Origin of the sequence: Lysobacter sp. TAB13, assembly GCF_052113885.1 — a bacterium.
Taxonomy (GTDB): domain Bacteria; phylum Pseudomonadota; class Gammaproteobacteria; order Xanthomonadales; family Xanthomonadaceae; genus Lysobacter; species Lysobacter gummosus.
The window spans coordinates 1-113126 of the sequence record NZ_JBFRDR010000004.1 but is presented as its reverse complement, the minus strand read 5'-3'; the positions used below and the strand labels follow the sequence as shown (position 1 = coordinate 113126).

Here is a 113126-nt window from a genome sequence, read left to right as displayed (position 1 = left end):
GCTTCGAATGCAGCTTCTTGAGCTGCTCGCGCGCCACCAGGGTGTAAATCTGCGTCGTCGACAACGAGCTATGCCCCAGCAGCATCTGCAACGCGCGCAAATCCGCGCCGCGATTGAGCAGATGCGTGGCGAAACTGTGGCGCAGGCCGTGCGGGCTGATCTTGCCCGGGTCGATCCCGGCCACCGCGGCATAGCGTTTGACCAGATGCCAGAACGCCTGCCGGGTCGGCGCTTTGCCGCTGGCTTCGATGAACAACGGCGCCAGCACGCGCTTGCCGGCCAGCTGCGGGCGCGATTGCGCCAGATAGCGCTCCAGCCAGTGCTGGGCCTCTTCGCCCAGCGGCACCAGCCGCTCCTTGCTGCCCTTGCCCATCACCCGCAATACGCCCTGGCGCAGATTGACCCCGGTCGAAGGCAGGTGCACCAGTTCGCTCACGCGCAGGCCGGCGGCGTACATCAGTTCGAGCATGGCGCGGTCGCGCAGGCCCAGCGGGTTTTCGGTGTCCGGGGCGTTCAACAGCGCGTCGATCTGGCTTTCGGCCAGCGCCTTGGGCAGCGAGCGCGGCAGCTTCGGCGGCGCCAGCAGCGCGGTCGGATCGTCGCGGCGATCGCCGCGGCGCAGGCGGAAGGCGTAGAAGGCGCGCAGCGCCGACAGCAGGCGCGCGTTGCTGCGCGGCGAATAGCCTTCGCGCGTGCGCCAGGATAGGTAATCGAACAACGCACCGCGATCGGCGCCGGCGAGGCCGCGTCCGTCGCGCCAGCGCGCCAGGCCTTCCAGGTCGCGCCGGTAGCTGTCCAGGGTCTGCTGCGCCAGGCCGTTTTCGGCCCAGATCGCGTCGAGGAACTGGGTGATCGCCGTGTCGTCGGCCTCCTCCAGCGGCGGCAACGACATGGCCTGGGTGCGGCGTTCGGCGGGAGTGCTGGCGCTCATGCAGGCAGCTTAGTGGCTCGGGCGCGCGATGGGGACGGTCGATGCGCGCCGATCGCAACACGGCATGCATGCGATGGGAGAATGGCCGCCCTGTGCGGTGCGCGCGGCCCGCGCGTCCGCCAGTCCGCGATGTCTCCCGTTTGCCCGCTCGCTTATCCTGATCCGATGACCGCACCCGCCCCCGCTCCCGCCAAACCCGTCGCCCTGATCCTGTGGCGGCTGCTGTCGATGCTGTACGACCTGTTCCCCGTACTGGCGCTGTGGATGGTCGCCGGCGCCGTGTTCGCGGTCGGCTACACCCTCGCCGGCCACGATTCGCACGAGAACATCCGCCCCTTCAGCGCCCTGCAATGGCTGCTGTGGCTGGTGTGCTGGGTGATTACCGGCGTGTATTCGACAGTGAGCTGGCGCCGCGGCGGGCAGACGCTGGGAATGCGGCCGTGGCGTTTGCGCGTGGTCGGTAGCGGCGAGCAGGCGCCGGAATGGAAGGCGCTGTGGATCCGCTATGCGGTCGGCACCTTGTCGCTGGCCGCGGCGGGGCTGGGCTTTTGGTGGGCGTGGTTCGATCGCGATCGGCTGACCTGGCACGACCGCGCCAGCGCCACCCGCACGCTGCGCTTGCCTAAGCGAAAGAAGTAAGCCGCTTGGGTTCGAAGCGACGCGCGTCCGGGCCGGTCAGCCCGAACGCCGTTTGAACAGGAACGCCGACACCGCCAGCATCACCACCGTCGGCGCCACGTAGGCCAGACGGAAGTCGAAGCGGAACACCTTGGCCAGTTCGACGAACTGGTTCTGCAGCAGCCAGAACACCAGCGCGAACACGATGCCGATGAACAAGCGCTTGCCCATGCCGCCGCTGCGCAGGCTGCCGAAGGCGAACGGCACCGCGGCCAGGCACAAGGCCAGCACGTTGAGCGGGTAGAACCAGCGGCCCCAGTAGTGCGCTTCGAATTCGCCGGCGTCGAGCTGGTTGCGCTCGCGGTCTTCGATCGCCTTGTGCAACGCCTTGGCGCTGAGATAACGCGGCCGGTTGGTGCCGCTCATCAGCGCCGAGCTGTCGAGCTTGGACTCCCAGCGCTCTTCGGCGATCTGCTTTTTCTCGGCCGATTTGGCGTGGAAGGTGGTGCGGGTGACGTTGCGCAGCAGCCAGCCGCCGGGACGGTGCTCGGCGATGCCGGCCACCGCGATCGAAACCAGCCGCCCTTCCGGGCCGAACTGGTACAGGCTGACATTGCGCAGCTCCAGCCAGCGGTCGCTGCCCTGGCTGCGTTCCTGGCCCTGGCTGGCGCTGAGGATCACATCGCCCTCGCGCGCCCACAGCCCGGAATACTCGGCCACGACCTGATTGTTGGACTTGGCCGCGGCCTTGAGCGACTCGCCGCGGCGCTGCGCTTCCGGCGCCAGGGTTTCGCCGTTGACCACCATAAGCAGGGTCAGGATCGCCAGCGCACCGGCCACCGCGATGCTCAGCCGGCGCCGCGACAGGCCCACCGAGCGCAGCACGGTCAGCTCGGAGGTCGAGGCCAGCTGGCCCAGCGCCATCAGCGAACCGACCACCGAAGCGTAGGGAAACAGCGAATAAGCGCGTCGCGGAACGGTCAGCACCATGTAGGCCAAGGCCTGGGTCACGCCGTATCGGCCCTTGCCGATATCGCCGAACTCCTGGACGAAGCTGAGCATGAAATCCAGCCCCAGCAGCACCGCCCAGGTCAGCAGAACGGTGCTCAGCACCACTTTGCCGACGTAGATGTCGTGGATCTTCGGGAAAGGCTTCATGCCAGGCTCCGCCTGCGGCCGACCCGGCCATCGCGGAAATACATCCAGCCGGTGACCGCCAGCATCGGCAAGGTCAGCCACCACAGGCCCAGCGCGGCCGGAATCTTGCCGTCCTCGATCCAGCCCGAGCCCATCATCATGAAGTTGATGCCGATCAGATAGACCAGGAAGCCGATCAACATGCTGCCGTAGCGCGCCTGGCGCGGCGTGCTGCGCGCCAGCGGAATCGCCAGCAAGGCGAAGGCCAGCGCCAGCAGCGGCGGGGCGATGCGGTAATGCAGCTGCGCCACGGCCTCGGGCCTGGCGTCGCCGAACAACTGCGTGGTCGGCAGCATTTCCGGCGATTTGGGGTCGTAACGGTTTTCGCTGGCCGGCAGCAGGAAATCGTTGCGCACGTAGCGCATCAGCCGGTAGTTGAGGCTGCCGTCCACCGGGCCTTCGACCTCGAAGCCGTCGTCCAGGGTCAGATAGCGGTCGCCGTTGGCGTTCATCGTCAGCCGGCCGGTCTTGGACGTGGTCACGTCCTGGCGGTCGGGCTTGCTGCGGTAGATGAAGATGCGGTCGAAACTCTTGCCGTCGTTGGACATGCCGCCGACATAGATCACCCCGTTGCCGTTGGGCAGGCCGGTGAAGGCGCCCGGCTCCAGGCCGGCCACGATCAGGCTGCGGTTGGCCTCGTTGATCATCTGCCGCGAAGCGCGGTCGGCCCACGGCCCCAACCACAGCGAGCAGGCCCCGACCACCACGATGATCGGCCCGGCCACCAGCATCAGCGGCTTGAGCAGCCGCCTCGGGCCGACGCCGACGGAGGCGATCACGGGCATTTCCGAGTCGCGGTAAAGCCGGCCCATGCCCATCATCAGGCCCAGCATCAGCGACAGCGGCAGGATCAGCGGCAGCCACTTGATCAGCACCAGCCCCAGCTGAACCAACATCATGCCCGCCGGGACCTTGCCCTTGGCAATGTCCTCCAGCACGTCGGTGAAGGCGCCGCCGACACTGACGATCAGCAGCACCACCAGGGTGGCGAAGATCGCCTGGGCGAATTCGCCGGTCAGATAACGGTCAAGCTTGAGCATTAGGCGTTGGGGCGCGCTTCGGGTTGGGCTTCGGCATCGGGCGGGCTTGCTTTAAACTCGGGAGTTCGTTCGACGGCCGTCCTGCCCCGTTGGCGCCCGGACCGCGGTCCTGGAGCCGGTGGCAAGCCGAAGTTTCCGGTTACGAATCCACTCGCGCCTTGCGGCACTGGACGCCTTGCGGCTCCGGCACCGGGCCTTGCGGTCCGCAACGCCAGCTTCGACAAAGCCGGACGATTGTACGTACTCACCTTCTTATCTGCTCGGGAATCTGTTGGATGACCCTCGAATTCGACCTGAACCGCGACGCGCCGTCCGCCGCCCAAACTGATTGCGTCGTGGTAGGCGCCTTCGCTGACAAGACCCTGACCTTTGCTGCGCGAACGCTGGATGAAGTCAGCGGCGGGCGCCTGACCGCGCTGCTGGAACGCGGCGACATCAGCGGCAAGACCGGCAAGACCTCGCTGCTGCACGACGTCGCCGGCGTGACCGCGCCGCGGGTGCTGGTGGTCGGCCTGGGCGAGGCCGGCAAGTTCGGCGTGGCCCAGTATCTCAAGGCGGTGGGCGACGCCGCCCGCGCGCTCAAGGCCGGCCCGGTCCAGCACGCGCTGCTGACCTTCAGCGAAGAGCCGGTGCTGGGCCGCGACGCCGCCTGGGCGATCCGCCAGGCCGCCATCGCCGCCGATCACGCCTGCTACCGCTACACCGCCACCCTGGGCAAGAAGAAAGACGAGCCCGGCCTGCGCAAGCTGTCGATCAACGGCGGCGACGCGACCGCGCTGGCCCAGGGCCAGGCCATCGCCGCCGGCGTCAAGTTCGCGCGCGAACTCGGCAACCTGCCGCCCAACGTCTGCAACCCGGCCTATCTGGCCCAGCAGGCGCAGGAATTCGCCGCCCGCTTCGACACCACCGACTGCGAAGTGCTCGACCGCGCGCAGATGGAAGAACTGGGCATGGGCTCGCTGCTCGCGGTGGCGCGCGGCTCGGCCAACCCGCCCAAGCTGATCGTGCTCAAGTACACCAACGGCGGCGACGCCAAGCCGTTCGTGCTGGTCGGCAAGGGCATCACCTTCGACACCGGCGGCATCAACCTGAAGGTCCAGGGCGGCATCGAGGAAATGAAGTTCGACATGTGCGGCGCCGCTTCGGTGCTGGGCACGTTCGTCTCGGCCGTGGGCATGCAGTTGCCGATCAATCTGGTGGTGATCGTCCCGGCCGTGGAAAACATGCCCGACGCCGACGCCTACCGCCCGTCCGACGTGCTCACCAGCATGTCCGGCAAGACCATCGAAGTCGGCAACACCGACGCCGAGGGCCGCCTGATCCTGTGCGACGCGCTGACCTACGCGCAGCGTTTCGAGCCGCAGGCGCTGCTGGACGTGGCCACCCTCACCGGCGCCTGCGTGGTCGCGCTGGGCAAGTTCGCCACCGGCCTGATGAGCAAGGACGACCAGCTCTCGGCCGAACTGCTCGCCGCCGGCGAGCAAGTCTTCGACCGCGCCTGGCGCCTGCCGCTGTGGGACGAATATCAGACCCAGCTGGAATCCACTTTCGCCGACGTCTACAACATCGGCGGCCGCTGGGCCGGCGCGATCACCGCCGGGTGCTTCCTGTCGCGCTTCACCGAAGGCCAGCGCTGGGCGCATCTGGACATCGCCGGCGTATCCAACGAAGAAGGCAAGCGCGGCCTGGCGACCGGCCGTCCGGTCGGGTTGCTGTCGCAGTGGTTGCTGGAAAGAAACGGGAATTGAGAATCGGGAATCGGGAATCGGTAGCGCGCTTGCGCCGCGATCGATTCCCGTCCCGCTCTTCTCGCCTTTGCCTTCAATCGATTCCCCATTCCCGATTCCCGACTCCCGGCCTATGCCCCGCGCAGACTTTTATTTGATCCAATCGCCGCGTTTCAAAGAAGAACCGCTTCGGTTGGTGTGCGAGCTCACGCGCAAGGCCCACGACGCCGGCCTGCCGACGCTGATCCTGGCGCGCAGCGCCGAACAGGCCGAGCAGCTCGACGACATGCTGTGGGACATGGGCGAAGACGCCTACATCCCGCATCAGATCGCCGGCATGGACGAAGACGAGGACGAAGCCGACGTGCTGATCGCCGCGCCCGAGTCCGACGCCGCGCTGCGCGCGCTGGTGATCAACCTGCGCGACGCGGCGGTCGCCGACGGCTTCGAGCGCGTGCTGGAAGTGGTGCCCGCCGACGATTCCGCCCGCGGCCCGCTGCGCGAGCGCTGGAAGCAATATCAGGCGCGCGGCTTGAGTTTGAACAAGCACGATATGTGAGAGGCCGGGACTCGGGATTGAGGATTCGAGATTCGAAGACCGCCCGCGTCCCGCCCTTGATCCTCCGAATCCCGAATCCCCAATCCCGATTCCCGGCCCAAAAATGTCCCTCGCCCCCAGCTACGACCCCAAACAGTTCGAAACCCGCCTGTACGAACAGTGGGAAAGCAGCGGCGTATTCAAGCCGCGCGGCGAGGGCCAGCCCTACACCATCCTGCTGCCGCCGCCGAACGTCACCGGCACGCTGCACATGGGCCACGCGTTCCAGCACACGCTGCAGGACGCGCTGATCCGCTACTACCGCATGCGCGGCTACGACACCTTGTGGCAGATGGGCACCGATCACGCCGGCATCGCTACCGAGATGGTGGTGGCGCGCAATCTGGGCGCCGAAGGCCTGACCCGCGACGGTCTGGGCCGCGACGGCTTCATCGAAAAAGTGTGGCAGTGGAAGCGCCAGTCCGGCGACACCATCGAACGGCAGATGCGCCGCCTGGGCACTTCCGGCGACTGGTCGCGTTCGGTGTTCACCATGGACCCGATCGCCTCCACCGCCGTGGTCGAAGCCTTCGTGCGCATGCACGAGCAAGGCCTGATCTACCGCGGCCAGCGTCTGGTCAACTGGGACCCGGTGCTGAAGACGGCGATCTCGGACCTGGAAGTGGTCAACGAAGAAGAAGACGGTTTCCTGTGGTCGATCGCCTATCCGCTCAGCGACGGCAGCACCACGCTGACGGTGGCGACCACGCGTCCGGAAACCATGCTCGGCGACACCGCGGTGATGGTGCATCCCGACGATGAGCGCTATCAGCACCTGATCGGCAAGACCGTGACGCTGCCGCTGAGCGCGCGCGAGATTCCGGTCATCGCAGACAGCTACGTCGATCGCGAGTTCGGCACCGGCGTGGTCAAGGTCACGCCCGCGCACGACTTCAACGACTACGCCGTCGGCCAGCGCCACAGCCTGCCGATGATCAACATCTTCACCCCCGAGGCGAAGGTCAACGACAACGCGCCGGCCAAGTACGTCGGCCTGGATCGCTACGAAGCGCGCAAGGTCGTGCTGGCCGATCTGGAAGCCGAAGGCCTGCTGGTGGAGACCAAGCCGCACAAGCTGCAGGTGCCCCGCGGCGACCGCACCAACCAGGTGATCGAGCCCTACCTGACCGACCAGTGGTTCGTGCAGATGGACGGGCTGGCCAAGCGCGGCCTGGAGTTGGTCGAGAAGGGCGATGTGCGTTTCGTGCCGCCGAACTGGATCAACACCTATCGCCACTGGATGGAAAACATCCAGGACTGGTGCATCAGCCGCCAGCTGTGGTGGGGCCATCGCATTCCGGCGTGGTACGACGCCCAGGGCAATATTTTCGTCGGCCGCGACGAGGCCGATGCGCGCGCGCGCGGCGGCATCGGCGCCGATGTGGCGCTGCATCAGGACAACGACGTGCTGGAAACGTGGTTCTCCTCGGGCCTGTGGCCGTTCAGCACCATGGGCTGGCCGGACGAGGCGGCGATGGCGGAGCGCGGGTTTGAACGGTTTGTTCCGTCCTCGGTCTTGGTCACCGGCTTCGACATCATCTTCTTCTGGGTCGCGCGCATGATCATGCTCACCGACCACTTCACCGGGCAGATTCCGTTCAAGGACGTCTACATCACCGGTCTGGTGCGCGACAAGGACGGGCAGAAGATGTCCAAGTCCAAGGGCAATGTGCTCGACCCGATCGATCTGGTCGATGGCATCACCCTGGATGAGCTGGTCGGCAAGCGCACCACCGGCCTGATGAATCCCAAGCAGGCGGAGAAGATCGAAAAAGCCACGCGCAAGGAATTCCCCGAGGGCATCCCCGCCTTCGGCGCCGACGCGCTGCGCTTCACCATCTCGGCGCTGGCCACGCACGGCCGCGACATCAAGTTCGACCTCGGCCGCGCCGAGGGTTACAAGAATTTCTGCAACAAGCTGTGGAACGCCACGCGCTTCGTGTTGATGAACACCGAAGACGCCAGCTTCAGCGGCGTGCCGCAGCCCACCACCGATACCGAGCGCTGGATCCTGGCGCAGCTGGCCAAGACCGCGGCCGAGGCCGAAGCCCACTTCGCCTCCTACCGCTTCGACCTGCTCGCGCAGAGCCTGTACGAATTCGCCTGGAACGCGTTCTGCGACTGGTTCGTTGAGCTGTCCAAGCCGGCGCTGCAGGGCGAAGATCAGGCCGCGGCGAACAGCACCCGCCACACCCTGCTGTACGTGCTCGAACGCCTGCTGTCGCTGCTGCACCCGCTGATTCCGTTCGTGACCGAGGAACTGTGGCAGCAGGTCGCGCCCAAGCTCGGCGTGGCCGAGACCACGGTGATGCTGCGTCCGTACCCGCAGGCGGCGGAATTCACCGGCGATTACGCCCAGGCCGAAGCCGATGTGGAATGGCTCAAGGCGATGGTGTCGGCGCTGCGCAAGGTGCGCAGCGAGCTCAACGTCAAGCCGTCGGATTTCGTGACCTTGCTGCTGAGCAAGGGCGACAACTCCGATCGCGAGCGCACCGGGCGTTTCGCTTCGCAGCTCAAGTTCCTCAACAAGATCGATCGCATCGAGTTCATCGAGGATGCGGCATCGGCGCCGCCGGCCGCGCCGGCGGTGGTCGGCGAACTGACTCTGCTGGTGCCGTTGCCGCCGGAAAAGCTCGACGCCGAACGCGGCCGCCTGGACAAGGAAATCAAGCGCGTCGAAGGCGAGATCGGCAAGAGCAAGGGCAAGCTGGCCAGCGATACCTTCGTGCAGAACGCGCCGCCGGCGGTGGTCGAGCAGGAGCGCAAACGTCTGGTGGATTGGAACGTGCAGCTCGAAGGCCTGACCGCGCAACGCGCCAAGCTGGCCTGACGCCGCTTCGGCGCACGGCCGTCGGGCCGTTCGCCGTCGCACCCGAAAAGCCGCGGCCCAGCCGCGGCTTTTTTGTTGCCGCCGTCAGCCGCCGCGCTTGCGGCTCAGGCCGGCCAGACGATCGGCCAGCGCCGCATTGCCCTGCCCGCGCGCCAGCGATTCGGCGGTCGCGCCGCTGGCATCGACCAAGGCGAAATCGGCATCACGCGAGGCCAGCGCTTCGATCAACTCGGCGCGGCCGAACAAGGCCGCGAACATCGCCGCGGTCTGCCCGGCCGCGTTGCGCGCATCGACGTTGCTGCGCGGATCGGCCAACAGCACGCGCGCGCATTCGGTCTCGCCCTTGAACAAGGCGCCCATCAGCGCGGTGTTGCCGCGCGCGCTGTCGCCCAGATCGGGCGCCGCGCCGGCCGCGAGCAGCGCGCGCACCGCCTCGGCGTGGCCGTAATAGGCGGCGAGGATCAACGCGGTGGAGCCGCGCTCATCGCGCGCATCCACCGCCACGCCGCGCGCCAGCAGCGACTTGATCACGTCGGTATCGCCCGAACGCGCGGCATCGAACAGGTAGCGGCCCAAGTCGGCGCCCTGCGCCGCCGGGGCTTGCGTCGCGGTCGTTTGCGACGCCGGCTCGTGCGCGAACGCGGGAGCCGCGGGCGCGCAGGCAAGCGACACTGCCAAGACGACATGGAATTTCAACAAGGAACGATTCATAGATTCTCCCAACACACCAAGGCCATCGCGCGGCCGTGACAACTCGAACGGACACGCCGTCACCGCCGACCCCAGCGCGACAACACCACAACCCGCCGCAGCGAGCCGCACACCGCGGCCCGCCGCGCGCTCATGCCCGCGACCGGATCAATCGCTCAACGCCGCCGACAAGGTCTTCACCCGGCCGACATCGCGCTTGAGCGCCTGGGCCAGGCGCGTGCCGTAATCGGCGTCGGCCTTATGGAAGTACGAGAGCATCGTGTACATCGTGGTTTCGTCGCGCACCTGACCCAGGTCGCCGGCCAGATTCGCGATCAGGCTGGTGCGCTCGTTGGCCGGCAGCGAACGGTAGAACTCGCCGGCCTGACGGAAGTTCAAGGTCTTGGCGATGCGCGCCTGCTGGGTCGCGCCTTCCAGCGGCAAGGCGCTGTAGCGCGCGGCGTCGGACTGCGGCTTGGGCGCGATCCGCGACGGCTCGTAGTTGACCTTGCCGGTGCGCGCGCCGTCGTTGTGTTCGCCGTCCTGGTTGTTGCTGTTGACCGCGACCTTCGGCGCGTTGATCGGCAACTGGTTGACGTTGGTGCCGACGCGATAAAGCTGCGTGTCGGCGTAGGAGAACATGCGCCCTTGCAGCAATCGGTCTTCCGACGGCTCGATGCCCGGCACCAGATTGGCCGGCGCGAACGCGGCCTGCTCGGTCTCCTGGAAGATGTTGGCCGGATTGCGGTTCAAGGTCATGGTGCCGACCTTCACCTCGGGCACGCCGGGCCAGGTCTTGGTCGCGTCGAGCGGATTGAAGTCGAACTGATCGAGCTGGTCGGGCTTGAGGATCTGCACGTACAGATCCCACTTGGGATAGTCGCCGCGATCGATCGCCTTCATCAGATCGTTGGACAGATGGTTGAAGTCGCGGCCCTGCACCGCGGCGATTTCCGCGCCGGACAGATTGTGTTCGCCCTGGCGGCTGTCCCAGTGGAATTTGACGTAGACGTAGCCGCCCTTGTCGTCGATCAATTTGTACGCGTGCACGCCGTTGCCGTCCATTTCGCGATAGCTGCGCGGCGTGCCGTAGTCGGAATACACCCGCGTCAGCATCTGCGTGGCTTCGGGCACGTGCGAGAAGAAATCGAACACCCGCGCCGGGTCCTGCACGTTGGTGTCGGGGCTGGGCTTGAGCGAATGCACCATGTCCGGGAACTTGATCGCATCGCGGATGAAGAACACCGGCAAGTTGTTGCCGACCAGATCCCAGTTGCCTTCGCTGGTGTAGAACTTGGTCGCGAAGCCGTGCGGATCGCGCAGAGTTTCCGGCGAATGGTTGCCGTGGATCACCGTGGAGAAGCGCACGAACACCGGCGTGGTGACGCCGGGCTGGAACAGTTTGGCGCGGGTGTACTGCGAGATGTCGCCGCTGACGGTGAAGCTGCCGTGCGCGCCGGTGCCGCGGGCGTGGACGACCCGTTCCGGGATGCGCTCGCGATCGAAGCGTTGCAGCTTCTGGATCAGGTGCACGTCCTGCAGCAGGACCGGGCCGCCGGCGCCGGCGGTCTGCGAGTTCTGGTTGTCGCCGACCGGCGCGCCGTTGTCGCGCGTAAGGGTGGCGGGCGCGGCCTGTGCGAAGACGGCGCCGGACACCAGCAACTGCGCGGAAACGAGGGCCGCGATCAAACTGCGTTGAGGCATGGGGATTACTCCTGGGGGGCTGCGCGGGAGCGTCCTACAGCGATGCCATCGTGAAAAATCGTTTGTTTGCATCGCAGCGATAGCTCGCGGCTATTCGGCATGGGCGGTTCCGCTAACCGCATCACCGTTCGATCGCGCACGGCGCTCTGGGCGGGCAGCCAATCCGGTTGCGGCGCACATCTGCGGGGTCGATGCGCGGCGAAGCGATGATCGATAGTTCGATCGCCGTCACTGATGCAGCCTTGCCGTTGTCGCGTATGAACCGATAAGGCGTGCGCCGGACGCGCCGGCCTTCGTCTTGCGTGCGCGGCGAACGATCGCCGCGCGGCGCGCAAGCCGTGCACATCCGTCTGGCTCTTGCGGCCCTTGCGGCGCCGCGACGCGGCCGCCTAGGCTGGGCCACGCGGACATCGCGGCCGGGGGAACGCCATGCGCCATATCGTGTTGTTGGGCCTTTGCCTGCTGGCCGCGCCGGCGTTCGCGCGCGACTGCCCGCCGGCCGGACAGACCCCGGCCTCGCTGCAGGCGCTCAAGGCGACGCAGTTCGCCGTGCCCGATGCGGCGCAAAAACGCCGGCTGGCCGAAGGCCTGCTCGGCTGCCTGTCCGATCCCGACCCGGAGCTGCGCGACGGCATCGCCTTCGAGGCCTTGAGCCAGTGGATGCGCGCGAGCGATTTCGATGCCGCCGCCTTGCGCGCCCTGCGCGAGCCGCTGTACGCCGCGCTCGACGGCGAGGACTCGGCCGGCTTCGGCAAGCCGTTCGCGGCGCTGGTGCTGGCGGAGGTGGCGCGCACCGACCGGATCAAGCCGTGGATGAGCGCGGCCGAACGCGCGGCGATGGTCGATCGCGCCGCGGCCTATGTCGAATCGGTGCGCGATTACCGCGGCTACAGCGAAGGCGAAGGCTGGCGCCACGGCGTCGCCCACGGCGCCGACTGGCTGATGCAGTTGAGCTTGAACCCGGCGCTGGAGCGCACGCAGTACCAGCGCATCCTGGCCGCGGTCGCGGCGCAAGTGGTGCCGCGCGGCGGTCACGCCTACGTGTTCGGCGAACCCGGACGGCTGGCCCAGCCGGTGTTGTTCAGCGCCCAGCGCGGGCTGCTGTCGGCGGAAGAATGGGACGCCTGGTTCGCAGCGCTGCCGGCGAAGGTGGGCAAGCTCGATCGCGCCGACTACGCCGGTTGGCTGGGACGCCGCCACGATCTGATGGCGTTCCTGAGCGGCCTGTACGTGCAAGCCGATCAGAGCGAAGACGCGGCGATCAAGAACTTGAAGCCGGCGATCACGGCGGCGTTGCGGCAACTGCGCTGACGCCGCGGCTCACTCCTGCGGCAACAGCTCGATCGCCATCACCAGCGCATCCTCGCGCCCGCCGCGCGCCGGGTAGTAGCGCGGGCGGCGGCCGATCTCGTTGAAGCCTTCGCTGTGGTACAGGGCGATGGCGCCGGGATTGGACGGACGCACTTCCAGGAACACCCGCTCGGCGCCGCGGCCACGCGCGATGTGCATCAGCGCGCGCAGCAGCTTGCGGCCGTAGCCGTGGCCGTGCGCTTCCGGCGCGACGCACACGTTGAGCACGTGCGCCTCGCCCGCGGCCACGCTCATCAGGAAGTAGCCCAGGATGCGTTCTTGCTCGGTCAGCACCCACGAGGGGTAATCCGCGCGCAGGCAGTCGCGGAAGATGCCCGGCGTCCAGGGGAATTCGTAGGCGCGGATTTCGATGGCGTGGATGAGTTCGAGATCGTCCTCGCGCATCGGCCGCAGCGCGGTCGGCGCGGCGGCGGGGTCCCGGTCCGACACCTGCGCGCTCATCCGCGTGCGCTCCCGCGGCGCAGGCCGCGCAACTGCGGCCACAGCGCGCGCTTGGCGGCGGGGTTGCCGCGCAGCGCCTGCGCATCGAACAAGGCCAGCACCGCCGCGTCGCCGGCCTGACGGCGGGCGGCGCGCAGCAGGTTGCGCAGCAGCGGCGGATCGCCGCCGGCCTCGCGCGAGGGCGCGGCGCGGCCGCCGTCGGCGCGGGCCGGCGCGGGGCGCGCATCGTCGGCGCGTTCGCTTTCCTGCGCCAACGCCGGCGCAGCCGCCGTCTCGGTGCCGGCCAGGGCCAGCACCGTGTGTCCCATCGCCTGCAGCCACTCGCGCTGTTGCGCGCTCCACAGTTCGCTCATGCGCTCAGCTCTCGTTCTTGGGCGGCGGCGCGGCCGGGCTGTCCGGCGGCGGCGTGCGCCGCATCCGGCGCCAGATGGCCTGGACCGGGCCGGACAGCGCATACGGGGCGAAGATCGCCAGCAGCACCCGCGGCGGGTCGATCGCGATCGCCACCAGCACCGCCACCACCACCAGGATCGCCAGGAACGGCACCCGGTCGTTGCGCGGGCCGCTGCCCTTGAAGCTGACATAACGCAGCCGGCTGACCATCAGCAGGCCGGCGATGGTGGTCACCGCCAGCGCGCCGTAGCGCAGCTGCTCGCCGTCCAGATCGAAGCTGTGGCAGGTCCATACGAAGCTGGCCACCAGTCCGGCCGCGGCCGGGCTGGCTAGGCCGATGAACCAGCGCTTGTCCACCTGGCCGACCTGGGAATTGAAGCGCGCCAGCCGCAGCGCCGCGCAGGCCGCATACAGAAAGGCGCCGACCCAGCCGATCTTGCCCGGGATCACCCCGTCGAGCTTGGTCGATTCCAGGGCCCAGTGGTACATGACCAGGGCCGGGGCCAGGCCGAAGCTGATCAGATCGGCCAGGGAGTCGTACTGGACCCCGAATTCGCTCTGGGTATTGGTCAGCCGGGCGACCCGGCCGTCCACGCCGTCGAGGATGGCGGCGATGAAGATCGCCATGCAGGCTTCGTCGAAACGCCCCTGTGTGGCGGCGATAATCGCGTAGAAGCCGGCGAACATGCCGCCGGTGGTGAACAAATTAGGCAGCAGATAGATGCCGCGGCCGCGCGGGCGGGGCGAGGGTTGAGGTTCCATAACTGGGAAGTGTAGCGCTTGCCTGCGTCCCGGCAGGATGCTGCAATTCGCGTTCCCCCGCCGTACCTTAGTCCCGGCTGTTCCGCCCTGCCCCGTTTCCGGAGCCACTCATGTCCCGCATGTCCCGTCTTTCCGCCCGTCGCGCCCTTTCGGCGCTGGGCCTGAGCGCCGCCCTGGCCGTCGTGCTGGCCGCGCCGGCCGCCGCCACCGAGCTGTATCAGTGGAAGGACGCCCAGGGCGTCACCCACTATTCCGACTCGCCACCGCCCAGCCAATCCGGTCAGGTCAAGAACCGGGTGATCAAGAACAAGACCGGCACGCCGACCCAGTCGGCCACCGTCACCGCCTCCAGCGAGAGCAGCCAGTGCATCACCGCGCGGGCCAACCTCAAGCAGTTGCAGAGCTCGGCCCAGGTCGGCGTGGACAACAACGGCGACGGCAAGCCCGACAACGTGCTCGACGCCAAGCAGCGCCAGGCCCAGGTCGATCTGGCCCAGACCTCGATCCGCGCCTACTGCACCGCGCCGGCCACGCCCGGCGCTCCGGCCGCGGCGACCGCGCCGACGTCCACGCCGAGCACCGCGCCCAATCCGCCGGGCGGGCCCAGGAAGGCCGACAGCTAAAGGCCGGGATTCGGGATTCGGGATTCGTCCCGGGTCTTCGCCTTCGTAACGACGACGCCGGACGCCGCACTGCGGCGGCCGGCGTTTTCTTTTGCGTGCTCTCCGTCCAAAAGCGCGAGCCATCCACCGGTCACCGCTTCGGCCCATCCCACTGCCGAGTCCGGAATCCCGGCTCATGGCAAACTGTTCGCTTTCCCAGCCCGCGAATTCCCCACGATGCGCCTGTCGCAGTTCCATCTCCACACCAGCAAGGAAACGCCCGCCGAAGCCGAAATCGTCAGCCACAAGCTGATGCTCAAGGCCGGCATGATCCGCAAGCTCGCCGCCGGCCTGTACACCTGGTCGCCGCTGGGCCTGCGCGTATTGCGCAAGGTCGAGCGCGCGGTGCGCGAGGAAATGAACGCCGCGGGCGCGATCGAAGTGCTGATGCCGGCGGTGCAGCCCAAGGAGCTGTGGGAGGAAACCGGGCGCTGGGAGAAATTCGGCGGCCAACTGCTGAAGATCAAGGACCGCAAGGAAGCGTGGTACTGCTTCGGCCCGACGCATGAGGAAGTCATCACCGACTTCGCCCGCAACGAGCTGTCCAGCTACAAGCAGCTGCCGGTCAATTTCTATCAGATCCAGACCAAGTTCCGCGACGAAATCCGCCCGCGTTTCGGCGTGATGCGCGCGCGCGAGTTCCTGATGAAGGACGCCTACTCCTTCCACGTCACCGACGAGGACCTGGGCCGCGAATACCGCAACATGTACGACACCTACAGCCGCATCTTCACCCGCCTGGGGCTGAAGTTCCGCGCCGTGTTCGCCGACACCGGCGCGATCGGCGGCAGCGCCTCGCACGAGTTCCACGTGCTGGCCGATTCGGGCGAAGACGCGATCGCCTTCTCCGACGGCTCGGACTACGCGGCCAACGTCGAGCTGGCCGAAGCGCTGGCGCCGGGCGCGCGCGCCGCGGCCGGCGAAGAACTGCGCAAGGTCGATACGCCGACGCAGAAAACCTGCGAGGACGTCGCCGCCCTGCTCGGCATCGGCCTGGCGCGCACGGTCAAGTCGGTGGCGATCATCGGCAGCGACGGCGAAGGCAAGCCGCAGTTCGCCCTGGCGCTGGTGCGCGGCGATCACCTGGTCAACGAGATCAAGCTGTCCAAGCTCGCCGGCCTGGCCGAGTACCGCCTGGCCACCGAAGCGGAAATCCTCGAGCACCTGGGCGCGCAGCCGGGCTTCCTGGGCCCGGTCAAGCCGCTCAAGCCCGTGCGCGTGATCGCCGACCGCAGCGTCGCGGCGATGGCCGACTTCGTGGTCGGCGCGAACGAAAACGGCTACCACCTCGCCGGCGTCAACTGGGGCCGCGATCTGGCCGAGGCCGATGAAGTCGCCGACATCCGCAACGCGGTGGCCGGCGATCCCTCGCCCGACGGCAAGGGCACCCTGGGCATCGCCCGCGGCATCGAGGTCGGCCACGTGTTCCAGCTCGGCCGCAAGTACGCCGAAGCGATGAAGCTCAGCGTGCTCGACGACAGCGGCAAGGCCGCGACCCCGGCGATGGGCTGCTACGGCATCGGCGTGTCGCGCATCGTCGCCGCGGCGATCGAGCAGAACTTCGACGACGCCGGCATCGCCTGGCCCGAGGCGATGGCGCCGTGGCAGGCGGTGGTGTGCGTGATCAATCCGAAGAACGACACCGCCGTGGCCCAGGCCGCACAGGATCTCTACCAGGACCTGCTCAAGGCCGGCGTGGACGCCGCCCTGGACGACCGCGGCCTGCGTCCGGGCGCGATGTTCGCCGACATGGAACTGATCGGCGTACCGCACCGGGTGGTGGTGTCCGAGCGCGGCCTGGCCGCGGGCAGTTTCGAATACCGTCACCGCCGCGCCAGCGAGGCGGAGAATCTCGACCGCGCCGCGGTCCTGGCCCGGATCGGCGGCGCCGCGCAGTAAAGCCGGGCGCCGCGCGCTCGATTAAAACCGGCGCCGCCGCCCCATCGCGGCGGCGCCGGCGATTACCTTATCCCCGCGCCGCGGGTAATACCGGCCGGGGTTTGGCATCGTCCCGTGGCCCGGCCTGAGCCGGCCGCCGGGCCATCGCCCAATCGGCTTTTATAAGCAGGTTTCGTGCCTGCTTTCCAAACCGGCGGCGCGCCGCGCGAAACCGGCGGCGCCGGGTTTGGATAAATCCGTCTAAACCCGTGACGTAATCCTCGCCGGTCATGCCGGGCAAGCCCGATCCGGCCGCTTTCGCCGGCAAAACGGCCCAATAGCGCTGGATTAACGACAAGCGCGCGGCCCGCCCCGGCGACATGCGCGGGTATCGCGGTTAACCGCCGCATCGGCCCGGCGAATTCCGACACCGCGCACAAGCGGCGCCACCCCAATATCGGGGTGTATATCTTTGCTTACGTTTACGGCAGACTGCGCTGCCATTAGTATGCTGCCGCGCGCCAGGGACTGGCCGTTTTCCGACCATTACTCCCCGGAGGCCCCATGTCGATCGATCTGTCCTCGTTGTCCGCGAAAGAACTCGAATCCCTGATCAGCCTGGCCAAGAAGCGCAAGACCACGTTGAACAAGCGCAAGCCGATCGCGGCGGTGCGCAAAAGAATCAGCCAGGTGCTCAAAACCGAGGGTTACACCCTGGAAGAACTGTTCGGTGGCGCCGCTCCGGCCGCTGCCCGCAGCACCGGCAAGGCCACCAAGGCCGCCGCCAAGCCGGCCGCCGCCGCCCGCAAGGCGCGCAAGCCGTTGGGCAAGGTCGCCCCGAAGTACCGCAACCCGGCCAATACCGGCGAAACCTGGACCGGCCGCGGCAAGCAGCCGCGCTGGCTGGCCGCTTATACGGCGCAGGGCAAGAAGCTGGAAGATTTCCTGATCAAGTAATCGGGACTGAAAACCAAAATCAACGAATACGCCGGCCTTAAGCCGGCGTTTTCATTGAAGCCGAGATTAGGGATTAGGGATTGGCAAGAACAACAGCAACCACAACCCCCAATCCCGAATCACGAATCCCCAATCCCGGCTCTTCAAAGATTCCGCCGAGAAGGCAACAACAAATTCCCGAATATCAACCCGGCAATCAACGCCAGCAAGATATTGATCACCGCCAGAATCGCATCCTGGCCGACGTTCACGTCCTGCTGCTGGATCATCGTCAGCAACCCGCGCAGGCTCACGCTGCCGGGCACCAGCAGGATGATCCCGGGCACCCGGATGATCGCCCCGGGCCGATTGCCCCAGCGCGCGTAGGCGTTGCCGATCGCGGTCATGATCAGGGCGGCGAGGAATATCCCGGCCGGGCTGCCCCAGGCCAGACCCACGAACCGCGAAATCAGATAACCGGCCGCCGCCGAGGCCATGACTTTCAGGTAATCGCTGCGGTGGGCGCGGAACAGCACCGCGAAGGCGTAGGACGCCACCGCCAGCCCGCCCCATTCGACCCAGGCTTCCTGCGGCCGCCACGCCCGCACCACCGGTTCCAGGCCGACCAGATCCGCCAGATACAGGCCGATGACCGTGCCCACCGCGAGTTTCACCACCGTGGTCACCGCGCCGGCGAATCGCGCCGTGCCCGATACCAGATGCTGGCTGGTCAATTCGTTGACCGCGTTGGTCAGCGCCATACCCGGCAGCAGCACGATCAGCGAGGCGATGATCACCGTGTTCTGATTCAACGGCGCGATGAAATTGGCCACCAGCAGCACCGAGGCCGCCGCGAACATGCCGGCGATCGCCTCCAGCGCCTCGCGCAGGCGCGGGCGCTGGCCGGAAATATCCACCAGCAGGCCGATCATCAATCCGTTCAACGCCGCCACGCCGATGTCCAGCCACGGCAGCCGCAGCAGACTGGCGACCGCGCCGGCGGCCAGGCCGTAGCCGAACACCTGCATTGCCCGCCAGCGCTTGCTGCGCGGCCGGTCCAGCGCCTCCAGCGCGGCGTGGCCGGCGGCCAGATCCAGATTGCCGGCCATCACCTCTTCAGCGATGCGGTCGGTTTCGCTGAGCCGGTAGAGATCGTTTTCGCCCGGCGGCAGGCGGATGACGCGGGTGGTGTCGCTGTCGCCCAAGGGCCGGTTGGGATCGCTGAAGGTCAGGATCAACCCGGTCGGGTTGGACCACGGCTCGCATTCCAAGCGCAGTTTCTGCGCCACCGCCGTCACCGCGCCTTCCAGGCGCTGCGCGGTCGTGCCGTAACTGTGCAGACGCTCGGCCAGCTCGACCACGAAGGCGATGCGGGCGGCGTAACTGGTCGCGCTGAGCGGATGCGGGGTGGACATGTCCGCGCAAGGATCGCATGGGTGGGCTGGGACGGGAATCGGGAATCGGGAATGGGGAATCGGATGAAGCAAAAGCGGTCGGCGCTTGATCGCATACTTCGAGGTTGCGATTCCCGATTCCCGATTCCCTTCCCCGCCCCAAACTGCACGCAACACTCACCATGCCGTCCCTAGCCTGTATCCTCCCGCTCGAGGCCCTATGACCGTATCGACCACGCAAGCGCCGGAAATCGCCGCCGATGGCCAAGCGCCCTCGCGGCTACGCCTTTCCGGCTGTTGGACGCTGGAACATGCGGTGACCATCGGCAGCGTGCTCAAGCACGTGCCCGAGGGCGTCAGCGAAATCGACGCGACCGGGGTCGAGCGCCTGGACTCGGTCGGCGTGCTGCAGCTGATGCGCTACGCGCGCCGCCACCAGATGGATTTCGACGCCAGCTTCAGTTTCCACGAAAGTCATCGCGCGCTGGTCAGCGCGATCGAGGACGTCGCCGACGAACGCCCGAAGAAGAAACGCGAATACGGCTTCCAGGCCGCGCTCGCGCGCCTGGGCTTCGCGGTCACCGACAACTGGAAGGAAGTGCTGGCGCTGATCGCCTTCTTCGGCGAAACGCTGGTCAAGATGCTGCGGTTGTTCAAGAACCCGGGCCGTTTCCGCCCGACCGCGACCGTGCACCACATGGAGCAGGTCGGCCTGGACGCGGTGCCGCTGATCGCGCTGCTGTGTTATCTGGTCGGCGCGGTGGTGGCGTTTCTGGGTTCGACCATCCTCAAGGATTTCGGCGCGACCATCTTCGTGGTCGAGCTGGTCAGCATCGCCTTCCTGCGCGAGTTCGGCGTGCTGCTGACCGCGATCGTGCTCGCCGGCCGCACCGCCAGCGCCTTCACCGCGCAGATCGGCGCGATGGTCAGCCGCGAGGAAGTCGATGCGATCCGCACCCTGGGCATGGACCCGATCGACCTGCTGGTGATCCCGCGCGTGCTGGCGCTGCTGGTGATGCTGCCGCTGCTGACCTTCATCGCGATGGTCGCCGGCCTGCTCGGCGGCCTCACCGTCGGCGCCTACGGCCTGGACATTCCGCCGCAGCAATACCTGGCGCGCATGCACGACACCATGCAGCTGCGCCATTTCCTGGTCGGCATGTCGAAGGCGCCGATCTTCGCCCTGCTGATCAGCCTGATCGGCTGCCTGGAAGGCCTGCAGGTGCAAGGCACCGCGCAGTCGGTCGGCGAACGCACGACCTCCAGCGTGGTCCAGTCGATTTCGCTGGTGATCATTCTCGATGCGTTCTTCGCTATCTGGTTCATGGAGATGGGCTGGTGATCGGGTCGGGAATGGGGAATCGGGAATCGGGAATCGTCGAAAGGCGTGCCTCGCGCGTGCCTGCGAAGTTCGCGGAGAAACCGCTTTGACGATTCCCGATTCCCGACTCCCGATTCCCGATGAAGGCGACGGCAAAGCCGACGACGTGATCATCCGCATCCGCGGCCTGGTCAATCACTTCGGCGACCAAGTCGTGCACGACGGCCTGGACCTGGACGTCAAGCGCGGCGAGATCATCGGCGTGGTCGGCGGCTCGGGCACCGGCAAGTCGGTGATGATGCGGTCCGTCCTCGGCCTGCGCCGGCCCAACGCCGGCGAGATCGAAGTGCTGGGCATCGACGCGCGCAATCCCGATCCGCGCTTGCGCCGCGAGATCGAACGCAACACCGGCGTGCTGTTTCAGGACGGCGCGCTGTTCTCGTCGCTGACCGTCGGCGAGAACGTGCAAGTGCCGCTGAAGGAATACCACGGCGACCTGCCCGATTCGCTGCGCTACGAACTGGCGCTGCTGAAAGTCAAGCTGTCGGGCCTGCCGGCGGACGCGATCAACAAGCTGCCCTCGCAGTTGTCCGGCGGCATGCGCAAGCGCGCCGGCCTGGCGCGCGCGCTGGCGCTGGACCCGCCGCTGCTGTTCCTCGACGAACCCACCGCCGGCCTGGACCCGATCGGCGCGGCCGCGTTCGACCGGCTGATCCGCACGCTGCAACAGGCGCTGGGACTGACCGTGTTCCTGATCACCCACGACCTGGACACGCTGTACGCGATCTGCGACCGCATCGCGGTGCTGGCGGACAAGAAGGTCATCGCCTGCGCGCCGATCCAGGAAGTGGAAAAGCTCGACCATCCGTGGGTGCAGGAATATTTCCACGGCCCGCGCGCGCGCGCCGCCCAGGTCGCGCGCGACAAGAACGTGGCCGGCAACGCGCACAAGCCGACCGATGCGCAGGCCGGATGACCGCACTGTTCGCGCATGCCGACACGTCGTGGAGCGTGTCGATCTGGGGACTGCTGTGCGCGGCCGCGGCGCTGCTGTGGTGGCCGCGGGCACGCAAGGCCAGCCTCGCCCTGCTGACGGTGGCGATGGTCGCCGCCCTGGCGCGCGGCCTGCTCGATCCGCTGGCGCTGATTTCCTTCGCCCTGCTGATCCTGGCCGCATGGCTGGTGCTGCCGGCGCGGGCCAAGGGCGCGCGCATCGCCGGGCATGTGTTGTTCGTGCTGGTCGCCTTCGCCCTGGGCCTGCATCTGATGCCGGGGTTCCACAACCCGCAGCTGATCCAGGACCTGCGGCTGACGCCCGATTCGGCGCCGATGTCGCTGTACTTCAACTTCGACAAACCGCTGGCCGGGTTCTGGCTGCTGCTGTGCTGGCCGCTGCTGCGCCTGTATGGCGAGGGCGAACGGCCGGTCGCCGCGTCGCTGGCCGCTGGTCTGATCGGCGCGACAGTCGCCGGCGTTTTGTGCCTGGGCTTGGCGCTGGCTTTGCACCTGCTTACATGGTCGCCGAAATGGCCGGCCTTCGGCGCGCTGTGGGCGCTCAACAATCTGCTGCTGGTGGCGTTGACCGAAGAAGCCATGTTCCGCGGGTATCTTCTGGAATCGCTGCAGCGGCGCTGGCGCGAGGTCCGGCACGGCGCGACTTACGCCACCATGGCCTCGGCGCTGGCCTTCGGCCTGGTGCATGCCGGCGGCGGCTGGCGCTGGGTCGTTCTGGCCACGTTGGCGGGGCTGGCTTACGGTTGGGCGTATCGCAAGGGCGGCCTGCTCGGCGCCGTGCTCGCCCATTTTGGCCTCAACCTGCTGCATTTCACCGTGTTTACCTATCCCATGCTGGCATGATGCCGGCCAGGGCTTCATCGCTCAAAGGTGCCTGATGGAAACCAAGGCCAATTACGTCCTCATCGGTGCGTTCACGATCGTGGTGACGCTGTTCCTGCTGTTGTTCGCGCTGTGGGCGGCCAAGTATTCGTCCGAGAAAAGCTGGCGCGAGTACGCGGTGATCTTCAACGAACCGGTCACCGGCCTGTCGGAAGGCAGCACCGTGCAATACAACGGCATCGGCGTGGGCACGGTGCAGCAGCTGAGCCTGGCGCCGGACGATCCGCGCCGGGTCATCGCCAAGCTGCGCCTGCAGGCCGACGCGCCGGTGAAGACCGACACCCGCGCCAAGCTGTCGCTGACCGGCATCACCGGCACGCCGATCATCCAGCTCACCGGCGGCAGCCCCAACAGCCCGGCGCTGGCCGACGCCGAGGGCAGCGGCGAGATTCCGATCATCCAGACCGAAGCCTCGGCGCTGCAGAACATCGCCGACACCGCCAACCGTCTGGTCGCGCGCCTGGATCAGGTGCTCAGCGACGACAACGTCAAGCACGTGTCCAACACTCTGGCCAACATCGAATCGCTGACCGGCTCGATCGCCGACCAGCGCGGCGACCTGCGCGAGCTGATCGCCAACGCCAAGAAGTCCAGCGAACAGCTCAGCGCCACCTTGACCACCACCAACCGCGCGGTGGAAACGGTGGACCGCGAACTGGCCGGCAAGCTGCCGGGCATCATCAACAAGCTCGACAGCACCCTGACCAAGCTCGACTCGGCCGCCAACGGCGCCAACGGCATCCTCAACGACAACCGCGCCGCGATCAGCAGCTTCGCCAACGACGGTCTGGCCCAGCTCGGCCCGACCCTGAGCGAACTGCGCTCGCTGGTGCGCGACCTGCGCCGGATCAGCGACCGCCTGGACAGCAACCCCACCCGCTACCTGCTGGGGCGCGACGCGACGAAGGAATTCGAGCCGGAGAAAGCCGCGCGATGAGCCGCCACTTGATGCCTTCGCCCGCCCCTGCGACGACGACTGCGATGACGACGACCATGACGACGACCCGCGCGCGCAACCGCCCGCTCTTCACCGCCGCGCCGCCGCGCGTGCTCGCCGCCGGCCTGGCCGCGCTGCTCACGCTCAGCGGCTGCTCGTCGATCCTCGGCGAAAAACCCAAGACCCCGACCGTCCAGTACGCGCCCGACCCACGCGTACAGGCCGACCCGTCCTGGCCCAACGCCAACTGGCAGTTGTCGGTGAGCGCGCCCAACGCCGCGCGCATGATCGACAGCCTGCGCATCGCCGTGCGTCCCAGCGGCAACGAAATCCAGGTCTACAAGGGCGCGGCCTGGGCCAAGCTGCCCAGCAGCATGATCGAGGACGCGCTGCTGCGCACGCTGGAGGACTCGGGCAAGATCGCCGCGGTCGCGCGCCAGGGCGCGGGCATCGCCGCGGAATACAAACTGGTGCTGGACGTGCGCCGCTTCGAATCCGATTACGACGGCAACGCCATGCCGTCGGCGGTGATCGAGATCAACGCCAAGCTGATGCACAACGCCGACCAGAAAGTGGTCGCCTCGCGCACCTTCCTGCAATCCAGCCCGGCCGCGAGCGTCGAAGTCCCGGCGGTCGTCAACGCCTTCGAGCAGTCGATGCAGACAGTCGTCACCCAGATCGCGGGGTGGACGCTGACTTCGGGCGATGCGCACGAGAAGACGCACGGCAAACGCTGATCGCACGCGATCGACGCCGGCGTGGACAACCCATACGCGTCAGGCCGGACAGCCTTACCGCCACCGCCTGCGCGCCGTGCGCTGTTTTCCGCCGTGCTGGGCGCGATGCTATGCCTATGGGGTTGGCTGTCCCTGGTGGGGTATGCCGCGGCCAACTCAGTCGAGATGTCGAATATCGGGATGTTTGCCGAAAAGGCGCCTTCGCGGCAGATAGAGCAGTTGCGCTCACTGTGGGATTACGCCGCCTACCTCACTCTGGGCGCGGCCGCCCTATGCATCGTGCTCGGTGTATTCCGCTTGCGCACGAGCACGGCGCAGTGGGTGCGAAGAGGCGCGATCTGGGTGTTAATCGCTGCGGCATGGGCTTTGACTCATTACACGCTCGAAATGACCCAGCCACTGATCGTCGCCTAGCACGCATTCTTCATCGCCATGGTCGTTGCGCAGACCTGATCGCGGCCGGCGACAGCTTCGCGAAAGGGTTGTAACAAGTGACCGCCGGCACAAGCCGGCACCGACGCCCCTCCTAGACTGCGCCGCGCCGATGTCTGGCGTCGTCTCCGGAGGAAAGTCATGACCGCACCGTTCTCGCAGCGCCGCCGCGTCAGCGCGCGTCGCGCCCTGCTCACGCTCGCGCTGGGCGTCGAGCTTCTCGCCTGCATCGGCCTGGCCCAGGCCACGCCGCCGGGCACCATCGATTACGAAAACGTGGGCGGCACGCCGCTGCGCGCCATCGGCCGCGACATCCAGGCGCCGGTCGCGAACACCAGCGTGCTGTTCGGCGCGCGGCTGCTCAATCCGCAGCCGGTCACCTACGATCAGATCGTGTTCGCGGTGCGCGATGCGTCCGACCGCAATTTCGACCTGGGCCATCAGAACAACTACACCGTCGGCGCGAGCCAGCGCGAACTCACCGCGAGCGGGCAATTCCCGGCCGGGCAGTATCGCTACTGGCTGTCGTACTACGCCGGCGGGCAATGGACCAATCTCGCTCCCGAGCGCAGCTTCACCGTCGCCGCCGCGCCACCGGGCGGCGATCCGGTCGATAGCCGTCCGCTCGGCGCCGGCAGCAACTGGGTCTACAAGTTCGGCGACGAATTCACCGCCGCCGCGGTGGACTGGAACAAGTGGGCCGACAACTCTTCGGCCGAATCCGATAACGGCCACGGCAATCCGGGCAATCAGCAACTGGAGTGGAATCAGGCCGCCAATTGCTCGGTCAGCAACGGCGTGCTGGCGATGCAGGCCAAGCGCGAACGCGTGCGCTCGCCGTCGGGGCGCTATTACGACTGGACCTCGTGCCTGCTGTCCTCGCACAAGCGCTACAACTTCCGCTACGGCTTTATCGAAGCGCGCATGAAACTGCCGGGCGTGGCCGGTTTCTGGCCGGCGTTCTGGACCTTCCAGGCGCCCGGCGCGCAGCAGTGGAACGAAACCGATGTGTTCGAGTATTACTCCGACAACAAGAGCCGGCTGTACTTGAATCAGTATGTGATCAAGAACGGTTCGGAGGATCTGGACAGTTACATCCACACCATCAACTTCGATCCGAGCGCGGGTTATCACGTCTACGGCGCCGATATCGCGCCGGATGCGACGCGGTTCTATGTGGACGGGCAGTTGGTTCGCACGACTCGCAATATCAGCCAGATCGAGACTTCGATCCTGGTCGATCATTTCGTCTATGCGGGCAAGCCGCCGGCTGCGGGTACTCAGTCGGCGACGACGTATGTGGATTACATTCGCGCTTGGCAGCGGCCTTGATTCGCGGCTAAGCGGGTGCATCGTTCCGGTTGCGGGTGTGCCGCAATCGGAACGAAAGGCATCGGGCCTGAAGGCCCTCCCACAAAAGTTGCCGAAGCCCCGCATGACTTTTGCGGGAGAGCCTTCAGCTCCGACGCTTTTGTGGGAGGGCCTTCAGGCCCGATGCTTTTCGCTCAGCTCGCGACAACCCCGCAGCAAAGCCCCACTCAACGCCGCCCGATCACCCGAAACGTCAAATTGATCCGCTCCCCCACCGGCTTGGCGGTGCGCGGCAGCGCGTGCCGGTAATTCGCCTGCGTCGCCCCGGACATCACCAGCAAGCTGCCGTGCCCCAATTCCAGCGCCGCCTTCAACGAGGCATCGCGGCGATGCTTGAGGGTGAAGCGCCGGCTCGCGCCGAGGCTCAATGAGGCGATCACCGGCGCCGGCCCGAGTTCGGGTTCGTCGTCGCTGTGCCAACCCATCGCATCGCGGCCGTCGCGATAACGATTGGCCAGCACGCTGTTGAACGGCACGCCGAGTTCCTCCGCCAGCCGCCGGCGAATCCCGAGCAAGGCCGGCGGCCACGGATGCGGGCGGAAGTCGGCGCCGGAATAGCGGTAGTGCGCATCGGGATCGCCGATCCAGCTGCTCAATCGCGGCGAATCGTGCTCGCAGCCGAACAATCGGATGCGATGCACCTCCCAGGCGACTTCCTCCAGCACGGCCGCGTACAGGGCGTCGGCCGCCTCATGCGCGAGCCAGTGCGGATCGAAGGCGAGTTCGGCGCCCTGCAGCGGCAGCGGTTTCACGGGCATGCGGCACGCTAGCACGCGGCCGCGCGGCGCCGCGATCCGGACCTTGCGGCCGCCATCGCATTCGCCCGTGGCGGCAGCGCCCCCGCCGATCGCCCGCGAACAAGCCGCCAACCAGGCCCCAACCCCCTGCCCGCCGGCCCTGCGGGCGCCCGATCGCGCCCCGATGGCGGCCCGCCCGCGACCGGCCCGCCATCGCGTTTAAAACGGTCCGGCGTCCGGATCGGCCCGCCGCGCTTGGCCCACCCGGGCAAACCCGCGACAATGAGCGGATTGCACGCACGAGTACCGCCAGCATGAGCGAACAGCCGATCGACTCGGTCCAGCCGTCCGACACGCCAGCCATCGAGATCGAACGCGACGTCATGGAGTACGACGTCGTCACCGTCGGCGCCGGTCCGGCCGGGCTGTCGTTCGCGATCCGCCTCAAGCAGCTCAACCCCGAGCTGTCGGTGTGCGTGATCGAAAAATCCAGCACCATCGGCGCGCACATCCTGTCCGGCGCGGTGATCGAACCGGGCCCGCTCGATGCGCTGCTGCCGGGCTGGCGCGACAATCCGCCGCCGATCTGCGTGCCTGCAGGCGAAGACGAGTTCTGGCTGATGACCAAGACCGGCGGTTACAAGTCGCCGATCGTGCCGCCGGACATGAACAACCACGGCAACTTCATCGTCAGCCTCGGCGCGATGTGCGCGTGGATGGCGCCGCAGGCCGAAGCGCTGGGCGTGGAAATCTATCCGGGCTTCGCCGCCGCCGAGACCCTGCACGATGCCGACGGCCGCGTCGCCGGTGTGCGCATCGGCGACATGGGCATCGCCAAGGACGGAACGCACAAGTCCGGCTTCACCGCCGGCATCGACATCCGCGCCAAGGTCACCGTGTTCGCCGAAGGCGCGCGCGGCCATCTGACCAAGCGCCTGGTCAAGCGCTTCAAGCTCGACGCCGACAGCGACCCGCAGGGGTATTCGATCGGCATCAAGGAACTGTGGCAGGTGCCGGAAGACCGCGTCACGCCCGGCAAGATCGTGCACAGCGTGGGCTGGCCGGCCGACAGCCACACCTATGGCGGCAGCTTCCTGTATCACCTGGACAAGGGCCGCATCGCGCTGGGTTACGTCAGCGGGCTGGATTATCGCGATCCCGACTACAAGCCGTGGGAGGCCTTCCAGCAGTGGAAGAATCATCCGATGATCAAGCCGTTGCTGGACGGCGGTAATTTGGTCTCGGCCGGCGCGCGCGCGATCGTCACCGGCGGCTGGCAGTCGCTGCCCAAGCTGGAGATGCCAGGCGCCTTGCTGATCGGCGACACCGCCGGCCTGCTCAACGTGCCCAAGATCAAGGGCACGCACCAGGCGATCCGCAGCGGCATGCTCGCCGCCGAACACCTCGCCGCGCAGCATGCGGCGGGCGCGCTCGACAGCGCCGGTTTCGACGCCAAGCTGCGCGGCTCCGACGCCATGGCCGAGCTCAAGAAAGTCCGCAACATCAAGCCCGGTTTCAAGAAGGGCTTCTGGTTCGGCATGCTCAACGCCGCATGGGAAACCGTCACCGGCGGGTTGTCGCCGTGGACGCTGAAGAATAAGGCCGACTGGCCGTCGCTGCAGAAACTCGGCGAGGCGGAAAAGCCCAAGCGCGATTACATCGATCGCACACTGGCGCCGCGCGACCGTTTGGCCTCGGTGTATTTCGCCGCGACCGAGCACGACGAAGACCAGCCCGTGCACCTGAAGGTCGCCGACACCAACATCTGCATCACCCAGTGCGCGGAAGAGTACGGCAACCCGTGCACGCGCTTCTGCCCGGCGGGCGTGTACGAAATCGTGGAAGAAGCCGGCGCCAAGCGCCTGCAGATCAACTCCGCCAACTGCGTGCACTGCAAGACCTGCGACATCAAGGACCCGTACGAGATCATCAACTGGGTCACCCCGGAAGGCGGCTCGGGCCCGAACTATCAGAACTTGTAACGCGTCCCGCGCCGCGGCCGGGTAAATAAAAAAGGCGCGATCGTGAAGATCGCGCCTTTTTCGTCTGTGCCGGCGTTGCCGCCGGATCTTCGGTCGAACAATCGAATAGCCGGGAGACGGCTATTACGGCTTCACCGAGGCGTCAATTGATGATCCAGGCGCTGTCGTAGCCGCCGAAGTCGTACATGCTCAAGCCTCCGGCGCCATTGCCCAACCAGACTTTGGCGAAGTAGCCATTGCTCCACAAAATGTCGTTGTTGCCATCGCCATTGAAATCCGCCGTTTTGACGATGCGGAAGCCGCTACCTGCCCCGCCCGGGCAACTTGAGGAGTTCAGCGTCCCGCCGTTCATGAACAACAGGCAGACGACGCCGTCTTTCGCCATCAAAATGTCGGCCTTGCCGTCGGAGTTCATATCGGCCGCGGCCGACATGGTCCAACTGCCATCGTAGCCGCCGACATCCTGCATCGACGAGAAGCCTCCCGCACCGTTGCCGAACCACAACTTCAGGTAATTGCCGTTGGTCCAAAGCAGATCGATGCGGCTATCGCCATTGAAATCGGCGGCAGCCAGAATTCGGAAGCCGGCCCCCGCTCCACCCGGGCAACTTGACGAAGCCAGTGAATTGCCGTTCATGAAATACATGCACAGCACACCGTTTTTGGTCACCAGCAAGTCGGTCTTGCCGTCGGAATTCATGTCCGCGGATTTATCGATCAACCACGTGCTGTCGTAAGTAAATACCGATTGCTGCGTGGCCGTGCCGCCGGCCCCGTTGCCGGTCCACAGTTTGAGATCGTAGCCGTTGCTCCACATGATATCGGGCAAGCCGTCGCCATCGAAATCGCCCGTAGACACGATCCGGTAGCCGCTGCCGACTGCGCCAGGACATTGGTTGGAGACCAGGGACGCGCCATTCATGAGAAAGTAGCACAACACTCCGTCGCTGTTCCTGACCATCAAAAGGTCCGACTTCCCGTCGTTGTTGTAGTCGTCTTTGGCGCTAAGCGGCACCACCGTAGCGCGGAACGCCGCGGCCGTAGGCATGGTCTGCGTCAACGTGCGCGCGTTGTCGGCTTGATTCTCCACGCCGCAGGCGCGTCCGCCGCACAGGGTCACGCGCGGGTTGGAGAACACCCGGTACGCGGTCTGGCCCTGATCGCCGTAGGCCATGATGTCGTAGAAGTTGCCGCCGGCGGCATCGGTCTTGTAGCCGAAGGAATACACGAACGCGCCGTACTTCAGCGTGCCGCCCGTGGTCGCGGTTTCGCGATCGTGCTGCGCGCCCATGTTGTGGCCGAGCTCGTGGGCGAAGGATTCGTCGCGGCAGAAATACGTGGTGTTGCCGTCCTGCTGGCGCCCGTCGCTGACCACCGAATAGCCGTTGCCGGCCGATCCGGTGGTGTACGGCTGGCGATCGCCGCCGATCAACCAGGCGATGCCGCAGCCGTTCTGGGTCTGGCGATCGTACTTGCGCACCAGCGAGACCAGATCGGCGCCGTACTGGTCGCGCGCCGCGCGCAGGGCGTTGAACGCCGGATCGACCGGCGTGGTGCGGGTGCCGGTGAGTTTCTCCAGCGCGTCGCCGTTGTCGGTGTTGTCCGGATAGTTCACCTGCATCGCATGCACCAGACGGATGCGCGCGTCGATCTGGCTGTTGATGTAAGCCTGATTGGTGACATCGACCAGATTGTTGATGCGGGTCTGCGCTTGCGAGGCGCCGCCCAGGCCGGCGGCGAAACCGTTGCTGTAACCGACCAGCACATCGACCGTGGTCGCGGCCTTGGCCGCGGCGACGGCGGCGGCCGCCAACGGGTTGGACTGCGAATCGGTGGCGGCGCCGACGGCGGCGCTGGGAATCAGGAAATCGTCGCGATGCCCGGCGCCGAACTGCTTTTCGACCAGCGCCTGCTTGACCGGATCGGTTTCCACCAGCCAGGCCTTGCCGTCACGCATGGTCAGCTTCAACGCCGGCTTGCCGTCCTGGTCGATCGCGCCGAACGCGGCGCGCGCGCCGAAGGTGATGATCGCCTGCTGGACGACGCCGCCGCGATCGACGCGGCCGACCCAGGTCCAGTCGCCGCCGGGATGTTCGATGTGGCGCTCGTAGCGGAAGTCGAGCTTCTCGCCCGACGGCGTGGTCAGGCTGAGATGGCCTTGCGCGATCGCGGCGATCGCATGGCGTTCGCTCAGATCGACCGGATGCCAGGTGTAGGCGCCTTCGTTGATCGTGGCGCGCGGATCGGAATAGCCGACCAGCTCGCCGCGGTCCGGCCATTGGCCGAAACCGACGCGGCGCTTGGCCGCGGCAGGCAGTGCGCGTGCGTATGCGGCGGGACCGGCGTGCGCGTTCGCGGACGTCGCGGTTGCGTCCTTGCGTGCGCCTTCCGACGATGGATCGCGGTCCGTGGAGGTGCAGCCCGCTCCGCCAAGGAGCAGAGCAGTGACAAGGAACAAATTGCGCATGACGAATCAGCCGGCGGGGGATAGCAGCGCGCAATGCTGCACGCCCGGCGGGCAGACTGCAATGCCCGCCGATTCAGTTTCATATGCCACTTTTCCGGCCGGATTCGCAAATATCCGAATCCGGATTCGATGAGCGCGCTTGCGCGCGCCTCAGACCTGTTCAGGCACGCCGGAAGGGCACGCCGGTCTTCTCGCGCAGCTCGTCTTCGCTCACGCCCGGCGCCGACTCGACCAGCACCAGTCCCTGTTCGGTCACATCCATGACCGCAAGTTCGGTGATGATCCGGTTGACCACGCCCAGGCCGGTCAGCGGCAGCGTGCATTCGGGCAGGATCTTGTGCTCGCCGCTCTTGGCGGTGTGTTCCATCAGCACGACCACGCGCTTGACGCCGGCGACCAGATCCATCGCGCCGCCCATGCCCTTGACCATCTTGCCCGGCACCATCCAGTTGGCCAGATCGCCCTTGGCGGTGACCTGCATCGCGCCGAGGATGGCCAGATCGATATGGCCGCCGCGGATCATCGCGAAGCTGTCGTGGCTGCCGAAATAACTGGCGCCTTCGCGCGCGGTGACGGTCTGCTTGCCGGCGTTGATGAGGTCGGCGTCGACTTGCGCCTCGGTCGGGAACGGGCCGATGCCGAGCAGGCCGTTCTCGGACTGCAGCCACACGTCCATGCCGTCGGGAATGAAGTTGGCAACCAGCGTCGGCAGGCCGATGCCGAGATTGACGTAAGCGCCGTCGGTGAGTTCCTGCGCGGCGCGCTGCGCCATTTCGTCGCGGGACCATGCCATGAGAGATTCGTCCTGTAATTCGAAAGGGAAGTCAAAACATCTGCGAGAAGCAAACGCGCCGGCGACGCTCGTTGCGGCCTGTACGGCGAACCTGTCGCATCGCTTCGGCGCCGCGGCGCGCTTGGCGCCGAACCGCGACCGACGATGCGCCTGTTCGCTCAGCCGGCGCGGACCGTGCGCTGCTCGATGCGTTTTTCCGGCGTGGCGTTGACCACGATGCGATCGACGTAGATGCCCGGCAGATGCACGTGATCGGGATCGATGTCGCCCAGCGCGACCAGTTCCTCGACCTCGGCGATGCAGACCTTGCCGGCCATCGCGCAGGCCGGATTGAAATTGCGCGCGGTCTTGCGGAACACCAGGTTGCCCGAGGTGTCGGCCTTCCACGCCTTGACCAGCGACACGTCGGCCTTGAGCGCGGTTTCCATCACGTAATGATGGCCGTCGAACTCGCGCGTTTCCTTGCCCTCGGCTACCACAGTGCCGTAGCCGGTGCGGGTGAAGAAGGCCGGAATGCCGGCGCCGCCTGCGCGCAGACGCTCGGCCAGGGTGCCTTGCGGGTTGAACTCGAGTTCGAGCTCGCCGGACAGGAACTGGCGCTCGAATTCCTTGTTCTCGCCGACGTAGGACGAAATCATCTTCCTGATCTGGCGCGTTTCCAGCAGCAGGCCCAGGCCGAAGCCGTCCACGCCGGCGTTGTTGGAGATCGCGGTCAGCCCCTTGACCCCGCTGTCGCGCAGCGCGCCGATCAGGGCTTCGGGGATGCCGCACAGGCCGAAACCGCCGACCGCCAGGGTCTGATCGTCGGCGACGACGCCCTGCAGCGCGTCTTTGGCACTGGGATACAGCTTGGTTTTCGCGGCGATGGCCTGGGCCATGGGACAACTCCGTTGCGGGATGAGCGCAGTTTAACGCGCGCCCGCGCCGGGACGTAGCGGACTTTCGGGCAATGGCGCCACAATGCCTTGATTGTGTGCCGACGCTAGACTTGCGATATGAGCCGACTCGCCCTGGTCACCGCCATCGCCACCGCCGCGCAGGACGACGACCTGCCGCTGCTGCATGCCGCCTGCCTGGCGCGCGGCCTGCACGCCGAGATCCGCGCCTGGGACGACCCCAGCGTGGCCTGGGCGCGATACGACACCGTATTGCTGCGCTCGCCGTGGGATTACACCGAGCGCTTCGATGAATTCACCGCCTGGTGCGAACGGGTCGATGCCCTCACCCGCCTGCTCAATCCCTGGCCGGTGCTGCGCTGGAACACCGACAAACATTACCTGGCCGATCTGGCCGCGCGCGGCGTGCCGGTGGTGACGACCGCATTCGTCGAACCGGAGATGGACCCGTTGCCGGCGCTGCAGGAATTCCTGCTGGCGCAGCCACAGGCGGAAGAGTTCGTGGTCAAGCCGGCGATCAGCGCCGGCTCGCGCGACACCCAGCGTTATGCCCGCGCGCAGGAATTCGCCGCGGCCAATCACATCGCGCGGCTGCTCGATGAGGGCCGCAGCGCGATGCTGCAGCCGTATCTGGCTTCGGTGGATCGCGACGGCGAAACCGCGCTGATGTATTTCAACGGCGTTTTCAGCCACGCGATCCGCAAGGGCGCGATGCTGCAACGCGAGGACGCGCTGAACCTGCGCGCGGTGGAGCGCATCAACGCGCGCGAAGCCGGCGAAGACGAACGCGCGGTGGCGCTGCATGCGCTGACCGCGATGACGGCGCGGCTGGATCTGGAAGAGCCGCTGGCGTATGCGCGGGTGGATCTGATCCGCGATGGCGGAGGGCAGCCGCAGTTGCTGGAACTGGAGTTGTGCGAGCCTTCGTTGTTCTTCGCGCATGAGGCGGGCAGCGCGGATCGGTTCGCTGAAGTGTTGGCGGAGTTGTTGGAGACGACCGCGCCTTGAGCTGGTTGTGAGGGGTGCTTGGTCTGATCGGAAGGCATCGGGGCTGAAGCCCCTCCCACAATAGACTTCGCGGCGACGCAATCTGTTGTTAGTTGTGAGGATCGCTTGGTCTGATCGGAAAGCATCGGGGCTGAAGCCCCTCCTACAAAAGACTTCGCGGCGACGCAATCTGTTGTTGATTGTGAGGATCGCCTGGTCTGATCGGAAAGCATCGGGGCTGAAGCCCCTCCTACAAGAGATTGCGTGGCGACGAAGTCTTTTGTGGGAGGGGCTTCAGCCCCGATGCCTTTCGATCCGCCGCGACAACCCCACAAAAACAAAGACCGGCCAATGGCCGGTCTTTGCATTCATCGGTTGGCTTCCGGCAACAGGCAGATTCAACACCCCCGCCACACCAACCCAGCAACGCAACTTACGAACGCCCGTACACGTCCTCCAGGCGAACGATATCGTCCTCGCCCAGGTAACTGCCCGACTGCACCTCGATCAGCTCGACCGGCTCGGTGCCGCGGTTGCGCAGGCGATGCACGCTGCCCAGCGGAATGTAGGTGCTCTCGTTCTCGCGCAGCTCGAACACCTTGTCGTCGCAGGTGACCTCGGCCACGCCCGACACCACGATCCAGTGCTCAGCGCGCTTGTGATGCTTCTGCAGGCTCAGCACGCCGCCGGGCTTGACCTCGATGCGCTTGACCTGGAAGCGCTCGCCCATGTCGATGGAGTCGTAATTGCCCCACGGACGATAGACCTTGCGGTGGAACAGATGCTCCTGGCGCCCGGCCTGCTTGAGCTTGTCGACGATGGTCTTGACGTCCTGCACCCGATCCTTGCGCGCAACCAGGGTCGCGTCGGGCGTGTCGATGATGACCAGGTCTTCCACGCCGATGGTGGCGATCATGCGCCGGTCCGACGCGCGCACCAGCGAACCGGTGGTATCGACCGAGATCACGTCGCCTTCGTAGCGATTGCCGTCGTCGTCGCGCTCGGCCACCGCCCACAGCGACGACCACGAACCGATGTCGCTCCAGCCGCAGCTCACCGGCACCACCGCGGCGCGGTCGGTCTTTTCCATCACCGCGTAGTCGATGGAATCGTTCGGGCTGGCGGCGAATTCGTCCTTGCCCAGACGGATGAAGTCCAGGTCGGTGTTGGCCTTGGCGTAGGCCGCGCGCGCCGATTCGAGAATCTTCGGCGCCAGCGCCGCCAGTTCGTCGAGATAACGCTGGGCCTTGAACAGGAACATGCCCGAGTTCCAGGCATAGGTGCCGGCGGCCAGATAGCCTTCGGCGGTGGCCAGGTCGGGCTTCTCGACGAAACGGCTGACCTTGTAGCCGCCCTCGCCCAGCGCGTCGCCGCGATCGATGTAGCCGTAGCCGGTTTCCGGATAGTCCGGATGGATGCCGAAGGTGACCAGCCAATCCTGATCGGCCAGCACCGCCGCGCGCGCGACCGCGTCGCGGAACGCGTCCACGTCTTCGATCAGATGATCGGCCGGCAGCACCAGCATGGTCGCGTCGGGTTCGCTGGCGACCAGGTGCAGCGCGGCCAGCGCGATCGCCGGCGCGGTGTTGCGCGCGATGGGTTCGAGCAAGATGGCGCCGTTGGCGACGCCGATGCCCTGCAGTTGTTCGCCGACCATGAAGCGATGGTCCTCGGCGCACACGGTGACGGGGGCACCGGTGTTGGGCAGGGCGTTGGCGCGCAGGATGGTTTCCTGGAACAGCGAGTGATCGCCGATCAGCGACAGGAACTGCTTGGGCTGATTCTGACGGGACAGCGGCCACAGGCGCGAACCGCTGCCACCGCTTAGAACGACGGGATGAAGCATCCTGGCTCCAGATTTCGGAACGGAAAGGGGCGCCAAGAATAGCCGAACCCCCTGCCTGGCAGGCTTCACGGCGCCTAAACCACGGCCACGGCGCTGTCGGTACTATGATCGCCGTGCCAGCCCGGGCGGTCGCGCCGCGCCATGCTTCGCCCTCGGCGTTCCCTCCACGGATGGACTTTCATGCCCCACTCACTGCCCGCCACCCTGCATCTGGACGGCCCCGATGCGTCCCGCGTCGAAGCCAGCGCCTTCGGCGCCCACCTGCTGTCCTGGCGCTGCCGCGGCCGCGAGCGCCTGTACCTGAGCCCGAACGCCAGTTTCGGCGCCGGCAAGGCGATCCGCGGCGGCGTGCCGGTGATCTTTCCGCAATTCGGCGAACGCGGCGACGGCCCGCGCCACGGCTTCGCCCGCACCCTGACCTGGGACGCGCTGGATACCGCCGGCAGCTTGCCGCCGCGGCTGGCGTTCGCCTTGCGCGACAGCGCGGACACCCGCCGCCACTGGCCGTATCCGTTCGAAGCTGAACTGGACATCGAGCCGGCCGCGAACCGGCTGCGCATCGCCCTGAGCGTGCGCAACACCGGCCAGGACGCGTTCGAATTCAGCGCCGCCCTGCACACTTATCTGCGCGTGGCCGACATCGCCGGCACTCTGGTCCACGGCCTGGAAGACCGCGATTTCGTCGATTCGACCCAAGGCGGCGCGGCGCATGCGGCCAGCGATGCGCCGGTGCGCTTCGAGGGCGAAATCGACCGCATCTACGCCGACACCCGCCAGCCGCTGCGGGTCACCGACGGCGAGCAACTGCTGCGCCTGGAAGCGGAAGGCTTCGCCGATACCGTGGTGTGGAACCCCGGCGCCGAACTCGCCGCCGGGCTGGCCGATCTGGGCGCGGGCGAACACCGCCACTTCGTCTGCGTGGAAGCCGGCAACGTGCTGACCCCGGTGCGGCTGGAACCCGGCGCGGTCTGGACCGGCGCGCAGATCCTCACCGTCGAGCCCTCCGCCGGCCGCTGAGGCCCGCCGCGCGGGCCTGGGCGGAGACCGCCGGCCTGTCGCGCAAGGCCTGCGTTTAAAACGCCCGCGCGGCCAAAACCGCGGCACGCTGCCCCGGCCCGGCCGTCTCCGTTAGAATTGGCGGCTCTTGGCCGCTCCCGGCCGGACACCCCCCACAAGGAAATCCCGCACGATGAAGATCCTCGTCGGCTACAAGCGCGTGGTGGACTACAACGTCCGCATTCAGGTCAAGCCGGATGGCTCCGGCGTAGTCACCGACGGCGTCAAGCTGTCGGCCAATCCGTTCGACGATATCGCCCTGGAAGAGGCCCTGCGCCTGCGCGACAAGGGCATCGCCACCGAGGTCGTGGTCGCCACGATCGCTCCCGCCGATGCCCAGCCGCATCTGCGCAACGGCCTGGCCATGGGCGCCAACCGCGCCATCCACGTGGTCAGCGACCAGCCGATCCAGCCGCTGACCGCCGCGCGCGCGCTGCTCAAGCTGATCGAAAAAGAACAGCCCGACATCGTCATCCTCGGCAAGCAGGCCATCGACGACGACGCCAGCCAGACCGGCCAGATGCTCGCCACCCTGTGGGGCCGCCCGCAGGCGACCTTCGCCTCCAAGCTCGAAGTCGCCGGCGGCAAGGCCACGGTGACGCGCGAAGTCGACGCCGGCCTGGAAACGCTGGAAGTGGACCTGCCGGCGGTGATCACCACCGACCTGCGCCTCAACGAGCCGCGCTTCATCAAGCTGCCCGACATCATGAAGGCCAAGAGCAAGCCGCTGGAGACGATCCCGTTCGCCGAGCTCGGCGTGGACACCGGCGATACGCTCAAGACCACCCATTTCGCCCCGCCGCCCAAGCGCAGCAAGGGCGTGATGGTCAAGGACGCGGCCGAACTGGTCGCCGCACTTAAGCAGAAGGGGTTGCTGTGATGAGCAAAGTTTTAATTGTTGCCGAACATCTCGACGGCAAGCTCAACGCGTCCACCGCCAAGTGCGTGTCGGCCGCGCAGGCGCTGAAGCCCGAGTCCATCGACGTCGTCGTGCTCGCCGCCGATCCGGCCGGCGTCGCCGCGCAGGCCGCGCAGATCGCCGGCGTCGCCAAGGTGCTGACCGTCGCCAACGCCGCCAACGCCCACGCGATCGCGCAGGTGCTGGCGCCGCAGATCGCCGCGCTGGCCAAGGGCTACAGCCACGTGTTCGGCCCCTCGACCACCTTCGGCAAAGACTTGATGCCCTGCGTCGCCGCGCTGCTGCACGTGGCGCAGGTGTCCGACGTCATGGCGGTGGAAGGCAGCCACACTTTCAAGCGCCCGATCTACGCCGGCAACGCGATCATCACCGTCGAAGCGCCGGCCGATCATACCGTCGTCGCCACCGTGCGCACGGCCTCGTGGCCGGAGGCCGCGAAAGGTGGCAGCGCCGCGGTCGAAGCCGCGTCAGTCGAAGCCGCGCTTCCGACCCACACCCGTTTCGTCGGCCTGGCCGCGGGCAAGTCGGATCGCCCGGACCTGCAGAGCGCCAAGCGCGTCGTCTCCGGCGGCCGCGGCGTGGGCTCGGCGGACAACTTCAAGATCATCTACGACTTCGCCGACAAGCTCGGCGCCGCCGTCGGCGCCTCGCGCGCCGCGGTCGACGCCGGCTACGTGCCGAACGAACTGCAGGTCGGCCAGACCGGCAAGATCATCGCCCCGGAGCTGTATGTCGCCGTCGGCATCAGCGGCGCGATCCAGCACCTGACCGGCATCAAGGACGCCGGCACCATCGTCGCCATCAACAAGGACGGCGAAGCGCCGATCTTCGAGATCGCCGACATCGGTCTGGTGGGGGATTTGTTCAAGCTGTTGCCGGAGCTGGAAGCGGCGTTGGGTTGAAGCACTGCCGCCGGTGGCCGCGGATTCGTCCGCGCGCCATCGGCGGGAACCCCACACTTAAGTGCTATCGCGGCAGTATTCTCGCGTAAACGGAATACCTGATCGGCTTAGAACCCGACGAACGAATAGCCAGCGAACTCATCGGCGATGGATCCAGAATGATAGTGGGCAATGGTTTAATCGCTAAGGCATTCAAGGCGCGCTCCGAAAACGATCGGGCAACCACCATTTTCGCCTCTGGTGTATCGAACTCTTCGGAAACATCGGAGCAGTCGTTCGCGCGCGAACGCCAGCTTCTGCTCGAAACGCTGCGCACCGCGCAGGGCAGGTTCGTTTATTTCAGCACCTGCAGCCTGACCGACGCCGACCGGAAAACCACGCCATACGTAGCACACAAAGCGGAAATGGAGGCATTGGTGCTCGCCTATGGCGACGCGCTGGTGCTGCGCCTGCCCCAGGTGGTGGGCTATACGCCCAATCCGCACACGCTGACGAACTTCCTCGCTTCGCGCATCGCGAGCGGGGAACGCTTTACCTTGTGGACGAAGGCTGTCCGTTCGTTGATCGACGTCGACGACATCGCCAGCATCGCAACGGCCATGATCGACAGCGGCCTCCCTGGACGCGTGACGGATATCGCCGCTCCCGGCGCGCTGACGATGATGGAACTGGTGGAGACGATGGAGCGGCTTCTGGCCAAGAAGGGCAACTACGATCTGGTGGAACGCGGCGGCGGTAATGCTCCTGACGCTGCCCTTACGATGCAGTTCGCGCAAAAGCTCGGAATCGACCTGCTCGACCGCTACCCGGAAAGAGTGTTGAGAAAATATTACGGAGGCCGGCGACCATGATCGAAACGAGCGTAGTCATTCCCGCTTACCGCAGCGCCAAGATCCTTCCGCAGCTGGCGCAGAGGCTGCAGGAAGCGTTGGACGGCATGTATCCGGACGCTGGCGGCGAACAGCGCTATCAAGTGATTCTGGTCAACGACTGCAGCCCTGACGACACCTGGGCGCGTCTGGAGGAACTGTCGCGCGATCGCCCCTGGCTGCAAGGCGTCAACCTGCGTAAGAACGCCGGACAGCACAACGCTCTGCTGACCGGCCTGCGTTACGCACGCGGTCGGTACATCATCATGATGGACGACGACCTTCAGCACGATCCGGCCGACATCCCCAAAATCGTCGCTTCGCTCAAGGCCGGGAACGACGTCTGCTATGCCAAGTTCAAATCCAAGCGCCACGCGCTATGGAAGCGACTCGGCAGCCGTTTCAACAGCATGATCGCCGACCGTCTGCTGCGGAAGCCGAAAGACCTCTACCTGTCGCCGTTCAAGGGCGTCGTCCGCGGCGTTCGCGATCAGATGGTCCGCTTCGTCGGCCCGCATGTGTACCTCGACGGCCTGATCCTGGCCAGCACGAACCATGTGGCGATGATCGAACTCGATCATCACGAACGGCTCGACGGCCAATCCGGCTACAACCTGGCCAAATCGATCTCGCTATGGCTGAAAATGGCCACGAGTTTCTCCATCGAGCCCCTGCGCATCGCCTCGCTGCTCGGCATCTTTTTCTCCGGCTTCGGCTTTCTCGCCGCGGTCGCCTTGATCGTGCAACGTTTCACCTTGAACGCCATGCCCGTGGGCTGGTCCTCGCTGATCGTCTCGGTGCTGATCCTCGGTGGCATCCAACTGCTGGCATTGGGCGTCATCGGCGAGTATGTCGGCCGCGTCCTGTTGCACGTGAACGGAACGCCGCAGGCCGTGGTGGGCTCGACGATCAATGTGGAGGCCGGCGAACGTGACTGACCACCGCCTCGAAAAGCTGCTGGCGCACGACGGCATGCGCAAACTGGTGCTGTACGCGATCTGCGGAGGCTCCGGCGTCTTGCTGGACTTCGCCACCTACACGACGCTGCTGGCCTTCAGCATCAACTACCAGGCCGCCAACGCATGCGGTTACTTGGCCGGTACGCTGCTGAGTTTCGCGCTGAACCGCCATTTCACCTTCCAAACCTACGACAACACGCTGCGGCGCCTCGCCTTGTTTTTCGCGGCAGCAGGCGTCGGCTATGTAATTTCGTCCATCGCGCTTTGGCTGCTGATCGATCGCGTCGGGCTCAACCCGCTGCTCGCCAAGATCGCCACCTTGGGCGTGGTTCTGGTCGTCCAGTTCTCGCTGAATCGGGCGATCACGTTCCGCCAGCGATAAAAGCACAACTACCTCAGGTACCGATATGCAGTTTGATACAGCCATCGTTGGCGGCGGATTCGCCGGACTTGCCGCGGCATACGAGTTGGCCCGGAACGGAAAGCGGGTCGTGGTTCTGGAACGCGACGACGCCGTGGGCGGCCTCGCTGGCGGCTTCGACATCGGCGGACACGTTCTGGAGAAGTTTTATCACCACTGGTTCAACAACGACAGGCACATTCTCGAACTGATCGAGGAGCTTGGAGAGAACTCAAATGTTCTCCTGCGCCCCACTCGGACCGGCATGTACTACGCCGACCAGTTCTTCCGCTTGAGCACGCCGCTCGACCTGCTGCGCTTCAAGGCCCTGCCCTTCCTCGACCGTATTCGCCTCGGCGTGGCGGTGCTGCGCGCCCGCTCGGTGAAAGATTGGTCCAAATTGGAACACCTGAGCGCCAAGGAATGGCTGATCGACCTTTGCGGCCAGCGCGCCTACGACGTGGTCTGGGATCCGCTGCTTACCGGCAAGTTCGGCTCGGTGGCCGAAGACGTATCGGCGGTATGGTTCTGGAAGAAACTGGTCCTGCGAGGCGGCAGCCGGAGCAGTTCCGGCGATGAAGTGCTGGCGTACTACAAGGGCGGCTTCGCGGCGCTCGCCGAACGTCTCGAACAGGAAATCAAGAAGCTCGGTGGCGAAGTGCGATTGCGCACAGCGGCCCTGCGCGTCATCGCAGGCGCCGATGGACGCGCTACCGGCGTCGAAACCGCCGAGGGCATGATCGAGGCCGACAACATCGTACTCACCACTGCGCTGCCGGTTACGGCGGACCTGATCGAGGCGATCGCACCGGCGGCCTATGTCGAATCCCTGCGCAGAATCCGTTATCTCTCGAACGTCTGCCTCGTACTTGCGCTGAATCGAAGCCTGTCGGAAACCTACTGGCTGAACGTCAACGACCCTGGCTTTCCGTTCGTGGGCGTGATCGAGCACACTAATTTCGAGCCGCCTTCGTCCTACGGCGGCCATCACATCGTTTATCTGTCGAAGTATCTGCCGCCCTCGGATCCGATGTACACGATGAGCGCGGACGAAATGCTGGAGTTCTCCATCCCGCATATCCAGCGCATGTTCCCTGACTTCAAGCGCGAATGGATTGATCAGCATTACGTCTGGCGCGCGGATTATGCGCAGCCGATCGCGGAAAAGAACTACTCCGCGCTCGTGCCCGGCAATGCGACCCCGCTGCCCAACGTATTCATTACCACCATGGCGCAGGTGTACCCCGAGGATCGGGGCACGAACTACGCCGTCCGCGAGGGCAGGCAGCTCGCACGTAAGCTCCTGGGTGAATCGGTCGCGACGCCTCAAGGATGACCGCGCCCCATATGGACAATGCGGCTGCGATCCCGAATCGATGGGCTGGCCTCGCATGGCCCCTCGTCGGCGCCGTCGGTGCCGCGATCGTGCTGGCCGTGCTCGTGGCTCAGCCGGCGTGGAGGTTCGGCGACGGCGCCGAGTACTACGCGCTTTACCTGGCGATCTTGGAGCACGGGCGGCCGTTCATGACCGAAGGCGCATGGCGCGACTACTCCGTGCTGGCGGGCGACGGATCTATCGCGTCCATGGTCGATACCGCCAGACTGCGCGCCGCCTTCCCCGTACTGGCGGACGCGCACACTGCCGATTTCAATCATTTCTGGTTCTATCCCGCGCTTGCCGCGGGCATAGCGGCCACCGTGAAACTGGTCGGACTGAACCTGGCTCCGCATACCGCTTTCCTGACTCTGCACGCCATTTTGTTCGGTGCCACACTGACACTGGCGGGGCGACTGCACGGCGCACGCGGCGCCGCGGCAACGACATTGCTGTTCGCGGCTTCGCCCGTACTGTGGTTTGCGACGAAGGTGCATACAGAGTTTTTTACCGTCGCGCTGGTACTGCAGACCTTCATCCTGGTCAGCCGCGGCAAGCTCTTGTACGCGGCGCTGCCCATCGCCGTAGCCTCTACGCAGAACATCAGCCTCGCCGCTACCGCTTGGACCCTGATCGCTTTCGGCTTGCTCGACAATCGCCTTTCCAAGCGTTCGACCGGCGTTTACGAATGGGTCGCGGCCGCGCTGGCCTTGGCCGCGACGGCACTGCATCCGCTCTACTACCTCTATCGCCACGGCGTGATCACTCCGCAACTGAAGGCAGGTGGCGCCGTGGTCGGCGGCAATGCCAATCAACTGCTGGCGGTATTGATCGACCCGGACATCGGGCTGTTCCCTAACTGGTGGTTCGGAATCTTCATCCTTGTCGCAGGGCTGGCGCTTGCGCTGCGCTATCGGCCGCGCTTGAAGTTCGTCTATGCGGCGACCGCGGCGATATACCTGGCCACCAACCTTTTCGCCCAGGCCTCTACCGTCAACCTCAATTCAGGTTCGATCGATCTGTCGCGTTATGCGCTGTGGTACGTGCCGCTCTTCTACGCACCGCTGGTTTGGCTCATCGCTGAATCGACCCGAAGGCCCGTCCGCTGGCTGCTCGCGCTGGTGATGACGGCTGTTGCCGCGCCTTTGGTCGCCTGGAATCTGAGCTGGTATTGGCCGACCCAGCACGATCGCTATACCGAACCGAGTATCGTCTCCGAGATGCTGCAGTCGAGTTTCCCGGATCTGTACGATCCGCCGCCGGAAATCTTCGTCGAACGCAACTCCGGCCATAGCGAAATCGATATTCCGCTTGCCCCAATCGCCGGCCCGGGCTGCCGAAAACTGTATATCCCCGCAGAATTGCTCGGCGCTAAGGCGATGAAAATAGCATCGCGGCACCACTGCAATTTCGACGACGATCAGGTATCGGGCCTGGTCGCGGACAAATTGGCCGAACGTCCGCAACAGGACGCGAGCAAGGGCATGTACATACGTTTGAGCGAAAGCGACGCGGAGCGTCTACGGCTGAAATTTGGCGTCGGACGAGTCGTCTTCGGCGCTGAAGCGAAAGGCAGTGCGGCGCTGAACGCTGGTTGGAGCGCCCCGGAAGCTTGGGGCACCTGGTCCAATTCGGCGCGCCCGAGGATCGAAATCAATGTCGCGGACTGTGGCTCGGATGTGCTGCATGCCACGATCAGCGCGCGCGGGTTCGCGATTCCGCAGAACCCGCACGTCGTCGCGACGGTGCTGGTCGCCGGACGCAAGGTAGGCGCTTACGATTTCACCGTGGACAGCGCCGGCCCCAAGCAATTGCAGTTCGAATTTTCCTGCGCCGAAGCGCGCCGCTTTGGGAACGTGCTCGCGTTGGATTTCGATATCGCCGGCGCCGCCAAACCGTCTTCGCTGGGGCTCGGTCCCGATACCCGCCTACTCGGCATAGGCGTGGAGTGGATTGACCTCACCCGCCAGCCGGCTGCGGCGCATTGACCATGCCAGCGACCGGGCCTTGTCCGGTTGCGTGGTGGTGCAACCGAAGCCAATAAGGATCACGTCGGCCTCGAGACTGCCGGAACAGACTAGCGATGTCGCGCAACGCGTGACCAGCGCTTACACCAGCGCATGCGCGACCGATCGAACCTGCCTACGGCGTCGAGCACATAGATAGGCAGCACTGCGAAATTGAAATTGGGGCGGGCCCAGCGCCGCCCCTGGCATCGAAATGTCCGTAAACACCCGGCGGAATCTGCCTACCGATGCGAATGGCAAGTCGAATGGCGTGAAGGAGGCCGCCCGGCGGGCGGCTCCTGTATTCGAGCGCAGCTCACGCCTGCAGTCGGCAAACGCCGACGCAAGCGCGCGCAAGGCTCTTCCGGTTGCTTGCGCCTAGACTGCACTCTTCCGAAAGACCTTCACCATGCCCCGCAGCAGCAATTCTTCGCGACTGAATCCCAGCGAAAGACAGCGCTGGAAATTCTCGTGCGATTCGCTGCCGGGCACGACGCAACCGCTCCACTCGCCTTCGTGCAGATACTCCACCTCGCCGCGGATCGACGCGAACAATTCGCGGTAGAAGGAAAGGCGACGCCGATTCATGGCATGCACGTATTCCTGCCCTTCTTCGTCCGAGCCGCCCGCCTGCTTCATCATCTCCACGAACTGCCCGTCGTCGCTGATCAGGTGCTGCCACGGCCGGGGAACACGATGCTGGAAGTGGCTGCCGAAATCGCACGTCCAGATCGGGTCGAAGGTGATGTAGGCCATCCCGCCTGGCTTGAGCACTCGCACGATCTCGCGCAGGGCCGCAGCCGGATCGGGAATGTGCTCGAAGGCGTTGAAAGAAAACACCACGTCGAACAGATCGTCGCGATAGATCGTGCTCATCGCGTCGACGGCGTGGAACTCGAAGCGAGCGATCGGGAAATCGTGGCCGTGGCGCAGGACCTTCTCTTTCACCAGCTTCACCAGTTCACCGCCGAAGCGCGCGTTCTGATCGAAATAGTCGGTGCAGTAGATCCGCCCCACGTCATTGGCCAACAACGCGCTGTGGCCGCCGGCGCCGCCGCCCACGTCCAGCGCCAGTCCTTCGCCAGGAAGCGTCACGTTCAGCGATGCCAGCAATTGCCGCATGCGCTCGACATCGGCCACGTGCTCGGCGACATCGGAAGCCTCGGAATAGCCTCCACTGGCGGCCTCGGGCTGAGCTGGCTGGTCCGGGATCTCGTTATCGGTTGCGGTCACTGGTAATTTCCCCGCGGGCAAATAGAACGTATTGGTCGTCGCGCCATGAAACGGATTCATCGCGCCGTCGTCCCAGCGGAACGGCCGGTAGCCAAGCTCGCCCAGCAACTCGGTCACGTTGTGCCAATCGCTGTTCTCCACCAACAGCACCGGCTGGAACTCGACGATGGTCCGCACCAACCCGCGGATCGCCGAAGCCTCGAATCCTTCGACATCCACCTTGATCAGGTCGGGGCGCAGCGCGCAATCGTCGCCGCGCTCGACCGGCACACGCATCTGCAACAGTTCCGGCGCCTGGCCGCCGCGCGCGAGATACTTCTCGCGCACCCACGGCTTGTCGAACTGGCTCGGGTCGAATGTGGATTCCTCGAGAAACACCTGACCGCCCGAAGACGGAACATGCAGGATCAGCTCGCCGGCCTGCGTACCCAGCGCCGAACGATGCACATGCACCGCCCCGCCGGATTCCTGCGCGATCCGCTCCAGCCCCGGCCACAGCTTCGGGTTGGCCTCGAAGGAATGGATTTCCACGGCCTCGCCGAGGACCGCCCGGACCGAGGCGATGGTCTGTCCGCCGTTGGCCCCGACGTCCAGCACCGTGCGGATCGTCCGCAGGTGACTGTTGATCCAGGCCAGCGCCTGGAAATCAGGGTCGTGTACCTCCTTGTTGCGAAGCTGATGAATCACCCTTCCGTGCAACGCCTCGATTTCGCTCACTTGCCACCCCCAAAATGATCTGCCGCAGATGGTCCGCCAAAGCCGCCCAACTGTATCCCTGTGCCGTGTCGATTCCTGCCGTGCCGTGCCGATCGGCGAGAGCCCGGTCGCCGAGGTAACGCTCGATCGCGGCGGCCACGTCGTCGAGGTTGTCGGCGAGATAGCCGTTCTCGCCGTCGCGCACCAATTCGGTGAACGCCACGGTCGAGCTGCGCGCGATCACCGGGCGTTTCGCCATCCACGACTCCAGCAAAACGATTCCGAAACTCTCGCTCTCGCTCAAGTTCGCCAGACACAACGAATCGGCCAACGCTCCGATCACCACCTCGCGCGGCTGCGCGCCGTAGTAGTGAACACCAGCCCCCTGCAGCGGCAGGCCGTCGTCGTCGGGTCCGATCAGCACCACGTCCAGATCGTGCCCGGCCCGGCGCAGCTTTTCGCAGGCCTGCACGATCATGCGGTAATGCTTCGCACCGGTCTTGCGGCCCAGGACCAGCACGAACGGACGCTCGCCGCGATGCAGGCGACGGAACGCCTCGCGACCGCGGGCGATCGATTCGGCCGAGAAATCTTCGGTCGTCAAGCCGCCGCCGGGCAACGCCACCGACCGCTCGCAGACCCGATCGAAGAAAGCGGTCTTGCTCGCGGCCGGCGCGGCGATGACTGCGTCGGCGCGGGCGAATGCGTCGTAGAAATCGCGCCAGTGGTAATAGCGGTCTTCCATGTGGAAGTGCGGCAACACGACCGTGGCCAGCCCGTTGACCGCGCCCGTGCGCACGCCCAGGACCGAACTGGCGAACGGAACGCCCTGGGCCAGGATCACGTCGTAGTTGGCGGCGTTCTGGTCGAGCCAACGCTCCATCGCATGGCTGTGCGGGCCGCGGATGCGGCAGAAGCGACGGTCGATATCGCGCGGACGGCGCTTGACGACTTCGATCAGCTTGGCCACCCAACGTTCGGGCAGGTTGGCGCGGGCGCGCTCTTCCATGCCTTGGCGCAAATCGATCTCGACGCTGCCGGCCGGCCCGGTCAGTTCGATCGAGGAGACGATGTAAGCCAGTTCACGCGCGTCCTCGCTGCTGTCCATCACCGCCGAGGCGCGCAATTCCAACAGTTCGCCCGCCGCAGGCAGCGCCTGCTGGAACGAGAACTTGCCGGACAAACTCTTCGCCGCCGATTCGGCGCCGCCGACCCGCATTGATACCTGCACAGGCTGCAGCGCGAGACCTGCGACCCGGACCGACTCGATCCCGGCGGGCAATTTCACCTGAGCGATCCGCCCGGCCCAGCGCACGATCCGGCCGTCGCTGTTCTCCGGAAAATTCCAACCGCCGAGCAGACCCACGCCCAGTTCCTGCGCCAGGTCCGCGCCGATCAGCAACGATTCCTTCATCCAGGCCGTTTGCAGAACGGCCGCGTCCTCGAAACGGTCCTGCGGCGGCGGATCGGCGGGAAACAAGCGCACCTGTCCGCGCAGCGCCGGAACGCCATCGTGCGCCGAAGGCGGTTCGTAATCGGCGGAGAAGTGCAGGCGATCGTGGATCGCCCCCACGGCCGGCGCCGCCACGTCGATCTGCAATTCCTCGCTCTTGTCCAACTCGCGCAGGACGTTGAGCAAAAAAGTCTCGGCGCCGCCGCGCGCGGGCTCGCCGAAGCGGTAGGTCAGCACCAGCACCCGGCACGGCCCGTCGCGGCCGATCAGGCGACGTAGCTCCCGGCGCATGCGCCCGCCCAGGATGCGCCAGTCCAGGTGCGAGGCCACGTAATCGGTTGCTTCGGCGGACAGGCGCGCGCTCAACTCGGCGTCGCCGCACAGCTTGGGAATCCAGTCGCCCATCGCTTCCGGATTCGTCTCGATGTAGTGCGTACCCGCTTGCAGCCCCGGGAAACCGCGTGCGCCGACCGCCGAACTGAGCAAGGGCAATCCGGCAGCGAGGAAGTCCGGCACCTTGAGGCTGGAGCCGCCGCCCTCGAACAGCGGATTGACCGCGATGTCGGCGATGGCGAACAACGCCTCCTTGTCGGACTGACTAAGAAAGCCGAGCAAGGCCACGTTGGGCGGCAACGCGGCGACATTGATCGCTTCGCACACCGAGCCTACCAAGGCGAAATTCACCTGCGGATTGCGCGCGGCCAGTTCGTCGATGATGAACTGCGCGGCGCGCGCGTTCGGCGGATGCGCGCTGCCGACAAACACCGCCAGCGGCGGCTGAGTCCGCGCACCCTCGGGCAGCGGCCGCAGTCCGGCGCGATGCACTTGCGGCATACGCACGCCGTTTTCAACCGTCAGCACGTTCGACAGGCCGTAGCGTTCGCGGAAACGCAAGGTGTCGCTATCGCTGACGCACAGGACCAGGTCGGCGCGCTCGGCGATCTCGCGCTCCAGCCGCTCGGTCAGCTCGATCCATCGGTCGCCATCGTTGCGCGCCGCCAGCAGCTCGCGCTTGAGCTCGATCTCGACGTTCTGCGATGAATGCACGATCGGCATGCCCTCCGGGACCAGCCCGAGCAGCGGCGCCAAAAAGCATTGTTCGAAACTCACCACCGCGGCGGTTGCGATCTCTTCGCGAAACGCCGCCACCATGGCCGAGTTGTCCAGGCAGTGCTTGGCCGCGACCAGATCGGCCACCGACACGCTCTGCCCCTTCAGCGACTGAATATCCTCACGCCGGTGCTCGGCGGTCTTGGGCACGGAACGCTGCAGCACGCCGGGCGCGATCGCGCGCCGGATCTCGGCATCGCCGTTGTTGAAGCACAGCAAGGTCACGTCGAACTCGCGTCCGGCTTCGCTGAGCAATTCCTTGATCCGCACCTGACCGCCGCCCGCGGCCTGATGCACTTCGTAGTCGCAAACCGCCAGGATGCGCTTGCGGCCGGATCCGCCGGCCGGCGCGGCCAGAACCTGCTGGATCGATGCCACCGTGCTCTTGGCGATACCGGCCCAGGTGTAACGCTCGTCGGCGAACTGCGCGCCGCGCGCGCCCAACGCGCTGGCGGCCTCGGCGTCGTCGAGCACTTCGCGCAAGGCCGCCGCGAAACCATCGAGCTCGCTGATCCGCGCTTGCACGCCCGGCTCGATGTCCAATCCGCGCGCACCCACCGGGGTGGACACCACCGGCGCTGCGTGCCCCATGTAGTCGAGCATCTTCAGATTAGTGCCGGCGCCGTGGCGCAGCGGATTGATCGCCGCGCCGCAACGCCAGAGCAAATCGTCCTTCTGCGCCGCCTCGACGAAGCCCAGCAGTTTTACGTTGGGCGGCACCGGCTGGGTATAGGCCTGACATACCGCGCCGAGCACGTAGAAGGTGACATCGCTCAGCGCCGGCGCCAGATCCTTGGCGATGTACTCCAATGCATTGATGTTGGGCGGATGCGCGCTGCCCAGGAACAGCGCCGAACGCTCGCGCCGCGGCGCGGGGTCGGGCCGGGCTTCGGGTTCGAAACCGTTGGGCGCGAGGAAAATCCGCTCGCGCGCGAATCCGAAGGTGTCCGCGAACTCGCTTCGCTCCTCCTCGCTGATCGCCAGCACCGCGGAACTGCAGGCGATCATCCGGGCCTCCAGGTCGCGGATGAAAGCCGCGCCGCGCTGGCCGATCTCGCCGTGGAACATCTGCTCGGCAAGCCGATACTCGACGTTGTAAGCATTGTAGACGCGCAACTTGCCGTCGCTGCCCGCGCCCCGGTCGTACGGCAGGGTGAACGGCGATTCGTGCACGATCAGATCGGCCGCCGCAACCAGCCCTCCCATTTGCTGGCCGAGTTCGGTGTCGAATTCGCCGGCCAACGCCAGCGCCAGGCCGGAGCATTCCGGCCCGATCTGCTCGGAGTCGAGCTTCCAGTGGATCTGGTCGGCCTCGCGCGGCTTGGGTACGCGGACCTCGCGGAACGACGGCGAATGCTCGATGGTTTCGACCTTGGCGTCGGCGTAGGTCGCCGACAGCAAGGTCACGTCGAAGACGTCACTAAGATGGCGGTACAGCATGTAATAGCGCTGCTCGCCGCCGCTGCGCGGCGGTACGAACGCGGGGAAAAAATTGATCGCCAGTAACTTGTGTCGCTTCTGAGCCATTTCCGGTTCCGGTCAGTCCTTTGTTTCCGGCCGGTCCCGATCGGGACCGGCGTGTTGCCTCAACGCGCCTGCAAGCGGCGCAGGTCCGCGTCGACCATCATCGTGATCAGCTCCTGCAACGAGGTCTTGGGCGCCCAGCCCAGCTTGGCCTTGGCCTTGGCCGGATTGCCGAGCAGCACGTCCACTTCGGCCGGACGGAAGAACTTCTCGTCGATGATCAGATGGTCGTCCATGTTCAGGCCGACGTGGCCGAACGCGATCGCGCACATGTCGCGCACGGTCGTGGTCTGGCCGGTGGCGACCACGTAGTCGTCGCCGCTGTCCTGCTGGGTCATCAGCCACATCGCTTCGACGTAGTCGCCGGCGAAGCCCCAGTCGCGCTTGGAGTCGATGTTGCCCAGGCGCAGCTCTTTCTGCTGACCCAGCTTGATGCGCGCCACCGCGTCGGTGACCTTGCGGGTCACGAACTCGATGCCGCGCAGCGGCGATTCGTGATTGAACAAGATGCCGCTGGAGGCGTGCAGGTTGAAGCTTTCGCGATAGTTCACCGTGGCCCAATGCGCCATCAGCTTGGCCACGCCGTAGGGGCTGCGCGGATAGAACGGGGTCTTCTCGTCCTGCATTTCGGCCTGGATCAGGCCGAACATTTCGCTGGTCGAGGCCTGATAGAAACGCGCCTGCGGATTGACGATGCGCACCGACTCGAGCACGTTCAGCGCGCCCACGCCATCGACCTGCGCGGTCAGCAGCGGCTGCTGCCAGGACGAGCCGACGAAGCTCTGCGCGCCGAGGTTGTAGACCTCATCGGCCTTGGAGGTCTGCATCGCGCGTATCATCGACGACAGGTCGGTCAGGTCGCCGTCGAGCAACGTCACCTGATCGGCGATCCCCAGTTCGCGCAGGCGCCACAGCGTGTCGGTGCTGCGACGGGCCAAGACGCCGTACACGCCATAGCCTTTGGACAGCAGCAATTGCGAAAGGTAGGCGCCATCCTGACCGGTGATGCCGGTGATCAATGCGTTTTTGTTGCTCATGAGTTATTCCGTTGGTCGATGAGAATGTCTTGCAAGGTCTGGTCCATCGGGATGCGTGGCGCCCATCCGGTCGCGTCATGCAACGCCCGCGATGAGCCCACCATCCTTCGTTGTTCGGCGCGGCGCAGCTTGGCCGGGTCCTGACGGACCTCGACCTCGACGCCTTCGATCCGGCACATGGCCTCGAGCAGATCGCGCACTTTGCGCTCCACGCCCGATGCGATCAGATACAAACTGCCGCTGACGCCGTCGCGCAACGCCGCCGCGTAGGCGGCGACGATGTCGCGCACGTCGGTGAAGTCGCGCGTGGTGTCGATATCCCCGGCTTCGATCACCGGCGCCTGCCGCCCCTGCGCGATGGCCACCACTTGGCTGGCCAGCGCCGGCAGCACGAATTGCCGCCCCTGCCCCGGCCCGACGTGATTGAACGGACGCAGCACGATCGCGTCCAGCCCTTCGCTGCGCTGCCACTGCAGGCACAGCTGCTCGGCCGCGAACTTGCTGACGGCATAGGGATTGCGCGGCGCCGGCATCAACTGCTCGGTCACCGGCATGTCCGATTCGGCCACCTGGCCGTAGACATCGCCCGAGCTCACGAACAAGAAGCGTCCGCCGAATTCGACGCGCTTGAGCGCCTGCAACAAATTCAGCGTGCCCAGCGTGTTGATCTCGAAGGTCTCGCGCGGGTGCTCGAACGAGCGCGGCACGAAACTCTGCGCGGCCAGATGCAGAACCGCGTCGGGGCGCACCTGTTCGACGAATTGCCGTACCGCGTCGATGTCGCGGATATCCCAGCCGTGCGGCGGCGCATGCAGCTCGCAAGCGCCGAAATCGCCGGCCCGCACCGCCGCTTCCACGTAACGGCCGACGAATCCGCTGCCGCCGGTGACCAGCAGGCGCCGCGGCGGCGCCTGCGTATCGACGGCGCTCATGGGCGCCTCGCCACGATGGCGTAATCGGGTGCGATATGCATATGCCACAACATGTCGTTGATCGACTTGGAGCCGGGAATTTCCGGCGGCAGCATCGCCGGCGCGTTGAGCGCGCGATGGGCGCTCAACCGCTCGATGCGCGCGTCGGCGAAACCGCGGTTCTCCACCACCCAGCGCAACATCGCCGGCGGCAACGGGTTGAGGTGGGTGGGGTCCATATAAAAATAATGCGAACCGACCATCAGGTTTTCCGGGTTCGGCGTCTCCAGGAACAGCAGGCCGCCGGGCCGCAGGGCGCGCAGCGCTTCGTCGATCAAGGCCACCACCCGCTCGAACGGCAGGTGTTCGACCAAATGCATCGAAGTGATCGCGCCGGCCGAGCCTTCCGGCATGCCGCGCAAGACCTCGATCGCATCGCCTTCGATGACCTTCAAACCGGTGTCGGCGCAACTGACGACGAAATCGTGGTTGAGATCGATGCCGACGGCCTCCAGGTTGTGCTCGCCGAGCAGTTCCAGCCATTCGCCGCGGCCGCAGCCGATGTCGATGACCGGAGCCTCGGGCACGCCGGCGCCGACCTCGTGGATCCATTCCAGGTACGGCTCGATGCGCGCACGCACCAGCTCGCGCGAACCGCGGAACTCGTCCTCGAAATCCGCATACAACTTGTCCATCGTCGGCCGCACGCGCTCGCGTTCGAGCTCCGCGCTGTGCATGCGCTCGAACATCGGCATCATCCGGGCGACATTGCGCAACAGGCCGGCGTTCTGCCCGCGCAGTTCGGCCAGCTCGTCCATCACCAGATTCAAATGCCGGCCCAGTTCGTGGGTCTCGCGTGCCTGAGTCGCTTCGATGGTGTAGTGACGATCGAAAAGAGCGCCCAGGCGCGCCGCGCCATGCAGCCAGGACAGCACATGGCCGATCACCGGCTTGCGCTTCCACTGCTGCAGCTTGTACGGCAGCAACAGCCCGTCTATGTGGACTTGCTTGGCCATGCCCTCGGGCGACCAGCGCAGCTCGGCCAGCACTTCCACCTTGGTGGTGTGCCCGGAACGCAACTCGTGCAGGAAGTAGTTGAACCCCTCCGGATCGGGCTCGCGGCGCAGCACCACGCGGTAGGCCATTTCCACGAAGCTGGCATCGGAGGGTCCGAGCAGCTCATGCAAGGTGTATTCGCGCTTGACCGGAACCGAATAGGTGCTCGAGCGCCAGCGCTGCAAACTGTGCGTATCGCCGTCTTGCCCCGCGAAAAGACGATCGACCAGTCCGCGCATCCGCGCGACGGCGCCGTCGGCGTCCACCGCGCCGTCGGACTCGATCGGAATCGAGTCGCGCAGACGCGTGGCGACGGCCTGCATCACCCCATCCACGTCCATCGGGTCCAACGCGCGGCTCATCGCACGGCCTCCGGCCGCGGCGCCGGCAATGCCGACACTATGTCGATGGCCGGCGGGATCCAGGCAGTGCCTACGAACATCGACTTGTCCAGATTGGCGACGGTGAACACCAGCGCGAGATCGCGCCACTGATAATTCTTCTGCAAGTGGGTCTCGGCGCTGGTCAGCGCGACCGAGAACGAATAGGTGCCCACTCCCAGGTTGGCCGGGAAACGCACCCGATATTCGACTTCCGAACCGGCATCCAGGTGTTCGCGCACTTGCCCGGTGTGATGGGTGTTGGTGCCGAAAATGGCCTGGCCCAGGCGGTCGCGGATCATGTAGCCGAACACCAGCCGATCCACCGCGTGGTGAACGCGAACGCGCGCGCGCAGCGTCACGTCCTGGCCGACGCCGATGAATTCCACCGGCGCGCCGTGCTGATCCAGCAACTGCAGTTCGGCGATCTCCGCCTCGCCGGTGCCCGATTCGGTGGCGACCTTGCCGTCCTTCGACACCTCGGTGCGCACCGAGCTGTTTTCGCGCTTGGCGATCAGCGCGTTGTAGTAATCGAAGACCTCGTAAGGATCGCTGTCGAGCACGGCCTTGCCGCCGTCGAGCAGGATCGCGCGGTCGCACAGCGCCTGGATCGCGACCGGATCGTGCGACACGATCAGCAGGGTGGTGCCGGCGTCGCGGAATTCGTGGATGCGCTTGAAGCACTTGTGGACGAAGTAGGTGTCGCCCACCGACAGCGCCTCATCGACGATCAGCACGTCCGGACGCACCGCCGTCGCGATCGAGAACGCGACGCGCATCTGCATGCCGCTGGAATAGGTCCGCACCGGCTGATCGAAGTATTCGCCTACCTCGGCGAACGCCTCGATCTGCGGCATCAGGGCTTCGATCTGGTCTTGCGGCAGGCCCATCAGGCCGCCGGCGTGGACCACGTTCTGGCGTCCGGTGAGCTCGCCGCTGAAGCCCAACCCCAGCTCCAGCAGCGCCGACACCCGTCCGCGCACCGTCACCTGCCCTTCGCTGGGCTTGGTGGTGCCGGTGATCATCTTCAGCAGCGTGCTCTTGCCGGCGCCGTTCTGGCCGATCACGCCGATCGATTCGCCCTGGTGCACGCTGAAGGACACGTTGCGGATCACCCAGTGCTCGGCGCGCGGCTTAACCGGCACGCCGAACCAACGCGCGAAGCGCTGCAATTCGCTGGCGTACTCGACGTAGGCCTTGCCGACATTTTCGATCACCATCACCGGCAGGCTCATAGCACGTCCACCATTTCCGCAGAGGCGCGGCGGAACAGCACCATCGCGATCAGCAACAGCACAGCGGCGATGATCGCCACCAGGACCAGGCTCTGCTGCGGCGCGCGCTGATAAACGATGACATCGTGATAAGCCATCGCCAGCGGCGCGACCGGGTTGAACGCCAGGGATGCCTTGAAGGCGTTGGGCACCACCTTGATCGGATAAATGATCGGCGTGACCCAGAACCAGAACTGCAGCACCACCGCCATCACGTGGCCGACGTCGCGCATGAACACGTTGAGCACGCCGACGATCAGCCCCACGCCGGTGGCCAGCGCGACGGTCAGGGCGATCAGCAACGGCAGCCACAGGTAGTGCACGTTCGGATAGACGCCGAGAATCGGCAGGATCACCATCACCACGCACAGCAGGGCGATGTTGTTGACCATCGAGGAACCGATCGCGATCACCGGCAGGGCGATGCGCGGGAACTGCATCTTCTTGAGCAGCGAGGTGTTGTCGATGAATACGTTCTGGCAACGCTGCACGATCTCGGCGAACAGCGACCAGCACAAGATCCCCGAAATCAGGTAGATCGCGTAGGCGTACTTGTTATCGACCCCTTCCAGCCGCGCCGCCAGCACGTTGGACAAAATCGTGGCGAAGATGATCACCTGCGCGAGCGGCTGCAGAATGATCCACAACGCGCCGAAGGTGCTGCGCGAAAAGCGCGACTTGAATTCGTTCACCACCGATGAGGCGATGAAGCCGCGGTAGCGCCATGCGGCGCCGAACAAACGGAACATAGTTAGTGACTTCCCATAATTGGAGGGCCCGACAACGCGTCCGCGCCTGCGCGCTTCGTCGCCGACGCTGCGGAAAGATCGCGTAGCCGCGCGGCGATAGCATCAGCGGCGGCGCGTGGCGACAGCGTGTGCAGCACGCCTTCACGCGCGCGCCGGCCGAGTTCGGCGGCGTATTGGCGATCGTCGGCCAGACGGCGCATGTGCATCGCGGCATGCTCGACGTCGGCCTGCGCCCACTTCGCGCCGGGCGGATGCGGATATTCGCCTTCGCCGACCGGCACCAGCGTGTAATCGACCAGGCAGCTGTTGTCGGCGTCCATGAATTCCAGATTGCCGGACCAGCCGGTGCCGATCACCGGCTTGCCCAGCGCCATGCTCTCGGCCAGACCCAGGCCGAATCCCTCGGCGCGGTGCAGCGACACGTAGACGTCGGCGCAACGCTGCAGCGCATGCACGTGGGCGCGGTCGATCACCTCGTCGCGCACGACGATGCGCGGATCGCGCGCGCCCAGCGCCAGCAGGCTGAGGAAATTGTCCGGATGGCGGTAACCGTTGCTGGACTTGAGCAGCAGTTGCACGTCGTCGCGCTCGGGCGGGAACGCGCGCTGGAACGCCTCGACCGCCGCGAACGGATTCTTGCGGTGGATCCAGGAGTTGAAGTCGAACGTAACCAGAAACACGAAGCGCTCCGGCGCCAGGCCGAAATCCTCGCGGCCGAGCCCGCTGTCGGGCACCGGGCACAGCGGCAGCGGCACCCGCAGGATCGGCTTGTCGGTCACGCGCCGGAACGCCTGCTCGACGAACGCCGTCGCGACCAGGATCTCGTCGACCAGATCCAATGCCGGTAACCAGTCCTGGGGAATTTCTTCCAGCTCCCAGAACCAGCAGGCGATCAGGTAGCGGCCCTTGAGCTTGGCCTGGCCGATATGCCGCAGCGCCTCGTCCAGATAATCGGGATTGACGAAGATGATGCTGATCGCGTGCGTGGCGTCCTGGCCGATATGCGCATCCAGGCTGCGGTCGTCCAGGCCGTGCGGCAGATCGATGGCGATGTCGTGCAGGGCCACCGGATAGCCCGATTCGATCAGCGCGCGGCCGTACATGCGCGCGCTCTCGGCCAAGCCGAACTGACCGCGCAGGTAGGCGAAGATGTTCACGCCCGGCGTGTCGTCGCGCGCGACGGCGGGCGCCGCGATTTCGGCCTGCGCCTGCAGCGGCCGCGACCACGCCGGCGTGCGCTCGAAACGCGCGCGCCGGCTCGCCCGCGCGGCCAGCATGAACGACACCTTGTCGCGCAGGCGCTGCGGGAAAAGTCGGTACAGCGCGCGCAGCCAGCTCTGCCGGCGCACCCACGCCGACAGCCCCAGCAGGAACATGCCCGTATCGGACCTGGAGATCGTGAGATCGCTCAACGGCTCACCCGATGGTTCCTGTTTCGCGGAGGCGACCATCCGGATCAGTTCGCAAGCGCGTGCTCAAGCTCAGCCCGCAAATCCGCCAGATCTTCCACACCGACGCTCAAGCGCACCAGATTGTCGGTGATGCCCAGCGCGGCGCGGCGGTCGGGCGGAATCGAGGCGTGGGTCATCACCGCCGGGTGATTGACCAGGCTCTCCACGCCGCCGAGCGATTCGGCGATGGTGAACAGTTCGCAGCGCTCCATCATCCGGCGCGCGCCGTCCATGCCGCCCTTGACGTAGATGCTGACCATGCCGCCGAATCCGTGCATCTGGCGCTTGGCCAGTTCGTGCTGCGGGTGCGACTTCAGGCCCGGGTAGATCACTTTCTCGACCGAAGGATGGGTCTGCAGCCATTCGGCCAGGGCCTGGGCGTTGTCGCAGTGCGCTTTCATGCGCAGGTGCAGGGTCTTCAGGCCGCGCAGGGCGAGGAAGCTGTCGAACGGGCCCTGGATGCCGCCCACCGCGTTCTGCAGGAAGGTCATGCGCTCGGCCAGGTCGGCGTCGTCGCCGACCACGGCGATGCCGCCGACGATGTCGGAGTGGCCGTTGAGGTACTTGGTCGCCGAGTGCATGACGATGTGCGCGCCCAGTTCCAGCGGCCGCTGCAGGATCGGCGAGGAGAAGGTGTTATCGACCACCACCACCAGGCCGTGCTTGCGCGCGATGGCGGCGATCTGGGCGACATCGACCAGCTTGAGCAGCGGGTTGGTCGGGGTCTCGATCCACATCAGCTTGGTTTCCGGGCGGATCGCCGCTTCGAAGGCGGCCGCGTCGCTCAGATCGACCCAGCTGAAATCCAGCCCGGCGCTGCGCCGGCGCACACGCTCGAACAGGCGGTAGGTGCCGCCGTAGACATCGTCCATCGCGATCACATGGCTGCCGGCGTCGAACATCTCCAGGATGGTCGAGGTCGCCGCCAGACCGGAGGCGAAGGCGTAACCGTGGGTGCCGCCTTCCAGGCCGGCGATGCAGCGCTCGTAGGCGAAGCGGGTCGGGTTGTGGCTGCGCGAGTATTCGAAGCCCTGATGCTGCCCGGGGCTGCTCTGGGCGTAGGTCGAGGTCGCGTAGATCGGCGGCATGACCGCGCCGGTGCTCGGATCGGGCGACTGTCCGGCATGAATGGCGAGGGTTCCCAGGCCGAGCTTGCGGGCTCCGCCTTGCGGCTGTTGTTGGCTCATTGAATCGTTCCGTCCGCTGAGTGATCGACCGAGCTATTCGGCCGATTGGCGCAACCGCGAATTCTAACATTGCGGTTGTGAGCCCCCTGGTTCACATGGCGGCACTTCAGCGGGGGTGCAGGCGTGCTGTGGGCGCCACACGGCGGGGCTGAGACGGGGCACACAGTCCGTGCGGCGGCCATTAGCTGAATACGCGGTTCAGGCGGTGGGGCAAGACTGGGCGAGAACGGATGGCGGGCGCCTGTGCGGCGGCGGCCCGGCGGACGGAGCCGTTCGACTTCCCCTCCATCTCCCTCCGCCGCTTGCGGGAGAGGGTCGGGGTGAGGGGATGAGCGCCAAAGGCGCGAACGCTGTCGGGCGCAGCACGAGCCGATAGCCCCCAAGCCCCACCCCGTCATCGGGACAGGACTCAATACCCCGTCACCGGCCGGCCCGGTCGCCCTTACTGCACTCGGCGGCGCAGGAAGTTGAGCAGATCGATACGGGTGATCAGGCCCAGGAACTTGTCCCCGTCCATGACGATGGCGACATGGCCGCGGTCGAACACCGGCAGCAGCGATTCGATCGGATCGGCGACCGGAATCTTGTCGAGCTTGCTGACCATCGCGGTCGACACCGGATCGCGGAAACGCGATTCGTCGCCGTACACGTGCAGCAGCACGTCGCTTTCATCGACGATGCCGACGATGTGTTCGCCGTCCATCACCGGCAACTGCGAGACGTCGTAAAGCTTCATGCGCTGGTAGGCGGTGACCAACAGGTCGCCGGGGCCCACCACCACCGTATCGCGCTGCGAATAGGGCCGCAGGATCAGATCGCGCAAATCCCCATGCTGCTGGCGCTGGATGAAACCGTTGTCGAGCATCCAGTAGTCGTTGTACATCTTCGACAGGTACTTGTTGCCGGTGTCGCAGACGAACACCAGCACCTTCTTCGGCACGGTCTGCTCGCGGCAGTACTTCAGCGCCGCCGCCAGCAGGGTGCCGGTGGAGGAGCCGCCGAGGATGCCTTCTTTTTCCAGCAGCTCGCGCGCGGTCAGGAAGCTTTCCTGGTCGTTGATCGCGTAGGCCTTCTTGACTCGGGTGAAGTCGGAGATCGGCGGCAGGAAATCCTCGCCGATGCCTTCGACCATCCAACTGGCGGACTTGTCCGACAAGGTGCCGCGGTTGATGTATTCCTCCAGGATCGAACCGACCGGGTCGGCCAGGATCAACTCGGTGGCCGGCGAGAGCTTGGCGAAGGCGCGCGACAGGCCGGTCATGGTGCCGGAGCTGCCGCAGCCGAAAACGATCGCGTCGAGTTCGCCGCCCATCTGTTCGAGGATTTCCGGGCCGGTGCCGAACTCGTGCGCGGCCGGGTTGTCCGGGTTGCCGAACTGGTTGATGAAGTAGGCGCCCGGGGTTTCCTTCGCGATGCGCTCGGCCAGGTCCTGGTAGTAGTCCGGATGGCCCTTGGCCACGTCCGAACGGGTCAGCACCACCTGCGCGCCCATGGCCTTGAGGTTGAAGATCTTTTCGCGGCTCATCTTGTCGGGCACGACCAGCAGCAGCTTGTAGCCCTTCTGCTGGGCGACCAGGGCCAGGCCGATGCCGGTGTTGCCGGCGGTGCCTTCCACCAGGGTGTCGCCGGGCTTGATCCGGCCGGCCTTTTCCGCCGCTTCGATCATCGACAGGCCGATGCGGTCCTTGATCGAACCGCCGGGGTTCTGCGATTCGAGCTTGAGGTAGAGCTCGCATACGCCCGCGTCCAGGCGCTGCGCCTTGACGATCGGGGTGTTGCCGATGAGTTCGAGTACCGAGGAATGGATGGCCATGAGGTTCCTGCTAGCCGCTACCGTGCGGCGAATCGGACCATTCTAGCCGCGCCTTTGCGGGCGTTGCCGCCTCGGCTGCGTTTGCGGGAGGGGCTTGAGCCCCGAGTTTTTATCTCGGTTCGCCGCGGCGGCGCCAAGGCAACCACAGTTACCTCGGATCTGATCGAAAAGCATCGGGGCTGAAGCCCCTCCTACAAAGCGCGCACGGCGAAACGCCGCCAGGCGGCGGGATCGGGCGCAATCGGGATTGGTAGCCGCGGGCGGCGGCGATCGACGAGGATGACCGCCGCCGCCCGCGCTAAGCCTGGAGCCGCGACCGCGGACGGGTCGGGTCCATGTGGACTGAGTCGGGACTTCCGGGCCCGACCGGTGCGCAACCGGCATCGCGCCGGCAGCGCTGCATGCGTGGCCGCCTCATCCGAAGATGGGCCGCACGCACGCGAACGGCATCAATGTTGCTGATCGTAGAGTTGGATCAGCCGGTCCTTCGCCGCGAGCTTCTCGCGCTTCATCTGGCCCAAGGTGGTGTCGTCGATCGGCAGTACGCCGAGCTCGGCGTCCATGACCTTCTTGTCGAGGTCCTTGTGGCGCTGGTAGAGCTGCTTGAACTCAGGGTTGCTCTTGATGAGCGCGTCGATTTCAGGCTGCGGTCGTTCTTCGAACATGAAAGCCTCCTTCAGCACGAATGCAAACGCCCCGGTCGCGAGACCAGGGCGTTGCGGGGGAGCGTGAGATGGTGGGTCAGGCGCGGTGCGGCGCCGGCTTCACGCAATCCGACCGCACCTGAGTGTGCGGCGGCGGAGTCCTGCGGAAGGGGCGTTTGCGTCATCGGCCTGGCTCTTCGCCGAGCGCTTGCGGAGCGCTCGGATAATTGACCCTACTCCTGTGTTCTGGATCCGGCAAGGGCGATCGGCAAGCGTTTTCAGGTGCCCGCCAGGAATGGCCGACGAGCGGAAAACCGATCGCAAGCCATTGTTTTACTTGATATGGCGGTCACACTTGCGGTGACTGTCGCCAAGCGCCTGCGCCACCTGCGATGAGGCCGTATCGCACGCGGCCGTTCGTCGGCTGAGGGCGGCGAAACTGCTGCGCCGGGCGCTTTGGGGCATGGCAGATCCGACCCGTCCACGAAGGCTGCGAAGTCTTTGGTGGGAGGGGCTTCAGCCCCGATGCTTTTCGATCCGGTCGCCCCATGCTTCATTGGCTCTGACCGAAAAGCATCGGGGCTGAAGCCCCTCCCACAAAAGCTGCCGCGGCCTTCGCCCCACACAAAAACGCCACGAGCCGGACAAGCCGGCTCGTGGTCGCATATCAGGCAGCGCCCGAGGGCGCGGCGGTTACTTTTTCTTCGGCTTGGGCTTGGCCGGTTTCGGCGTATCGACGGTCTGACCGGTCTGGCCGAGCAGCTCGGCCTCCTTGCGCGCCAGCTCGGCGTCGCGCTCGCGCGCGGCCCGCAGCTTGGCGGCCTGCTGGCCGGCGACGTTGTCGAGCAGGCCTTCGGCCTGTTGCCGGGCCTGGGTCTCCTGCTCGGCGGCCAGGCGCAGGCGCTCGGCTTCTTCCGCCTGGATCTGGGCCTGCACGCGCAAGCGCTCGCTTTCGGCGCGGGCGCGGTCGGCGTCGCGGCGGCTGGCTTCGACCAGCAGATCGCTGCGCTCGCGGTCCAGACGGTCGATCTCGCGCTGCGCTAATTGGGTGCGCGTCACAATTTCGGCAATTTCCACCCGGCGATCGGCGATGCGCAAGGTCCAGGCGCGGTCGCGGCTGCGCGCGGTGCGCACCGCGTCGATGGCCTGACGCGCCTTCAAGCGCTCATACGCGCCGTATTGCGCGGCATCGGGACTGGCCTCGCTGACGTTGACGCGCTGGACCAGCCGGGCCACGTCCGGGTCGTCCGCCGACGCGGCCAGCGCGCTCAGGCAGGCCAGCGACAAGGCGCCGGCGGCGGCGAAGCGCAGGGCGAACAGGCGCGCGCTCATTGACCACCTCCGCTCTGCAGGCGGCGGCGCAACTCGGCGATCTCGGCCCGGCGCTGGTTGAGTTCGGCGTTGGTCAGGGTCTCGCGGCTGTGGGCGAAGGCCAGGTCGGCCTCGGCCGCGGCGGTCAGCGCCAGGCGCCGGGCGTCCTCGTCCTTGCCCTGCGACATCGCCGCCTGGGCGCCGCTGAGGGCGCTGCGCGCGGCGGCGAGGTCCTGCGGCGCGTATTGGTCGGCGTCGGCGTCGTCGGCGCGCATCACCGCCTGCTGCGCGGCGGACAGATCGCCGGTGGGCGGAGGCGTGGACGCGCAGCCGGCCAGACCGGAAGCGAGAACTGCGGCCAGCAGCGGCAAACGAATTTGTGCGAAGCTTGTGGGCATTAGGGGAGCGCTGTGCGGAAGGGATGACGCACGGACATTGTCGTCAAGCCGGCAGCGTGCTTGCAACGGCGCGCGCCGTCAACAAGGGGTATGAATGCATGGACATCGGCTATTTCCTGAAGCTGATGACGGAAAAGAACGCGTCGGACATGTTCTTGACGACCGGCGCGCCGGTGTACATCAAGGTCGAAGGCCGTTTGTACCCGCTCGGCAATACGGGCCTGCCTCCGGGCATGGTCAAGAAGATCGCGTATTCGCTGATGGACGAGGGCCAGGTGCCGCTGTTCGAGCGTGACCTCGAACTGAACATGGCCCTTGCCCTGCCCGACGCCGGCCGCTTCCGCATCAACGTGTTCAAGCAGCGCGGCGAAGTCGGCATGGTCATCCGCGCCATCCGCAGCATCATTCCGAGCATCGAAGAGCTGCAGCTGCCGCAGGTACTCAAGAGCATCATCATGGCCCCGCGCGGGCTGGTGCTGATCGTGGGGTCCACCGGTTCGGGCAAATCGACCACGCTGGCCTCGATGATCGACCATCGCAACTCCAGCACGGCCGGTCACATCCTCACCATCGAGGACCCGATCGAGTACCTGCACAAGCACAAGAAGTCGATCGTCAACCAGCGCGAGGTCGGCCTGGACACGCACGCCTTCCACAACGCGCTCAAGAACGCGATGCGCGAAGCGCCCGACGTGATCCTGATCGGCGAAATCCTCGACGCGACCACGATGGAAGCGGCGATCGCCTTCGCCGAAACCGGCCATCTGTGCCTGGCGACGCTGCACTCCAACAACGCCGACCAGACGCTGGAGCGCATCCTCAACTTCTTCCCGGAAGCCGCGCACAAGAACGTGCTGATGAACCTGGCGCTGAACCTCAAGGCGGTGGTTTCGCAGCGCCTGGTGATCGGCGTGGACGGCCGTCGCCTGCCGGCGGCCGAGATCCTGATCAACACCCCGCACGTGCGCGATCTGATGCGTCGCGGCCAGGTGCACGAGATCAAGCAGGCGATGGAAGAGTCGCTGGAAGAAGGCATGGAGTCGTTCGACCAGTGCCTGTTCCGACTGTACAAGGAAGGCAAGATCGAGATGGAGGAGGCGCTCAAGGCGGCCGACTCGCGCGACGGCCTGGCGCTGAAGTTCCGCCTGTCCGAGGGCGGCACCGGCGAGCACGATCCGTATGCGGACATGTACGACGCGTCCGCGGCGCACTGAAGCTAGGAACGCGTTTAGAAAAGTGAGGAACGAGTAGTGCGTTCCGTGGCAAACGGGCCCCTTGTGGGCCCGTTTGCTTAGGAGTGAGTGGAGAGGAGTGAGGAGTGAATAAAAGCAGGTTATCGCTCGACCGCCGCGCTTTTACTCACTCCTCACTCCTCTGCACTCACTCCTCAAACCTACCCCGGCGGGCGGTCCGGCTGGTTCTCGGGCAGCGCCTTGTCGAACTCCGGCAAGGCCAGGCAGGCCTGTTCGATGCGCAGAATGGTCGGGAACGCTTCCAGCGGCACGCCGAAGCGGCGCGCGTTGTACAGCTGCGGAATCAGGCAGCAGTCGGCCAGGCCCGGGGCGTCGCCTTCGCAATAGGTGCCGGTGGCGGCGTCCTCGGCCAGCATCGTCTCCACCGCGGTGAAGCCTTCGATGATCCAGTGCTTGACCCAGCCGTCGCGCTCGGGCTGCGGAACGTTCCAGGTGCCGTCCAGGTACTGCAGCACGCGCAGATTGTTGAGCGGGTGGATTTCACAGGCGATGGTCTGGGCGATCGCCCGCACGCGATGACGGTCGCGCGCGGTCACCGGCAGCAGGTTCGGCCGCGGCCAGGTTTCGTCCAGGTATTCCAGGATCGCGATGGATTGCGTCAGCGTGCGCGCGCCGTGCTGCAGCACCGGCACCAGTCCCTGCGGGTTGAGCGCGCGATAGGCCGGATCGTGCTGTTCGCCGCCGTTGCGGACCAGATGGACCGGGACGATCTCGTAATCCAGGCCCTTGAGGTTGAGCCCGATGCGCACGCGATAGGACGCGCTGGAACGCCAGTACGAATACAGCCGCAGTTGATCGCTCACCGGATGGCCTTGAAAGAGAACCGAGTGGAGAGTAACGAGGAACGCGTGCGTGCGGGGTCGATCGCAATGCCGGGGTTGCGACTGGCGCCTCGTTTCCACGCACACGTCCATGCGTCGACGCGCACCTTACCGGGATGCGCGCCGCAACACGCCGGAACGAGCGACCACTCGTCCCGCGCGCGGCGCCGTCAGGCGGAAGGCCGCTCCATGCGCTGCTCGATCGCGCCGAACAGGCTGCTGCCGTCGGCATCGAGCATCTCGATGCGCACCACATCGCCGAACTTCATGAACGGGGTCAGCGGCTTGCCGTGCTCCAGCGTTTCCACGGTGCGGCGCTCGGCGAAGCACGATGCGCCCAGGCTGGTGTCCTCGTTGGCGACCGTGCCCGAGCCGACGATGGTGCCGGCCGACAAGGGCCGGGTCTTGGCCGCATGCGCCACCAGTTGGGCGAAGTTGAACTGCATGTCGATGCCCGCTTCCGGCGCGCCGAACCATTCGCCGTTGATGTGGGTCGTCAACGGGCGATGGACCTTGCTGTCGATCCAGGCCGGGCCGAGTTCGTCCGGAGTCACGAACACCGGGCTCAGCGCCGAACGCGGCTTGGACTGCAGGAAGCCGAAGCCCTTCGCCAGTTCGTTCGGAATCAAATTGCGCAGCGAGACGTCGTTGACCAGGCCGATCAGCTGGATGTGGCCGGCGGCATCCTCGGAGGTAACCGCCATCGGCACGTCGTCGGTGACGATCACCACTTCGGCTTCCAGGTCGATGCCGTAGTCCTCGCTGACCACGCGCACCGGGTCGCGCGGGCCGTAAAAGCCGGCGCTGACGGCCTGGTACATCAACGGGTCGCTGTAGAAGCTCTCCGGCACTTCGGCGCCGCGGGCGCGGCGCACGCGCTCGACGTGCGGCAGGTAGGCGCTGCCATCGACGAATTCGTACGCGCGCGGCAAGGGCGCGGCGAGCGCGGCGAAATCGACATCGAACGCGCCGTCGGCGCTGCCCTCGTTGAGCGCGTCGGACAAGGCGTTCAAGCGCGGCGCGGTGTTGGACCAGTCCTCCAGTGCGCGCTGCAGGGTCGGCGCGATGCCGGTGGCGCGCACGGCGCGGCTCAGGTCGCGCGAGACGACGATCAGCGTGCCGTCGCGGCCGCCTTCCTTCAGGGAACCAAGCTTCATCCAGACCTCGATGTCGTTTCAGGGCGCCGCGGCGCAATGGTTTCAATTGTAACCACTAGCGGCGCCATTGGCAGCCGCATGGGTCGCAGGGCTCGCGCGGCGGGTCCGGACCGGCCGCGAAACCCGCCGTTCCGCCGCCCAAGGCCCGCCGGGACTGCGTTTGCGCGCCCCGCCCAAGCCCGTCGCCGCCCGTTTGCCCGGCCATTTTGCCGCCTTCCGGGCCGGCCCGAAAAAAAATTTGAAATCCGTTGATGGGTCCGGCCGCCCTTGTGCGGTTTGTTGAGTTAAGCGCGGCGTGGTCACGCCCGGGTTCGCCGGGACAGACCCAGCCACGTGGAGCCGGGATTTGGGATTCCGGATTTGGTGTTCGCAAGGCCCGCGGTGAAGCGCCGGGCCCGCCGAGTCCCGAATCCCGAATCCCGGCTCCACCGAGTTGAGGGCTCGTCCCTCTGCGACCGCGTGATTTTCCAATCATGCCTATGGAGTCCACCATGAAAATCCAGTCCTCTTCGCTGCTCCTGCGCGCCCTGCCGGCCGCGCTCGCCCTGTGCCTGGCCGGCGGCGCCAACGCCCAGGCCCTCACCATCGATGTCGTCAACCCGATCAAGGACGGCAAGGTCGTGTTCGAAGCGCTCGGCCCGGCCCAGGTCGGCGGCGCCAAGCAAGGCCGCGTGTCCCTGCGCATGGGTATCCGCAACGACGGCGCCACGCCGTTGAAGATCACCAAGGTCGAAATCCTCAACCAGCTCGCGTCCAACTTCCTGGCCCCGGTCGAAATCGCCCCGGGCACCCAGTACGCGTTCCAGAACTGCAATTGCGACTACGAAAACGCCGACCCGAATGCGCCGGACGTGCCGGCCTCGTTCCCGATCATCATCAGCGCGCCCTACCCGACCACGGTCAAGGTCGCGGTCTACGTGCAGGGCTTCTCCACGCCGGTGATCAAGAACCTGCCCTTCGCCGCCGCCACCAACGACAACGGCCCGCTGCGCTTCCCGGGCAAGGCCACCGATCTGCGCTTCAACGAAGCCTGGCAGACCTCGAGCAACCACGTCGGCGGCAGCCAGGCCTACGGTCTGGACAACAGCGTCACCGGCTGGGACGGCGACTCGTGGGACGACAAGCGTCCGGGCGCGGATTCGACCAAACCCGAAGGCCGCCGCGCCTATGGCCTGCCGCTGTACGCGATGGCCGACGGCATCGTCTGCGAAGGCCTCAACGATCTGCCGGAGTGGAAGAACTATCCGCGCGTGCCGAAGGAAATCGAGCCCGAGCCGATCGCGCCGAGCACCGGCCAGTATTCGGCCGGCGGCAACTTCCTCAAGATCCAGAGCGGTAACGAAGTCGCCCTGTACGCGCACATGCAGCCCGGCTCGATCCCGGCCGAACTGCTGGTGCCCGGCGCCGTCATCAAGCAAGGCCAGTACCTGGGCAAGGTCGGCTACACCGGCCAATCCAGCGGCCCCCACGTGCATGTGCACGTGAGCCAGGAAACCTCGCCGGGTTCGTGCGTCGGCAACTCCGTGCGTCCGCGTCCGATGACCTTCACCCAGCTGCAGAGCCTGACCCGCACCGAAGCCACCGCGATGGCCGGCGCCAACAGCATGGATCCGACCGACTGGACCGCGCTGAGCAACCACTCCGCGCCGCATCCCTTCAGCCTGCTGTATCCGGCCAGCACCCCGTACGCGTTCGACGCGGCCGAAACCGACAACAAGACCTACCTGGGTGTGTGGCGCGCCAGCAACGAGATCGAGATGCGCATCAACAAGCCCAGCTGGACCGCTTTCACCCAGAAGCGCGCCGAGATGATCGCCGACGGCTTCCGCCTGGAGAACATCGACACCTACGTCGAAAACGGCGACCGTCACTTCATCGGCGTGTTCAAGCGCGAAACCGGCAACGGCGCTCTGTACAACGCCGACAGCTGGGAGGACTTCACCGCGGTGTGGAAGGAACTCAGCGACGACGGCCAGCGCCTGGTCGATATGACCACCTACCTGAGCGGCACCACCCGCCATTACGTCGGCGTGTTCCGTCCGGGCACCGGCAACGCCGGCCTGTGGAGCCACACCGGTTTCAGCGCCTTCGCCAATCAGCGCGAAATCGCCAAGGGCCTGGGCCTGCGCCTGATCGACATGGAAAGCTTCGACATCGGCAATGGTCAGCGTCAGTTCGTCGGCGTCTACCGCGAAGGCACCGACAGCACCGCGCTGTGGCGTTCGACCTCGTGGAGCGGCTTCACCGCGAAGTGGGATGAGTTGTCCGACAACGGCTACCGCCTGATCGATGTCGATACCTTCGTCGATGCGGGCGTGCGCAACTACGTCGGCGTGTTCCGCGCCGGTTCCGGCGGCCATGCGCTGGAAGCGGTCAAGGGCTGGCAGGGTCTGTTCCAGTCCTCGGAGAAGTACGCCACCAAGGGCTTGCGCCTGGTGGATGTGCAGGCGATCGAGTGATTGCCTGAGTGGGGCTGGGCCTGCCGCGGTTTGGCCGGCCCAGCCTGAAAGGCAGTTCGGCGCAGGAGTTTGGTTCAGCGCAATGAGAAACGCCGCCTACGGGCGGCGTTTTTTTGTTTGGGCGATGGTCATCGGCAGCAGTGTGGTTGCGAGTGAAGCACTTCCGGCGGAGAACACCACCGTAGCGCGCCTCCTCAAATCGTCATTCCCGCGAACGCGGGAATCCAGCGACTTTCGTGTAGTGGAGACTAAAGACACTGGATTCCCGCGTTCGCGGGAATGACGACCGTGGTGGGTACGGGGCCTACGGCCTGTTCTCACCCACGCCCTCACCTCACCGCCATCTGCAACCTCGCCTCGCCACTCTCCAGCGCATTCAACCGCCGCAACAATTCCGACTCGCGATGCAACTCGCGCCGCAGCACCGGCGCGGCCGATTGCAGTTGCTGCCGCATCCCGGCGGCATCGCCGCGCGCCAGCAGCACCTCGGCGTAGGGCACCCGCGCCTTGGCGGTCTTGAGCTGCTGCTCGCCGCTGGCCTGCGCGCTGTCGGCGACCACTCGCGCCCAGCCGCGCTCGGCCTCGCCCCAGTCGCCACGGCGCTGCGCGAGTTCGGCCTGCAGCGCCGGAATGCGCGCGAGCATGAAGGCGTTGTATTCGCCCTGCGCGACATTCAGCGCCGCCAGTTCCGCGCCGGCCTCGTCGAGGCGGTCGCGGCTGAGCAGCCATTCGATCCGGGTCAGTTCCACCATCAACAATCCGGCGTGATCCTCGCCGTGCTGCTTGCGCCAGATCGACATGGAGTGCTCGATGAACGGCTGCGCCTGCTCGGTGCGGCCGCTGCGCGCCAGCAGCCGCCCGAGCGCGCTTTCCACCCGCAGCACGCGCCGTTCGTCCGGCCCCAGGTGCTCGCGCCGGATCGACAAAGCCTCGCGCCAGCGCCGTTCGGCCTCGCCGACATCGCCGCGCTCGTCGGCCAGCACCGCCCAGTTGTTGAGCACGCGTCCGTAGTCGAGGCTGCGCTTGCCGGCCACCACGCCCAGGATCGCCAGCGCGGCGCGGTAGTGCTCGTCAGCCTGGCGCGTCTCGCCCAGATCCTGGGCGGCGTTGGCCAGATCGGAATGGATGTTGGCGACCATGTCGCTCTGCTCGCCGTACAGATCGCGCGCCAGGATCAGGTTCTCGACCAGCTCGCGGCGCATGTCCTCGGCGCGTCCCTGCCCGAACAAGGCCTTGGCCAAGCCGAACTGATTGAGCTGCACCGCCACCGTGTTCGCGCCGATCTGCCGCGACAGTTGCAAGGCCTCACGGAAGGTCTGCTCGGCGCGCTTGAGTTCGCCGCGGCGCAGATACAGTTGCGCCAGACGGCCGAGCATCGCCGCGCGCTCTTCCGGCGACTGCACCATCGCGTACTTGCCGCGCAGTTGCCGCGATTGTTCGAAGGCCCGCTCGGCCGGGTCGTACTGATTGTCGGCGACCAGAGCCAGACCGAGGGTGTCGTAGGCATCGGCCAGCACGCGCGGATCGCCCTCGCCTTCGCTCAGCGCCAACGCGCGCCGCGCGACCGCGACCGCCTGCGGGCCGTACTGGCGGTCGCTCATCGAACGCGACAACTCGGCCAGCGCCTGCGCGGCCTGATCCGGACGCGCCACCGCCGGATCGAGAAATTCCTTCGCCGCCTGATCCAGCAAGGCCTCGGCGCGCTGCGGCTGGCCGAGGTTGCGGTAGGCGCGGCCGAGCACCGCGCGCAACCGCGCGCGGATCGCCGGCGTGTCGTTCAAGCCTTGCTCGATCCGCGCCGCCGAGGCGTCGAGCACTTGCCGCGCACTGACCTCCTCGTCGGCGCGCGCGCCGCGCATGCGCGGGTCGGCGGCGTCGAAGGCCGAGACCAGGAATTCGCTGACCTGCTCGGCGACCGCGGCCTCGCGCTGGGCGCGCGCACGCTCGGTGGTGACGCGCCAGACGAAACCGCCGGCCAGCAACAGCACCGTCGCGGTCGCGGCGGCTTCGCGCCAATGCCGGCGCAGATAGCGCGTGCTGCGGTAACTCCAGGTCGGCGGCCGCGCGGTCACCGTGCGCCAGTCCAGATGGCGGCCGATGTCCTGCGACAAGGCCTCGACCGAGGAATAGCGCTTGCGCGGGTCCAGCTCGCAGGCGCGCGCGGCGATCGCATCCAGATCGCCACGCAGTTGCGAGCGCCACGCGCAATCGGCTTGCGCCAGCGCGCTCGGCAGCGGCACCGGCGTATCGCGATCGGCCAGCGTGCGCCCCAGCGTATTGCAGGCCAGCAACTCGGTCAGCAGCACGCCGAGCGCGAACACATCGCTGACCACGCTGACCCGCGCGCCGCCGAGCAGTTCCGGGCTGGCGTAGGCCGGCGTGCAGAAGTGGTTGTTGCGTTCGCCGTCGCTTTGCTGGCGGTCCAGCACCTGGGCGATGCCGAAATCCAGCAGCACCGGCTCGCCGTCGTCCAGCACCAGCACGTTGCCGGGCTTGAGGTCGCAATGCACGATCAGACGCTGATGCGCGGTCTGCACCGCGCCGCAGATGCGCTGGAACAGATGCAGGCGCTGGCGCAGATCCGGCGCGCGCCATTCGCAGTATTCGTCCAGCGCACGCCCGGGCACGTACTCCATCACCAGATACGGCTGCCCGGTCGGCGTGGTGCCGCCGTCGTACAGGCGGGCGATGTTGGGATGCTGCAGTTCGGCCAGCAGTTGCCGCTCCGCCGCCAGACGCTGGGCGAATTCTTCCTGATTGACCGCGTTGCTGCGCAGCAGCTTGATCGCCACCTGCTGGCGGAACAGTCCATCGACGCGTTCGGCGGTGAACACCGTGCCCATGCCGCCGCTGGCCAATCGCTCGACCAGCAACCAGGCATCGAGCCGGTCGCCGGCCTGCAATTCGCTGCCGCCGCTGTCGGCGAGCAATTCGCCCAGCGGCCGCGCCACCTGGCCGAAGGCCTCGGTCTGCGCGCCGAGCAGTTGCAGGACTTCCTCGATCAGCGAATCGTCGTCGCTGAGCGCGCGCAACCGCTCGCGCCAGTTCTCGGCCGGCAGATCGCAGACCGCATCGAACAAGCGGCGCAGTTCCTGCCAACGCTGAGTTTGCATATCGTCTCCTGCGCGGCCCGGGGCCGGTTCAACTCAACTGCTGGCTCAACCAGGCGCGGGCGAAACGCAGATCGCGCTCGACCGTGGGCGTGGAGACTTCCAGCACACAGGCGATATCACGCTGCTCCATGCCGCCGAAATACGCCATCTCGACCGCGCGCGCGGCGCGCGGGTCGCGTTCGGACAAACGTTGCAGCGCGTCGTGCAAGGCCAGCACATCGAAACCGACGGTCTGCCCGCCCTGCAGATCGGCGTGCGACAAGGTCAGCATCACCGGCCGCGCGCCGCGCTTGTCGGCCGCCCGCGCCCGTGCTTCGTCCACCAGCACCGAGCGCATCTTCAGCGAGGCTAGCGCGTAGAAGTGCGCGCGGTCCTGCCAATCCACGTCGCTGCCGATCAGCCGGATCAGCGCTTCGTTGACCAGCGAGGTGGCCTGCAGCGTGCGGTCGCCGCCGCGCGCGCCCAGGCGCGCCGCCGCCATGCCGCGCAGGGTGTCGTAGACCTGCGCGAACAATTGATCGCGCGAGGCGATATCGCCACCGCGCCAGTCGTGCAGCAATCGAGTCAGATCCTCGCTCATGCGCGTCCCCCGACGCCGCTTCGCCCCTGCGCGCGGATGGTAGCCGAGCGGGCGCGGCGCAGAGGCAGAATGCGCGAGGCGGCAGGTCGCAGACGCGACGGACGGCACGGTTCGACGGGTCGCCGGCCTGGGCGGTGTGCGCGGACGGCCCGCCGGCGGGCGCCGGTGCCGGCCTGCGCGGGCGCCGTTTGCGCCACGCCAAGCGCCGCATCGCGCGATACACCGGCCGCGTTTGCGCCCTTACAGTGAACGGCCCGCCATGCTCGGAACCCTTATGCCTGTGCCCCGCGCCATTGAAGCCGCCGACCGCGACGCCATCGGCGGCTTTCTGACCCGGCGCTGGGGCACGGCGACGATCATGCTCGATGGACGCGCGATCGACGCCGCGGCCTTGCCGGGCTTCATCGCCTGCGCCGCCGGGCCCGATCAGTCGGGCGACGAAAGCATCGCCGGCCTGGCGACCTTGCTCGACGACGATATTCAGACCGAGATCGTCACCCTGGACGCGGTTTCGCCCGGTGCCGGCCTGGGCACGGCGCTGGTCGAACTCGCCGCGCAACGCGCCCGCGCGCTGGGCTTGCGACGGCTGCTGACCCGCACCACCAACGACAATCTGGATGCGCTGCGCTTTTATCAGCGCCGCGGCTTTCGCCTGTACCGGTTGGCGCCGGGCGCGATCGATCGCGAACGCGAGGCCGATCCGGCGATCGCGCGGCTTGGCCGCCACGGCATACCGCTGCGCGATGAGATCACTCTGATCCGGCCGCTGGATGACGAATGAGTTCGCCGCGGCCACGAATGCCGCATCGCCCCGACCCTGAAAACAAAAAACCCGCCGATTGGCGGGTTTTTCGTTGCGATCGGCTGCGTTGGATTGCAGCGACCGGCTTGGGTATGGCAGCCCCGGATGGATTCGAACCACCGAATGCCTGAGTCAGAGTCAGGTGCCTTACCGCTTGGCGACGGGGCTATGGAACGGATTCTAGCGCAAAACTTCGAAGCTGCAAAAACCGGATGCTGCGAAAAACGCAGCAAACGGCGATTAGCGCTTGGAGAACTGCGTTGCGCGGCGAGCCTTGTGCAGACCGACCTTCTTACGCTCGACTTCACGGGCGTCGCGGGTCATGAAGCCGGCCTTGCGCAGCTCGGACTTCAGGGTTTCGTCGTACTCGACCAGCGCGCGGGCGATGCCCAGGCGGATCGCACCGGCCTGGCCGGTGATGCCGCCGCCGGAGACGGTGACATTGACGTCGAACTTGTCGGTCGACTGGGTCAGCTCGAGCGGCTGGCGCACGATCATGCGCGCCGTCTCACGACCGAAGAAGTCTTCGATGGTGCGCTGATTGATGGTGATCTTGCCCTCGCCCTTGCGCAGGAACACGCGAGCGGTGGAGGACTTGCGGCGACCGGTGCCGTAATTGTGTTGGATGGCCATGTTCGTACCTTAGATGTCCAGGGGCTGCGGCTGCTGCGCGGCGTGCGGATGCTCGGAGCCCTTGTAGACCTTGAGCTTGCGGTACATGGCGCGGCCGAGCGGATTCTTCGGCAGCATGCCCTTCACACCGATCTCGATGACGCGTTCGGGGTGGCGCTCAAGCGCCTGGCCCAGCGTCTCGCTCTTCAGGTTGCCGACGTAACCGGTGAACCGGTAGTACATCTTGTCCTGCAGCTTCTTGCCGGTGACGGTGATCTTTTCGGCGTTGATTACCACCAGGTAATCGCCGGTATCGACGTGCGGGGTGTAGACGGGCTTGTGCTTGCCGCGCAGACGGCGCGCGAGTTCGGAGCACAAACGGCCGAGCGTCTTGCCCGACGCGTCGACGACGTACCAGTCGCGCTGGACGGTCTCGTTCTTGGCGGTGAAAGTCTTCATGAAAACTCTTATATGGGTGCGTGGTCGGGCTGATTTCGCCGTGCTTCCCAGCGGGAAGCGGGGGCGGAATTTCGCCTCGCGTTGTGTTTGTGGAACGAAAGAGGCGGAATGATAGCGGCCCGGGCACCCCTCCGCAAGTCGGCGGCCGCTGCGCTAGCATCTGCCGCATGCCCGCCGCACGCCCGCCGCCCCCTGCCCCGCCGGTCCTGGACCCGCTGGTGGCCCTGGCCGACCGCTGCGTCCAATGCGGGCTGTGCCTGCCGGTGTGCCCCACCTACAGCCTGGAACGGCTGGAGACCGAGTCGCCGCGGGGCCGGATCGCGCTGACCCGGGCCTGGGCGCTGGACACCATCGCCCCGACCGCCGTCGCCGATACCCATCTGGACCACTGCCTGGGCTGCCGCAGCTGCGAAGCGGTCTGCCCGGCCGGCGTGGAGTATGGCCAATTATTGGTCCAGGCGCGCCAGCGCCAGCGCGAACGGCGCCCGCCGGCCTGGCGCCAGCGCCTGATCGAAGGCCTGGCGGCGCGGCCGCGCTGGCTGAACGCCGGGCTCGGCCTGTACCGGCGCGCCCATGGCTGGCTGCCCGCCTCGCTGCGGCCGCTGCCGCGCCCGCCCCGGCCGGTGCCTTGGCCGTCCAGGCCCGCCACGCCGGCCCCGGCGGCCCGGGTCGGCTTGTTCGTGGGTTGTGTCGCCCAAGCTTATGAAAGCCCGCTGCGCGCGGCCCTGGCCCGGCTGTGCGGCGCGCTCGGGGTCGAACTCGACCCGGTCGCCGGCCAGGGCTGCTGCGGCGCGCTGCACGAACACGCCGGCAACCGCGATTCCGCGGCGCGGCTGGCGGCCGGCAATCGCGCCGCCTTCGCCGGCCACGACACCGTGCTGACCCTGGCCAGCGGCTGTCACGACGGCGTCGCCCATGCGCTGGGCGGCGGCGTGCGCACGGTCGATGCACTGAGCTTCCTCGGCGAGCGCGCCGCCGCGTTGCGCTGGCGCGCGACCCCGCAGCGGGTGGCCCTGCATCTGCCCTGCACCCAGCGCAACGTGGTCAAGTCGGTGCCGGCGCTGCGGCGCCTGCTGGCCGGCGTGCCCGGGCTGGAGGTGATCGAACTCGACGCCGGCTATGGCTGCTGCGGCGCCTCGGGCACGCAGATGTTCGCCGACCCCGAGCGCGCGGCCGAATACCGCGCGCCGCTGATCGATCAATTCCTGCGCAGCGGCGCGACGCGCCTGCTCAGCGCGAACATCGGCTGCCGGCTGCACCTGGGCAACGGCACGACGGCGCCGGTGCAGCATCCGCTGGAGTTTCTGGCCCAGTGCCTGGAAGAAACCCCGTCGGGCTGATTCCTGCTTTGGCTTTCCGCTGTTGTGGGAGGGGCTTCAGCCCCGATGCTTTCGGCTCAGGTCGCCGCAGTCGGATCGGAAAGCCTCGGGGCTGCAGCCCTCACACAACCGCCCCCGGACGATTTGTCCTGGCCGCGTAAACGACTTCTACGCCGCCCGCGCCGTAGAATCGGCGCATGAACCCTCGCGCACTCAGCCCCTTGGATCGCGTGCTCAGCGAAGCTCAGCGCGCCCTGGACACCGTTTTCGGCGCCCCCGGCGCCGAGCGCCCGAATCCGGCCGGCAACACCGCCGAGCTGGTGCTGGAACCGGCCGAAAAGCGCCATTCCGCCGGACTCATGCGGATCAACCACGTCGGCGAGGTCTGCGCGCAGGCGCTGTACTGCGGCCAGGCGGCGGTGGCGCGCGACGAATCCACCCGCCAGCACCTGCTGGAAGCGGCCCAGGAAGAAACCGATCACCTGGCCTGGTGCGCCGACCGACTGCGCGAACTCGACAGCCGGCCCAGCCTGCTCAACCCGCTGTGGTACGCCGGCAGCTTCAGCATCGGCGTGCTGGCCGGCCTGCGCGGCGATGGCTGGAACCTGGGTTTCGTGGTCGAGACCGAGCGCCAGGTCGAGGCGCATATCGACGAACACCTGGAATCGCTGCCGGAAAGCGACCAGCGCAGCCGGGCGATTCTGCGCACGATGAAGGCCGATGAGGCCCGCCACGCGGAAAATGCCGAAAACGCCGGGGCGCGGATCCTGCCGATGCCGGTGCCGACGATCATGGCGGCGGCCTCGAAGCTGATGAAGACGGTGGCTTACCGGCTTTAAAACCCGGCCAGGGCCCTTTTACGCCCGCCCCGAGCCCCGCCCTGCTCCTGCTCCCTCTCCCGCTTGCGGGAGAGGGCTGGGGTGAGGGACTTTCCGGTCGCGCGAATCCCTGAAGCCCTCGCGCCTGCGGCGCTCGCCCTCACCCCGCCCCGCCCCGGCCCAAACGCATAGCGTTTGGGCGTTCGCGGACGCGCGAGCCGATGGCTCGCAAACAGCGTCCACTCACCCCGCAAGCGGGAGAGGGAGACAAGCCGCGCTTTGCAGACAAACTGCGCAAACGAAAAAGGCCGGCTTGCGCCGGCCTTTTTCTGAACGTCCCGGCAGGACCGGGCGCCACGGCGAATCGGGTCCGATCCTCGCCTTGGCGAATCCCGAATTCCGAATCCCCAAGCCCGGCCCTCAATCGGCCAGATTGCGCCCGTGGTAAAGCTCCTCGATCTCGCGGCGCAGGCGCGCCTCGATCTTCATGCGCTCCTTGAACGAGAGGTTCTTGGCCTTCTCTTCGAACAGGTAGGTGTCGAGGTCGAATTCCTTCAGGTGCATCTTCGTGTGGAAGATATTTTCCTGATAGACGTTGACGTCGATCATCTCGTAGCGCGACTTGATGTTCTTGGCCAGGTAGTCCTGGATCGAGTGGATCTTGTGATCGATGTAGTGCTTCTTGCCCTTGATGTCGCGGGTGAAGCCGCGCACGCGGTAGTCCATCACCACGATGTCGGACTCGAAGCTCTCGATCAGGTAATTCAGGGCTTTCAGCGGCGAAATCACCCCGCAGGTCGCCACGTCGATGTCGGCGCGGAAGGTCGCGATACCGTTGTCCGGATGGGTTTCCGGATAGGTGTGCACGGTGATGTGCGACTTGTCCATGTGCGCCACCACGGCGTCGGCGATGATCTCCTTGCCGGCGTCCTTCTTGTCGATCACCGGCTCTTCCGAGATCAGGATCGTGACCGACGCCCCTTGCGGGTCGTAGTCCTGGCGGGCGATGTTCAGGATATTCGCACCGATGATTTCCGCCACATCCGTAAGGATCTGGGTGAGGCGGTCGGCGTTATACGCCTCGTCGATGTACTCGATATACCGGCGGCGCTCGTCTTCTGAAGCCGCGAAGCAAACATCGTAGATATTGAACGAGAGGGCCTTGGTGAGGTTGTTAAAACCCTGCAACCGCAGGCGCGGCAACGGCTTGACCACTGAGTAAGATTCCGGACGGACGGCGAGGGCCGAGATTATGAGGCAATTGGCCCCGGGGGGAAACGCATGGTGTTTTTGGACTGTATTGGTGACAAAAGCGTGACCGCCACTGAACTTCCATCATCGCTCTCTATCGGCCCGTCATTTTCAGCGGCAGGATTTGCTCCAGCGGCCGTATCGCCCTAAGCTCGGCCGAAAACGAAGCCCATTCCAATGTCCGCCAACCCGGTAGCCCCCTTGACTGCTTTGCGCCGAACCAATAGCCCGTTGTTGCCTGACGGCGCGACGATCGAACGTTTCCTGGCCCACTGCCACCGCAGGCGTTACCCGTCCCGTACGGACGTGTTCCGCCCCGGCGATCCGGCCAGCACTCTGTATTACGTCGTTTCCGGCTCGGTCAGCATCATTACCGAAGAAGAAGACGGTCGCGAACTGGTCCTGGGCTATTTCGGCCCCGGCGAGTTCGTAGGCGAACTCGGCCTGTTCATCGAGAGCGACCATCGCGAGGTGATCCTGCGAACCAGGGCCACCTGCGAACTGGCCGAGATCGGCCATGAGCGCCTCTACGACCTGCTGCTGACCCGGCTGTCGCTGGACGCGCCCAAGCTGCTGTATGCGATCGGCGCGCAGATTTCCCGGCGCCTGCTCGACACCAGCCGCAAGGCCGGCCGCCTGGCCTTCCTCGACGTGACCGACCGCATCGTCCGCGCCCTGCACGACCTGGCCAAGGAACCCGAGGCCATGAGTCACCCGCAGGGCACCCAGTTGCGGGTGTCGCGCCAGGAGCTTTCGCGCCTGGTCGGCTGCTCCCGCGAAATGGCCGGACGCGTGCTCAAGAAGCTGCAGGCCGACGGCAAACTGCACGCTCGCGGCAAGACGGTCGTCCTGTACGGGACCCGCTAAGCCTCGATGGGACGTATCGCCCCCTCTGCGCAGACCGCACCCTCGGTGCGGCTCGCGGAGCTGGGCGATGCCAGCGACGTAGCCGAACTGCTCGGCCAGCTGGGCTATCCCTGCACCCGCGATGAGGCCATCGAGCGCATCGCCACCCTCCACGACGACCCCCGCCATTACCTGTTGCTGGCCGAAATCGACGGCCATGCCTGCGGCCTGGTCGCCAGTCACACCCGTTATTCGCTGACCCACGGCGCCGACCTGACCCGGATCACCGCCCTGGTGGTCGCCCAGTCCTGCCATCGCCAGGGCATCGGCCGGCAGCTGCTGCGCGAAGTCGAACGCCGCGCCCGCCGCGATGGCGTCAGTCGCATCGAGGTCACCAGTAACGTCCGCCGCGCGCAGGCGCATGAGTTCTACCGCAGTTGCGGGTACTCGGATGGGTCGTTGAAGTTCGTCAAGACGCTGGGCGACTGACAGATATACAGCGCCTGAGGCGACTGCTCGCCGCCACGAAGTCTTTTGTGGGAGGGGCTTCAGCCCCGATGCTTTCCGATCCGATCGCCTGATTCGTCAAGCGCGGAGCCGCTTGCCGGAAGTGCTGCGGCGAGCTGAGCCAAGAGCATCGGGGCTGAAGCCCCTCCCACAAAAGACCTCGTGGCTTGCGCGGCGACCGCCGCCCGATCGGATTACGGCGCCGAAGCGACCTCATCCCCGCCCCGCCCCGGGCAGCCCCAGTTGAGGATCGGCGTGCCCGGCGGCAGCACGCGGCGGAACATCTCCACGCGCCGCGGCTTGGGATTGACCACCACCGGATGGCGCGCGGCCTGCAGCAGCGGCAGGTCGGCGCTGCTGTCGGAATAGGCCATCTCCACCGGCGCGGTGAAGCCGGCTTCGCGCAGCATCGTCATCTTCATGCGCGAATGGCAGTGCCGGCGCGCGCCCAGCGCGCCCAGGCGCGGGCCGACCAGGGTGCCGACCACGGGCATGTCTTCATGGGCGACGAAGGCCAGGATCGCCCGCGCCAGCTCCGGCGGCGCGCCGGTGGCGATCACCACCTGATCGCCCTGCTCGCGATGATGGTGCAGCACGTCCAGCGCGATCGGCAGCAGGCGCGCGCGGATCTGCGGCGTGTGCGAGGCGACGTAACGGTCGATCGCCGCGTCCAGATTGCCGGCGCGATGCATGCCGATGGTGCCGACCCACACGAACGCGGAAATCCCCACGCGTCGCGTCTTCAGCCACGCCACCATCGGCCCGGCCACCGGCGCGATCAGCAGCGCCAGCGCCATCCGCCACCACGAACGCTTGATCAACCAGGCGAACAGATGGCTGCCCGAATCGCCGTCGTACAAGGTGTGGTCGAAGTCGAACACGATCAGCGGCGCGTCGGCGCGCAACGCGGGAAAGCGCGCGCCCGACAGCGACGCGCTCGACACCGGGGGCGCCGGCGTCGCGCTCATGCCGCGAACAGACGCTGCAGGGCCGAGCCCGGATCGCGTTCGCGCATGAAGGTCTCGCCGACCAGGAAGGTGTCGATCCCCGCCCCGCGCATGCGGGCGACGTCGCCGGCGGTGACGATGCCGCTTTCGGTGACCAGAGTGCGATCCTTCGGCACCGCCGCGCGCAACGCGATCGAGGTATCCAGCGACACCTCGAACGTGCGCAGATTGCGGTTGTTGACGCCGATCAGCTCGCAGTCGGTCTGCAGCGCGCGTTCGAGCTCGTCGATGTCGTGGACCTCGACCAGCACGTCCATGCCCAGTTCCATCGCCAGACCGGCCATCTCGATCATCGGCCCGTCTTCCAGCGCGGCGACGATCAGCAAGATCGCGTCGGCGCCGATCGTGCGCGCCTCATAGACCTGATACGGATCGATGGTGAAGTCCTTGCGCAGCGCCGGCAGCGAGCAGGCTTCGCGCGCCTCGCCCAGGTAGGCGTTGCTGCCCTGGAAGAAGTCCACGTCGGTCAGCACCGACAGGCAGGCGGCGCCGCCGGCCTCGTAGCTGCGCGCGATCTCGCCGGGGCGGAAGTCGGCGCGGATCACGCCCTTGGACGGGCTGGCTTTCTTGACCTCGGCGATCACCGCGGCCTCGCCCGAGGCGTGTTTGCGCTTGATCGCATCGACGAAGCCGCGCGCGGGCGGCTGGGCGCCGGCGCGCGCGCGCAGGTCGGCCAGGGAGCGCACGCGGCTGCGTTGTTCGATTTCCTCGACCTTGCGGGCCAGGATCGTGCGCAAGACATCGGTCATCGGTTACTCCGTTTCGCCAGTCGTTTCGCCTGCCAGGGGCAGGCCGGGGCGCCATTGTCCCAGTTGCAGCCGATCGAGCAAGGCGACAACCGCATCGCGGGCGTCGGAATTGTGAATCGGCAACACCAGCACGTCGCCCTCGGCCGCCCATTGCAGCAATTCGGCGGCGGCGCGGGCCTCCTCCAGGCACAGCCGGATCGCGCTTTCGGGCACGCCCTGGCGCAGCAGCTCGGCGCGCAGGATCGCCGCGACCTCGCCCGGGGCGCGGCCGCGCAGGAAGCTTTCGATGTCCTTGAGCACCACCCGATCGGGCCGGAACGAGGCCACCACCGCGGCCAGCGCGCGGATGTCCTCGTCCTCGCGGTTGCCGGCCTGACCCAGCACGATGCCCAGCCGGCCGTCGCGACGGGCCGCGACTTCCAGCAGGCCGCGCAGGCCGTCGGGGTTGTGCGCGTAGTCCAGGTAGACCTCGCTGGCGCCGAAGCTCCAGCGCTGCAGCCGGCCGGGGTTGTCGCCCGGTTGCGAGCCGAAACGCGCCAGCACCGCCGCGATCCGTTCCGGGGCCACGCCCAGCGCGGCCGCGGCCAGCGCCGCGCCGGCCAGGTTGGCGATGTTGTAGCGGGCGCGTCCGCCCAGAGTCAGCGGCAGGGCCTCGACTTCGCCCAGATCATGGCGCGTCTCGCCCAGGCTCAGCCACAGCCGGCCTTCGCCGACGCCGCAGGTGGCGCCGCCGCGTTCGCGATGCGCGCGCAGTCGCGGATGCGCATCGTCGAGCGCGAACCAGGCCAACGCATGCGGCATTGAGGCGCCGCGCTGCAGCAGCAGCGCGTCGTCGGCGTTGAGCACCAGCACGCCGTCGTCGGCGAGCGCGCGCGCCACGGTCAACTTGACCTGGGCCAGATCCTCCAGCGAATGGATGCCGTACTCGCCGAAATGATCCGGGCTGATGTTGGTGACCAAGGCCGCCCGCGCCTGTTGCGGCGTCACGCCCCGGCGCAGCATGCCGCCGCGCGCGGTTTCCAGGATCGCCGCCTGCACGCTGGGCTGGCGCAACAAAGTGCGCGCGCCGACCGGGCCGGAATAATCGCCGCTGTCCACGCGTTCGCCATCGACGAACAAACCGTCGGTGCTGCTGTAGGCGGTGATCCAGCCCTGCGCGCGCGCCATCGCCGCGAGCAGGCGCACGCTGGTGGTCTTGCCGTTGGAACCGGTGACCACGGCGGTGGGAATCGCATGCAGGCGCGGCCACGGCACCTGGGTGGAACCGGGCAGCGCGTCCAGCGGCCAGGTCTGGCTGCCGGCGCCTTCGCCGATCGACACCGCGTCGTCGTCGCTATAGGCCGGCAGGCCGTGTATTCGCGCTTGTTCCAGCAGTTCGATCAGATCCGGCCGCGCTTCGGCTTCGGCGAGCGCGCGCAAGGTGCGCAAGGCGTCGCCGCGATCCCACAACGCGGCATGGCCGGGCGCGTGCGGTGGCAGCACCGATTGCTCGATCGCGCCGGCGGCGTCGGTCCAGGCCCATTCGTTGACTTCGGTGGCGGCGTAGAGCTGATCGATCGGCGCGACGAAAGCCAGCGACGCGCCGCTGGCGTGTTCGCGCACGACGATCCGGCCTTCGCTCCAACGCAGCGCGTCGCGGGCGTCGGCGAGGTTCTGTCGCCAGCCGCTCAGCGCGCGCGCATCGGCGGCGACGCCATGGGTTTCCAGCGCGGCGCCGGGCTCGTCGAAATACAGATTCGCGCCGGTGAGACGGCGCGAATCTTCGAAGGCGAAGGCGTAGTCGGGCGAGACCTTATCGGAGCTCGCCGCGTTGTCGGCAGGTTGCGAAGGCACGGATCAATCGCTCTCTTCGCGTTCGAACACCAGCCCGCGTTCGTCGCGCACCACGCCTTCCATCGCCGCGAAGGCGGCTTCGTCCAGCGCCGGTTCCAGCGGCGGCAGCTCGGCGCGCTGCGACACCGCCGCGACCACGCCTTCGGGCTGGAAGTGGATGATCTGCTTCCACGAACGCGCCAGCGCGTCGGCGAACACCAGCACCAGATCGCCGGCTTGGCCCATGCGCAGCGCCGCTTCCACCGCCTGCTGCTCGTCGGGAATGATCGAGATGGTCGCTTCCGTCACGCCGCGCGCCATCAGCGCCTTGGCGATGATGCGTGGCACTTCGTCGCCGTCGCGGCCGCGCAGCGAATCGTCGCGGCGGCAGATGTAGTGATCGAAGCGGCCGGCCACCGCTTCGGCGATCGCGTGCAGGTCTTCGTCGCGGCGATCGCCGGGACCGGCCAGCACCACGATGCGGCGGCCGCTCACGTCCAGGCGCTGGGCCAGATCGGCCATCACCCCGACCGCATGCGCGTTGTGGCCGTAGTCCATCAGCACCTTGAACGGATGCTCGTTGTAGACGTTCATCCGGCCCGGGGCCTGGAAGAAGGTGGTGTCGAAAGTGCGCAGGCCATGGCGGATCGCGTCGAGCTTGATGCCCAGCGAGAACGCCATCGCCGCGGCCACCATCGCGTTCTGCACGTTGTGCAGCGCGCGGCCTTCCATCGTCGCCGGAATCAGGTGCGTCCACAGCAGCGGGATATGGCTGCCCTTGTCGTACAGGGTGATCATGTGGCCGTTGATGCCGGCCTCCAGCGCGCAGGCGCGGCCGCCGGCGCGGATGTGCTCGCGCACCAGCGCGTGCGAGGGGTTCATGGTGACGTAGCAGATGACCTTGGCGTCGGTGTAGGCCGACATCTTCAGCACGTTCGGATCGTCGGCGTTGAGCACCGCGCAGTCGGTGGCCACTTCCACCACCACGCGCTTGATCTCGGCCAGCTGCTCCAGCGTGTCGATGCCCTTCAGGCCCAGATGATCGGACTGGATGTTGAGCACCGCGCCGACGTTGACCTCGGACACGCCCATGCCGGCGCGCAGCAGGCCGCCGCGCGCGGTTTCCAGCACGGCGATATCCACGTGCGGGTCCGACAGCACCATGCGCGCCGACACCGGCCCGGTCATGTCGCCCTCGACCGTGCGCTGGCCGTCGATGTAGACGCCGTCGGTGGTGGTCAGGCCCGGAGTGAAGCCGCCCATCTTGGTGATGTGGGCGAGCATGCGCGCGGTGGTGGTCTTGCCGTTGGTGCCGGTCACCGCCGCGATCGGCACGCGCGTGGGCGCGCCGGGCGCGAACAGCATGTCGATCACCGGGCCGGCGGCATCGCGCGGGGTGCCTTCGCTGGGTGCGACGTGCATGCGGAAGCCGGGCGCAGCGTTGATTTCGCAGATGCCGCCGCCGATGTTCTTGTAGCTCTCGGCGATGTTCGGCGAGATGAAATCCACGCCGCCCACGTCCAGGCCGATCGCGCGCACCGCGCGCACGGCCATGTCGCGGTTGTCGGGATGGATGATGTCGGTGACGTCGGTAGCGGTGCCGCCGGTGGACAGATTGGCGGTGGAGCGCAGATAGACGATTTCGCCGTCCTTCGGGATCGAGGCGGCGGTGTAGCCGACGCGCTCCATCATCTGTTCGGCCTGCGAATCCAGTTCCAGCCGCGTCAGCACCTTCTCATGGCCGACGCCGCGGCGCGGGTCCTGGTTCACCACTTCGACCAGTTCGGCGATGCTGGACTTGCCGTCGCCGATCACATGCCCCGGCGTGCGCTTGGTCGCGGCGATCAGCTCGCCGTTGATCACCAGCAGGCGATGATCGTCGCCGCCGACGAAGGTTTCCACGATCACCGAGCGCGAATGCTCGCGCGCGGCTTCGAAGCCGGCGCGGATGTCCTCGTCGCTGGAGATGTCGATGGTGATGCCGCGGCCGTGGTTGCCGTTGTAGGGCTTGGTCACGACCGAGCCGCCGAGTTTCTTCGCCGCGCGGATCGCGCCGCTGGCATCGGTGACCAACTCCTGCCGCGGCACCGGCAGACCGAGCGAGGCGAGAATCTTGTTGGTCTCTTCCTTGTCGCTGGCCAGCTCGACCGCGATATGCGAGGTCTTGCCGGTCACCGTGGCCTGGATGCGCTGCTGATACTTGCCGTGGCCGAACTGGATCAGCGACTGGGTGTTGAGCCGCAGCCACGGAATTTTGCGTTCTTCGGCCGCGCGCACCAGCGAAGCGGTGGACGGCCCCAGCGCGCGGCGCTGGGCGTAGCGGATGAAGCTGTCGCGCGCGCTTTCCCATTCCCAGTCGTCGGGCACGCTGCCGGCCGGACGGATCTCCGCCGGCAGCAGCGAGCACAGCAACTTGATGCCGAGTTCGCCGGCGGCGATGCCTTCATCGCGCTGCGCGTACTCGTAGACCACCGAATACACGCCGGGCCGGTCCTCGCTGACGCTGCGGGTCTTGCCGAAGGTGACGTTTTCGCCGGCGACGTTCTGCAGTTCGATCGCGACGTGTTCGAGCACATGGCCGAGCCAGGTGCCCTCGTCCTCGCGCATGCGCCGCACGAAGCCGCCGGGCTGGCGATACGAGCAACCGTGTTCGGCCAGGCCGGGCAGCGCCTCGACCAGCGCGTCGATGAACGCCGGCCCCAGCCGCGCGGTCGGCCAGGCTTCCAGCGCCTGCAAGTCCAGTTCCAGCCGTATGACCGGGAAGTGCGCATACAGCGAAGGACCGACGTAGACGGAACGATCGAGAATGCGCATAGAAAACCTCAGTTCATGGTGATTCGGATCATGCAGATGGGGGTCATACCGATTCAGTCAGTGCCGGCTCAAGTCATGCCGATTTGGAGCCGGCCAACGAGCCCGCCGACGCCTTGCGGGTGTTGAGGTTGAACGTAGCGCCTTTGGTCAGGATGTGCACGCCCAAACCGAGCAGGCATACCGGCTCGTCCTCGCCGACCATGTGCATCGAGGAGAACTGCAGGCCGTCGGCATCGACCACGGTGACCGAGCCGCTGCCTTCCACTTCGATGGTGTTGTCCGGGCCGATGAAGGCCGCGGTGTCCTCGTCCAGGCCGATGCCGATCGCGAACGGGTTGTAGGCCAGCGCCGCGACCAGGCGGCCGAGGCGGTCGCGCTGGCGGAAGTGCTGGTCGATCACCACGCGATTGGTCAGGCCCAGGCCCGGCGCCAGGCGCACGCTGTCGGCGCGCGGCGAGGAGCCTTCGGTGCCGAAGGCGATCATGTGTTCGCTGAGGATGCTGGCGCCGGCGCTGGTGCCGCCCACGGCCACGCCGCGTGCGTTTTGCGCGCGGATCGCCTGCGCAATCGGCGTGCCGCCGAGCATGGTGGAGATGCGCAGCTGGTTGCCGCCGGTGAAGAAAATCCCGCTGGCCTGCTCGATGCGCTTGATCCGGTTGGGCTCGAAGCAATCGCGGCGGGTGTCGAAATCCATCGCCTCGACCCGGCTGGCGCCGAGGTCGGAGAACAGCTTTTCGTAGCGGTCGCCGGTGTCGGGCAAGCGGCTGGCGGTGGGAATCACCACGATGTCGGCGCCGTCGCCGCCGCACAGGTCGAGGAAACGCTGCAGTATCTTCGCTCCGTTTTCCTTGTCTTCGGCCCCGCCAATCGGAACGATCCAGCCCCGCTCTTCACCGTCGGGGATTCTGCTTGGTGACATCCGTACTTACTCGCTTTGATCGTTCTTGGAATCAGGCTTCGAAATTACCACGCCGCAGCACCGCGCCGTCGCGCAGATGGGCCCGGCCGGCGATGAACACATCGAAGGCGGCGCCGTTTGCGTCCAGCGCGACCAGATCGGCGTCGGCGCCGGCGGCGATCACGCCCTTGCCGGGCAGGCGCAGCAGGCGCGCCGGATTCAGGGTGAAGGCCGGCAGCGCGCGCTCCAGCTCCACGCCGCGCGCCAGCACCGCATTCAGGCAATCGAGCAAGGCGCCCGATTCGCCCACGCCCATGCCGCACATCCGGCCGTGTTCGTCGAAGCAGGCCAGACAGCCGCCGGCGTCGGAACTCACGCTGATGCGCTCGGGCGGCGCGCCGCTGTCGAGGTAGCGGATCAGTGCTTCCTCCGCGGTCCAGGCGTCCTCGCCTTCTTCGACCGGGAACGCGGTCAGATCGACATGGCAGCCGCGCCGCGCCAGTTCCACCGCTTCCTCGAACAGCGCTTTGCGCCGGTTGACGTGGGTCGGATTGAACACGCGCGCCGGCAGTTCGCTGATGTCCAGCGCCTGCCGCACCAGTTCCAGGCCGCGGGGGCCGTCGCCCAGGTGCAGATGGACGATGCCGGCCTTGTTGGTCATCAGGCCGGCGACGTGCGCTTCGGAGGCCAGTTTCAGCAGTTCGTCGAGCGTGGGCTGGCTGGAGCGGTGATCGCTGATGGCGATCTCGCCCACGCCGATCAGCGGCTCGATGAACACCACATCGCCGCGCACGCTGCCGGTCAGCGTGGCCGGCGGCAGGTGATAGCCGCCGCAGTAACCCCAGGCGTTGAGGCCTTCCTCGCGCAGCGCGTAGATGCCGGCGACCAGCTCGCGGGTGCCGCGGGCGAGGTCGTCGGTGCCGAGCAGCCCGACCACGCTGGTGACGCCGGCGCGGGTGTAGCGCGACAGCATCGGCGCCGGCACGCGGGTGCGGAACCCGGCTTCGCCGCCGCCGCCGGTGACGTGGACGTGGCCGTCGATCAGGCCCGGAATCAGGCGCCGGCCCTGCAGGTCGATGGTCTCGACCGGGAGCTGTGCCGGCAGTTCGGGCGTGTCGATGCCCATCCACAGAATCTTGCCGCCGCCGAGCAACAGGTTCTGCCGGCCCAACGCCTGCGGGGCGTAGACCTGGGCGTTGAGCAGCAGGCGCAGCGCGGGTTCGTCGGTGGCGTGCTCGGTCATGGCGGGGTTACTCATGGGCGGGGCTGCGCGGGGCATCGCTGCGGCTCCAACCATAAGCGCGTTCGACCTTGGCCACACGCAGTTCGAACTGCTGGTACCACTCCTTGCGGCCGCGCTCGCGTATGGCGGTGTGTTCCAGGTTGCGCTTCCAGCCCAGGATCGAGGCTTCGTCGATCCAGTAGCTGACGGTGATGCCGAAACCGTCCGCGCCGCGGGTGGATTCCACGCCGAGGTAACCGGGTTGCTGCGCGGCCAGCTCGACCATGCGCGCGGCGGCTTCGCCGTAGGCGTCGTCGCCCTGGTCGGTGCGCAGGGAGCTGAAGATCACCGCGTAGTACGGCGGCTTGGGTGGGGTGGCGAAGCTGGCTGACATGGCTGGCTCGTGGTTGTGTTTAAGAGCAAATCCCCCCTGCCCCCCCTTTTTCAAAGGGGGGAACGGCACGGGTTGGGGAGAGGGGCGATGCGATGGGTCATATCTCGGCTCTAGGCGGCATGCGCGCGCGACCCGATCGCCGCGCCCGCAGTTCCCCCCTTTGAAAAAGGGGGGCTAGGGGGGATTTGCTTTTGCTTTTGCTTTTGCTTCTGCTCTCCCCCCAACCACTCACCCCACCGCCAACCGCTGAGTCAACGCAACAAACTCATCCAGCTTGGCCCGAGCCGCACCCGAGGCCAGCGACTTGCGCGCAAGATCAATGCCCTCCGCAATGCTCTCCACCACTCCCGCCACATACAACGCCGCACCCGAATTCAGCGCCACGATCTCCCGCGGCAACCCATCGCGATTCTCCAGCGCCTGCAACAGCATCGCCTTGGATTCCTCCGCATCGTTCACGCGCAGATTGCGGCTGGCCGCCATCGCGATCCCGAAATCTTCTGGATGCACCTCGTACTCGCGCACCACGCCGTCGCGCAGTTCGCCGACCAGCGAACCGGCGCCCAGCGAGATTTCGTCCATCCCATCGCGCCCCCACACCACCAGCGCGCGCTGCGCGCCCAGTTCCTGCAGCACGCGCACCTGGATGCCGACCAGGTCGGGATGGAACACGCCCATCAGAATGCTCGGCGCATTGGCCGGATTCGTCAGCGGCCCGAGAATATTGAACAACGTGCGCACGCCCATCTCGCGCCGCACCGGCGATACCACCTTCATGGCCGGATGGTGCACCGGCGCGAACATGAAGCCGATGCCGGCCTGTTCGATGCAGCGGCCGACCTGTTCGGGCTGCAGCTCGATCGCCGCGCCCAATGCTTCGAGCACATCGGCGCTGCCGGACTTGGACGACACGCTGCGGTTGCCGTGCTTGGCGACCTTGGCGCCGCTGGCGGCGACCACGAACATGCTCGCGGTGGAAATGTTGAAGGTGTGCGCGCCGTCGCCGCCGGTGCCGACGATATCGACCAGATGAGTCCGGTCGGCGACCTCCACCGGCCGCGCGAATTCGCGCAGCACGGTCGCCGCGCCGGCGATCTCGCCGACGGTTTCCTTCTTCACCCGCAATCCGGTCAGGATCGCCGCGGTCATGGTCGGGGAAATTTCGCCGCGCATGATGGTGCGCATCAGATCGACCATCTCGTCGTGGAAGATCTCGCGGTGCTCGATGGTGCGTTGCAGGGCTTCTTGCGGAGTCAGGGGCATGGGATGGGTTCGCGAATTAGGCACAAAGGCAATCAGGGGACATCGGGAAATCAGGAAATCGCGCGGACGCAGGGCGCCCGATCGCGAACGATGAGCTTCGCCATCGCCGCTTCCATGGCCCGCTCCCGCATTCCATTCCCCGCCTCATCCCCTCACCGCTCCAGGAAATTGCGCAGCAGCGCGTAGCCGTGCTCGGTCTTGATCGATTCGGGATGGAACTGCACGCCCTCCACCGGATGCTCGCGATGGCGCAGGCCCATGATTTCCTCGAAACCGCCGTCGTCGTATTCGGTCCAGGCGGTGACTTCCAGGTGCGCCGGCAGCGTTTCGCGCTCCACCACCAGCGAGTGATAGCGGGTGGCTTCGTAGCGGTCGGGCAAGCCGGCGAACACGCCCAGGCCCTGGTGGCGGATCGCCGAGGTCTTGCCGTGCATGATCCGCTTGGCGCGGATCACCTGGCCGCCGTAGGCCTGGCCCAGGCTCTGGTGGCCCAGGCATACGCCGAGGATCGGCGTGCGCTCGCCGAGCCGGCGGATCACGTCGAGAGACACGCCGGCGTGATCGGGCGTGCTCGGGCCGGGCGAAATTACGATGCGCTCGGGCGCGAGTTTTTCGATTTCCTCCACCGACAATTCATCGTTGCGGATCACCTTCACGTCCGCGCCGAGCGCCTGCAGATACTGCACGAGGTTGTAGGTAAAGCTGTCGTAGTTGTCGATCATCAGAACGGACATGACGCGCCTCGAATGCGGGTGGTGCCTTGGATGTCTGGAATGCCTGGATACGGTCCGGCGCCGGGACCCGGCCCGGCCATCGTGCCTGCCGAAGATGTCCCCGCGTGCGACTGAGTCGGCCCGCGAATCCGCGCCCCGCCGCCGACGCTCCGGCGGCCCCCTGGCGCGGGCACGAGCCGGCCATTATCCCGTCTGCGAACGGGCTGCGGGCGTGATACGGGCCAGGGATTGCCGGCGCGCGCCGGCGACAGGGCACGGGCGGCGGGCGGACAGGCGTTGGTAACTGGGGGCGCGCCCCGGACGGGGCGGCGGCGGCGCTCAGCGGCGGCGGGGCTGGATAGCGATGGCGGGGACACGCACGGATTCCTCGAAAGACGACGACAGGCGGACGGAGGCGCTGCGCCACCATCGCCAGCCCTGGCCGGCCTTGCGGGAATTGTGCGGGATCGCGCGGAGGATCATGGCCCTACTGTAACCGGCGCGCGGCGGTTTGTGCGACGGCCCGCGGCGCGCTGGGCTCAGGCCGCCGCTTCGCCCAGCGTGACCCGCACGCGCAGGCCGGGGGCGTTGTCGAACAAGGCGATATGGCCGCCGTGGCGGTGCGCGATCGCGCGCACCAGGCTCATGCCCAGGCCGGTGCCGGGCGAGCCGCGATGGGTTTCCAGGCGCTGGAAGCGGTCGAACACGCGCTCGCGGTCGGCGGCGGGAATGCCCGGGCCGCGATCGTCGATCTGCACCGCGATCGCGCCGCGTTCGCGCAGCACGCTCAGGCGCACTTCGGTGTCGGCCGGCGCGTACTTCACCGCGTTGTCGAGCAGATTGACCAGCATCTGGAACAACTGGTCGGCATCGCCGCGCACCGCCGCCTCGCCCGGCGCGGGCAGTTGCGTGTTCAAGGCGATGCCGCGTTCGCCGGCGATCGGCGTGTACAGCTCGGCCGCGTCGCGGGCCAGATCCGACAGGTCCAGCATCGGCTCGTCGTGCACCGGCGGCTGCGCTTCGATCCGCGCCAGCCGCAGCAACGCGCCGAAGGAATGCAGCAACTGGTCGGTTTCGCCGATCGCCGCATCCAGCTGGGCGCCGGCTTCGACACCCTGCTCGCGACGGCGCACTTCCTCCAGGCGGTTGCGCAAACGCGTCAGCGGCGTGCGCAGATCGTGGGCGATGTGATCGGTGGCGTGGCGCACGCCGCCGAGCAATTCCTCGATCCGGTCGAGCATGGCGTTGAAGCGGCGCGCGAGCCGGTCGAAGGCGTCGTCGCTGCCGTCCAGGCGCGCGCGCAGTCCGAGTTCGCCGCTGCCCACGCGCTCGGCGGTGTCGTCCAGATGGCTGAGCCGGCGCGAGACCCAGCGCGAGGTCATCCAGCCGATCAGCGCGCCCAGGGTGGCGGCGACCACGAACGCGGCCAGCGCGGTGCGCAGCATCAACGACAGAAAGCGGTCCTGGCTGCGCGTGCGGGTGCCGGTCAGCAGGGTGGTGCCGTCGGGCAGGCGCTGCAATTGCGCGACCACGCGCAGGTCGCCGTCGTCGCCGTGCTCGGTGAATTCGATCCAGCGCGCGCCCTGGCGATGGATCGGCAGCGCGGTGTTGCCGGCGACCACGCGGCCGTCGGGCGCGGTCAGCGCGTACACCGCGTCGGGGTCTTCGCCCGAGCCGATGCGGTCGCGCAATTCGCCCAGCAGCGCGGCGCGGCCGTCGTCCTGGTACATCTCGACCAGGCCGGCGGCGTCCACTCGCACCAGTTCGCGCGCGTCCTGGATCAGCATCGCCGACACCGCGTAGTGCACGCCGAAGCCGAGCAGCACGAAGGCGAGCAGGAACGAGGCGGTCACCGCCAGGGCCAGACGCGCGCTGGTCGAGCGCGGCATCAGGCGCATGCGGCCTGCTCGCACCGATGCGGTTGCCGTCGCGGCTGCGCGCCGGCCGCGCTCATACGCCCAGCCGGTAACCGGCGCCGCGCACGGTGTGCAGCAGCGGGCGCGGATAGCCTTGATCGATCTTCTGGCGCAAGCGGCTGATGTGCACGTCGATGACGTTGGTCTGCGGGTCGAAGTGATAGTCCCACACCGCTTCCAACAGCATGGTGCGGGTGACCACGCGCTCGGCTTGGCGCATCAGGTATTCCAGCAGGCGGAATTCGCGCGGCTGCAGTTCGATGCGCTTGTCGCCGCGGCGGGCTTCGCGGCTGAGCAAGTCCAGTTCCAGATCGGCCACGCGCAGGCGGGTGGGCTCGCTGCCGCCGGAACTGCCGCGGCGCAGGACGCTGTCCAGGCGCGCGCTGAGTTCGGCGTAGGCGAAGGGCTTGACCAGATAGTCGTCGGCGCCGGCGCGCAGGCCCTCGACGCGGTGATCGACTTCGCCCAGCGCGGTCAGCAGCAGCACCGGCGTGCGATTGCCGGCGCCGCGCAGGGTCTGCAGCAGGGTCAGGCCGTCGAGCGCCGGCAGCATGCGGTCGAGCACGATCGCATCGACGTTCTCGGTGGTGGCCAGGAACAGGCCGTCCTTGCCGTTGTCGGCGTGATCGACGGTATGCCCGTCTTCGCGCAGGCCTTTGGCGATGAAGGCGGCGGTATGGGGATCGTCTTCGACGAGCAGGACGCGCATGCCGACTCCGGATCGCGATGGTGCGTGAGGTGGCGGGGACAGGATAAGGGCGGGAATCGGCAATGGGGAATCGGGAATCGGGAATCGAAAAAACCCGGCGAGGACAGGCATTCCCGGTTTTGGCTTGGCTTTACCGATTCCCGATTCCCGATTCCCGATTCCCGATTCCCGGAAAAAAGATACCCCGCCGGCTCACACCGGCGGGGTATCACCCCCACGCCGACGATGCGTGGGGCTCGGGGGAGCAGGCTCGCGAAGGATCAGTTCGATGCCGGCGCCGCTTCCGGAGCCGCGGCGGCCTTGGGTGCCACTGCCTTCTTGGCCTTGTGATGCTTGTGCTTGACGGTCTTGGCGGCCGGCGCGGCGGTCGAAGCGGTCGTGGCCGGCGCGGCAGCGAAGGCGGAACCGGCGAACGCGGTGAGAGCGACGGCGATCAGGGCGTTGCGGACGTTCATGTGAGGCTCCTGGGGAAACGTTTGGGTGGGAGGTCTGGCCGGTGGGGTGGGCCCCATCGCGAAGTCAGATTGCTCCCGCCGCCCTGCCCCGGGCCTTTCCGGCGGATGAACTTTTTTTAATGTTGCGCGGCGTTCGCCGTCGTCGAGTTAAACCGGATCAATCGAAAGGAGGGAGACCCGCTGTGCCGCATTCAAATAAAGAAGGCGCTGCGTCAGGGAGACGCCATCGAGACGCGTGTAGGTCAGTCGGAATTCCTTATCGTGATGGCTGTCCCCATTCATTGGAAGATCGACCAAAGCACTCTCATCTTTCTTCCAATAGGAGATCACCAAGTCCCTTACCTGTCTCCGCCCGGATCCGACCGACAGGAGGACCCCATCGTCGGCATCAATGCTTACATCCAGAACGGCAGCGCCAACGTTCATTAGATCGATACGTATGGTCCCGTGGGGACTGGCGCCGCTCGTATCCAAGATAAAAACAGGTTGAAACTCCGCATCTGCTTGAGCTCTCAAACGAGCCGCCTGGGCCTCAAGCGCATCGGCCTGCCTCGCCATTTGAGCTTGCTGCTTGGCCTGCGTTTCGTTGTTCTCTTTGATCTCCGCACGTTGCAACTCAAGTTCAGATCGCTGAGCAAGAGCCGCATAAAGCAGCCACAGAAAAGCGAGCGGCGAAAAGACGCCAGCAAAGACATCTCCCCACTCATTCGCACGGGTAGGCCACTCTAGAAGTAGACAGAATGTAGCGGCGACGACGCTAGCAACGTATATCGCGGTGATTAACCAGAATATCCAGGAACGCGGGCCTGATTGATTCATCTATTCACCTCGATTGGTCGTACTACAACCCCCTAGCCGCCTCGGCCACCGCGCGGAACAGCGCACGCCCCTTACTCATCGTCTCTTCCCACTCCTTCTGCGGATCGGAGTCGTAGACGATGCCGGCGCCGGCCTGCACGTGCAGGCGGCCGTCCTGGATGACCGCGGTGCGGATCGCGATCGCGGTGTCGGCGTCGCCGTGCCAACCGATGTAGCCGACCGCGCCGGAGTAGACGTTGCGCTTGACCGGCTCGAACTCGCGGATCACTTCCAGCGCGCGGATCTTCGGCGCGCCGCTGACGGTGCCGGCCGGGAACGTCGCGCGCAGCACGTCCATGTAGCTCATGTCCGCCTTCAGCTTGCCGGTGACTTCGCTGACGATGTGCATAACGTGGCTGTAACGCTCGATGCCGAACTGCTCGCCGACCTCGACCGTACCCGGCAGCGAGACGCGGCCGACGTCGTTGCGGCCCAGGTCGATCAGCATCAGGTGCTCGGCGCGTTCCTTCGGATCGGCCAGCAATTCGACTTCCAGCGCGTTGTCTTCTTCCACCGTCTTGCCGCGCGGGCGGGTGCCGGCGATCGGCCGCACGGTGACTTCGCCGTCCTGCAGGCGCACCAGGATTTCCGGCGACGAGCCGACCACCTGGGTGCCGCCGACATCGAGAAAATACATGTACGGCGACGGGTTCAAGGCGCGCAGCGCGCGGTACACATCCACCGGGCGCGCCTTGAACGGCACGCTGAGCCGCTGCGACAGCACCACCTGGAAGATGTCGCCGGCGCGGATGAGTTCCTTGGATTTTTCCACCGCCTCGATGAAGCCTTCGCGGGTGAAGCCGGAAACGAAGTCGCCTTCGTCCAGGCCCGCCGGGTCCAGCGTTTCCGGATAGCTGGCGCCGCCGATGCGCAGGCGGTGCACCAACTGGTCCAGGCGGCGGTTGGCGCGCGCATAGGCCTGCGGTTCGCGCGGATCGGCGTGGACGATCAGATACAGCCGGCCCTTGAGGTTGTCGAATACCGCGATTTCCTCGCTTTGCATCAGCAGGATATCGGGCGTGCCGAGTTCGTCGGGCTTGTGCGCGCCGTCCGGCCCCGGGCCGGCCAGACGCTTTTCGATGTACTGGATGCACTCGAAGCCGAACCAGCCGACCAGGCCGCCGGTGAATCCGGGCAGGCCGTCGATCTTCGGCACGCGGTATTCAGTGCGCAGGCGTTCGACTTCGGCGAAGGGGTCTTCGACCACGCGGCTTTCGATCAGCTCGCCGTGTTCGCTGACGAACAAGGTGTGGCCGGCGAAGGCGTACACGCGCTGCGCGGGCAGGCCGATGATCGAGTAGCGGCCGAAGCGTTCGCCGCCTTCGACCGATTCGAACAGATAGGTGTGCGGGCCGTCGGCGAGTTTGAGATAGACCGACAGCGGCGTATCGAGGTCGGACAGGACCTCGCGCACGACGGGGATGCGGGTGTAACCGTTAGCAGCCTGTTGCTGGAAGAGTTCGTGCGAAATCACGCGGCAGTTCCTTCATGGACGAGTGGGCAGGAGCGACGATGGCCGACGGCCACCATCGCCAACCCACGTCGGCACAGAGGAAATGCGGGTTCGCCCAGGCTTTCATGGCGGTAACTGTAACTGCTTCGCGGGCGCGGCGCGACGGGGTCAGGCGGCCGGATCGTCGGCCGCGGCGGTCGCACCGGCGGCGCCGGCGGCATGCGCGACCGCCGACAGCAGCGGACAGTCAGCCGGCAGGTGCATGCGCACGCGCGCCGGGATGCAGTCGATGCGGAAGTGATGCGACTGGACCGGTTCGCCGTCGAGGTTGAGGGTCAGCGACTTCAGCGATTCGATCTCGACCCAGCGCAGTTGCGCGCGCGTGGCGACGCGGTCCAGCGCGGCGTGCTTGCCTTCGGTCAGCAAGGTGCGCGCGGTCGCGCCGACTTCGCCGGACAGATCCGGAACCACGGTCACATCGAGCAGGCCGTCATCGATCAGGGCGTCTGGGCACAGCACCTGGCCGCCGCCGGCCTGCTTGCCGTTGCCGATGCCGAGAGCGATGAACTCGCCTTCCCATTCGAAATCCTCGCCGTGCAGGCGCGCGCGGATCGGTTCGATCTTGCCGAGTTTGGAGATGCCGGTGACCAGATAAGCCAGTCCACCCAACATCTTCTTCAACCCCGCATCGGTCTCGATCGTCACCTGCGTGCCGAACCCGCCGCTGGCCAGATTGGCGGCCCAGTGCAGGCCGTCGGGCGCCTGCAGCCGGATCAGGTCGATCGGCCGCGGCGGCTGGCGATGGATCAGATCCAGCGCCAGCGCCGGATCGGTGGGAATCAGCGCGGCGCTGGCGAAATCGTTCGCGGTGCCGAGCGGGACCAGGCCGAGGCTGGGCAGCGCGTCGGCCGCCTCGTCGCGATGCGCCAGCGTGGTCGCCACTTCGCTGAGCGTGCCGTCGCCGCCGGCGGCGATGAGGGTGGTGACGCCGTCGGCGATGGCCTCGGCGACGTAGCGCTCGGCATCGCCGCCTTCCCAGGTGACCCGCACGTCGAGGACGACGCCGCGATCGCGCAAGGCCGCGACCGCTTCGCGCAGGGCATCGTCACCGGCCGATTTGCCGTTGAGGATCAAACGCCAGCGCGGTGAGGTCATGAGTCGGCGATCCGTCGGTTATGCAGGGCCCGCGAGGCTAGCAGCCGCCGTCGTCGGCGCAGGTGAATGTACGAATGCGCAAAATCTGTCACACACCTGTCATTGCCCATCCGGATTATAGGAGGCCATATCAGGGACGACGGGCGGAGGCTGGATTGCCTCCAAATATTCCGGAACGCGGGCCGCAAGGTCCGCGTTCTTTGTTTTTGGCGACGGTTGCGCAAGGCCTTGCGGGAGGGTCTTCAGGCCCGAGGCTTTTTTCAGGTCACCGCGATCGGAACGAAGAGCGTCGGGCCTGAAGGCCCTCGCACAAAAGCCGCGGCTCGCCTCAGCGCAACCGCTCGTGCGCCAACACCACGCCATCTTCGTCCGCGCACAGCCACTCGCCCGGCCGGATCGTCGCCCCACCGAATTCGACCTCGACATCGCGCAATCCCTGCCCGCGCTTGTCGGTCTTGCGCGGGCAGGTGCCCAGCGCCTTGACGCCCAGTTCCATCGCACCGATCGCACCGCTGTCGCGGATCGCGCCGAACACGATCACCCCGGCCCAACCGTTCTCGACCGCCTTGGCCGCGAGCAGATCGCCAAGCATCGCCCGCCGCAGCGAGCCGCCGCCGTCGATCACCAGCACCCGGCCGTTGCCGGCCTCGGCCACCGCCTCGCGGACCAGGGCGTTGTCTTCGTAGGCCTTGATGGTGCTGACGATGCCGTCGAAGGCGATGCGGCCGCCGTAGTCGCGCAGCGGCAGTTCGAGCACGCGCACTTGGGCCTCGTGGAGGTCGCACAGGTCGCAGGTGTTCATCCAGATTCTCCGCCGATGGCCGTTCGCCGCAACGACGGTGGCATGTCGATCCGCGGCGCTCGCGTCAAAGATAACGGAACCGCCGGTGACGATCGTGCGCGGAGAATCCCCGGATCGGCCTGAAAGACCGGCCCGAACCTCGGGCCGGCCGCTACTCAGGTCATTCGCTGCCGTACCAGGAAACGGCGGCCGGTGCCGAGATCAGGCTGCCGTCCTGACCGGTCCAGGACGACCAGACACCGCGATCCCACTCGCAGACCATCGGCTTCTTGTTCTCGTCGACCGCCACCAGGGTCAATCGATTGGCATGCCAGGAAGCCACCGCCGGCCCCTGCCCCGCCACGCCGCCGCGCGACGCCCACGGCTGCCAGCCGTTGTCGTGGCTGCGCTGCCAGATCTGCTTGTTGGCGCCCAGCGCGAACACATCCATCTTGCCGTCGCCCCGCGACACCGCCGCCGGTGTCGAGACCAGGGCCTGCCCTGGCCCGCCCAGCGACACCCAGCCCGACCAGGTTCCGCCGGTCCATTGGTTGTTCCACAGCGCATCGTCCAGACCGATGGCGAACACGGTCATCTCCTGGCTATTCCAGGACGACACGGCCGGACCCGACTTGAAACCGCCGCCCAGTGACTGCCAACTGCCCCATGAGCTGCCGTCGTGCGTAAGGCGCCAGATCTCGAAATCGCTGCCGTTGCTGGTCCGCGCGAACACATCGGTGGTGACGCCGTCGCGGCTGATCGCCGCCGGGTTCGAGGTCAGCGTGCGGCCGGCCGGCGCGCCCAGGTGGGTCCAGCCCGACCAGGCCGAGCCGTTCCACAGGTTCTGATACAGATGGTTGTCCAGACCGACCGCGAACAAGGACAGCCGGTTCGCCGCCTTCGAGGTCACCGCGGGCGCGAACAGGAAACCGCCGCCGAGCCCCTGCCAGTCCTGCCAGACCCCGCCGACTCGCGATCGCCAGTACATGCCCTTGTCCAGGCCGAGCGCGAACACATCGGTGCGGTTGCGGCTGCGCAGGCGTTCGAGCACGTTGCGGGTGATCTGCTTGGCCGGCTCGCTTTCCAGTTGCGTGTTGAACGGCACGCCGTTGGCGTCGGGATACACGACCGGATCGCAGTTGTAGTTATCGACGCCCCAGCTCCACTGGATCGAGCCCGATGCGAACACGGTGGCGCCCGATGCAACATCGTGGGTGGTGGTGTGCGCGATCGTGCTGTTGTCGTTGGAGTGGGTTTGCGACGCGCCGATCGTCTTGATTCCAGGGCGCCGGTCCGCGATGTTTTCGGGAAGGCTGTCGACCTCATAGCCCATCAGCGCGCGCAGATGATCGCCATGCTGCAGACCGGTGTCCTGAGTCACCCAGGTGCTGGCGTCGTCGACGACGAAATCGGCGCTGTAGTAATCCGTCGAGTTGCCCGTCGGTGTTCCCGCCGACCCTTTAGGTTCATCGAGATGAGAACGGAAGGCGACGCCAAGCAACCAATGCTCCGGCCTGGGCACAGACAGTTCTCTGAAGGGCATCGTGGCGTTGGCCGGGCAGTCACCCGTCGTGGACGACGCGCAGGGGTCGGCAGCGGTTTTATAAGACACCACCACGCGATCCGCACCGCCAGCACCGGCCTCGAAACGAATCTGGATGAAGCAGGTATTGGCCGAGAAAAATCCGAGATTGACCCCAGCATCCCGCGCCGCCTCCACATGGTCGCGCATCGATTTGGACCAATACTCGTCGTGCCCTACCGACAGGAAGCCGCGATGGTTCAACAGCACACTGGCGGATCGATGCACATCAACATTGGTGGCATAAGTAACGTCGTAGCCTTCACGTTCGAGAAAGCGGACGAAGTTGTATTCCTGGCCACGACCGCTGGTGAAGTGCGTATGGTTGAGCGTGGTCAGGAATTCACCGGCACCCACGCCGTACTTGCCGGCTTCGCGACCGGAGACTATCGCATTCGCGGGCGCTCCATTTCCGAGGTATGACGGATTTTCGCGAATTCCATACGGCCGATCGAACGATATTTTTCGGGCGTATATGCCACTCTCCCCCGTGGGATTTGCATCCGGAAACGGGCTTGAGTTGCCATAGCTGGATTTACCGCCAGCCAGTGCGCCCGGCCAGTTGTTGTACGACTGATAGGTCGTCACGCTCTGCTGGAACAGATAGTCCGAAGCGCGCGCATCGTCGCGGATCGCGAACACGATGTAGCTCTGCTTGGCGTGCGGCTGTTGCGCGCCGTCGGCGACGATGGTCAGTCGCGCCAGATAGATGCCGCTGACCCAATCGGCATCGGTCGTGAACGCGGTCGAGAGGCGATACGACTCCTGCCACTGGCATTCGATCAGGCCGAATTCCGCGTAAGCGGGATTGGACGCATCCAACACCGGCATCGGCTGCGCGTAACCGGGCAATTGTTGCGGCCCGAACACCCTGCGCGCGCCGGCGCCGGCGTACCACCCCATGCGGAACACTTCCAGCGTATAGCGCGGGCAATTCGCGCCCGGCGCGCTGCAGTTGGTGCCGGGCGCCGCGCCGTTGCCCATGTTGACGAAGAACACCACCTCTTCGCCGCGGTTGTAGCTGGTCTTGGAGGCGTAGCCTTCGATCTCACGCGCGGTGGCGGGATCGGTGAGCGGCCAATCGGAATGGCCGGGGCGTTGGTTTTCCTGCTGAACTCGATTCATGAAAAGCTCCGTGGGTGGTACGGAACTCACATTACTCGCTTCGAATCTCGCTGGTTAAGAGCCGAAAACAAGTATTTTTCGCTTGTTGTTGACTCGGCGTGGAACAGATGTGCCGAGCAGTTTCCTCAGCCGCGCACCGCAGCCACCGCATCCTTCATCCGGCGCACGATGTCGCCATAGCCGTGCTGATCCGCCCCCGGCGCGTTGAAGATCGCCGACCCCGCAACGAAAGTATCGGCGCCAGCGGCGGCGATCTCGGCGATGTTGTCCGCCTTCACCCCGCCGTCGATCTCCAACCGGATCGCGCGCCCGCTGTTGTCGATGCGCTCGCGCACGCGGCGCAGCTTGTCCAGCGCCGAGGGGATGAAGCTCTGGCCGCCGAAGCCGGGGTTGACCGACATCAGCAGCACCAGATCCAGATCCTCCAGCACCCAGTCCAGCACTTCGATCGGCGTGGCCGGGTTCAACACCAGGCCCGCGCCGCAGCCGTGCGACTTGATCAGCTGGATGGTGCGATGCACGTGCAGGCTGGCTTCGGGATGGAAGCTGATGGTGCTGGCGCCGGCCTTGGCGAAGTCCGGGACGATGCGGTCCACCGGATCGACCATCAGATGCACGTCGATCGGCGCGGTCACCCCGTGCTTGCGCAGCGCTTCGCAGACCAGCGGGCCGATGGTCAGGTTGGGCACGTAATGGTTGTCCATCACGTCGAAATGGACCCAGTCGGCGCCGGCCTTGAGCACGTTGTCCACTTCCTCGCCGAGCTTGGCGAAGTTGGCCGAAAGGATCGAAGGGGCGATGACGGTGGATTGCAGGGACATGGGGTCGGGCCGGACGGGACAGGCGGCTATTGTAAAAGCTCAGGAACGAGTGCAGAGGAGTGAGGAGTGAGTAAAGGCGGCTCGACCGGCGCTTTTACTCACTCCTCACTCCTGTGCACTCACTCCTGGCGCGTCAGCGCCTACGCAGGGTCTTGATGCGGTCGTAGGCGCGGTTGATCTCGCGCGCCTTGGTTTCGGCCTGCTGGCGGATGTCGGGCGCGGCCTGGGCGACGCGGTCGGGGTGGTATTGCGCCATCAGCCGGCGGTAGGCCTGATCGACCTCGCCGTCGGTGGCCTCCAGGGTCAGGCCCAGCACCGCGTAGGGGTTGTCGCCGCGCAGCTTGAACCAGTCGGTGTCGAAGGCGTGGCCGATCAGCACGCCGATCACCGCGCCCAGGAACGGGTTGCCGCGCAGCAGGGCCGCGCCGGCGAAGAATCCCAGCAATTTGCCGTACCAACGCTTCATCGGGTCGCCGGCCGCCTCGTTTCCGGGCCGTCGCGGCCCGCCGGCGGCCATCTTAACCGGGGGCCGCCGCGGCCGGGCCGGCGCCCGCCCGGGGCTGCCGGCGGGCGGGGGGCTACACATACCCCTCAGGCGGCGTACACTGCCCGGCCCCGTCGCGCACGCACGCGCGAGCCGGACGGCTCCCGGAGGCCGGCTTCAGACCTGTGCACCGCGATGGAGGGACTACGCACTGCCTTCAGGGGTCCCCACGTTGACGACCACACTGCTGCAATCCGAACTGCCCGGCCTGCCCTTGCGCCACCGCGGCAAAGTCCGCGATGTCTTCGATCTGCCCGCCGACCGCCTGCCCGCGGGCGCCGCTCCCGGCGGCGACTGCCTGCTGATGGTCGCCACCGACCGGCTCAGCGCCTTCGACGTGGTCCTGCCCGACCCGATCCCGGGCAAGGGCGAGATGCTGTGCCAGATAAGCAATTTCTGGTTCGGCAAGACCGCGCATATCATTCCTAACCATCTCACCGGCATCGACGTCGCAGCGGTGTTGCCGCAGGGCGTGGACGCCGCGCTCTACGCCAAGCGCGCGGTGGTGACCAAACGGCTCAAGCCGGTGGCGATCGAATGCATCGCCCGCGGTTACGTGATCGGCAGCGGCTGGAAGGATTACCAGCGCACCGGCCGGATCAGCGGCATCGCCCTGCCCAGCGGCCTGCGCCAGGCCGAGAAGCTGGCCGAGCCGATCTTCACCCCCTCGACCAAGGCGGCGGTGGGCGATCACGACGAAAACATCGACTTCGACACCGCAGTGCGCACGGTCGGCGCCGAGCTGGCCGAAGCGGTGCGCGACGCGACCTTGCGGCTGTACCGTTTCGCCGCCGATTTCGCCGCCGAGCGCGGGATTCTGCTGGCCGACACCAAGTTCGAATTCGGCACCGACGCCGACGGCCGTCTGTACGTGATGGACGAGATGCTGACGCCGGACTCCTCGCGTTACTGGCCGGCCGACGAATATCAGGTCGGCACCAGCCCGCCGAGCTACGACAAGCAGTTCGTACGCGACTATCTGGAGACGCTGGGCTGGGACAAGACTCCGCCGGGGCCGAATCTGCCGGCGGAAGTGATCGAACGCACGCGGGCGAAGTACGCCGAGGCCTTGCTGAAGCTGGCGGGGATTTCGGTGGATTGATTCGGGCTGTGGGTTCGAAGCGAAAAGGCCGCGGATGCGGCCTTTTTGTTGGGTGGAGCAAATCCCCCCTCCCCCCCTTTTTTAAAGGGGGGAACAGCACGGGCGGTTGATGTTGGCGCAGCTGTTGCTGTTGCCGTTGTTGTTCCCCCCTTTAAAAAAGGGGGGCAGGGGGGATTTGCTCTTAAGCCCGACTGTCGCCTGCTTTACAGACCCCACCCACCCAATACGCAACACTGCCCCCAACGCCCTCCGCCACACCTCCACCCCATGCGCGCTACCCTGCCCGCCTTATTCCACGCAGATCCGGGTGCGCATGAACATCGGCTACTTCTACCTGGCCATCGCCATCGCCGCCGAGGTCGTCGCCACCAGCGCGCTCAAGGCTTCGGACGGATTCACCAAGACCGGGCCGACCATCATCGTCGCCGCCGGCTACGGGGTCGCGTTCTATTTCCTGTCGCTGGTGCTCAAGACCGTGCCGGTCGGCGTCGCCTACGCGGTGTGGTCGGGCGTGGGCATCGTGCTGATCGCCCTGATCGGCTGGCTGTTCATGAAACAGGCCCTGGACGCGGGCGCGCTGGCCGGTATCGGCCTGATCGTCGCCGGCGTCATCGTGATCCAGCTATTCTCGAAAGCGGCCGCGCACTAGCCGCACCCCGCGCGCCCGTCGCGGACACGCCAGCCACCGCGCGGGCCTCGCGCCCGTCACGCCTCACCGGGAGCCGAACATGAGCAGCCTCGCCCACGCCACCGAACACGACCGCCCGATCGACCGCTGGTTCGCCAGCTACTCCGGCGATCACCGCAACGGCACCAACCAGCTCATCCACGTGTTCGCCGTGCCGGCGATCCTGTGGAGCGTGATCGCGCTGCTGTGGTGCATCCCCGTGCCCGGCACCTGGTTCAAACCGGGTATGTGGGCCGCCATGGCGATGTTCGCGGCGATGCTGTTCTACTACCGCGCCTCGCGCAAACTCGGCCTGGGCATGCTGGTGCAGTTCGCGGTGTTCACCCTGCTCACCAACTGGATCGCCGCGAGCTTCGGCTTGAACGCGCTGCTGTGGCTGGCGATCGGCGTATTCGTGGTCGCCTGGATCGCGCAGTTCATCGGCCACAAGATCGAAGGCAAGAAACCCAGCTTCCTCACCGACCTGACCTATCTGCTGATCGGCCCGGCCTGGGTGCTGTCCAAGCTGTATCGCAAGCTGGGCTGGTCGTACTGAGGCGCGCGCGGCCTCAGTCGATCCGCGGCATCAGCCACCACCATGCCGCCAGCAGTTCCGCCCACAGCAACAGCACCGGCGCCAGCGACACCCACAGCGCGCGCGGCCAAGGCAGTTTGAGCCCGGCCGGATCGGGCAGATACAGGCGCACGCTCAGGCTGAGCGCGCACCACGACAACACCATCGCCAGGGCCAGGAACGGCGCGCCGCTGCCCACGGCGCTGCCGCGCGAGAGCATCAGCGCGATCACCGCCAGCATCGCCCACACGATCAGCGCGAACACCACCGACCACAGCGCCGCGCCGAACGCCGGCCGCGCTCCGACCACGCGCGCGACCAGCGCGCGCAACAGCCACGCGCCCGGCGCCAGCGCCGCCACCAGCGCCGCCATGCCCAGCAGCCACAACAGCGGCCCCGCAGACTGCATCGCATCCTTCACAATGATGATCCCACCGCGCCGTTCGCGTCCGTCCGCAAGGCGGCCACGATAGCCCACACGACAGGCCAGCGACACCGTCATGCCCGCCCGCGATCTGGTTCTGCTGATGCTCGTCGTCCTGTCGTGGGCGATCAATTTCCTGACCTCGGCGCTGGCGCTGCGCGAGATTCCGCCGTTCCTGTTCACCGCGGTGCGCTTCGCCCTGCTCGCGCTGCCGCTGGTGTTCTTCCTCAAGCGGCCGGCGCCGGGCCAGTGGCCGCGCCTGATCGCGGTGTGCCTGTGCATCGGCGTGCTGCATTTCGGCCTGAGCTTCAGCGCGCTCAAGGCCGCCGGCGACCTGTCCTCGCCGGCGATCGTGTTGCAGAGCTACGTGCCGATGACCGCGCTGCTGGCGTGGTGGCTGCTGGGCGAGCGTTTCGCCTGGCGCACCGGCGTTGCGATCGCGATCAGCTTCTGCGGCGTGCTGGTGCTGGGCTTCGATCCGCTGGTGCTGGACAAGCCGCTGGCGGTGGTGCTGATGCTGGTCTCGGCCGCGTTTCTGGCCCTGGGCACGGTGCTGATGAAAGGCCTGCGCGGGCTCGACATGGTTTCCCAGCAAGGCTGGACCGCGCTGATCGCGGTGCCGCCGCTGCTGATCATCAGCCTGGCGCTGGAACCCGGCGGCGTGGCCGCGTTGCCGCAGATCAGCTGGGTGGCCTGGGCCGGCGCGATCTATGCCGCGTTCGTGTCCTCGCTGCTCGGCCACGGCCTGTACTACGTGCTGGTGCAGCGCCATCCGGTGGCGCAGGTGACGCCGTGGCTGCTGCTGGTGCCGGTATTCGCGATCGCGCTCGGCATCGCGTTCTGGGGCGACCGGCCCGGGCCGAGCCTGTGGATCGGCGGCGCGATGGTGCTCGGCGGCGTGCTGATGATCGCGCTGCGCAATCTGGCCAAGGCGCGCGCGCTCAAGCAAACCGCTTGAAGCTGTTGTTGTAGGAGGGCCTTCAGGCCCGATGCTTTTGTTTCCGATCATCGCTATCTGAGCCGAAAGCATCGGGCCTGAAGGCCCTCCTACAAAAGAGCGCTCTCGCACCGCCGCGGGCGCTTAGTCGCGCGGCGTCTCGAACATCTCCGCGCTCGGCTGAAAGCTGCGCGGCGCATACCCGAAATCGCGCCGCGCCGGCGCCGCGTCGAAAGTCATGTCGGTGCGCATGCGCCGCACCGCGGCTTCGCCCAGGCCGGTCGCGCGGCCGGCGGCCTGCGCGGCCACCAGCGCGAGGTTGAACAACGGCGACGGCAACTCGACCAGCTTCACCGGCGGACGTAGGCAGGCCAGCGTGCGTTCGACCATGTCGCGATAACTCAAGGTCTCGCCGCCCGGCACCGCGTAGGTGTTGCCGAAACTCGCCGGCGCGGTCAGCGCGGCGAAGGCGGCGTCGGCCAGATCGTCCACGTGCACCGGCTGGCGCAGGCCGTTGGCGCCGCGCGGCAGCGGGAAATACTTCAGGCGCTGGGCGAGCTGGGCGATCCGGGTCAGGGTCGCGTCGCGGCCGGCGCCGTAGATCAGAGTCGGACGCAACACCGTGGCCGCGTCGCTGCGCGGTTGCGCGGCGGCGAACAAGCCCGCCTCGCCTTCGCGCAATTCGCCGGCCACGCGGCGCTCTTCCGCATCGGCCGAGCCGCGCTTGGTTTCGGCGCTGGTCGAGCCGAACGCGATCACCCGCGTGGCCTCGATCCCGGACTGCGCATACCACTGGGCGAACTTCAGCAGCGGGCCGCAGCTGAAGATCGCATCCACCCGCGGCGGCAATTCCGGCATCTGCGCAAGATCGCCCTGCAGCCAGTGCAGGCCGGGGCGATCGAATTGCTCGTGCCGCGAGATCGCGGTCACCCGCCAGCCGGCGTGGGACAAACGTTGCAGCAGCGGCAGGCCGATCTGGCCGCTGCCGCCGAACACCAAAGCATGTTTCATGCACTCAATCCTGGGCGCCGCGCACCGGCAATACCGCGCGCAGCCAACCGAAGCCGATCACCGCCGACAGCAGCGAGGCGGCAAGGATACCCAGAACCGCTTCCTCGTACAGCGCCGGGTCCTGATAGGCCAGCGAGGCGATGAACAGGCTCATGGTGAAGCCGATGCCGCACATCAGCCCCAGGCCGATCATCGCCCGCACGTCCATGCCGTTGGGGAAGCGCGCCCAGCCCAGCGCGCGCATCAGCAGCGCGGCGCCGACGATGCCGACCGGCTTGCCGACCACCAGGCCCAGCACGATGCCCATCGGCAACGCCGCGGTGGCGTCCTCCAGCTTGACTCCGCTCAGCGACAGGCCGGCGTTGACGAAGGCGAACAAGGGCAGGATCGCGTAGGCCACCCACGGATGCAGCGCATGCTCCAGGGTTTCCAGCGGCGAATGCTCGTGGGCGTCGTCGATGTTGTTGCGCTTGTCGATGTGCGGAATCATCAGACCGGTGGCGACGCCGGCCAAGGTGGCGTGCACGCCCGACTTGAGCACGCACACCCACAGCACCACGCCCAGCGCCAGATACGGCCCGAGCGACTTCACTCCGCGCCGGTTGAGCAGCCACATCGCCGCCAGCGCGACCGCGGCCCAGACCAGGGCGGTCACCGACATGCCGTGCGAATAGAAGAACGCGATGATCAGGATCGCCATCAGGTCATCGACCACGGCGATGGTCGACAACAGCAGCTTCATCGCCACCGGCACGCGCGAGCCCAACAACGCCAGCACGCCCAGCGCGAAGGCGATGTCGGTCGCGGTCGGCACGGCCCAGCCGCGCATCGACGCGGCATCGCCGGCATTGAGCGCGTAGAACAACAACGCCGGCGCGATCACGCCGGCGCCGGCGCACAGCAGCGGCAGCACCAGTTGCGAGCGTTCGGCCAATTGCCCGCTGAGGGCTTCGCGCTTGATTTCCAGCGCCACGACCAGGAAGAAGATCGCCATCAGCCCGTCGTTGATCCACAGCAGCAGCGGCTTGCTGATGTCGAGCGCGCCGATGCGCACCTGCACCGGGATCTGGCGGAACGCTTCGTAGGCTTCGTGCAATGGCGAGTTGGCCGCGATCAGCGCCAGCACCGCGGCGCCGATCAGGACGATGCCGCCGGCGGCTTCGAGGCGGAAGAATTCGCTGAGTGCGCGCAGGGCGCGGCGCGTGAGGCGCGGCGAGGAGGTGATTTCGCTCATCGGGCCATTATAGGGGTGGGGGTTGCATGGGTTTTGTGGATGCGCGGCTCATCCCTTCTCCCGTTTACGGGAGAAGGTGCCCGGAGAGCCTGCCCCCGCGAAGGCGGGGGGCGGATGAGGGTGCGCGGGATTGGGCTGACGACGCGCGCCCTCATCCCAGAGCGGGAGAGGGGGACAGGCCCCTAAGCAGCGATATCCGCGATCCGAACCCGATTAGTGATGCAACATCACCAACTCGAACGCCACCCACACCAGCAACCCGGCCAGCAAAATCCCGCCCTCGCGCTTGCTCACCCGCAGATCGCCGCGCAGCATCGGATACAGCATCAGCGCGAACACCGCCGCGGCCGGCAGTTCGAAACGCACGAACGATTCCGGCAACGGCACCGTGTGCAGCGCGGCCATGCCGCCGAGCACGATCAGCAGATTGAACAGGCTCGAACCGATCACGTGGCCGACCACGATGTCGCCCTGCCCGCGCCGCGCCGCGGCGATGGCGGCGGCGACTTCCGGCAACGCGGTGCCGATCGCGACCGGCAACAGGCCGGTCAGCAGCGGCGACAGGCCGAGGCCGGCGCCGATGATCGCCGCATTGGGCGAACCGAAACCGCCCGCGACGGCCGGCGCGGCGGCGGCGAAGCTCCACAGCCCGTTGCCGCCGACGATCAGATACGCGCCCATGTGCAGCAGCACCGCGGCGATGAACACCCGCACCAGATTCAACCCGAGATGGGTCTGGGTCTGCGCGAACGCGGCGATCGCGTCCTGCAGCTCCGGCGCCTCGCGGCGCGTGCGCGCGACCGCGAAGGCGACCACCGCGACGAACACCACGATCATGCCCAGGCCCTCGGCCCGGCTCAGCGCGCCGTCCAGGCCCAGGCCGATCACCGCCAGGGTGCCCACCAGCAGCACCAGCAACAGCGGCGCCAGGGCCCGCCAACGCACCACCAGCGGCGCGGCGAGCGCGGCCAGACCCAGGGTCAGGCCGAAATTGACCACGTTGCTGCCGACCGCGTTGCCCAACGCCAGCGCCTGCTGCCCGCGCAGCACCGCCTGCAGATTGACCGCCAGTTCCGGCAGCGAGGTGCCGAAGGCCACCAGCACCAGACCGGCAGCGAACGGCGAGGCGCCGAAGCGCTGGGCCAGGCCGGAGGCGCCCTTGACGATCGAATCGCCGCCCAGAGCCAGCAGAAACAGGCCCAATACGAACAAGCCGACGGCTTCGAACATGGCGGTCATCCCCTTGCGATCAATGATTCGCGCGCTGCGGGCGCGAGCGTTCCGAATCCGATTCTATGCCCGGCCGGGCCGGTTCGTCCGCCGGCAATCGATGCCGGCGGCGACGGCCACGGTGCCGGGAGCGACGTGCTAGAAACAACCCTCGACGTAATCCACCTGCGGCGGCACGCCGATGCGCCAGTGGCTGACCTTCCCGTCGGCGCCGGTTTCGAACACCAGCACGCCGGCACCGCCGGCCGGATCGGCCACGCGCAGATACTTGCCGCCTTGTTCGTACTTGTGCGGCTGCTCTTCGACCTTGCCCGGATACAGACGGCGAATTTCGTCCGCGCTCATGCCGCGCTTGCCGCCGCCGGGCGCGACTTCTTTGTCGCCGCCCACGTCCACGCGCGCGAACTTGCCGTCTTCGACCATGAAACCGAACTCGCGCGCATTGCTCACCCAGATCGGCAGCAGGTAATAGCAAGTGCTGTCGGCCGAGGGCTTACCCTTGAGCTCGCCGCCCCAGGCCTGTTTGGTCTGCTCCACGCTCATACCGAAGCGCATGTCGCCGTAGCCGTCGAAGCGCGCGAGCGTGCTGCTCGCGGCCGGCGGCGGGTTGGACACCGGCGCGGTCGCCGGCGGCACGTTTTCCGCGGGTTGATCGGTGATCGGCGCGGGATTGACCGCCGGCGCGGTGTCGGCCGCGGGCGTCGCAGGCGCGGCGGCGGTCGGTGCCGCCTCGCGCTGGCAGGCGCTCAGGCCCAGGCTCAACAGCATCGCGGCGAGCAAAGCGGCGCGGGTCGGTGCGAAGGTCGTCGGCGCGTGTGTCATCGGCGGAACTCCGGCGCCCGGGGCGCGATTCGAATGGCCGAAGCAGCCTAGCGTTTTTACGTGAACGCGGCGAGAAGCGGGTTGGATCGAAGCCGCAGCCGCTGGCGGTGGGTTAAGCCGAATAGCGAATCGGAGAGGTCTTTTGTGGGAGGGGCTTCAGCCCCGATGCTTTTCGATCAGAAGTGGTGGAGTTTCGGGCGATCGGAGCCGAGAGCATCGGGGCTGAAGCCCCTCCCACAAAAGACCTCGAAGGCGATGGCGGCCCAAACAAAACGCGCGGCCGAAGCAGCGCGTTTTATCGTTGATCCGACGCGCGCGTCGTCACTCCTTCCGAGTCGGATCGAAATGCTTCCGCAACCCCGCCCAGCACGCCTGATAGTCGCGCTGCCGATGCGCCGCATCGAACGCCTGCGCGGTCGGACGAATCACCGCGCGGGTCTCGAACATGAAAGCCATGGTGTCGGTGATCACATGCGGCTTGCTCAGATCGGCATGCGAGGCTTTCTCGAAGGTCTCCGCATCCGGCCCATGCCCGGTCATGCTGTTGTGCAGCGAGGCGCCGCCCGGGGCGAAGCCGCCGGCCTTGGCGTCGTACACGCCGTGCACCAGCCCCATGAATTCGCTCGCGATGTTGCGATGGAACCACGGCGGCCGGAAGGTGTTCTGCGCCACCAGCCAGCGCGGCGGGAAGATCACGAAATCGATATTGGCCGTGCCGGGCGTGTCGCTGGGCGAGGTCAGCACGGTGAAGATCGACGGATCGGGATGGTCGAAGCTGATCGAGCCGATGGTGTTGAAGCGGCGCAGATCGTATTTGTACGGCGCGTAGTTGCCGTGCCAGGCGACCACGTCCAGCGGCGAGTGGCCGATGTCGGCGCGCCACAGGTGGCCCTGGAATTTCCCGACCAACTCGAACTCGCCGTCGATGTCCTCGTAGGCCGCGTGCGGAGTGAGGAAATCGCGCGAATTGGCCAGGCCGTTGGAACCGATCGGGCCGAGGTCGGGCAGTCGCAGCGCGGCGCCGAAGTTCTCGCACACGTAGCCGCGCGAAGCGCCGTCGGGCAACTCGACGCGGAAGCGCACGCCGCGCGGAATCACCGCCACTTCGAACGGCTCGACCTCGATCGCGCCGAATTCGGTGCCGATCAGCAGGCGGCCCTGTTGCGGCACGATCAACAACTCGCCGTCGGCGTCGTAGAAAAAACGGCCTTCCATCGAACGGTTGGCGGCGTACAGATGGATGCCGCAACCGTGCTGGCCCGCGGCCGAACCGTTGCCGGCCATCGTGTACAGGCCATCGACAAAATCGACCGGCGCCTGCGGCAACGGCAGCGGGTCCCAGCGCAGTTGGTCGGGCGATACCGGGCCGTCGCCGAATTCGTTATGGAACTGCGGCTGGCGGTATAGCGAGAAGGTGCCGTGCATCGCCGCCGGGCGGATGCGGTACAGCCAGCTGCGCCGGTTCTCCTTGCGCGGCGCGGTGAACGCGGTGCCGCTGAGCTGCTCGGCGTACAGGCCCATCGCCACGCGTTGCGGCGAGTTCTGCCCTTCCGGCAGCGCGCCGGCCACCGCTTCGCTGGCGAATTCGTTACCGAAGCCGCTCATGTAGCCGCGCGGATTCTGCCGCAGGCTGTCGGTGCTGGGCATCGGGATGACGTTGTCGATGTCGTTGGCTGCGGTGCTCATACGGGCTCGCTGGGCTGTTGGACGCCGCGCAATCGGCGGCATCGGGGCGCAATGGATCGTGGCGCAGATTCGGTGGGTGCGGCTGAATCTCCATGCAGCGCCTGAGCCGAAGCCGGGTCAGGCGTATGCGCGGGTGGATTGCTCAAGGCGGAACGCCAGTTCGGTGGCGATCTCCAGTGCGCGCGGCGTGTCCGAACGCCATACCAAGATCGCATTCAAATTGTCGGTACAGGTATCGTCGAGCAGCAGCAATTCGTAGCCGCCATCGTCGTTGCCGCGCTCGGCCAGCAACGGGTCCAACCAGGCGAAATACTCGCTCACCAACAGCTTGGGCCCGCCCTCGCGATACGGAAAATCCAGCAGCGGCTCGGCGAAAAAATCGCTAATCAGCTCGTGCACCTCGTCGATCTTGTCGCCGATCGCGAAGTGCTCGTAAAGCTTGAAGTGGAGCGCGGCCAGCATCACCTCGTCGGGCGACGGATCTTCCATCCACGCGGTCATAGGCAGTTGATCGGGCGATGAATCGTCGGTCCAGTCGGACTGCGGATCCGCCACCGCTTCCTCGATGGAAGCGGTGAGCGCGAGCAACTGTTCGGGTTCGAGTTCCCGGCAAGTCAATATATCGACGAGTTCCTTGAGCATGGCGATTCCTTCGCGGCGTGGTGAGCGCCTATTACAGCACGCCGCGCTGCATCTGATCGCGCTCGATGCTTTCGAACAGGGCCTGGAAATTGCCCTCGCCGAAGCCTTCGTTGCCCTTGCGCTGGATGATCTCGAAGAAGATCGGGCCGATCGCGTTCTTGGTGAAGATCTGCAGCAATTTGCGCTGATGGGTCTCCGGGTCGGCGTCGATCAGGATCTTGTTCTTGGCCAAGCGCGCGACGTCCTCTCCATGGTTAGGAACGCGCATGTCGATCACGTCGAAATAAGTGTCCGGCGTATCCAGGAAATCGACGTTCTGCGCGCGCATCGCCTCGACGGTCTCGTAGATGTTGTCGGTGAAGCAGGCGATGTGCTGAATGCCCTCGCCCTTGTAGGCGTCCAGGTATTCGTTGATCTGGCTCTTGGGATCGTTGGACTCGTTGAGCGGAATGCGCACCACGCCGTCGGGCGCGGTCATCGCCTTGGACACCAGGCCAGTCTTGACGCCCTTGATGTCGAAGTAGCGGATTTCGCGGAAGTTGAACAAGCGCTCGTAGTAGTCCGACCACTTCTGCATGTTGCCGAAGTACAGGTTGTGGGTCAGGTGGTCGATGAAGGTCAGGCCGAACCCGGCCGGGTTCTGGTCCGCGCCCGGGATCGGCTCGTAATCGGCGTAGGCATTGCCCTTGTCGCCGTACTGATCGACCAGGTACAGCATGCAGTCGCCGATGCCCTTGACCACGGGCGCATCGATGACGCGGGTGTCGGCGCGCTCGCCCACCGCTTCGCCGCCGTTGCCGAGCACCGCCTTGAGCACCTCGGCCGCCGGCTTCTTGAAGCGGATGGCGAACCCGGCCGCGCAGGGGCCGTGCGCGTCGGCGAAGGCCGAGGCGAAGCTGTCCGGGCTTTCGTTGACCAGGAAATTCACCCCGCCCTGGCGGTAGACCGTGATCGGCCGCGACTTGTGGCGCAGCACGGCGGTGAAGCCCAGGCGGCGGAAATAGTCGTGGAGCATCTCGCCTTGGCCGGCCGGGGCGGCGAACTCGACGAACTCGAAGCCGTCGATGCCGAGCGGATTTTCGAAGGTGGTGACCTGCATGCCGAGGTTGGGCTGTGCATTCATGGCATTGTTCTCGGGTGGCGGCCGGATCCGCTGCGGACGGCCTCAGGGAAAGGGTCGTTATAGTTTCACATGAAACCATAAGCAAGGCACAGTGCAGCATGAATCGACCGCCCTCACAGTCCGGCCCGGCCGGCACCGCCCCCTCCGACCCTGAACAGGCCGGCTCCGGCCCGACTGCGCCCTCCGCCCGCGCCGCCGCGCGCATCGGCGCGGCCCGGCATGCCCAGCTGGACCTGGACCACTTCCTGCCCTATCGCCTGTCGGTGCTGTCGAACCGGGTCAGCGGCGCGATCGCGCGGGTGTATTCCGAGCGTTACGCCCTGAGCGTGACCGAGTGGCGGGTGATGGCCGTACTCGGCCGTTTCCCCGGTTTGTCCGCGAACGAAGTGGCGCAGCGCACGGCGATGGACAAAGTCGCGGTGAGCCGCGCCGTCGCCCGCCTGACCGAGGCCGGCCGCCTGGAGCGCGACACCCACGACGACGACCGTCGCCGTTCGGTGCTGCAGTTGTCGCCGGACGGTTACAAGATTTACGACGAAGTCGCGCCGATGGCGTTGGCGTTCGAGCAGCGGTTGTTGGCGGGAATCGAATCGGCCGAGCGCGATGCGCTGTTTCGTCTGCTGGATCGGTTGGATGAGTTGGAGATGCAGGCTGAGGCGGAGATGGCGGCGAATAAGCGCTGAGCGTTGCGCTTGCTGTCGTCGGCGCGGGTGGTGCGCGCCGTACTTCCCGGCCTTGAGCGCCGCGCCCTGACATTGCGGGCGCCGGCGTGGTTTCGGCGAGAACCGCAATCCGCTTTGCGGTTGCGACGCCGCCACAATCCCATTTGAAATTGCACTGGCAATGGCGGCTTCGGCGGCCGTTGCCGTTGCCGTTGCCGTTGCCGTTGCCGTTGCCGCGATTTTGCTTTGCCTCGGCTTCGCTTTGCTGTGCGCTTTGGCTTTGGCTTCGGCTTGGCTTTGATGTTGCTGTTGCTGTTGCTGTTGCTGGGCGCGGCCTGTAACTCGCGAGACCAGGGACACCCGGAGGGCGGCGCACATGGACGTGCGCCGGGTGCCACCTTGGGCAGGATGCCCAATGTGGCACCTGCCTGCGCAAGCTACGCACTCGTGGCTTTTG

100 protein-coding genes, 1 tRNA gene and 2 pseudogenes (1 of these 103 running past the window's edge) are annotated in these 113126 nt (G+C 66.7%); 40 read left to right on the top strand and 63 right to left on the bottom strand.

The annotated features are described in order from the left end of the window. Nucleotides 1–931 carry the 5' portion of a site-specific tyrosine recombinase XerD gene (xerD, locus tag AB4Y92_RS06620; protein ID WP_441818911.1) on the bottom strand. Its footprint begins 17 nt before the window's first position, so only the first 931 of its 948 coding nucleotides appear in the window; the start codon lies at nt 929–931; its stop codon lies off the left edge, out of view. A gap of 165 nt (nt 932–1096) precedes the next feature. Here xerD and AB4Y92_RS06615 point away from each other — a divergent pair, with 165 nt between their 5' ends. Beyond that, nucleotides 1097–1570 carry an RDD family protein gene (locus tag AB4Y92_RS06615; RefSeq protein ID WP_441818910.1) on the top strand — a complete coding sequence of 158 codons (474 nt, stop codon included), beginning with the start codon at nt 1097–1099 and terminating at the stop codon, nt 1568–1570. A gap of 36 nt (nt 1571–1606) precedes the next feature. On the opposite strand, the gene lptG is transcribed toward AB4Y92_RS06615, so the two are convergent. Both lptG and lptF read right to left on the bottom strand, forming a co-directional pair. Continuing rightward, nucleotides 1607–2707 (bottom strand): LPS export ABC transporter permease LptG, encoded by a 1101-nt coding sequence (gene lptG, locus AB4Y92_RS06610; protein WP_441818909.1) that lies wholly within the window; start codon nt 2705–2707, stop codon nt 1607–1609. Further along, nucleotides 2704–3786 (bottom strand): LPS export ABC transporter permease LptF, encoded by a 1083-nt coding sequence (gene lptF / locus AB4Y92_RS06605; protein ID WP_441818908.1) that lies wholly within the window; start codon nt 3784–3786, stop codon nt 2704–2706. The genes lptG and lptF overlap by 4 nt, the downstream gene beginning before the upstream one ends. Before the next feature lie 275 nt (nt 3787–4061). Here lptF and AB4Y92_RS06600 point away from each other — a divergent pair, with 275 nt between their 5' ends. From AB4Y92_RS06600 to AB4Y92_RS06590, 3 genes are all read left to right on the top strand, one after another. After that, on the top strand, nt 4062–5534 hold the full coding sequence (locus tag AB4Y92_RS06600; RefSeq protein ID WP_441818907.1) for a leucyl aminopeptidase: 1473 nt from the start codon (nt 4062–4064) through the stop codon (nt 5532–5534). Between the two features lie 112 nt (nt 5535–5646). Then, entirely contained in the window at nt 5647–6072 is a 426-nt protein-coding gene (locus AB4Y92_RS06595; protein WP_441818906.1) for a DNA polymerase III subunit chi, read from the top strand. Nucleotides 6073–6175: 103 nt separating this feature from the next. After that, complete coding sequence (locus AB4Y92_RS06590) at nt 6176–8941, top strand: valine--tRNA ligase (protein ID WP_441818905.1); 2766 nt, start codon at nt 6176–6178, stop codon at nt 8939–8941. Between the two features lie 84 nt (nt 8942–9025). Here AB4Y92_RS06590 and AB4Y92_RS06585 read toward each other — a convergent pair whose 3' ends face one another. Next, entirely contained in the window at nt 9026–9652 is a 627-nt protein-coding gene (locus AB4Y92_RS06585; RefSeq protein WP_441818904.1) for an ankyrin repeat domain-containing protein, read from the bottom strand. 147 nt (nt 9653–9799) lie between these two features. Then, nucleotides 9800–11320 carry a catalase gene (locus AB4Y92_RS06580; RefSeq protein ID WP_441819054.1) on the bottom strand — a complete coding sequence of 507 codons (1521 nt, stop codon included), beginning with the start codon at nt 11318–11320 and terminating at the stop codon, nt 9800–9802. A gap of 444 nt (nt 11321–11764) precedes the next feature. Here AB4Y92_RS06580 and AB4Y92_RS06575 point away from each other — a divergent pair, with 444 nt between their 5' ends. Next, nucleotides 11765–12646, top strand: a complete 882-nt coding sequence (locus tag AB4Y92_RS06575; RefSeq protein ID WP_441818903.1) for a DUF2785 domain-containing protein — start codon at nt 11765–11767, stop codon at nt 12644–12646. Between the two features lie 9 nt (nt 12647–12655). On the opposite strand, the gene rimI is transcribed toward AB4Y92_RS06575, so the two are convergent. From rimI to pssA, 3 genes are read right to left on the bottom strand one after another with little or no spacing between them, the layout of a single operon-like run. Continuing rightward, nucleotides 12656–13147 (bottom strand): ribosomal protein S18-alanine N-acetyltransferase, encoded by a 492-nt coding sequence (rimI, locus tag AB4Y92_RS06570; protein WP_057944167.1) that lies wholly within the window; start codon nt 13145–13147, stop codon nt 12656–12658. Beyond that, on the bottom strand, nt 13144–13500 hold the full coding sequence (locus tag AB4Y92_RS06565; RefSeq protein ID WP_441818902.1) for an alanine acetyltransferase: 357 nt from the start codon (nt 13498–13500) through the stop codon (nt 13144–13146). Before AB4Y92_RS06565 ends, rimI begins: the two co-directional genes overlap by 4 nt. Before the next feature lie 4 nt (nt 13501–13504). Further along, complete coding sequence (gene pssA / locus AB4Y92_RS06560) at nt 13505–14302, bottom strand: CDP-diacylglycerol--serine O-phosphatidyltransferase (RefSeq protein WP_441818901.1); 798 nt, start codon at nt 14300–14302, stop codon at nt 13505–13507. Nucleotides 14303–14412: 110 nt separating this feature from the next. On the opposite strand from pssA, the gene AB4Y92_RS06555 reads away from it, so the two are divergent. The 3 genes from AB4Y92_RS06555 to AB4Y92_RS06545 all read left to right on the top strand — a co-directional run bounded on the left by AB4Y92_RS06555 (nt 14413) and on the right by AB4Y92_RS06545 (nt 17799). Continuing rightward, nucleotides 14413–14925: a DUF4124 domain-containing protein gene (locus tag AB4Y92_RS06555; RefSeq protein WP_441818900.1), complete on the top strand. Its 513-nt coding sequence runs from the start codon at nt 14413–14415 to the stop codon at nt 14923–14925. Nucleotides 14926–15141: 216 nt separating this feature from the next. Continuing rightward, a complete protein-coding gene (locus AB4Y92_RS06550; protein ID WP_441818899.1) occupies nt 15142–16863 on the top strand; it encodes a proline--tRNA ligase in 1722 nt (573 codons plus the stop codon). A 543-nt stretch (nt 16864–17406) separates the two neighbouring features. Beyond that, on the top strand, nt 17407–17799 hold the full coding sequence (locus AB4Y92_RS06545) for an H-NS histone family protein (protein ID WP_441818898.1): 393 nt from the start codon (nt 17407–17409) through the stop codon (nt 17797–17799). 143 nt (nt 17800–17942) lie between these two features. Here AB4Y92_RS06545 and AB4Y92_RS06540 read toward each other — a convergent pair whose 3' ends face one another. Continuing rightward, entirely contained in the window at nt 17943–19193 is a 1251-nt protein-coding gene (locus AB4Y92_RS06540; protein ID WP_441818897.1) for a threonine/serine ThrE exporter family protein, read from the bottom strand. Between the two features lie 109 nt (nt 19194–19302). On the opposite strand from AB4Y92_RS06540, the gene AB4Y92_RS06535 reads away from it, so the two are divergent. The 8 genes from AB4Y92_RS06535 to AB4Y92_RS06500 all read left to right on the top strand — a co-directional run bounded on the left by AB4Y92_RS06535 (nt 19303) and on the right by AB4Y92_RS06500 (nt 26115). Then, nucleotides 19303–20514 (top strand): MlaE family lipid ABC transporter permease subunit, encoded by a 1212-nt coding sequence (locus AB4Y92_RS06535; protein ID WP_441819053.1) that lies wholly within the window; start codon nt 19303–19305, stop codon nt 20512–20514. Between the two features lie 85 nt (nt 20515–20599). After that, nucleotides 20600–21469 (top strand): ABC transporter ATP-binding protein, encoded by an 870-nt coding sequence (locus tag AB4Y92_RS06530; RefSeq protein ID WP_441818896.1) that lies wholly within the window; start codon nt 20600–20602, stop codon nt 21467–21469. After that, nucleotides 21466–22350 carry a CPBP family intramembrane glutamic endopeptidase gene (locus AB4Y92_RS06525; protein ID WP_441818895.1) on the top strand — a complete coding sequence of 295 codons (885 nt, stop codon included), beginning with the start codon at nt 21466–21468 and terminating at the stop codon, nt 22348–22350. Before AB4Y92_RS06530 ends, AB4Y92_RS06525 begins: the two co-directional genes overlap by 4 nt. 34 nt (nt 22351–22384) lie before the next feature. After that, nucleotides 22385–23326 carry an MlaD family protein gene (locus tag AB4Y92_RS06520; RefSeq protein WP_057944176.1) on the top strand — a complete coding sequence of 314 codons (942 nt, stop codon included), beginning with the start codon at nt 22385–22387 and terminating at the stop codon, nt 23324–23326. Between the two features lie 56 nt (nt 23327–23382). Beyond that, nucleotides 23383–24063 carry an ABC-type transport auxiliary lipoprotein family protein gene (locus AB4Y92_RS06515; RefSeq protein WP_441818894.1) on the top strand — a complete coding sequence of 227 codons (681 nt, stop codon included), beginning with the start codon at nt 23383–23385 and terminating at the stop codon, nt 24061–24063. Nucleotides 24064–24084: 21 nt separating this feature from the next. Next, a complete protein-coding gene (locus AB4Y92_RS06510; protein WP_441818893.1) occupies nt 24085–24477 on the top strand; it encodes a hypothetical protein in 393 nt (130 codons plus the stop codon). A 159-nt stretch (nt 24478–24636) separates the two neighbouring features. Continuing rightward, nucleotides 24637–25827 (top strand): glycoside hydrolase family 16 protein, encoded by a 1191-nt coding sequence (locus tag AB4Y92_RS06505; protein WP_441818892.1) that lies wholly within the window; start codon nt 24637–24639, stop codon nt 25825–25827. A 15-nt stretch (nt 25828–25842) separates the two neighbouring features. After that, a complete protein-coding gene (locus AB4Y92_RS06500; protein WP_441818891.1) occupies nt 25843–26115 on the top strand; it encodes a DUF6053 domain-containing protein in 273 nt (90 codons plus the stop codon). Here the strand turns inward: AB4Y92_RS06500 and AB4Y92_RS06495 are convergent. After that, nucleotides 26034–26624 carry an alpha-ketoglutarate-dependent dioxygenase AlkB family protein gene (locus AB4Y92_RS06495; RefSeq protein ID WP_441818890.1) on the bottom strand — a complete coding sequence of 197 codons (591 nt, stop codon included), beginning with the start codon at nt 26622–26624 and terminating at the stop codon, nt 26034–26036. The two genes, AB4Y92_RS06500 and AB4Y92_RS06495, sit on opposite strands and share 82 nt — an antisense overlap. 293 nt (nt 26625–26917) lie before the next feature. On the opposite strand from AB4Y92_RS06495, the gene AB4Y92_RS06490 reads away from it, so the two are divergent. Beyond that, nucleotides 26918–28585 (top strand): electron transfer flavoprotein-ubiquinone oxidoreductase, encoded by a 1668-nt coding sequence (locus AB4Y92_RS06490; protein WP_441818889.1) that lies wholly within the window; start codon nt 26918–26920, stop codon nt 28583–28585. A gap of 142 nt (nt 28586–28727) precedes the next feature. On the opposite strand, the gene AB4Y92_RS06485 is transcribed toward AB4Y92_RS06490, so the two are convergent. The 3 genes from AB4Y92_RS06485 to AB4Y92_RS06475 all read right to left on the bottom strand — a co-directional run bounded on the left by AB4Y92_RS06485 (nt 28728) and on the right by AB4Y92_RS06475 (nt 32723). Beyond that, the gene (locus tag AB4Y92_RS06485) at nt 28728–31052 is read right to left on the bottom strand and encodes an FG-GAP-like repeat-containing protein (protein ID WP_441818888.1); all 2325 of its coding nucleotides are present in this window, start codon (nt 31050–31052) and stop codon (nt 28728–28730) included. Between the two features lie 160 nt (nt 31053–31212). Next, nucleotides 31213–31845 carry a CoA transferase subunit B gene (locus AB4Y92_RS06480; protein ID WP_057944180.1) on the bottom strand — a complete coding sequence of 211 codons (633 nt, stop codon included), beginning with the start codon at nt 31843–31845 and terminating at the stop codon, nt 31213–31215. A gap of 158 nt (nt 31846–32003) precedes the next feature. After that, complete coding sequence (locus tag AB4Y92_RS06475) at nt 32004–32723, bottom strand: CoA transferase subunit A (protein WP_057944181.1); 720 nt, start codon at nt 32721–32723, stop codon at nt 32004–32006. A gap of 117 nt (nt 32724–32840) precedes the next feature. On the opposite strand from AB4Y92_RS06475, the gene AB4Y92_RS06470 reads away from it, so the two are divergent. Then, nucleotides 32841–33749, top strand: a complete 909-nt coding sequence (locus AB4Y92_RS06470) for an ATP-grasp domain-containing protein (protein ID WP_441818887.1) — start codon at nt 32841–32843, stop codon at nt 33747–33749. Between the two features lie 412 nt (nt 33750–34161). On the opposite strand, the gene AB4Y92_RS06465 is transcribed toward AB4Y92_RS06470, so the two are convergent. Continuing rightward, a complete protein-coding gene (locus AB4Y92_RS06465; protein ID WP_441818886.1) occupies nt 34162–35574 on the bottom strand; it encodes a mannose-1-phosphate guanylyltransferase/mannose-6-phosphate isomerase in 1413 nt (470 codons plus the stop codon). Nucleotides 35575–35754: 180 nt separating this feature from the next. Between AB4Y92_RS06465 and AB4Y92_RS06460 the strand changes: the two genes are divergently transcribed. The 8 genes from AB4Y92_RS06460 to AB4Y92_RS06425 all read left to right on the top strand — a co-directional run bounded on the left by AB4Y92_RS06460 (nt 35755) and on the right by AB4Y92_RS06425 (nt 44042). Continuing rightward, on the top strand, nt 35755–36591 hold the full coding sequence (locus tag AB4Y92_RS06460; protein ID WP_441818885.1) for a D-hexose-6-phosphate mutarotase: 837 nt from the start codon (nt 35755–35757) through the stop codon (nt 36589–36591). Between the two features lie 172 nt (nt 36592–36763). Then, a complete protein-coding gene (locus AB4Y92_RS06455) occupies nt 36764–37510 on the top strand; it encodes an electron transfer flavoprotein subunit beta/FixA family protein (RefSeq protein WP_441818884.1) in 747 nt (248 codons plus the stop codon). Beyond that, the gene (locus tag AB4Y92_RS06450) at nt 37510–38451 is read left to right on the top strand and encodes an electron transfer flavoprotein subunit alpha/FixB family protein (protein WP_441818883.1); all 942 of its coding nucleotides are present in this window, start codon (nt 37510–37512) and stop codon (nt 38449–38451) included. Before AB4Y92_RS06455 ends, AB4Y92_RS06450 begins: the two co-directional genes overlap by 1 nt. A gap of 158 nt (nt 38452–38609) precedes the next feature. Further along, the gene (locus tag AB4Y92_RS06445; protein ID WP_441818882.1) at nt 38610–39302 is read left to right on the top strand and encodes an NAD-dependent epimerase/dehydratase family protein; all 693 of its coding nucleotides are present in this window, start codon (nt 38610–38612) and stop codon (nt 39300–39302) included. Continuing rightward, entirely contained in the window at nt 39299–40258 is a 960-nt protein-coding gene (locus tag AB4Y92_RS06440) for a glycosyltransferase family 2 protein (RefSeq protein ID WP_441818881.1), read from the top strand. Before AB4Y92_RS06445 ends, AB4Y92_RS06440 begins: the two co-directional genes overlap by 4 nt. Beyond that, nucleotides 40251–40661 (top strand): GtrA family protein, encoded by a 411-nt coding sequence (locus tag AB4Y92_RS06435; protein ID WP_441818880.1) that lies wholly within the window; start codon nt 40251–40253, stop codon nt 40659–40661. Before AB4Y92_RS06440 ends, AB4Y92_RS06435 begins: the two co-directional genes overlap by 8 nt. Before the next feature lie 25 nt (nt 40662–40686). Continuing rightward, nucleotides 40687–42015: an NAD(P)/FAD-dependent oxidoreductase gene (locus AB4Y92_RS06430; RefSeq protein ID WP_441818879.1), complete on the top strand. Its 1329-nt coding sequence runs from the start codon at nt 40687–40689 to the stop codon at nt 42013–42015. Further along, entirely contained in the window at nt 42012–44042 is a 2031-nt protein-coding gene (locus AB4Y92_RS06425) for a hypothetical protein (RefSeq protein ID WP_441818878.1), read from the top strand. Before AB4Y92_RS06430 ends, AB4Y92_RS06425 begins: the two co-directional genes overlap by 4 nt. Before the next feature lie 396 nt (nt 44043–44438). On the opposite strand, the gene AB4Y92_RS06420 is transcribed toward AB4Y92_RS06425, so the two are convergent. From AB4Y92_RS06420 to AB4Y92_RS06360, 13 genes are all read right to left on the bottom strand, one after another. Then, a complete protein-coding gene (locus AB4Y92_RS06420; RefSeq protein ID WP_441818877.1) occupies nt 44439–46010 on the bottom strand; it encodes an FkbM family methyltransferase in 1572 nt (523 codons plus the stop codon). Further along, nucleotides 45940–50079, bottom strand: coding sequence for a glycosyltransferase family 4 protein (locus AB4Y92_RS06415; RefSeq protein WP_441818876.1), 4140 nt, complete (start codon nt 50077–50079; stop codon nt 45940–45942). The genes AB4Y92_RS06420 and AB4Y92_RS06415 overlap by 71 nt, the downstream gene beginning before the upstream one ends. Nucleotides 50080–50138: 59 nt before the next feature. Next, complete coding sequence (locus tag AB4Y92_RS06410; RefSeq protein WP_441818875.1) at nt 50139–51113, bottom strand: GDP-mannose 4,6-dehydratase; 975 nt, start codon at nt 51111–51113, stop codon at nt 50139–50141. Continuing rightward, nucleotides 51110–52045 (bottom strand): GDP-mannose 4,6-dehydratase, encoded by a 936-nt coding sequence (locus tag AB4Y92_RS06405; protein ID WP_441818874.1) that lies wholly within the window; start codon nt 52043–52045, stop codon nt 51110–51112. The genes AB4Y92_RS06410 and AB4Y92_RS06405 overlap by 4 nt, the downstream gene beginning before the upstream one ends. Further along, the gene (locus tag AB4Y92_RS06400; RefSeq protein WP_441818873.1) at nt 52042–53442 is read right to left on the bottom strand and encodes a methyltransferase domain-containing protein; all 1401 of its coding nucleotides are present in this window, start codon (nt 53440–53442) and stop codon (nt 52042–52044) included. The genes AB4Y92_RS06405 and AB4Y92_RS06400 overlap by 4 nt, the downstream gene beginning before the upstream one ends. Further along, nucleotides 53439–54695 carry an ABC transporter ATP-binding protein gene (locus AB4Y92_RS06395; RefSeq protein ID WP_441818872.1) on the bottom strand — a complete coding sequence of 419 codons (1257 nt, stop codon included), beginning with the start codon at nt 54693–54695 and terminating at the stop codon, nt 53439–53441. Before AB4Y92_RS06395 ends, AB4Y92_RS06400 begins: the two co-directional genes overlap by 4 nt. Further along, nucleotides 54692–55483, bottom strand: coding sequence for an ABC transporter permease (locus AB4Y92_RS06390; RefSeq protein ID WP_441818871.1), 792 nt, complete (start codon nt 55481–55483; stop codon nt 54692–54694). The genes AB4Y92_RS06395 and AB4Y92_RS06390 overlap by 4 nt, the downstream gene beginning before the upstream one ends. A gap of 2 nt (nt 55484–55485) precedes the next feature. Further along, nucleotides 55486–56859 (bottom strand): glycosyltransferase family 4 protein, encoded by a 1374-nt coding sequence (locus AB4Y92_RS06385; RefSeq protein ID WP_441819052.1) that lies wholly within the window; start codon nt 56857–56859, stop codon nt 55486–55488. A gap of 80 nt (nt 56860–56939) precedes the next feature. Beyond that, nucleotides 56940–58121: a cystathionine gamma-synthase gene (locus AB4Y92_RS06380; protein ID WP_441818870.1), complete on the bottom strand. Its 1182-nt coding sequence runs from the start codon at nt 58119–58121 to the stop codon at nt 56940–56942. Between the two features lie 442 nt (nt 58122–58563). Beyond that, the gene (locus AB4Y92_RS06375) at nt 58564–59934 is read right to left on the bottom strand and encodes a pyridoxal-phosphate dependent enzyme (RefSeq protein ID WP_441818869.1); all 1371 of its coding nucleotides are present in this window, start codon (nt 59932–59934) and stop codon (nt 58564–58566) included. Between the two features lie 449 nt (nt 59935–60383). Next, complete coding sequence (locus AB4Y92_RS06370; protein WP_057945597.1) at nt 60384–60599, bottom strand: YdcH family protein; 216 nt, start codon at nt 60597–60599, stop codon at nt 60384–60386. 672 nt (nt 60600–61271) lie between these two features. Then, complete coding sequence (locus AB4Y92_RS06365; protein WP_441818868.1) at nt 61272–61910, bottom strand: hypothetical protein; 639 nt, start codon at nt 61908–61910, stop codon at nt 61272–61274. Further along, nucleotides 61907–62287: a DUF4398 domain-containing protein gene (locus tag AB4Y92_RS06360; protein WP_441818867.1), complete on the bottom strand. Its 381-nt coding sequence runs from the start codon at nt 62285–62287 to the stop codon at nt 61907–61909. Before AB4Y92_RS06360 ends, AB4Y92_RS06365 begins: the two co-directional genes overlap by 4 nt. 98 nt (nt 62288–62385) lie before the next feature. On the opposite strand from AB4Y92_RS06360, the gene AB4Y92_RS06355 reads away from it, so the two are divergent. Further along, nucleotides 62386–63501: a PilT/PilU family type 4a pilus ATPase gene (locus tag AB4Y92_RS06355; protein ID WP_441818866.1), complete on the top strand. Its 1116-nt coding sequence runs from the start codon at nt 62386–62388 to the stop codon at nt 63499–63501. A 179-nt stretch (nt 63502–63680) separates the two neighbouring features. Here the strand turns inward: AB4Y92_RS06355 and maiA are convergent, their stop codons facing one another. Beyond that, on the bottom strand, nt 63681–64343 hold the full coding sequence (gene maiA / locus AB4Y92_RS06350) for a maleylacetoacetate isomerase (RefSeq protein ID WP_441818865.1): 663 nt from the start codon (nt 64341–64343) through the stop codon (nt 63681–63683). Between the two features lie 188 nt (nt 64344–64531). Next, nucleotides 64532–65518, bottom strand: a complete 987-nt coding sequence (locus tag AB4Y92_RS06345) for a fumarylacetoacetate hydrolase family protein (RefSeq protein WP_441818864.1) — start codon at nt 65516–65518, stop codon at nt 64532–64534. A gap of 491 nt (nt 65519–66009) precedes the next feature. On the opposite strand from AB4Y92_RS06345, the gene AB4Y92_RS06340 reads away from it, so the two are divergent. Further along, on the top strand, nt 66010–67977 hold the full coding sequence (locus AB4Y92_RS06340) for a peptidoglycan DD-metalloendopeptidase family protein (RefSeq protein ID WP_441818863.1): 1968 nt from the start codon (nt 66010–66012) through the stop codon (nt 67975–67977). Nucleotides 67978–68306: 329 nt separating this feature from the next. Here the strand turns inward: AB4Y92_RS06340 and AB4Y92_RS06335 are convergent, their stop codons facing one another. After that, on the bottom strand, nt 68307–71090 hold the full coding sequence (locus tag AB4Y92_RS06335) for a protein kinase domain-containing protein (RefSeq protein ID WP_441818862.1): 2784 nt from the start codon (nt 71088–71090) through the stop codon (nt 68307–68309). A 28-nt stretch (nt 71091–71118) separates the two neighbouring features. Continuing rightward, complete coding sequence (locus AB4Y92_RS06330; protein WP_441818861.1) at nt 71119–71670, bottom strand: ECF-type sigma factor; 552 nt, start codon at nt 71668–71670, stop codon at nt 71119–71121. Nucleotides 71671–71944: 274 nt separating this feature from the next. Between AB4Y92_RS06330 and AB4Y92_RS06325 the strand changes: the two genes are divergently transcribed. Continuing rightward, entirely contained in the window at nt 71945–72451 is a 507-nt protein-coding gene (locus AB4Y92_RS06325; protein WP_441818860.1) for a GNAT family N-acetyltransferase, read from the top strand. A 114-nt stretch (nt 72452–72565) separates the two neighbouring features. Here the strand turns inward: AB4Y92_RS06325 and AB4Y92_RS06320 are convergent. The 3 genes from AB4Y92_RS06320 to rplM all read right to left on the bottom strand — a co-directional run bounded on the left by AB4Y92_RS06320 (nt 72566) and on the right by rplM (nt 73543). After that, nucleotides 72566–72640, bottom strand: a tRNA-Gln gene (locus AB4Y92_RS06320). A 72-nt stretch (nt 72641–72712) separates the two neighbouring features. Continuing rightward, nucleotides 72713–73105: a 30S ribosomal protein S9 gene (gene rpsI, locus AB4Y92_RS06315; RefSeq protein WP_057944216.1), complete on the bottom strand. Its 393-nt coding sequence runs from the start codon at nt 73103–73105 to the stop codon at nt 72713–72715. A 9-nt stretch (nt 73106–73114) separates the two neighbouring features. Further along, complete coding sequence (gene rplM / locus AB4Y92_RS06310) at nt 73115–73543, bottom strand: 50S ribosomal protein L13 (protein ID WP_057944217.1); 429 nt, start codon at nt 73541–73543, stop codon at nt 73115–73117. Nucleotides 73544–73710: 167 nt separating this feature from the next. Between rplM and AB4Y92_RS06305 the strand changes: the two genes are divergently transcribed. From AB4Y92_RS06305 to coq7, 3 genes are read left to right on the top strand one after another with little or no spacing between them, the layout of a single operon-like run. Further along, the gene (locus AB4Y92_RS06305; RefSeq protein WP_441818859.1) at nt 73711–74883 is read left to right on the top strand and encodes a (Fe-S)-binding protein; all 1173 of its coding nucleotides are present in this window, start codon (nt 73711–73713) and stop codon (nt 74881–74883) included. A 24-nt stretch (nt 74884–74907) separates the two neighbouring features. Beyond that, complete coding sequence (locus AB4Y92_RS06300) at nt 74908–75063, top strand: DUF6053 domain-containing protein (protein ID WP_441818858.1); 156 nt, start codon at nt 74908–74910, stop codon at nt 75061–75063. Then, on the top strand, nt 75060–75701 hold the full coding sequence (gene coq7 / locus AB4Y92_RS06295; protein ID WP_441818857.1) for a 2-polyprenyl-3-methyl-6-methoxy-1,4-benzoquinone monooxygenase: 642 nt from the start codon (nt 75060–75062) through the stop codon (nt 75699–75701). Before AB4Y92_RS06300 ends, coq7 begins: the two co-directional genes overlap by 4 nt. A gap of 399 nt (nt 75702–76100) precedes the next feature. Here coq7 and speD read toward each other — a convergent pair whose 3' ends face one another. Further along, entirely contained in the window at nt 76101–76895 is a 795-nt protein-coding gene (gene speD / locus AB4Y92_RS06290) for an adenosylmethionine decarboxylase (protein ID WP_057944221.1), read from the bottom strand. Nucleotides 76896–77108: 213 nt separating this feature from the next. On the opposite strand from speD, the gene crp reads away from it, so the two are divergent. Continuing rightward, nucleotides 77109–77798 carry a cAMP-activated global transcriptional regulator CRP gene (gene crp / locus AB4Y92_RS06285; RefSeq protein ID WP_082124483.1) on the top strand — a complete coding sequence of 230 codons (690 nt, stop codon included), beginning with the start codon at nt 77109–77111 and terminating at the stop codon, nt 77796–77798. 6 nt (nt 77799–77804) lie between these two features. After that, nucleotides 77805–78266, top strand: coding sequence for a global regulator CLP-associated N-acetyltransferase (locus tag AB4Y92_RS06280; RefSeq protein WP_441818856.1), 462 nt, complete (start codon nt 77805–77807; stop codon nt 78264–78266). Between the two features lie 212 nt (nt 78267–78478). Here AB4Y92_RS06280 and AB4Y92_RS06275 read toward each other — a convergent pair whose 3' ends face one another. From AB4Y92_RS06275 to yegS, 15 genes are all read right to left on the bottom strand, one after another. Then, nucleotides 78479–79252: an HAD-IB family phosphatase gene (locus AB4Y92_RS06275; protein WP_441818855.1), complete on the bottom strand. Its 774-nt coding sequence runs from the start codon at nt 79250–79252 to the stop codon at nt 78479–78481. After that, nucleotides 79249–80040 carry an indole-3-glycerol phosphate synthase TrpC gene (gene trpC, locus AB4Y92_RS06270; protein WP_441818854.1) on the bottom strand — a complete coding sequence of 264 codons (792 nt, stop codon included), beginning with the start codon at nt 80038–80040 and terminating at the stop codon, nt 79249–79251. The genes AB4Y92_RS06275 and trpC overlap by 4 nt, the downstream gene beginning before the upstream one ends. Nucleotides 80041–80043: 3 nt before the next feature. Then, the gene (locus AB4Y92_RS06265; protein WP_441818853.1) at nt 80044–81873 is read right to left on the bottom strand and encodes a Mur ligase family protein; all 1830 of its coding nucleotides are present in this window, start codon (nt 81871–81873) and stop codon (nt 80044–80046) included. A gap of 3 nt (nt 81874–81876) precedes the next feature. Then, a complete protein-coding gene (gene cphA / locus AB4Y92_RS06260) occupies nt 81877–84666 on the bottom strand; it encodes a cyanophycin synthetase (RefSeq protein ID WP_441818852.1) in 2790 nt (929 codons plus the stop codon). 73 nt (nt 84667–84739) lie between these two features. Continuing rightward, nucleotides 84740–85585 carry a cyanophycinase gene (locus AB4Y92_RS06255; protein WP_441818851.1) on the bottom strand — a complete coding sequence of 282 codons (846 nt, stop codon included), beginning with the start codon at nt 85583–85585 and terminating at the stop codon, nt 84740–84742. Between the two features lie 31 nt (nt 85586–85616). After that, a complete protein-coding gene (gene iadA, locus AB4Y92_RS06250) occupies nt 85617–86822 on the bottom strand; it encodes a beta-aspartyl-peptidase (RefSeq protein ID WP_441818850.1) in 1206 nt (401 codons plus the stop codon). Then, on the bottom strand, nt 86815–87180 hold the full coding sequence (locus tag AB4Y92_RS06245) for an antibiotic biosynthesis monooxygenase family protein (RefSeq protein WP_441818849.1): 366 nt from the start codon (nt 87178–87180) through the stop codon (nt 86815–86817). The genes iadA and AB4Y92_RS06245 overlap by 8 nt, the downstream gene beginning before the upstream one ends. Nucleotides 87181–87408: 228 nt before the next feature. Then, the gene (gene trpD, locus AB4Y92_RS06240) at nt 87409–88443 is read right to left on the bottom strand and encodes an anthranilate phosphoribosyltransferase (protein ID WP_441818848.1); all 1035 of its coding nucleotides are present in this window, start codon (nt 88441–88443) and stop codon (nt 87409–87411) included. 152 nt (nt 88444–88595) lie between these two features. Then, nucleotides 88596–89177: an anthranilate synthase component II gene (locus AB4Y92_RS06235; protein WP_215059614.1), complete on the bottom strand. Its 582-nt coding sequence runs from the start codon at nt 89175–89177 to the stop codon at nt 88596–88598. A gap of 518 nt (nt 89178–89695) precedes the next feature. Continuing rightward, nucleotides 89696–91054, bottom strand: coding sequence for an ATP-binding protein (locus AB4Y92_RS06230; protein ID WP_441818847.1), 1359 nt, complete (start codon nt 91052–91054; stop codon nt 89696–89698). A 52-nt stretch (nt 91055–91106) separates the two neighbouring features. Then, nucleotides 91107–91781, bottom strand: coding sequence for a winged helix-turn-helix domain-containing protein (locus AB4Y92_RS06225; RefSeq protein WP_441818846.1), 675 nt, complete (start codon nt 91779–91781; stop codon nt 91107–91109). 260 nt (nt 91782–92041) lie between these two features. Continuing rightward, nucleotides 92042–92236 carry a hypothetical protein gene (locus AB4Y92_RS06220; protein WP_441818845.1) on the bottom strand — a complete coding sequence of 65 codons (195 nt, stop codon included), beginning with the start codon at nt 92234–92236 and terminating at the stop codon, nt 92042–92044. Nucleotides 92237–92383: 147 nt separating this feature from the next. Further along, a complete protein-coding gene (locus tag AB4Y92_RS06215; RefSeq protein ID WP_441818844.1) occupies nt 92384–93055 on the bottom strand; it encodes a hypothetical protein in 672 nt (223 codons plus the stop codon). Between the two features lie 22 nt (nt 93056–93077). Next, a complete protein-coding gene (gene trpE / locus AB4Y92_RS06210) occupies nt 93078–94568 on the bottom strand; it encodes an anthranilate synthase component I (protein ID WP_441818843.1) in 1491 nt (496 codons plus the stop codon). A gap of 147 nt (nt 94569–94715) precedes the next feature. Then, nucleotides 94716–95702, bottom strand: coding sequence for a lipid kinase YegS (yegS, locus tag AB4Y92_RS06205; protein ID WP_441818842.1), 987 nt, complete (start codon nt 95700–95702; stop codon nt 94716–94718). 66 nt (nt 95703–95768) lie between these two features. Between yegS and AB4Y92_RS06200 the strand changes: the two are divergent. Next, nucleotides 95769–96020, top strand: a pseudogene (locus AB4Y92_RS06200) (DUF6053 domain-containing protein); the annotation flags it as partial. 10 nt (nt 96021–96030) lie between these two features. On the opposite strand, the gene rraA reads toward AB4Y92_RS06200, so the two are convergent. From rraA to AB4Y92_RS06180, 4 genes are all read right to left on the bottom strand, one after another. Next, nucleotides 96031–96504: a ribonuclease E activity regulator RraA gene (gene rraA / locus AB4Y92_RS06195; protein ID WP_441818841.1), complete on the bottom strand. Its 474-nt coding sequence runs from the start codon at nt 96502–96504 to the stop codon at nt 96031–96033. A 160-nt stretch (nt 96505–96664) separates the two neighbouring features. Next, on the bottom strand, nt 96665–99064 hold the full coding sequence (locus tag AB4Y92_RS06190) for a N,N-dimethylformamidase beta subunit family domain-containing protein (RefSeq protein WP_441818840.1): 2400 nt from the start codon (nt 99062–99064) through the stop codon (nt 96665–96667). A 251-nt stretch (nt 99065–99315) separates the two neighbouring features. Next, nucleotides 99316–100011, bottom strand: coding sequence for a ribulose-phosphate 3-epimerase (gene rpe, locus AB4Y92_RS06185; RefSeq protein ID WP_441818839.1), 696 nt, complete (start codon nt 100009–100011; stop codon nt 99316–99318). A 133-nt stretch (nt 100012–100144) separates the two neighbouring features. Then, nucleotides 100145–100477, bottom strand: a complete 333-nt coding sequence (locus AB4Y92_RS06180) for a DnaJ domain-containing protein (protein ID WP_441818838.1) — start codon at nt 100475–100477, stop codon at nt 100145–100147. A gap of 250 nt (nt 100478–100727) precedes the next feature. On the opposite strand from AB4Y92_RS06180, the gene AB4Y92_RS06175 reads away from it, so the two are divergent. From AB4Y92_RS06175 to AB4Y92_RS06165, 3 genes are all read left to right on the top strand, one after another. Further along, entirely contained in the window at nt 100728–101657 is a 930-nt protein-coding gene (locus AB4Y92_RS06175) for a phosphoribosylaminoimidazolesuccinocarboxamide synthase (RefSeq protein ID WP_057944238.1), read from the top strand. A gap of 313 nt (nt 101658–101970) precedes the next feature. Then, the gene (locus AB4Y92_RS06170; RefSeq protein ID WP_441818837.1) at nt 101971–102306 is read left to right on the top strand and encodes a DMT family transporter; all 336 of its coding nucleotides are present in this window, start codon (nt 101971–101973) and stop codon (nt 102304–102306) included. Between the two features lie 79 nt (nt 102307–102385). Continuing rightward, complete coding sequence (locus AB4Y92_RS06165) at nt 102386–102880, top strand: Mpo1 family 2-hydroxy fatty acid dioxygenase (RefSeq protein ID WP_057944240.1); 495 nt, start codon at nt 102386–102388, stop codon at nt 102878–102880. A gap of 13 nt (nt 102881–102893) precedes the next feature. Here the strand turns inward: AB4Y92_RS06165 and AB4Y92_RS06160 are convergent, their stop codons facing one another. Continuing rightward, nucleotides 102894–103307: a hypothetical protein gene (locus AB4Y92_RS06160; RefSeq protein ID WP_441818836.1), complete on the bottom strand. Its 414-nt coding sequence runs from the start codon at nt 103305–103307 to the stop codon at nt 102894–102896. Nucleotides 103308–103398: 91 nt separating this feature from the next. On the opposite strand from AB4Y92_RS06160, the gene AB4Y92_RS06155 reads away from it, so the two are divergent. Then, nucleotides 103399–104280 (top strand): DMT family transporter, encoded by an 882-nt coding sequence (locus AB4Y92_RS06155; protein ID WP_441818835.1) that lies wholly within the window; start codon nt 103399–103401, stop codon nt 104278–104280. Nucleotides 104281–104292: 12 nt separating this feature from the next. On the opposite strand, the pseudogene AB4Y92_RS06150 reads toward AB4Y92_RS06155, so the two are convergent. The 8 genes and pseudogenes from AB4Y92_RS06150 to hppD form a co-directional block, all read right to left on the bottom strand. Next, nucleotides 104293–104391: pseudogene (locus tag AB4Y92_RS06150) on the bottom strand (DUF6053 domain-containing protein); the annotation flags it as partial. 12 nt (nt 104392–104403) lie between these two features. Then, nucleotides 104404–105270, bottom strand: a complete 867-nt coding sequence (locus AB4Y92_RS06145; protein WP_441818834.1) for an NAD-dependent epimerase/dehydratase family protein — start codon at nt 105268–105270, stop codon at nt 104404–104406. A gap of 4 nt (nt 105271–105274) precedes the next feature. After that, the gene (gene nhaA, locus AB4Y92_RS06140) at nt 105275–106504 is read right to left on the bottom strand and encodes a Na+/H+ antiporter NhaA (RefSeq protein ID WP_441818833.1); all 1230 of its coding nucleotides are present in this window, start codon (nt 106502–106504) and stop codon (nt 105275–105277) included. A gap of 213 nt (nt 106505–106717) precedes the next feature. Then, nucleotides 106718–107734, bottom strand: a complete 1017-nt coding sequence (locus AB4Y92_RS06135; protein WP_441818832.1) for a sodium:calcium antiporter — start codon at nt 107732–107734, stop codon at nt 106718–106720. A gap of 138 nt (nt 107735–107872) precedes the next feature. Beyond that, the gene (locus tag AB4Y92_RS06130) at nt 107873–108502 is read right to left on the bottom strand and encodes a lectin (RefSeq protein ID WP_441819051.1); all 630 of its coding nucleotides are present in this window, start codon (nt 108500–108502) and stop codon (nt 107873–107875) included. 375 nt (nt 108503–108877) lie between these two features. Then, nucleotides 108878–110161, bottom strand: a complete 1284-nt coding sequence (gene hmgA, locus AB4Y92_RS06125) for a homogentisate 1,2-dioxygenase (protein WP_441819050.1) — start codon at nt 110159–110161, stop codon at nt 108878–108880. 198 nt (nt 110162–110359) lie between these two features. Beyond that, nucleotides 110360–110884: a hypothetical protein gene (locus tag AB4Y92_RS06120; protein WP_441818831.1), complete on the bottom strand. Its 525-nt coding sequence runs from the start codon at nt 110882–110884 to the stop codon at nt 110360–110362. A gap of 31 nt (nt 110885–110915) precedes the next feature. After that, nucleotides 110916–111983, bottom strand: a complete 1068-nt coding sequence (gene hppD / locus AB4Y92_RS06115) for a 4-hydroxyphenylpyruvate dioxygenase (RefSeq protein WP_441819049.1) — start codon at nt 111981–111983, stop codon at nt 110916–110918. A gap of 122 nt (nt 111984–112105) precedes the next feature. On the opposite strand from hppD, the gene AB4Y92_RS06110 reads away from it, so the two are divergent. Continuing rightward, nucleotides 112106–112690, top strand: a complete 585-nt coding sequence (locus AB4Y92_RS06110) for a MarR family winged helix-turn-helix transcriptional regulator (RefSeq protein ID WP_441818830.1) — start codon at nt 112106–112108, stop codon at nt 112688–112690. Nucleotides 112691–113126 lie beyond the last annotated feature (436 nt).

What these genes read in the sequence shown, in the direction of transcription:
- AB4Y92_RS06615 (WP_441818910.1), top strand. Translation starts at nt 1,097, where the DNA reads ATGACCGCACCCGCCCCCGCTCCCGCCAAACCCGTCGCCCTGATCCTG.
- lptG (WP_441818909.1), bottom strand. Translation starts at nt 2,707, where the DNA reads ATGAAGCCTTTCCCGAAGATCCACGACATCTACGTCGGCAAAGTGGTG.
- lptF (WP_441818908.1), bottom strand. Translation starts at nt 3,786, where the DNA reads ATGCTCAAGCTTGACCGTTATCTGACCGGCGAATTCGCCCAGGCGATC.
- AB4Y92_RS06600 (WP_441818907.1), top strand. Translation starts at nt 4,062, where the DNA reads ATGACCCTCGAATTCGACCTGAACCGCGACGCGCCGTCCGCCGCCCAA.
- AB4Y92_RS06595 (WP_441818906.1), top strand. Translation starts at nt 5,647, where the DNA reads ATGCCCCGCGCAGACTTTTATTTGATCCAATCGCCGCGTTTCAAAGAA.
- AB4Y92_RS06590 (WP_441818905.1), top strand. Translation starts at nt 6,176, where the DNA reads ATGTCCCTCGCCCCCAGCTACGACCCCAAACAGTTCGAAACCCGCCTG.
- AB4Y92_RS06585 (WP_441818904.1), bottom strand. Translation starts at nt 9,652, where the DNA reads ATGAATCGTTCCTTGTTGAAATTCCATGTCGTCTTGGCAGTGTCGCTT.
- AB4Y92_RS06575 (WP_441818903.1), top strand. Translation starts at nt 11,765, where the DNA reads ATGCGCCATATCGTGTTGTTGGGCCTTTGCCTGCTGGCCGCGCCGGCG.
- rimI (WP_057944167.1), bottom strand. Translation starts at nt 13,147, where the DNA reads ATGAGCGCGCAGGTGTCGGACCGGGACCCCGCCGCCGCGCCGACCGCG.
- AB4Y92_RS06565 (WP_441818902.1), bottom strand. Translation starts at nt 13,500, where the DNA reads ATGAGCGAACTGTGGAGCGCGCAACAGCGCGAGTGGCTGCAGGCGATG.
- pssA (WP_441818901.1), bottom strand. Translation starts at nt 14,302, where the DNA reads ATGGAACCTCAACCCTCGCCCCGCCCGCGCGGCCGCGGCATCTATCTG.
- AB4Y92_RS06555 (WP_441818900.1), top strand. Translation starts at nt 14,413, where the DNA reads ATGTCCCGCATGTCCCGTCTTTCCGCCCGTCGCGCCCTTTCGGCGCTG.
- AB4Y92_RS06550 (WP_441818899.1), top strand. Translation starts at nt 15,142, where the DNA reads ATGCGCCTGTCGCAGTTCCATCTCCACACCAGCAAGGAAACGCCCGCC.
- AB4Y92_RS06545 (WP_441818898.1), top strand. Translation starts at nt 17,407, where the DNA reads ATGTCGATCGATCTGTCCTCGTTGTCCGCGAAAGAACTCGAATCCCTG.
- AB4Y92_RS06540 (WP_441818897.1), bottom strand. Translation starts at nt 19,193, where the DNA reads ATGTCCACCCCGCATCCGCTCAGCGCGACCAGTTACGCCGCCCGCATC.
- AB4Y92_RS06525 (WP_441818895.1), top strand. Translation starts at nt 21,466, where the DNA reads ATGACCGCACTGTTCGCGCATGCCGACACGTCGTGGAGCGTGTCGATC.
- AB4Y92_RS06520 (WP_057944176.1), top strand. Translation starts at nt 22,385, where the DNA reads ATGGAAACCAAGGCCAATTACGTCCTCATCGGTGCGTTCACGATCGTG.
- AB4Y92_RS06515 (WP_441818894.1), top strand. Translation starts at nt 23,383, where the DNA reads ATGACGACGACCCGCGCGCGCAACCGCCCGCTCTTCACCGCCGCGCCG.
- AB4Y92_RS06505 (WP_441818892.1), top strand. Translation starts at nt 24,637, where the DNA reads ATGACCGCACCGTTCTCGCAGCGCCGCCGCGTCAGCGCGCGTCGCGCC.
- AB4Y92_RS06495 (WP_441818890.1), bottom strand. Translation starts at nt 26,624, where the DNA reads ATGCCCGTGAAACCGCTGCCGCTGCAGGGCGCCGAACTCGCCTTCGAT.
- AB4Y92_RS06490 (WP_441818889.1), top strand. Translation starts at nt 26,918, where the DNA reads ATGAGCGAACAGCCGATCGACTCGGTCCAGCCGTCCGACACGCCAGCC.
- AB4Y92_RS06485 (WP_441818888.1), bottom strand. Translation starts at nt 31,052, where the DNA reads ATGCGCAATTTGTTCCTTGTCACTGCTCTGCTCCTTGGCGGAGCGGGC.
- AB4Y92_RS06480 (WP_057944180.1), bottom strand. Translation starts at nt 31,845, where the DNA reads ATGGCATGGTCCCGCGACGAAATGGCGCAGCGCGCCGCGCAGGAACTC.
- AB4Y92_RS06475 (WP_057944181.1), bottom strand. Translation starts at nt 32,723, where the DNA reads ATGGCCCAGGCCATCGCCGCGAAAACCAAGCTGTATCCCAGTGCCAAA.
- AB4Y92_RS06470 (WP_441818887.1), top strand. Translation starts at nt 32,841, where the DNA reads ATGAGCCGACTCGCCCTGGTCACCGCCATCGCCACCGCCGCGCAGGAC.
- AB4Y92_RS06465 (WP_441818886.1), bottom strand. Translation starts at nt 35,574, where the DNA reads ATGCTTCATCCCGTCGTTCTAAGCGGTGGCAGCGGTTCGCGCCTGTGG.
- AB4Y92_RS06460 (WP_441818885.1), top strand. Translation starts at nt 35,755, where the DNA reads ATGCCCCACTCACTGCCCGCCACCCTGCATCTGGACGGCCCCGATGCG.
- AB4Y92_RS06455 (WP_441818884.1), top strand. Translation starts at nt 36,764, where the DNA reads ATGAAGATCCTCGTCGGCTACAAGCGCGTGGTGGACTACAACGTCCGC.
- AB4Y92_RS06450 (WP_441818883.1), top strand. Translation starts at nt 37,510, where the DNA reads ATGAGCAAAGTTTTAATTGTTGCCGAACATCTCGACGGCAAGCTCAAC.
- AB4Y92_RS06445 (WP_441818882.1), top strand. Translation starts at nt 38,610, where the DNA reads ATGATAGTGGGCAATGGTTTAATCGCTAAGGCATTCAAGGCGCGCTCC.
- AB4Y92_RS06440 (WP_441818881.1), top strand. Translation starts at nt 39,299, where the DNA reads ATGATCGAAACGAGCGTAGTCATTCCCGCTTACCGCAGCGCCAAGATC.
- AB4Y92_RS06430 (WP_441818879.1), top strand. Translation starts at nt 40,687, where the DNA reads ATGCAGTTTGATACAGCCATCGTTGGCGGCGGATTCGCCGGACTTGCC.
- AB4Y92_RS06425 (WP_441818878.1), top strand. Translation starts at nt 42,012, where the DNA reads ATGACCGCGCCCCATATGGACAATGCGGCTGCGATCCCGAATCGATGG.
- AB4Y92_RS06415 (WP_441818876.1), bottom strand. Translation starts at nt 50,079, where the DNA reads ATGGCTCAGAAGCGACACAAGTTACTGGCGATCAATTTTTTCCCCGCG.
- AB4Y92_RS06410 (WP_441818875.1), bottom strand. Translation starts at nt 51,113, where the DNA reads ATGAGCAACAAAAACGCATTGATCACCGGCATCACCGGTCAGGATGGC.
- AB4Y92_RS06405 (WP_441818874.1), bottom strand. Translation starts at nt 52,045, where the DNA reads ATGAGCGCCGTCGATACGCAGGCGCCGCCGCGGCGCCTGCTGGTCACC.
- AB4Y92_RS06400 (WP_441818873.1), bottom strand. Translation starts at nt 53,442, where the DNA reads ATGAGCCGCGCGTTGGACCCGATGGACGTGGATGGGGTGATGCAGGCC.
- AB4Y92_RS06395 (WP_441818872.1), bottom strand. Translation starts at nt 54,695, where the DNA reads ATGAGCCTGCCGGTGATGGTGATCGAAAATGTCGGCAAGGCCTACGTC.
- AB4Y92_RS06390 (WP_441818871.1), bottom strand. Translation starts at nt 55,483, where the DNA reads ATGTTCCGTTTGTTCGGCGCCGCATGGCGCTACCGCGGCTTCATCGCC.
- AB4Y92_RS06385 (WP_441819052.1), bottom strand. Translation starts at nt 56,859, where the DNA reads ATGTTCCTGCTGGGGCTGTCGGCGTGGGTGCGCCGGCAGAGCTGGCTG.
- AB4Y92_RS06380 (WP_441818870.1), bottom strand. Translation starts at nt 58,121, where the DNA reads ATGAGCCAACAACAGCCGCAAGGCGGAGCCCGCAAGCTCGGCCTGGGA.
- AB4Y92_RS06375 (WP_441818869.1), bottom strand. Translation starts at nt 59,934, where the DNA reads ATGGCCATCCATTCCTCGGTACTCGAACTCATCGGCAACACCCCGATC.
- AB4Y92_RS06370 (WP_057945597.1), bottom strand. Translation starts at nt 60,599, where the DNA reads ATGTTCGAAGAACGACCGCAGCCTGAAATCGACGCGCTCATCAAGAGC.
- AB4Y92_RS06365 (WP_441818868.1), bottom strand. Translation starts at nt 61,910, where the DNA reads ATGAGCGCGCGCCTGTTCGCCCTGCGCTTCGCCGCCGCCGGCGCCTTG.
- AB4Y92_RS06360 (WP_441818867.1), bottom strand. Translation starts at nt 62,287, where the DNA reads ATGCCCACAAGCTTCGCACAAATTCGTTTGCCGCTGCTGGCCGCAGTT.
- AB4Y92_RS06355 (WP_441818866.1), top strand. Translation starts at nt 62,386, where the DNA reads ATGGACATCGGCTATTTCCTGAAGCTGATGACGGAAAAGAACGCGTCG.
- AB4Y92_RS06345 (WP_441818864.1), bottom strand. Translation starts at nt 65,518, where the DNA reads ATGAAGCTTGGTTCCCTGAAGGAAGGCGGCCGCGACGGCACGCTGATC.
- AB4Y92_RS06340 (WP_441818863.1), top strand. Translation starts at nt 66,010, where the DNA reads ATGAAAATCCAGTCCTCTTCGCTGCTCCTGCGCGCCCTGCCGGCCGCG.
- AB4Y92_RS06335 (WP_441818862.1), bottom strand. Translation starts at nt 71,090, where the DNA reads ATGCAAACTCAGCGTTGGCAGGAACTGCGCCGCTTGTTCGATGCGGTC.
- AB4Y92_RS06330 (WP_441818861.1), bottom strand. Translation starts at nt 71,670, where the DNA reads ATGAGCGAGGATCTGACTCGATTGCTGCACGACTGGCGCGGTGGCGAT.
- AB4Y92_RS06325 (WP_441818860.1), top strand. Translation starts at nt 71,945, where the DNA reads ATGCCTGTGCCCCGCGCCATTGAAGCCGCCGACCGCGACGCCATCGGC.
- rpsI (WP_057944216.1), bottom strand. Translation starts at nt 73,105, where the DNA reads ATGGCCATCCAACACAATTACGGCACCGGTCGCCGCAAGTCCTCCACC.
- rplM (WP_057944217.1), bottom strand. Translation starts at nt 73,543, where the DNA reads ATGAAGACTTTCACCGCCAAGAACGAGACCGTCCAGCGCGACTGGTAC.
- AB4Y92_RS06305 (WP_441818859.1), top strand. Translation starts at nt 73,711, where the DNA reads ATGCCCGCCGCACGCCCGCCGCCCCCTGCCCCGCCGGTCCTGGACCCG.
- coq7 (WP_441818857.1), top strand. Translation starts at nt 75,060, where the DNA reads ATGAACCCTCGCGCACTCAGCCCCTTGGATCGCGTGCTCAGCGAAGCT.
- crp (WP_082124483.1), top strand. Translation starts at nt 77,109, where the DNA reads ATGTCCGCCAACCCGGTAGCCCCCTTGACTGCTTTGCGCCGAACCAAT.
- AB4Y92_RS06280 (WP_441818856.1), top strand. Translation starts at nt 77,805, where the DNA reads ATGGGACGTATCGCCCCCTCTGCGCAGACCGCACCCTCGGTGCGGCTC.
- AB4Y92_RS06275 (WP_441818855.1), bottom strand. Translation starts at nt 79,252, where the DNA reads ATGAGCGCGACGCCGGCGCCCCCGGTGTCGAGCGCGTCGCTGTCGGGC.
- trpC (WP_441818854.1), bottom strand. Translation starts at nt 80,040, where the DNA reads ATGACCGATGTCTTGCGCACGATCCTGGCCCGCAAGGTCGAGGAAATC.
- cphA (WP_441818852.1), bottom strand. Translation starts at nt 84,666, where the DNA reads ATGCGCATTCTCGATCGTTCCGTCTACGTCGGTCCTTCGCTGTATGCG.
- AB4Y92_RS06255 (WP_441818851.1), bottom strand. Translation starts at nt 85,585, where the DNA reads ATGTCACCAAGCAGAATCCCCGACGGTGAAGAGCGGGGCTGGATCGTT.
- iadA (WP_441818850.1), bottom strand. Translation starts at nt 86,822, where the DNA reads ATGAGTAACCCCGCCATGACCGAGCACGCCACCGACGAACCCGCGCTG.
- AB4Y92_RS06245 (WP_441818849.1), bottom strand. Translation starts at nt 87,180, where the DNA reads ATGTCAGCCAGCTTCGCCACCCCACCCAAGCCGCCGTACTACGCGGTG.
- trpD (WP_441818848.1), bottom strand. Translation starts at nt 88,443, where the DNA reads ATGCCCCTGACTCCGCAAGAAGCCCTGCAACGCACCATCGAGCACCGC.
- AB4Y92_RS06235 (WP_215059614.1), bottom strand. Translation starts at nt 89,177, where the DNA reads ATGTCCGTTCTGATGATCGACAACTACGACAGCTTTACCTACAACCTC.
- AB4Y92_RS06230 (WP_441818847.1), bottom strand. Translation starts at nt 91,054, where the DNA reads ATGCGCCTGATGCCGCGCTCGACCAGCGCGCGTCTGGCCCTGGCGGTG.
- AB4Y92_RS06225 (WP_441818846.1), bottom strand. Translation starts at nt 91,781, where the DNA reads ATGCGCGTCCTGCTCGTCGAAGACGATCCCCATACCGCCGCCTTCATC.
- AB4Y92_RS06220 (WP_441818845.1), bottom strand. Translation starts at nt 92,236, where the DNA reads ATGAACGTCCGCAACGCCCTGATCGCCGTCGCTCTCACCGCGTTCGCC.
- AB4Y92_RS06215 (WP_441818844.1), bottom strand. Translation starts at nt 93,055, where the DNA reads ATGAATCAATCAGGCCCGCGTTCCTGGATATTCTGGTTAATCACCGCG.
- yegS (WP_441818842.1), bottom strand. Translation starts at nt 95,702, where the DNA reads ATGACCTCACCGCGCTGGCGTTTGATCCTCAACGGCAAATCGGCCGGT.
- rraA (WP_441818841.1), bottom strand. Translation starts at nt 96,504, where the DNA reads ATGAACACCTGCGACCTGTGCGACCTCCACGAGGCCCAAGTGCGCGTG.
- rpe (WP_441818839.1), bottom strand. Translation starts at nt 100,011, where the DNA reads ATGTCCCTGCAATCCACCGTCATCGCCCCTTCGATCCTTTCGGCCAAC.
- AB4Y92_RS06180 (WP_441818838.1), bottom strand. Translation starts at nt 100,477, where the DNA reads ATGAAGCGTTGGTACGGCAAATTGCTGGGATTCTTCGCCGGCGCGGCC.
- AB4Y92_RS06170 (WP_441818837.1), top strand. Translation starts at nt 101,971, where the DNA reads ATGAACATCGGCTACTTCTACCTGGCCATCGCCATCGCCGCCGAGGTC.
- AB4Y92_RS06165 (WP_057944240.1), top strand. Translation starts at nt 102,386, where the DNA reads ATGAGCAGCCTCGCCCACGCCACCGAACACGACCGCCCGATCGACCGC.
- AB4Y92_RS06160 (WP_441818836.1), bottom strand. Translation starts at nt 103,307, where the DNA reads ATGCAGTCTGCGGGGCCGCTGTTGTGGCTGCTGGGCATGGCGGCGCTG.
- AB4Y92_RS06155 (WP_441818835.1), top strand. Translation starts at nt 103,399, where the DNA reads ATGCCCGCCCGCGATCTGGTTCTGCTGATGCTCGTCGTCCTGTCGTGG.
- AB4Y92_RS06145 (WP_441818834.1), bottom strand. Translation starts at nt 105,270, where the DNA reads ATGAAACATGCTTTGGTGTTCGGCGGCAGCGGCCAGATCGGCCTGCCG.
- nhaA (WP_441818833.1), bottom strand. Translation starts at nt 106,504, where the DNA reads ATGAGCGAAATCACCTCCTCGCCGCGCCTCACGCGCCGCGCCCTGCGC.
- AB4Y92_RS06135 (WP_441818832.1), bottom strand. Translation starts at nt 107,734, where the DNA reads ATGTTCGAAGCCGTCGGCTTGTTCGTATTGGGCCTGTTTCTGCTGGCT.
- AB4Y92_RS06130 (WP_441819051.1), bottom strand. Translation starts at nt 108,502, where the DNA reads ATGCTGTTGAGCCTGGGCCTGAGCGCCTGCCAGCGCGAGGCGGCACCG.
- hmgA (WP_441819050.1), bottom strand. Translation starts at nt 110,161, where the DNA reads ATGAGCGGCTTCGGTAACGAATTCGCCAGCGAAGCGGTGGCCGGCGCG.
- AB4Y92_RS06120 (WP_441818831.1), bottom strand. Translation starts at nt 110,884, where the DNA reads ATGCTCAAGGAACTCGTCGATATATTGACTTGCCGGGAACTCGAACCC.
- hppD (WP_441819049.1), bottom strand. Translation starts at nt 111,983, where the DNA reads ATGCAGGTCACCACCTTCGAAAATCCGCTCGGCATCGACGGCTTCGAG.
- AB4Y92_RS06110 (WP_441818830.1), top strand. Translation starts at nt 112,106, where the DNA reads ATGAATCGACCGCCCTCACAGTCCGGCCCGGCCGGCACCGCCCCCTCC.